Origin of the sequence: Williamsia sterculiae (assembly GCF_900156495.1) — a bacterium.
GTDB classification, from domain to species: Bacteria; Actinomycetota; Actinomycetes; order Mycobacteriales; family Mycobacteriaceae; genus Williamsia_B; species Williamsia_B sterculiae.
In genome coordinates, this window is the sequence record NZ_FTNT01000008.1 from 113,527 (window position 1) to 228,869 (window position 115,343).

Annotated in this window: 104 protein-coding genes, 5 tRNA genes and 1 pseudogene (1 of these 110 running past the window's edge); 32 read left to right on the forward strand and 78 right to left on the reverse strand. The window is 67.5% G+C overall.

The window, feature by feature from the left end; genetic code table 11:
* Nucleotides 1–136: 136 nt before the first annotated feature.
* The 3 genes and pseudogenes from BW971_RS13835 to BW971_RS13845 form a co-directional block, all read right to left on the reverse strand.
* The gene (locus BW971_RS13835; RefSeq protein WP_076480551.1) at nucleotides 137–1,225 is read right to left on the reverse strand and encodes an endonuclease NucS domain-containing protein; all 1,089 of its coding nucleotides are present in this window, start codon (nucleotides 1,223–1,225) and stop codon (nucleotides 137–139) included.
* A 172-nt stretch (nucleotides 1,226–1,397) separates the two neighbouring features.
* Nucleotides 1,398–2,318 (reverse strand): annotated as a pseudogene (locus tag BW971_RS13840) (YifB family Mg chelatase-like AAA ATPase); the annotation flags it as partial.
* Nucleotides 2,318–2,683, reverse strand: a complete 366-nt coding sequence (locus BW971_RS13845; RefSeq protein ID WP_076480555.1) for a YraN family protein — start codon at nucleotides 2,681–2,683, stop codon at nucleotides 2,318–2,320. The pseudogene BW971_RS13840 and the gene BW971_RS13845, both read right to left, overlap by 1 nt.
* A gap of 254 nt (nucleotides 2,684–2,937) precedes the next feature.
* Between BW971_RS13845 and BW971_RS13850 the strand changes: the two genes are divergently transcribed.
* From BW971_RS13850 to BW971_RS13860, 3 genes are all read left to right on the forward strand, one after another.
* Nucleotides 2,938–3,639, forward strand: coding sequence for a GntR family transcriptional regulator (locus BW971_RS13850; RefSeq protein WP_083709985.1), 702 nt, complete (start codon nucleotides 2,938–2,940; stop codon nucleotides 3,637–3,639).
* Between the two features lie 117 nt (nucleotides 3,640–3,756).
* Nucleotides 3,757–5,109 carry a purine-cytosine permease family protein gene (locus BW971_RS13855; protein ID WP_143690387.1) on the forward strand — a complete coding sequence of 451 codons (1,353 nt, stop codon included), beginning with the start codon at nucleotides 3,757–3,759 and terminating at the stop codon, nucleotides 5,107–5,109.
* Entirely contained in the window at nucleotides 5,106–6,557 is a 1,452-nt protein-coding gene (locus BW971_RS13860; RefSeq protein WP_076480556.1) for an amidase, read from the forward strand. The genes BW971_RS13855 and BW971_RS13860 overlap by 4 nt, the downstream gene beginning before the upstream one ends.
* A 5-nt stretch (nucleotides 6,558–6,562) precedes the next feature.
* On the opposite strand, the gene BW971_RS13865 is transcribed toward BW971_RS13860, so the two are convergent.
* From BW971_RS13865 to BW971_RS13880, 4 genes are all read right to left on the reverse strand, one after another.
* On the reverse strand, nucleotides 6,563–7,255 hold the full coding sequence (locus BW971_RS13865; protein ID WP_083709988.1) for a GntR family transcriptional regulator: 693 nt from the start codon (nucleotides 7,253–7,255) through the stop codon (nucleotides 6,563–6,565).
* Between the two features lie 46 nt (nucleotides 7,256–7,301).
* Nucleotides 7,302–8,228, reverse strand: a complete 927-nt coding sequence (locus BW971_RS13870; protein ID WP_076480558.1) for a polysaccharide deacetylase family protein — start codon at nucleotides 8,226–8,228, stop codon at nucleotides 7,302–7,304.
* Nucleotides 8,221–9,390, reverse strand: coding sequence for a maleate cis-trans isomerase family protein (locus tag BW971_RS13875; protein ID WP_076480560.1), 1,170 nt, complete (start codon nucleotides 9,388–9,390; stop codon nucleotides 8,221–8,223). The genes BW971_RS13870 and BW971_RS13875 overlap by 8 nt, the downstream gene beginning before the upstream one ends.
* 196 nt (nucleotides 9,391–9,586) lie before the next feature.
* Entirely contained in the window at nucleotides 9,587–10,552 is a 966-nt protein-coding gene (locus BW971_RS13880; protein ID WP_143690388.1) for an alpha/beta hydrolase, read from the reverse strand.
* Nucleotides 10,553–11,019: 467 nt separating this feature from the next.
* Between BW971_RS13880 and BW971_RS13885 the strand changes: the two genes are divergently transcribed.
* Both BW971_RS13885 and BW971_RS13890 read left to right on the forward strand, forming a co-directional pair.
* Nucleotides 11,020–12,453, forward strand: coding sequence for a condensation domain-containing protein (locus BW971_RS13885; RefSeq protein ID WP_076480752.1), 1,434 nt, complete (start codon nucleotides 11,020–11,022; stop codon nucleotides 12,451–12,453).
* A 43-nt stretch (nucleotides 12,454–12,496) separates the two neighbouring features.
* Complete coding sequence (locus BW971_RS13890) at nucleotides 12,497–14,170, forward strand: DHA2 family efflux MFS transporter permease subunit (protein WP_327201492.1); 1,674 nt, start codon at nucleotides 12,497–12,499, stop codon at nucleotides 14,168–14,170.
* Nucleotides 14,171–14,336: 166 nt separating this feature from the next.
* Here BW971_RS13890 and BW971_RS13895 read toward each other — a convergent pair whose 3' ends face one another.
* The 18 genes from BW971_RS13895 to BW971_RS13980 form a co-directional block, all read right to left on the reverse strand.
* Nucleotides 14,337–14,645, reverse strand: a complete 309-nt coding sequence (locus BW971_RS13895) for a DUF2469 domain-containing protein (protein WP_076480562.1) — start codon at nucleotides 14,643–14,645, stop codon at nucleotides 14,337–14,339.
* 76 nt (nucleotides 14,646–14,721) lie between these two features.
* The gene (locus BW971_RS13900; RefSeq protein ID WP_076480563.1) at nucleotides 14,722–15,375 is read right to left on the reverse strand and encodes a ribonuclease HII; all 654 of its coding nucleotides are present in this window, start codon (nucleotides 15,373–15,375) and stop codon (nucleotides 14,722–14,724) included.
* A 34-nt stretch (nucleotides 15,376–15,409) separates the two neighbouring features.
* A complete protein-coding gene (gene lepB, locus BW971_RS13905) occupies nucleotides 15,410–16,267 on the reverse strand; it encodes a signal peptidase I (RefSeq protein ID WP_076480565.1) in 858 nt (285 codons plus the stop codon).
* Nucleotides 16,268–16,360: 93 nt separating this feature from the next.
* Nucleotides 16,361–16,702 (reverse strand): 50S ribosomal protein L19, encoded by a 342-nt coding sequence (gene rplS, locus BW971_RS13910; RefSeq protein ID WP_076480566.1) that lies wholly within the window; start codon nucleotides 16,700–16,702, stop codon nucleotides 16,361–16,363.
* Between the two features lie 69 nt (nucleotides 16,703–16,771).
* Complete coding sequence (locus BW971_RS13915; protein ID WP_083710041.1) at nucleotides 16,772–17,719, reverse strand: hypothetical protein; 948 nt, start codon at nucleotides 17,717–17,719, stop codon at nucleotides 16,772–16,774.
* A 33-nt stretch (nucleotides 17,720–17,752) separates the two neighbouring features.
* Complete coding sequence (trmD, locus tag BW971_RS13920; RefSeq protein ID WP_076480758.1) at nucleotides 17,753–18,454, reverse strand: tRNA (guanosine(37)-N1)-methyltransferase TrmD; 702 nt, start codon at nucleotides 18,452–18,454, stop codon at nucleotides 17,753–17,755.
* Nucleotides 18,455–18,471: 17 nt separating this feature from the next.
* The gene (gene rimM / locus BW971_RS13925; protein WP_076480569.1) at nucleotides 18,472–19,047 is read right to left on the reverse strand and encodes a ribosome maturation factor RimM; all 576 of its coding nucleotides are present in this window, start codon (nucleotides 19,045–19,047) and stop codon (nucleotides 18,472–18,474) included.
* A 14-nt stretch (nucleotides 19,048–19,061) separates the two neighbouring features.
* On the reverse strand, nucleotides 19,062–19,304 hold the full coding sequence (locus BW971_RS13930) for an RNA-binding protein (RefSeq protein WP_076480571.1): 243 nt from the start codon (nucleotides 19,302–19,304) through the stop codon (nucleotides 19,062–19,064).
* Nucleotides 19,301–19,753: a 30S ribosomal protein S16 gene (gene rpsP / locus BW971_RS13935; RefSeq protein WP_076480572.1), complete on the reverse strand. Its 453-nt coding sequence runs from the start codon at nucleotides 19,751–19,753 to the stop codon at nucleotides 19,301–19,303. The genes BW971_RS13930 and rpsP overlap by 4 nt, the downstream gene beginning before the upstream one ends.
* A 363-nt stretch (nucleotides 19,754–20,116) precedes the next feature.
* Nucleotides 20,117–21,196, reverse strand: a complete 1,080-nt coding sequence (locus BW971_RS13940; protein WP_076480574.1) for an amidohydrolase family protein — start codon at nucleotides 21,194–21,196, stop codon at nucleotides 20,117–20,119.
* Between the two features lie 11 nt (nucleotides 21,197–21,207).
* Nucleotides 21,208–22,764: a signal recognition particle protein gene (ffh, locus tag BW971_RS13945; RefSeq protein WP_076480575.1), complete on the reverse strand. Its 1,557-nt coding sequence runs from the start codon at nucleotides 22,762–22,764 to the stop codon at nucleotides 21,208–21,210.
* A gap of 16 nt (nucleotides 22,765–22,780) precedes the next feature.
* Nucleotides 22,781–25,333 carry a [protein-PII] uridylyltransferase gene (locus tag BW971_RS13950; RefSeq protein WP_076480577.1) on the reverse strand — a complete coding sequence of 851 codons (2,553 nt, stop codon included), beginning with the start codon at nucleotides 25,331–25,333 and terminating at the stop codon, nucleotides 22,781–22,783.
* Between the two features lie 7 nt (nucleotides 25,334–25,340).
* Nucleotides 25,341–25,679, reverse strand: coding sequence for a P-II family nitrogen regulator (locus tag BW971_RS13955; RefSeq protein WP_076480578.1), 339 nt, complete (start codon nucleotides 25,677–25,679; stop codon nucleotides 25,341–25,343).
* Nucleotides 25,680–25,683: 4 nt separating this feature from the next.
* Nucleotides 25,684–27,093 (reverse strand): ammonium transporter, encoded by a 1,410-nt coding sequence (locus BW971_RS13960; protein WP_407701221.1) that lies wholly within the window; start codon nucleotides 27,091–27,093, stop codon nucleotides 25,684–25,686.
* Nucleotides 27,094–27,307: 214 nt separating this feature from the next.
* Nucleotides 27,308–28,861, reverse strand: a complete 1,554-nt coding sequence (gene ftsY / locus BW971_RS13965; protein WP_076480760.1) for a signal recognition particle-docking protein FtsY — start codon at nucleotides 28,859–28,861, stop codon at nucleotides 27,308–27,310.
* Nucleotides 28,862–28,914: 53 nt separating this feature from the next.
* Complete coding sequence (smc, locus tag BW971_RS13970) at nucleotides 28,915–32,544, reverse strand: chromosome segregation protein SMC (protein WP_076480581.1); 3,630 nt, start codon at nucleotides 32,542–32,544, stop codon at nucleotides 28,915–28,917.
* A 63-nt stretch (nucleotides 32,545–32,607) separates the two neighbouring features.
* Nucleotides 32,608–32,922, reverse strand: a complete 315-nt coding sequence (locus BW971_RS13975; RefSeq protein WP_076480583.1) for an acylphosphatase — start codon at nucleotides 32,920–32,922, stop codon at nucleotides 32,608–32,610.
* A gap of 32 nt (nucleotides 32,923–32,954) precedes the next feature.
* Nucleotides 32,955–33,404 (reverse strand): OsmC family protein, encoded by a 450-nt coding sequence (locus BW971_RS13980; RefSeq protein WP_076480763.1) that lies wholly within the window; start codon nucleotides 33,402–33,404, stop codon nucleotides 32,955–32,957.
* Between the two features lie 59 nt (nucleotides 33,405–33,463).
* Here BW971_RS13980 and BW971_RS13985 point away from each other — a divergent pair, with 59 nt between their 5' ends.
* Nucleotides 33,464–33,742 carry a putative quinol monooxygenase gene (locus BW971_RS13985; protein ID WP_076480585.1) on the forward strand — a complete coding sequence of 93 codons (279 nt, stop codon included), beginning with the start codon at nucleotides 33,464–33,466 and terminating at the stop codon, nucleotides 33,740–33,742.
* Between the two features lies 1 nt (nucleotide 33,743).
* Here the strand turns inward: BW971_RS13985 and eno are convergent, their stop codons facing one another.
* Nucleotides 33,744–35,033: a phosphopyruvate hydratase gene (gene eno / locus BW971_RS13990; protein WP_076480587.1), complete on the reverse strand. Its 1,290-nt coding sequence runs from the start codon at nucleotides 35,031–35,033 to the stop codon at nucleotides 33,744–33,746.
* 113 nt (nucleotides 35,034–35,146) lie between these two features.
* Here eno and BW971_RS13995 point away from each other — a divergent pair, with 113 nt between their 5' ends.
* Complete coding sequence (locus BW971_RS13995; RefSeq protein ID WP_076480589.1) at nucleotides 35,147–36,091, forward strand: LysR family transcriptional regulator; 945 nt, start codon at nucleotides 35,147–35,149, stop codon at nucleotides 36,089–36,091.
* A 152-nt stretch (nucleotides 36,092–36,243) separates the two neighbouring features.
* Entirely contained in the window at nucleotides 36,244–37,296 is a 1,053-nt protein-coding gene (locus tag BW971_RS22325; RefSeq protein WP_076480591.1) for a hypothetical protein, read from the forward strand.
* A gap of 1 nt (nucleotide 37,297) precedes the next feature.
* Here the strand turns inward: BW971_RS22325 and BW971_RS14005 are convergent, their stop codons facing one another.
* From BW971_RS14005 to rsmD, 12 genes are all read right to left on the reverse strand, one after another.
* Nucleotides 37,298–38,002 carry a response regulator gene (locus BW971_RS14005; protein ID WP_076480593.1) on the reverse strand — a complete coding sequence of 235 codons (705 nt, stop codon included), beginning with the start codon at nucleotides 38,000–38,002 and terminating at the stop codon, nucleotides 37,298–37,300.
* Entirely contained in the window at nucleotides 37,999–40,662 is a 2,664-nt protein-coding gene (locus BW971_RS14010) for a sensor histidine kinase (RefSeq protein ID WP_076480766.1), read from the reverse strand. Before BW971_RS14010 ends, BW971_RS14005 begins: the two co-directional genes overlap by 4 nt.
* A 56-nt stretch (nucleotides 40,663–40,718) precedes the next feature.
* Complete coding sequence (locus tag BW971_RS14015) at nucleotides 40,719–41,360, reverse strand: potassium-transporting ATPase subunit C (protein WP_076480594.1); 642 nt, start codon at nucleotides 41,358–41,360, stop codon at nucleotides 40,719–40,721.
* Between the two features lie 4 nt (nucleotides 41,361–41,364).
* Nucleotides 41,365–43,479: a potassium-transporting ATPase subunit KdpB gene (gene kdpB, locus BW971_RS14020; RefSeq protein ID WP_083709992.1), complete on the reverse strand. Its 2,115-nt coding sequence runs from the start codon at nucleotides 43,477–43,479 to the stop codon at nucleotides 41,365–41,367.
* The gene (kdpA, locus tag BW971_RS14025; RefSeq protein ID WP_076480598.1) at nucleotides 43,476–45,161 is read right to left on the reverse strand and encodes a potassium-transporting ATPase subunit KdpA; all 1,686 of its coding nucleotides are present in this window, start codon (nucleotides 45,159–45,161) and stop codon (nucleotides 43,476–43,478) included. The genes kdpB and kdpA overlap by 4 nt, the downstream gene beginning before the upstream one ends.
* Before the next feature lie 4 nt (nucleotides 45,162–45,165).
* Nucleotides 45,166–45,264 carry a potassium-transporting ATPase subunit F gene (locus BW971_RS14030; protein ID WP_083709996.1) on the reverse strand — a complete coding sequence of 33 codons (99 nt, stop codon included), beginning with the start codon at nucleotides 45,262–45,264 and terminating at the stop codon, nucleotides 45,166–45,168.
* 217 nt (nucleotides 45,265–45,481) lie between these two features.
* Nucleotides 45,482–46,417, reverse strand: coding sequence for a bifunctional DNA-formamidopyrimidine glycosylase/DNA-(apurinic or apyrimidinic site) lyase (mutM, locus tag BW971_RS14035; RefSeq protein ID WP_076480602.1), 936 nt, complete (start codon nucleotides 46,415–46,417; stop codon nucleotides 45,482–45,484).
* Nucleotides 46,410–47,183, reverse strand: coding sequence for a ribonuclease III (gene rnc / locus BW971_RS14040; RefSeq protein ID WP_076480604.1), 774 nt, complete (start codon nucleotides 47,181–47,183; stop codon nucleotides 46,410–46,412). The genes mutM and rnc overlap by 8 nt, the downstream gene beginning before the upstream one ends.
* The gene (locus tag BW971_RS14045) at nucleotides 47,180–47,782 is read right to left on the reverse strand and encodes a YceD family protein (protein ID WP_076480606.1); all 603 of its coding nucleotides are present in this window, start codon (nucleotides 47,780–47,782) and stop codon (nucleotides 47,180–47,182) included. The genes rnc and BW971_RS14045 overlap by 4 nt, the downstream gene beginning before the upstream one ends.
* An 87-nt stretch (nucleotides 47,783–47,869) precedes the next feature.
* Complete coding sequence (locus tag BW971_RS14050) at nucleotides 47,870–48,682, reverse strand: DivIVA domain-containing protein (RefSeq protein ID WP_076480608.1); 813 nt, start codon at nucleotides 48,680–48,682, stop codon at nucleotides 47,870–47,872.
* A gap of 165 nt (nucleotides 48,683–48,847) precedes the next feature.
* Nucleotides 48,848–49,336 carry a pantetheine-phosphate adenylyltransferase gene (gene coaD / locus BW971_RS14055; RefSeq protein WP_076480610.1) on the reverse strand — a complete coding sequence of 163 codons (489 nt, stop codon included), beginning with the start codon at nucleotides 49,334–49,336 and terminating at the stop codon, nucleotides 48,848–48,850.
* Between the two features lie 39 nt (nucleotides 49,337–49,375).
* On the reverse strand, nucleotides 49,376–49,942 hold the full coding sequence (gene rsmD, locus BW971_RS14060; RefSeq protein ID WP_076480614.1) for a 16S rRNA (guanine(966)-N(2))-methyltransferase RsmD: 567 nt from the start codon (nucleotides 49,940–49,942) through the stop codon (nucleotides 49,376–49,378).
* Nucleotides 49,943–49,990: 48 nt separating this feature from the next.
* On the opposite strand from rsmD, the gene BW971_RS14065 reads away from it, so the two are divergent.
* From BW971_RS14065 to BW971_RS14095, 7 genes are all read left to right on the forward strand, one after another.
* Complete coding sequence (locus tag BW971_RS14065; protein ID WP_076480615.1) at nucleotides 49,991–50,875, forward strand: PfkB family carbohydrate kinase; 885 nt, start codon at nucleotides 49,991–49,993, stop codon at nucleotides 50,873–50,875.
* Between the two features lie 83 nt (nucleotides 50,876–50,958).
* Complete coding sequence (ectA, locus tag BW971_RS14070) at nucleotides 50,959–51,480, forward strand: diaminobutyrate acetyltransferase (protein WP_076480617.1); 522 nt, start codon at nucleotides 50,959–50,961, stop codon at nucleotides 51,478–51,480.
* Between the two features lie 128 nt (nucleotides 51,481–51,608).
* Nucleotides 51,609–52,889 (forward strand): diaminobutyrate--2-oxoglutarate transaminase, encoded by a 1,281-nt coding sequence (gene ectB / locus BW971_RS14075; protein ID WP_076480619.1) that lies wholly within the window; start codon nucleotides 51,609–51,611, stop codon nucleotides 52,887–52,889.
* A 45-nt stretch (nucleotides 52,890–52,934) separates the two neighbouring features.
* Nucleotides 52,935–53,330 carry an ectoine synthase gene (locus BW971_RS14080; RefSeq protein ID WP_076480621.1) on the forward strand — a complete coding sequence of 132 codons (396 nt, stop codon included), beginning with the start codon at nucleotides 52,935–52,937 and terminating at the stop codon, nucleotides 53,328–53,330.
* Nucleotides 53,331–53,341: 11 nt separating this feature from the next.
* Nucleotides 53,342–54,259: a D-isomer specific 2-hydroxyacid dehydrogenase family protein gene (locus tag BW971_RS14085; RefSeq protein ID WP_076480623.1), complete on the forward strand. Its 918-nt coding sequence runs from the start codon at nucleotides 53,342–53,344 to the stop codon at nucleotides 54,257–54,259.
* Nucleotides 54,260–54,305: 46 nt separating this feature from the next.
* The gene (locus BW971_RS14090; RefSeq protein ID WP_076480625.1) at nucleotides 54,306–55,166 is read left to right on the forward strand and encodes an LLM class flavin-dependent oxidoreductase; all 861 of its coding nucleotides are present in this window, start codon (nucleotides 54,306–54,308) and stop codon (nucleotides 55,164–55,166) included.
* 44 nt (nucleotides 55,167–55,210) lie between these two features.
* Nucleotides 55,211–56,089 (forward strand): Sir2 family NAD-dependent protein deacetylase, encoded by an 879-nt coding sequence (locus BW971_RS14095; RefSeq protein WP_076480627.1) that lies wholly within the window; start codon nucleotides 55,211–55,213, stop codon nucleotides 56,087–56,089.
* A 22-nt stretch (nucleotides 56,090–56,111) separates the two neighbouring features.
* On the opposite strand, the gene proB is transcribed toward BW971_RS14095, so the two are convergent.
* From proB to BW971_RS14150, 11 genes are all read right to left on the reverse strand, one after another.
* Complete coding sequence (proB, locus tag BW971_RS14100) at nucleotides 56,112–57,212, reverse strand: glutamate 5-kinase (protein WP_076480629.1); 1,101 nt, start codon at nucleotides 57,210–57,212, stop codon at nucleotides 56,112–56,114.
* Nucleotides 57,205–58,698: a GTPase ObgE gene (obgE, locus tag BW971_RS14105; RefSeq protein ID WP_076480631.1), complete on the reverse strand. Its 1,494-nt coding sequence runs from the start codon at nucleotides 58,696–58,698 to the stop codon at nucleotides 57,205–57,207. Before obgE ends, proB begins: the two co-directional genes overlap by 8 nt.
* 129 nt (nucleotides 58,699–58,827) lie before the next feature.
* Complete coding sequence (rpmA, locus tag BW971_RS14110; protein ID WP_076480633.1) at nucleotides 58,828–59,091, reverse strand: 50S ribosomal protein L27; 264 nt, start codon at nucleotides 59,089–59,091, stop codon at nucleotides 58,828–58,830.
* 31 nt (nucleotides 59,092–59,122) lie between these two features.
* Entirely contained in the window at nucleotides 59,123–59,434 is a 312-nt protein-coding gene (gene rplU, locus BW971_RS14115) for a 50S ribosomal protein L21 (RefSeq protein ID WP_076480635.1), read from the reverse strand.
* 218 nt (nucleotides 59,435–59,652) lie between these two features.
* The gene (locus BW971_RS14120) at nucleotides 59,653–63,147 is read right to left on the reverse strand and encodes a translation initiation factor IF-2 N-terminal domain-containing protein (RefSeq protein ID WP_076480637.1); all 3,495 of its coding nucleotides are present in this window, start codon (nucleotides 63,145–63,147) and stop codon (nucleotides 59,653–59,655) included.
* A gap of 440 nt (nucleotides 63,148–63,587) precedes the next feature.
* Complete coding sequence (ndk, locus tag BW971_RS14125) at nucleotides 63,588–63,998, reverse strand: nucleoside-diphosphate kinase (protein WP_076480639.1); 411 nt, start codon at nucleotides 63,996–63,998, stop codon at nucleotides 63,588–63,590.
* A gap of 59 nt (nucleotides 63,999–64,057) precedes the next feature.
* The gene (locus BW971_RS14130) at nucleotides 64,058–64,447 is read right to left on the reverse strand and encodes a hypothetical protein (RefSeq protein WP_076480641.1); all 390 of its coding nucleotides are present in this window, start codon (nucleotides 64,445–64,447) and stop codon (nucleotides 64,058–64,060) included.
* 135 nt (nucleotides 64,448–64,582) lie between these two features.
* Nucleotides 64,583–65,035: a DUF4233 domain-containing protein gene (locus BW971_RS14135; RefSeq protein WP_076480643.1), complete on the reverse strand. Its 453-nt coding sequence runs from the start codon at nucleotides 65,033–65,035 to the stop codon at nucleotides 64,583–64,585.
* Entirely contained in the window at nucleotides 65,032–66,633 is a 1,602-nt protein-coding gene (gene folC, locus BW971_RS14140) for a bifunctional tetrahydrofolate synthase/dihydrofolate synthase (RefSeq protein ID WP_083710002.1), read from the reverse strand. Before folC ends, BW971_RS14135 begins: the two co-directional genes overlap by 4 nt.
* 4 nt (nucleotides 66,634–66,637) lie before the next feature.
* The gene (locus tag BW971_RS14145) at nucleotides 66,638–69,316 is read right to left on the reverse strand and encodes a valine--tRNA ligase (RefSeq protein ID WP_076480645.1); all 2,679 of its coding nucleotides are present in this window, start codon (nucleotides 69,314–69,316) and stop codon (nucleotides 66,638–66,640) included.
* 41 nt (nucleotides 69,317–69,357) lie between these two features.
* Nucleotides 69,358–70,038, reverse strand: a complete 681-nt coding sequence (locus tag BW971_RS14150) for a molybdenum cofactor guanylyltransferase (RefSeq protein ID WP_407701222.1) — start codon at nucleotides 70,036–70,038, stop codon at nucleotides 69,358–69,360.
* Nucleotides 70,039–70,146: 108 nt separating this feature from the next.
* Here BW971_RS14150 and fdhD point away from each other — a divergent pair, with 108 nt between their 5' ends.
* On the forward strand, nucleotides 70,147–70,971 hold the full coding sequence (gene fdhD, locus BW971_RS14155) for a formate dehydrogenase accessory sulfurtransferase FdhD (RefSeq protein ID WP_076480773.1): 825 nt from the start codon (nucleotides 70,147–70,149) through the stop codon (nucleotides 70,969–70,971).
* Between the two features lie 81 nt (nucleotides 70,972–71,052).
* Here the strand turns inward: fdhD and clpX are convergent, their stop codons facing one another.
* The 5 genes from clpX to BW971_RS14180 form a co-directional block, all read right to left on the reverse strand.
* On the reverse strand, nucleotides 71,053–72,333 hold the full coding sequence (gene clpX / locus BW971_RS14160) for an ATP-dependent Clp protease ATP-binding subunit ClpX (protein WP_076480647.1): 1,281 nt from the start codon (nucleotides 72,331–72,333) through the stop codon (nucleotides 71,053–71,055).
* A 427-nt stretch (nucleotides 72,334–72,760) separates the two neighbouring features.
* A complete protein-coding gene (locus tag BW971_RS14165) occupies nucleotides 72,761–73,438 on the reverse strand; it encodes an ATP-dependent Clp protease proteolytic subunit (protein WP_076480649.1) in 678 nt (225 codons plus the stop codon).
* Nucleotides 73,439–73,490: 52 nt separating this feature from the next.
* Entirely contained in the window at nucleotides 73,491–74,096 is a 606-nt protein-coding gene (locus BW971_RS14170) for an ATP-dependent Clp protease proteolytic subunit (RefSeq protein WP_076480776.1), read from the reverse strand.
* Between the two features lie 205 nt (nucleotides 74,097–74,301).
* Nucleotides 74,302–75,672, reverse strand: a complete 1,371-nt coding sequence (gene tig, locus BW971_RS14175) for a trigger factor (protein ID WP_076480651.1) — start codon at nucleotides 75,670–75,672, stop codon at nucleotides 74,302–74,304.
* 71 nt (nucleotides 75,673–75,743) lie between these two features.
* A tRNA-Pro gene (locus BW971_RS14180) sits at nucleotides 75,744–75,817 on the reverse strand.
* Between the two features lie 153 nt (nucleotides 75,818–75,970).
* Between BW971_RS14180 and BW971_RS14185 the strand changes: the two genes are divergently transcribed.
* A tRNA-Gly gene (locus BW971_RS14185) sits at nucleotides 75,971–76,044 on the forward strand.
* A gap of 127 nt (nucleotides 76,045–76,171) precedes the next feature.
* Here BW971_RS14185 and BW971_RS14190 read toward each other — a convergent pair.
* Nucleotides 76,172–76,600 carry an organic hydroperoxide resistance protein gene (locus BW971_RS14190; RefSeq protein ID WP_076480652.1) on the reverse strand — a complete coding sequence of 143 codons (429 nt, stop codon included), beginning with the start codon at nucleotides 76,598–76,600 and terminating at the stop codon, nucleotides 76,172–76,174.
* 135 nt (nucleotides 76,601–76,735) lie between these two features.
* Between BW971_RS14190 and BW971_RS14195 the strand changes: the two genes are divergently transcribed.
* Both BW971_RS14195 and BW971_RS14200 read left to right on the forward strand, forming a co-directional pair.
* On the forward strand, nucleotides 76,736–76,939 hold the full coding sequence (locus tag BW971_RS14195; RefSeq protein ID WP_076480654.1) for a hypervirulence associated TUDOR domain-containing protein: 204 nt from the start codon (nucleotides 76,736–76,738) through the stop codon (nucleotides 76,937–76,939).
* Between the two features lie 296 nt (nucleotides 76,940–77,235).
* A complete protein-coding gene (locus BW971_RS14200) occupies nucleotides 77,236–77,880 on the forward strand; it encodes a L,D-transpeptidase (RefSeq protein ID WP_083710007.1) in 645 nt (214 codons plus the stop codon).
* A gap of 92 nt (nucleotides 77,881–77,972) precedes the next feature.
* On the opposite strand, the gene sthA is transcribed toward BW971_RS14200, so the two are convergent.
* From sthA to BW971_RS14220, 4 genes are all read right to left on the reverse strand, one after another.
* A complete protein-coding gene (sthA, locus tag BW971_RS14205) occupies nucleotides 77,973–79,409 on the reverse strand; it encodes a Si-specific NAD(P)(+) transhydrogenase (RefSeq protein ID WP_076480657.1) in 1,437 nt (478 codons plus the stop codon).
* Nucleotides 79,410–79,530: 121 nt separating this feature from the next.
* Nucleotides 79,531–80,436 (reverse strand): PE-PPE domain-containing protein, encoded by a 906-nt coding sequence (locus tag BW971_RS14210; RefSeq protein WP_076480658.1) that lies wholly within the window; start codon nucleotides 80,434–80,436, stop codon nucleotides 79,531–79,533.
* 108 nt (nucleotides 80,437–80,544) lie between these two features.
* On the reverse strand, nucleotides 80,545–81,342 hold the full coding sequence (locus tag BW971_RS14215) for an Fpg/Nei family DNA glycosylase (RefSeq protein WP_076480660.1): 798 nt from the start codon (nucleotides 81,340–81,342) through the stop codon (nucleotides 80,545–80,547).
* Nucleotides 81,343–81,395: 53 nt separating this feature from the next.
* Entirely contained in the window at nucleotides 81,396–81,860 is a 465-nt protein-coding gene (locus tag BW971_RS14220; protein ID WP_076480662.1) for a ribose-5-phosphate isomerase, read from the reverse strand.
* Between BW971_RS14220 and BW971_RS14225 the strand changes: the two genes are divergently transcribed.
* On the forward strand, nucleotides 81,859–82,881 hold the full coding sequence (locus BW971_RS14225; RefSeq protein ID WP_083710010.1) for a M48 family metallopeptidase: 1,023 nt from the start codon (nucleotides 81,859–81,861) through the stop codon (nucleotides 82,879–82,881). The two genes, BW971_RS14220 and BW971_RS14225, sit on opposite strands and share 2 nt — an antisense overlap.
* A 10-nt stretch (nucleotides 82,882–82,891) precedes the next feature.
* Here the strand turns inward: BW971_RS14225 and BW971_RS14230 are convergent, their stop codons facing one another.
* A complete protein-coding gene (locus BW971_RS14230; RefSeq protein WP_076480780.1) occupies nucleotides 82,892–83,512 on the reverse strand; it encodes a mycothiol-dependent nitroreductase Rv2466c family protein in 621 nt (206 codons plus the stop codon).
* A gap of 232 nt (nucleotides 83,513–83,744) precedes the next feature.
* Between BW971_RS14230 and pepN the strand changes: the two genes are divergently transcribed.
* The gene (gene pepN, locus BW971_RS14235) at nucleotides 83,745–86,318 is read left to right on the forward strand and encodes an aminopeptidase N (protein ID WP_076480663.1); all 2,574 of its coding nucleotides are present in this window, start codon (nucleotides 83,745–83,747) and stop codon (nucleotides 86,316–86,318) included.
* A 98-nt stretch (nucleotides 86,319–86,416) separates the two neighbouring features.
* On the opposite strand, the gene BW971_RS14240 is transcribed toward pepN, so the two are convergent.
* The 3 genes from BW971_RS14240 to BW971_RS14250 form a co-directional block, all read right to left on the reverse strand.
* Nucleotides 86,417–86,896, reverse strand: coding sequence for a DUF5130 family protein (locus BW971_RS14240; RefSeq protein WP_407701225.1), 480 nt, complete (start codon nucleotides 86,894–86,896; stop codon nucleotides 86,417–86,419).
* Between the two features lie 43 nt (nucleotides 86,897–86,939).
* A complete protein-coding gene (gene ctaJ, locus BW971_RS14245) occupies nucleotides 86,940–87,194 on the reverse strand; it encodes an aa3-type cytochrome oxidase subunit CtaJ (RefSeq protein ID WP_076480665.1) in 255 nt (84 codons plus the stop codon).
* A 75-nt stretch (nucleotides 87,195–87,269) separates the two neighbouring features.
* Nucleotides 87,270–87,890 (reverse strand): HNH endonuclease, encoded by a 621-nt coding sequence (locus BW971_RS14250; RefSeq protein WP_076480667.1) that lies wholly within the window; start codon nucleotides 87,888–87,890, stop codon nucleotides 87,270–87,272.
* Nucleotides 87,891–88,037: 147 nt separating this feature from the next.
* Between BW971_RS14250 and BW971_RS14255 the strand changes: the two genes are divergently transcribed.
* Both BW971_RS14255 and BW971_RS14260 read left to right on the forward strand, forming a co-directional pair.
* Nucleotides 88,038–88,442 carry a globin gene (locus tag BW971_RS14255; RefSeq protein WP_076480668.1) on the forward strand — a complete coding sequence of 135 codons (405 nt, stop codon included), beginning with the start codon at nucleotides 88,038–88,040 and terminating at the stop codon, nucleotides 88,440–88,442.
* 103 nt (nucleotides 88,443–88,545) lie between these two features.
* The gene (locus BW971_RS14260; protein ID WP_076480784.1) at nucleotides 88,546–90,162 is read left to right on the forward strand and encodes a glycoside hydrolase family 13 protein; all 1,617 of its coding nucleotides are present in this window, start codon (nucleotides 88,546–88,548) and stop codon (nucleotides 90,160–90,162) included.
* A 13-nt stretch (nucleotides 90,163–90,175) separates the two neighbouring features.
* Here BW971_RS14260 and BW971_RS14265 read toward each other — a convergent pair whose 3' ends face one another.
* The 6 genes from BW971_RS14265 to BW971_RS14290 all read right to left on the reverse strand — a co-directional run bounded on the left by BW971_RS14265 (nucleotide 90,176) and on the right by BW971_RS14290 (nucleotide 100,471).
* Entirely contained in the window at nucleotides 90,176–90,907 is a 732-nt protein-coding gene (locus BW971_RS14265) for a DUF8185 domain-containing protein (protein WP_076480670.1), read from the reverse strand.
* An 18-nt stretch (nucleotides 90,908–90,925) separates the two neighbouring features.
* The gene (locus BW971_RS14270) at nucleotides 90,926–95,701 is read right to left on the reverse strand and encodes an NAD-glutamate dehydrogenase (RefSeq protein WP_076480672.1); all 4,776 of its coding nucleotides are present in this window, start codon (nucleotides 95,699–95,701) and stop codon (nucleotides 90,926–90,928) included.
* A gap of 105 nt (nucleotides 95,702–95,806) precedes the next feature.
* A complete protein-coding gene (ettA, locus tag BW971_RS14275; RefSeq protein WP_076480676.1) occupies nucleotides 95,807–97,480 on the reverse strand; it encodes an energy-dependent translational throttle protein EttA in 1,674 nt (557 codons plus the stop codon).
* A gap of 187 nt (nucleotides 97,481–97,667) precedes the next feature.
* Nucleotides 97,668–98,126, reverse strand: a complete 459-nt coding sequence (locus BW971_RS14280) for a single-stranded DNA-binding protein (protein WP_083710015.1) — start codon at nucleotides 98,124–98,126, stop codon at nucleotides 97,668–97,670.
* 137 nt (nucleotides 98,127–98,263) lie between these two features.
* Entirely contained in the window at nucleotides 98,264–100,342 is a 2,079-nt protein-coding gene (locus BW971_RS14285; RefSeq protein WP_076480678.1) for a bifunctional copper resistance protein CopD/cytochrome c oxidase assembly protein, read from the reverse strand.
* 55 nt (nucleotides 100,343–100,397) lie between these two features.
* Nucleotides 100,398–100,471, reverse strand: a tRNA-Arg gene (locus tag BW971_RS14290).
* Nucleotides 100,472–100,637: 166 nt separating this feature from the next.
* Between BW971_RS14290 and BW971_RS14295 the strand changes: the two genes are divergently transcribed.
* The 4 genes from BW971_RS14295 to cmrA all read left to right on the forward strand — a co-directional run bounded on the left by BW971_RS14295 (nucleotide 100,638) and on the right by cmrA (nucleotide 104,605).
* On the forward strand, nucleotides 100,638–101,033 hold the full coding sequence (locus BW971_RS14295) for a DUF6188 family protein (protein WP_076480680.1): 396 nt from the start codon (nucleotides 100,638–100,640) through the stop codon (nucleotides 101,031–101,033).
* A 77-nt stretch (nucleotides 101,034–101,110) separates the two neighbouring features.
* Nucleotides 101,111–101,731: a PadR family transcriptional regulator gene (locus BW971_RS14300; RefSeq protein ID WP_076480786.1), complete on the forward strand. Its 621-nt coding sequence runs from the start codon at nucleotides 101,111–101,113 to the stop codon at nucleotides 101,729–101,731.
* Nucleotides 101,728–103,758: an NADPH-dependent 2,4-dienoyl-CoA reductase gene (locus tag BW971_RS14305; RefSeq protein ID WP_083710017.1), complete on the forward strand. Its 2,031-nt coding sequence runs from the start codon at nucleotides 101,728–101,730 to the stop codon at nucleotides 103,756–103,758. The genes BW971_RS14300 and BW971_RS14305 overlap by 4 nt, the downstream gene beginning before the upstream one ends.
* Nucleotides 103,759–103,801: 43 nt before the next feature.
* Complete coding sequence (gene cmrA / locus BW971_RS14310; RefSeq protein ID WP_076480682.1) at nucleotides 103,802–104,605, forward strand: mycolate reductase; 804 nt, start codon at nucleotides 103,802–103,804, stop codon at nucleotides 104,603–104,605.
* Nucleotides 104,606–104,626: 21 nt separating this feature from the next.
* Here cmrA and BW971_RS14315 read toward each other — a convergent pair whose 3' ends face one another.
* Nucleotides 104,627–106,195, reverse strand: coding sequence for a helicase HerA-like domain-containing protein (locus tag BW971_RS14315; protein WP_076480684.1), 1,569 nt, complete (start codon nucleotides 106,193–106,195; stop codon nucleotides 104,627–104,629).
* Nucleotides 106,196–106,291: 96 nt separating this feature from the next.
* On the opposite strand from BW971_RS14315, the gene orn reads away from it, so the two are divergent.
* The gene (gene orn, locus BW971_RS14320) at nucleotides 106,292–106,891 is read left to right on the forward strand and encodes an oligoribonuclease (protein ID WP_076480686.1); all 600 of its coding nucleotides are present in this window, start codon (nucleotides 106,292–106,294) and stop codon (nucleotides 106,889–106,891) included.
* Between the two features lie 82 nt (nucleotides 106,892–106,973).
* A tRNA-His gene (locus BW971_RS14325) sits at nucleotides 106,974–107,046 on the forward strand.
* Between the two features lie 62 nt (nucleotides 107,047–107,108).
* Here BW971_RS14325 and BW971_RS14330 read toward each other — a convergent pair.
* Both BW971_RS14330 and BW971_RS14335 read right to left on the reverse strand, forming a co-directional pair.
* Nucleotides 107,109–107,564 (reverse strand): hypothetical protein, encoded by a 456-nt coding sequence (locus BW971_RS14330; RefSeq protein WP_076480688.1) that lies wholly within the window; start codon nucleotides 107,562–107,564, stop codon nucleotides 107,109–107,111.
* A gap of 130 nt (nucleotides 107,565–107,694) precedes the next feature.
* A complete protein-coding gene (locus tag BW971_RS14335; protein WP_076480790.1) occupies nucleotides 107,695–108,483 on the reverse strand; it encodes a helix-turn-helix domain-containing protein in 789 nt (262 codons plus the stop codon).
* A 121-nt stretch (nucleotides 108,484–108,604) separates the two neighbouring features.
* Between BW971_RS14335 and BW971_RS14340 the strand changes: the two genes are divergently transcribed.
* Nucleotides 108,605–109,297 carry a hypothetical protein gene (locus BW971_RS14340; RefSeq protein WP_200799442.1) on the forward strand — a complete coding sequence of 231 codons (693 nt, stop codon included), beginning with the start codon at nucleotides 108,605–108,607 and terminating at the stop codon, nucleotides 109,295–109,297.
* 41 nt (nucleotides 109,298–109,338) lie between these two features.
* On the opposite strand, the gene BW971_RS14345 is transcribed toward BW971_RS14340, so the two are convergent.
* The 5 genes from BW971_RS14345 to BW971_RS14365 form a co-directional block, all read right to left on the reverse strand.
* Complete coding sequence (locus BW971_RS14345; protein WP_076480692.1) at nucleotides 109,339–110,478, reverse strand: acyl-CoA dehydrogenase family protein; 1,140 nt, start codon at nucleotides 110,476–110,478, stop codon at nucleotides 109,339–109,341.
* A gap of 99 nt (nucleotides 110,479–110,577) precedes the next feature.
* Nucleotides 110,578–111,801, reverse strand: a complete 1,224-nt coding sequence (locus BW971_RS14350; protein ID WP_076480694.1) for a L,D-transpeptidase — start codon at nucleotides 111,799–111,801, stop codon at nucleotides 110,578–110,580.
* 218 nt (nucleotides 111,802–112,019) lie between these two features.
* A tRNA-Lys gene (locus tag BW971_RS14355) sits at nucleotides 112,020–112,092 on the reverse strand.
* A 67-nt stretch (nucleotides 112,093–112,159) separates the two neighbouring features.
* Complete coding sequence (locus tag BW971_RS14360; RefSeq protein ID WP_076480792.1) at nucleotides 112,160–113,347, reverse strand: L,D-transpeptidase; 1,188 nt, start codon at nucleotides 113,345–113,347, stop codon at nucleotides 112,160–112,162.
* Nucleotides 113,348–113,556: 209 nt separating this feature from the next.
* Entirely contained in the window at nucleotides 113,557–113,778 is a 222-nt protein-coding gene (locus tag BW971_RS14365) for a DUF3618 domain-containing protein (RefSeq protein WP_076480696.1), read from the reverse strand.
* Between the two features lie 176 nt (nucleotides 113,779–113,954).
* Here BW971_RS14365 and bcp point away from each other — a divergent pair, with 176 nt between their 5' ends.
* Together bcp and BW971_RS14375 are read left to right on the forward strand one after the other, a co-directional pair.
* On the forward strand, nucleotides 113,955–114,425 hold the full coding sequence (bcp, locus tag BW971_RS14370) for a thioredoxin-dependent thiol peroxidase (RefSeq protein ID WP_076480698.1): 471 nt from the start codon (nucleotides 113,955–113,957) through the stop codon (nucleotides 114,423–114,425).
* Between the two features lie 13 nt (nucleotides 114,426–114,438).
* Nucleotides 114,439–115,080, forward strand: coding sequence for a TetR/AcrR family transcriptional regulator (locus BW971_RS14375; RefSeq protein ID WP_076480700.1), 642 nt, complete (start codon nucleotides 114,439–114,441; stop codon nucleotides 115,078–115,080).
* 5 nt (nucleotides 115,081–115,085) lie between these two features.
* On the opposite strand, the gene acpS is transcribed toward BW971_RS14375, so the two are convergent.
* Nucleotides 115,086–115,343: the 3' portion of a holo-ACP synthase AcpS gene (gene acpS / locus BW971_RS14380; RefSeq protein WP_076480702.1), read on the reverse strand. Its footprint extends 141 nt past the window's final position; the window shows 258 of its 399 coding nt (coding positions 142–399); its start codon lies beyond the right edge, outside the window; its stop codon occupies nucleotides 115,086–115,088.

The window sequence follows — 115,343 nt, forward strand, 5'->3', positions numbered from 1 at the left end:
TGAGTTCATCTTTTAACCTCGCCGCTTATGTCAAGAAGTCGGCCACAAGTAGTGGCGTCAACACCAAAGTGACGGACAAGCGAGTGTTGATTGGTATAGCAAAGGCGCTGGTGCCTGTGGCCTTGGCTGCGAGGCGTCAGTCGTCGAGCTCGAACGCCAAGGACAGCTGATCAATTGTGAACTGGCTGCGCAGGTGGCATGCACTATTCTGATTCGCAAACATGCCTGTCTTCCACACACCCTCGCTGCGCGGCTTTACCGCTTGCCATTCGACGGGAACAACGAACTCGGCTAGGGCGTCGGAATCCGCATCGCCTGGGTTGCGATAGTTTCCGCTCAGGGGCACCGTCGACAGGCTAGTTGGAACACCATCAATCTCGATTTCGGCCTTGTCGAACCTTGTGGCCCCACCGACGACCGTTCCGACTCCGACGTACCCGCTCTTCGGGATGTTGGCGAAGACTCGCGCGCCGATGGGCAGGTTCTTGAGTGTCCGAGAGAACCACTCCCCACCCCCGGCAGACACAAAGCCATACTTCACGGCGTCATCCCAAACGCGACCTCCCGGCTCTTCGCCGAACGACACGTACCAGTCCTGCCCGTTCCACGGTTCCTTGGACTTCTGCGCCTTGGCAGTTGCAGACGTGGCCGTTTGCGTCTCGTGCTCCACCAGCCACGTCCGAGCCAAGTACGAAGCACCGCGATCCTCGAAGTGCCGGAAGAACACCACGTTCACCGGCACGGCGAATCCTTCGTTGAGGAAGCGGACGATGCGCTCCGTGGCGGGATCGACGCTGCTGGCCACGATCGTCAGGGCCTGTGCAGTGTTGAGCTCCTCGGGTGGTGCTTGTCCGAACTCCTCGGCGTAGGCCTCCTCGAAAGCGACACCTGGTTTGTACTTCGCGAAGATGGCCACGATGTCCGCGCGACTCAAGTCCGCGACCCACGACCCGTAATCGAGCGTCTGCGCGACGACGTCCCGCGGCGTCTTGTCGCGCTTCAACTCGATCACGTGAACGAGGCCCTCGCTATCGACAGCGAGCAGGTCAATGAAGCCGCCGTAGTCTGTCGCAACCTGCCGGCCGACGAGCAACAACCGTGCGCCCATCAATGAGGGGTCGGACTCGATGTAGTCCTCAAGCTGAGATTCAAGCCCGATACCCGTTGCGACCAACTTGGTCAGCTTCCCCCCGTCAGCACGCCACAGCCCCATCTCTAACGCCACTACAACTCCCTCATGGCAAGCCGTCCATCAGCCGCTCGCCGAACGATGTCTAGTTCCCGTCACACGCTAGAGCCTCAGTCCGACAACACGCGTCACTTCGCCGTAAATCACCTTACGGACGCTGTGTCATCATGAACGTTCACCCGCTGTGGTGTCCTCATGTTTTGTTCGCGTCGTCCAGGAACAGCACACCCCGATGGGCCAGCGAGATCGCCCCCGGTCGGGCGATGCCGGTGCCACCACCGGTCAGTGCGGTGACCGACGTGGAGTGATGTGGTGCGACGAAGGGTGGTTCGGTGATCAGCGGTCGCTTCGGCGACAGTGTCCCCGCGATCGAGTGCACCGACGTCACCTCGAGCGACTCCTCGTCGGTGAGCGTCGGCAGGATGCCCGGCAGGCGACGCGCGAGCATGGTCTTCCCGATCCCGGGCGGGCCGGTCATGAACAGGTGGTGGGCGCCCGCCGCGGCGATCTCCATGGCGTACCGCGCGTCCTCCTGCCCCACCACGTCGCCCATGTCCGGGATCGCCGGTGCGGTCACCGGTTCACGTGTCCGCGATGCGTCGACGGTGTCGAGCGTGCGTCGGCCCCGCACCCAACCGACCACCTCGGCGAGGTTCTGCGCGGCACCCACCTCGATCCCGCCCACCACGGTCGCCTCGTCGACGTTGGCCATCGGGACCACCGCACAGCGTTTGCCCTCGCGTCGGGCGGCGACCACCGCGGGCAGCACCCCGCGCACCCCACGAAGACGGCCGTCGAGACCGAGCTCACCCACGAACACGGTGTCACGGAGTCGATCGGAGCTGATCTGGTCGGTGGCCAGCACCGCCAGTGCCAACGCCAGATCGAACATCGACCCGCTCTTGCGCAGTTCGGCGGGCGACAACGACAGCGTTATCCGGCCCTCGGGCCACTTGAAACCGGAGTTGACGATCGCCGCGCGCACCCTGTCTTTCGCCTCACGGGTGGACGTGTCGGCCATCCCGACGATGGTGACACCGGGCAACCCCTGCCCCACGTTGGCCTCGATCTCCACGAGAGTGGCATCGAATGCGTGCAGCGCCACCGAGGACACGCGACCGAGCGCCATCAGAACACCCCACGCAGATGTCGGATGGATTGCACCGCCGCCGACCGGTCCACCTGCACGGCCATCACGTCGAATCGGATGGTCGCGAAGAACTCGTCCTGGGTGGCCAACCACATCCGGGTCAGTCGCCGCATGCGCGACAACTTGTCCCGGGTCACCGCCTCGGCGGGGTCGCCCAGCAACGTGCCCGATCGAGTCTTCACCTCGACCACCACCAAGCACTCACCGTCCACCGCGATGACGTCGAGCTCGCCGTACCGACAGCGCCAGTTGCGCGCCAGCACCACCCACCCTGCCTCGACCAACATTGCGACGGCGGCATCCTCACCCGCCCGACCGATGTGCGCCCGTCCCGAAGTGTTCACACCGACGACTGTGCGTCGAAAATCCGACGCGAACCGAGGGGCGGTCGATCTGTGGATGAATTCCCATCTGTGGATGCCGCGATCCGGCCGAGCACCCGCTGACGTTTCGTGGATGTTTCGCCCACCGCCTGAACGGAAACAACAGGTTACAGAATGGGATCCCAAATCCCCTGGGCTCGACACCTACACGTAGTGCCGCCTAGCTTTGCCAACATGGGATCCCAAAACGACCCCACCGATCAGGAGCCTCCGACATGACACCGTCCGGAACCGCAACAACACAGCCGCGCAACGGTATTACTGTGTCGCGGTCGGACGGCAGCTCCGGTCGTCCGCTACGCGAGTCCATCCGGGAGCGCATCTACGCTCGCATCGTCAGCGGCACCTACAAGCCCGGCGACCGCATCGTCGAGCGTGATGTCGCTGCCGATTTCGGCGTATCCCGGTTGCCCGTGCGCGAGGCCCTGCGAATGCTGCACACAGAGGGCCTCGTCGAGATGCTGCCCACCCGCGGGGTCATCGTTCGGCAGCTGTCCGAGACAGATGTCGCGGACTTGTTCGACGTCCGTGAGGCACTGGAACGGCTCGCATTCCGACGTGCGGCGGAAAAAGCAACCAAGCGTGACATCGCGCGGTTGGGAAGGCTTCGCGTTCGCGCGCGCCGAGCCGTCGCCGCGTGCGACGAAGCCGGTCTACACGAGTCCAACGAGCAATTCCACGACATGATCAATGTGTTCGCAGGCAATGCCCTGCTGGTCGAAATCCTTGCTCCGCTCGAAGGTCGACTGCACTGGATCTTTCGTCAGAACGAAGACCCGCAGCGGTTGTGGGATGAACACGAGGAACTTCTCGACGCCATCACGGCACACGACGCGGAACGCGCCGAGCGCCTGGCAGTCGAACACGTGCAATCCAACAGGACACACGTCATGAACTACCTCTTCGGGGAGCGCTGAAGGAGGTACCGGGGTCGCTGACACCAGCGCCCCACACACATCGCCGACACGCATCGACGCGTGTCCCCGCACGAAATCCGCATGGCCAGATGCGGTCTGAAAGAAGAAGGCAACGTGATGAACTCACACCTCGGCATCGACACGGGCACGACCACCCAGCACCATGATCCGGGCAATCAGTTGGGTGAGGAGTACGAGAACACTCCGGTCCCACCACACGCCCGCAAAGGTTTCCCCTCCATCGCTGCGGTGTGGTTCGGCTTCCCGATGAATCTCGGCAACGCCGTCTTCGGCGGCGTGATCGTGTTCAACCTGGGACTCATCAACGGGCTCATCGCCCTGCTGCTCGGAAATCTGGTGCTGTTCGGCTATGTCGGGGCACTCAGCTACATCGCCGGTGAGACCGGACGGAGCTTCTCCCTGCAAGCAGCGACGACATTCGGCACCCGCGGCCGCATGATCGTCACCGGATTTCTGTCAACGGTCGTCATCGGCTGGTTCTCCTTCCAGATCGGTCTGACGGGTACCACCATGCGCGACGCACTCGGGTGGGCACCGATCGTCGGTGCGGCGATCGCTGCGGTGGCGTTCACCGCGCTCACCACGGTCGGTATCCGGGCACTGTCGTTGCTGGGGATGATCGCGACACCACTGTTCGTCGTTCTGGGCGCCGTCGCGTTGGTCTACGGCGCAACGGGAAACGGTCTGACCGCAGACGATGTCGTGCACTACCAAGGATCCGGCACGGCACTGACGTTCGGTGCGGCCGTGGGCATCGTCATCGCGGGCTTCGCTGACTCGGGCACCATGACCGCGGATTTCACTCGGTGGTCGAAGACCGGGAAGTCAGCGGTGGCCGCCACCTTCACCGCCTTTCCCGTGTCGAACTTCGTGGCGTACGCGATGGGTGGCCTCGTCGTCGCCGTGGGCGGATCGACCGATCCAGGCGCGAACGGCGGCGGTTTCCTCGGTCTCCTGACCGGTCACAGCACTGCTTTGACGATCATCGCCGTGGTGTTCGTCTTCGCCAACCTCGGCAGCGTCGGAACGCACTGCCTGTACAACGGTGCGGTCGGTTGGTCGGGTATCACCAACCGCACCATGCGTCCCGTTGCCATTGTGCTCGGTGTGTTCGGAGGTGCGATCGCGCTGACCGGTGTGTGGTCGTATTTCCTGGACTGGCTGAACATTCTGGGCATCTTCGTGCCGCCGATCGGTGCGGTGCTGATCACCGACCAGCTCATCCTGCGTCGGAGATCGGCCCCGTCGCCCCGACTGCGGACCAGCGCCTTCGTCGCCTGGATCGCCGGAGCGGCCGTCGCAACCGCCTCCCATTACTTCGTAAGGGAGTCGGTGGACGCGCTGGTCGGCATCGTCATCGCGGTCGCGGTCTTCTGGGTCTACGAGAAGGTGAGCGCCGGCGCCTCGGCAGTCACGGCGTCACGGTCGTCCGACGTCGTCTCCGCGTGAACGAAGACGTATGGCCTGCGGTATCCGAGATCGCCGATCGTGTTCGTAGCGGCTCTGTTTCGGCATCATCGCTGGTTCGCAAGGCCAACGACCGCATCGCAGCGCTCGACGACCGGTTCAATGCCATGTGCACGGTCACGCCGGGCCTCGCGGAAGCTCAGGCGGCCCACATCGACGACCGCGTCGGACGCGGTGACGTCGTCGGTCCGCTGGCGGGAGTCCCTTACGCGGTCAAGGACCTGATCAACACCGAAGGTGTTCGCACCACGTCGGGTTCGGTCGCCTACCGTGATTTCGTTCCCGACGAGGACGACATCGTCGTCGAACGTTGTCGTGCCGCCGGTGCGGTCAGCATAGGCAAGACGAACGCGAGTGAATTCGGCTACAGCGCCACCGGCCAGAATCCCCTGTTCCCCACCACCCGAAACCCGTGGAACACCGCCCTGACCCCGGGCGGCTCCAGTGCTGGAACCGCGGCAGCCGTCGCGGGAGAACTCGTACCGTTCGCGCTCGGCAGCGACGGTGGCGGTTCCATCCGGATCCCCGCGGCATTCTGCGGATTGGTGGGATTCAAAGCCTCGATGGGCAGGGTTCCCGTGTATCCCGGGTGTAGAGACGAGCGCTTTCCGGGCGCGTCCGGTTGGGAGAGCGTCGAACACATCGGGCCACTGTGCCGAACGGTGGCCGACGTGGTCACGGTGATGAAGGTGCTCGCGGGTCCCGACCCTCGGGATCGACACAGCATTCCCACCTCCGATGTCGAGTGGGAACCGGCGGTCGGCGAGACTGTCCGCGGGCTCCGTGTGGCCCTCAGCCTCGACTTCGGGTATCTCGCCGTCGACCCCGAGATACGGACGATCGTCGGACGCGCCGTCGAGACACTGCGCAGCACGCTCGGGTGCGAGGTGACGACAGCAGACCCCGGCTGGCCGGAGCCCGGCACCGAGTTCGCCGCACTCATCATGTCCGAGACCGATCTGACCGGCATGCGCGCGATGGTCGACGAGGTCGGTGATCAGATGTCACCACATCTGGTGGAACTCGTGACCACCGACTGGACCGCAGAGGACTTCACCCACGCGAACATGTGGCGCAAAGCAGTCGTCAATCGGATGGCTCGATTCATGGCGGACCACGACGTGCTCATCACCCCGACGACGAGCGTCGCCGCATTCCCGGTCGGCGTCCAGGGGCCAACGGTGATCGATGGACGGTCCGTGACCGACACCGCCTGGCAGGGTTTCACGTTCCCCGCGAACCTGTCGGGCCAACCCGCGATCAGTGTTCCCGCGGGATTGACCTCCACGGGCTTGCCCGTCGGCATGCAGATCATCGGCCGACACCTCGACGATGCCACGGTCCTTCGCCTCGCGTCGGCATGGGAGAGCACGGCAGGCTTTCCCGAATGGAAACCGTCAGGCGCCACGCACGGTGAGCCGTGTCCGTGAACCCGTCAGCGGTCGTCGAACATCGCCGAGAGGGTGACCTCCCGATTGTGTTCGGCGTGAGTTCGCGCACGAGCCTCTGCCCGCGCGCCGTCACCGTCGGCGATCGCCTCGGCGAGTTCGGCGTGGTCGGAGATGACCGCATGCGGGTCGGGTATCTGTCGCACCAACCACTGCACCCGCGACAAGATCGGCGACATGACCTGCACCAAGGTGTCGTTGTGCGACGACGTCACGAGAAGTCGATGGAACTGCGCGTTGGCGTCGTGCGCGGCCCGGAGGTCACCGGACCCGAACGCGGCGTCCGCGGCCGTGATCGCCGTCCGTAGCGCCGTCACGTCGTCGTCGCTCCGCTTGTCCGCGGCCTCGCGACAGGCCATCGACTCCAGTGCCACTCGGATGTCGAACAATTCCGTCACGTCCCGCCGAGTCCAGGATCGCACCACCAGGCCGCGCGTCTTGCGCACCTCCACGAAACCCTCGCCCCGTAAAGACTGCAAGGCCTCGCGCGCCGGCAATCGCGACACGCCGTAGGTGGCGGCGACATCGCGCTCGACCAGCCGGTATCCGGGCGGGTACCGGCCGGTGATGACGTCGTCGCGCAACGCGTCGAGCAGACGATCGCCGAGCGATCCACCGCGGGAGCCGTCGAGGAGTACGTGATCCTCGTCGGTCGTGGGGGGCTGCGATTCGGATGGCATGCCCGTCACAACTTACGACCACCCCCGTGCCGACGGCGCGGCCACGTCATCGACCCAGGCCGTCGGGACGCTCGGCACCGGCGAAAGGAAACCGCCTGCGGAACTCTGCGGCCGCCGTGGCCATGGTGACGAACTCGACCCCCTCGAATGATCCCCAGCGATCCAACAGCCGCTCCAGCATGAGCAACACCTGGGGTCGTCCCGACACGTCCGGGTGCAGGGTCATGGGTATGACCGCGTAGTCGAGTTCGCGGTACACCCAATCGAACTGGTCGTTCCACAGCTGCTCGATGTCTCGTGGGTTGACGAACCCGTGCGAGTTCGGGTGGTTCTTGATGAACATCATCGGGGGCAGGTCGTCGACGTACCAGTTGCCGCAGAACTCGACCAGGTCGATCTCCCGGCCGTGCCGCAACGGTGTCATCCAGTGCGCGGCTGCGCGACTGGTGTCGATCGGAGTCCATTCGTCACCCGTCCGCGCGTAGAAGGGTACGAAGTCGTGGTAGTTCTGCGAGTGATCGTAGGCGAAGCCGTATTCCGTCAAAATCTGTGCTGTGTCCGCACTCATCTCCCACCACGGTGCGACGTATCCCTGCGGAGCCGTACCGGTCAGCCCCACGATGAGTTCCACGCTGCGGGCCATCACATCGCGCTCCTGTTGCGCGGTGAGCGACCGTGGATTCTCATGGCTGTAACCGTGGGCACCGATCTCGTGACCCGCATCGACGCACATCCGAGCCTGCCGCGGAAAGGTCTCGATCGAGTGGCCCGGCCAGAACCAGGTGCTCGTGAGGTCACGACGTTGGAGCAAGCGCAGCATGCGAGGCACACCGACCTCCCCGGCGAACACTCCGCGTTGCATGTCGTTCGGTGAGTCCTCCCCGCCGTACGAGCCCAACCACCCCGCACAGGAGTCGACATCGACGCCGATCGTCACCTGTATCTTCTTGTCCGCCCGGATATCGTCACGCATCGACGGTCAGCCCTCTCGTCTCGCCCAGTAGTGCGGTGATCGCCTCGCGAGCGGTGTCGACAGCGGTGAGATCGTCAGTGGACCAGGGGCGTTCACGGAGACTGTGGACCGACAGCCACGCGCGGATGTCACCGTCGAGCTCCACGGGTCCCAGTACCTGGGCCCGCACGCCGTAGACGTCGCGTAAGGCCTGCGGCGGGTGGGGTGCCTCGGTGAACGCGGGCTGTACCAGCAGGCGTCGGTTCTCCTCCAGCCAGCGGACCGTGTTCAACGCACGCTGGTCCAGGGAGGGGTCGTGCTGAATCGAACGGACGTGCGCGGCGCACGACTCGGCAGCGCAGAGGTCGACGTGCAATCCGAGCGTCGGGTCGTCGACCCGGACGGTGGTCCGGTCACTGCCCGTCCGTTCACGCAACTCGGTGACCACCGCGAGCGCCCGTCGACGAAACGACGCCTGGGCCAGCAGAGTCCCGTGACCCTCGATCCGAGCGGGAACGCCCGCCGCCTCCAACGACCACCACACCGTGGCGGCGATGCTGTCGATCACCGGCGTCGACAACTCGGCCTCCACCTCGTCGACCGCGGTGGTGCCGTCGACGTTGGTGCACACCAGAGCAACCGCCTGCACCTCACCCGCCGCGACGGCGCGGCGCAGCAGGTCGACGACGTCACGGGAAGGTCGCATGGCGAACGAATAGTTGTCCCGTTCACCCCATTCCGCATGCGCTGTGACCGCGACGCCGTGCCGGGCGTATTCGGCGACGATCGCCTCCACCACGTCGGGTGTGTAGGGCGTGGCCAGGCCCAACGCGCCGACTCCGAAGACCCGGCAGGCCGCCAGTATCGCCTGCGTCGCGGTGACGGCCGGGACCCCCGTCGCGTCCGTGATCGCCGTACAGATCACGGCGTCGTGGTCGGCACCCAGCCAGGAGCCCGCCGTCGCATTCCACACGATGACGTCCACCCGGGCGTCGGCGAGTAGGCGGGCCGCGTCGAGGATGGTCTCGACGTCGAAGTCGGCGCCGTCGTCGTCGAGCCCGATGCTCTGGACGCGCACCCTCGTGGCCACCACGCTCACGTCATCACGACGGTCGAGCAGGCGCCGGGTCACATCCTCGACCGTCGTATTGGACGACGGCACGATCATGCCCAGCGTGGTCATCGGACAGCTCCTCTGTGGGGTGCGAAGGGGCGCGAGGCCGGGACAGCGCGGACAACCGTTCGCGATCGCGACGCGGTCGACCGCCCACGGCCCCAGCTCGGTGTGAGCTCTCGCCGACAACGACGAGATGAGACACTGTCGCCAATGGTATACCAAGACGGTATACCACAGCGAATACTGTCAGACCCTGAGGTCCCTAGCCGGCCAGCGCAGCCTTGATCTGCGGCCACGAGCGGTGCAGTTCGTCGTTCCAATACCCCCACGAGTGCGTACCGCCGCTGTAGAAGTGGAACGTCGCGGGCACCCCGAGCTCGGCGAAACGACGCTGCAGATTGTGCGCGCAGTTGTTGGTGGCCGTCTCGATCACCGCGCCCGCCGCGACCTGCTCGGCCAGCTGGCCCACGTTGCCGTCGATCCCGGGGCCGTCGAGCGTCTCGTACTTGCCGGGCAGACCCGACCCGTTGGACACGTAGATCGATGTCCCCGCGAACTCCGCCGCGTGCACGTAGGGGTCCTTCGCGCGCCACTCGGGGTCCGACGGTGGTCCCCACATGTTGACCGTGTTTCCGCCGCCGCGAGCCTCCACCGTCAACCGGACGAAAGCCTGCCCCTCCGGGTCGCTGGTCTGCGCACATCCGCTGTATGACCCGACGGCGCGATAGAGCCCGGGGGCCGCCAGTGCCAACTGGAACACCGACGTCCCGGCCATCGAGATCCCGGCGATGGCGTTGCGCCCGGAGCCGTGCAGCCGCGCGTCCATCAGCGGCGGTAGCTCCTGGGTGAGGAAGGTCTGCCACTTCAGCCTGCCCAGCCGCGGATCGTCGTGCCGCCAGTCGGTGAAATAGCTCGCGGCTCCGCCCTTCGGCACCACCACGTTGACATTCTGATCGGCGAAGAACCGTGCGATGTCCGTGCGATCGAACCAGTTGCTGCCCGCATCGCCGCCCGCGGCCCCGTTGAGCAGGTACAGCGTCGGCGCCGACGACGAATCGTGCGGCGCGGCGAGCACGCGTAGACCCATCTGCGCCCGCATCGCCGGCGACCACACCGTCATGTCGATCTGACGGTGACCGTTGTCCTTCTCCGCCACGATGGCCGCCGAGCCCGAAGGTGCCGCGACCGCGTCACCGGCACCGATCCACACCGCGGCCAGCAATGACATGACCGTGGCCACCACCAACACGGCGTACCTGCTCCGTGCCGGGACCCGCACACCCGTCGAATGCGACCGATCGGCCGTCAACCCCACCGCACACCGTGCCTCTCGACCGAGCCGTCGATGTCCCCATCCAGACATTCCCGGCATAGTTCACCTGATGAACCGCCCCCGTGCACCGGTCGCTCGTCCTCCCGGCACCCACCACGACAGTAGACAACGCGGCGGCGCGCCACCGCATCTGGCCGCCGAAATTACCCACTGCTTACAATGTTGGCGTGGCGGCTGTGGTGCGTTGTCACGGTGAGACGCATTGCCGTTGCGAGTCAACGCATCTCGTCGTCGATCACAATCGGCCACAACGCCACGGTGCGGATCGCGCGCAATGCCGGACACACGGTGTTCGTCTGCGACGCTCCGGGAGGGTGTCACGTCGTACCGCAGACGGACAGAGCAGCAAGGGGATGTCACGCATGGTCAGTTTCGGACTCATCGAGGATTGGCATCCCCGACCCGGCCGGGTGACCAGTTGGGTACCCACCGCGGCGTCGTCCGCCGCGGCCGCTGCCGCACCCACCGACCCGGTGCCACCGTCGCATCAGCAGCAGGAATACCTCCGGTCGGCACGCCGCAACGCCGCCGCCGGCTTCCGCTTCTCCCGTCTCTGCCTGCTCTGCTTCGACATCCAGGGGGCCCTGGATGTGGAAGCGATGACCAGCGCGATCACCACCTTCCTCCGCAGGCATGACACCTTCGCGAGCTGGTTCGATCTCGACGACGACGGGAGTGTGACCCGCCACGTCCTCGCCACCGACGACATCGACGTCGAACCGGCCGTCCAGGGCAGCTTCGACGACGCGGAGACCATCCGCGACCTCGTCGGTGACCACACACCGGGACCGTTCGACTGGGACTGTTTCCGGATCGGCACCATCGAGTGGAACGGCGGATTCACCGTGTTCGCCGCCGTCGATCATCTCGACACGGACGGGATCTCACAGGCCCTGACGGCCACCGAGTTGATGTCGCTGTACCTCAATGCGGCGTTCGCGATGAACAACCCGCTCCCCGAGGTCGGCAGCTATCACGATTACTGCCGCCGAGAACGCGACCTGTCGGCGCGCCTCACGCTGGACTCGCCCGAGGTTGCGCGCTGGCTCGAGTTGGTCCGCGACAACGGTGGACGGCTCCCCAGTTTCCCGCTCACCCTCGGCAGGCGCGACGACGACCCGTCCGACCACACCCGCAGCGCCATCCACACGGCGCAGGTGTTCACCGAGCCGCAGGCACGGGCGGTCGACGAGGTGTGCCGCCGACACGGAGCCGGGTTCACCGCCGCGGTGATGTCGGTCGCGGCCCTGGCCTACGCGGAGTTCACCGGTTCGGACCGCTACTTCGGTCTGACGCCCAAGAGCACGCGTCGCAGCGCGGGTGAGATGAACACCATCGGCTGGTTCACCAGCCTGATCCCGGTGCCGATCGAGGTACCCACGACCGCCACCTTCACCTCCATCGTCGGTGCCGCTCAGGAGGCATTCGAGAAGGGCAAGGACCTCACCGACGTCTCCTTCCACCGGGTTCTGGAACTCGCGACACCGGACTCGGGTGTGCACGTGTCACCCGGGTGGTCGGTGCCGATGGTGTCCTACGTCGACGTCCGGAAGCTGCCGGGCGTGGAGATGTTCGACGCGATCAACGGCGCCCTCTACGGCAGCCGCGGCAGCAGCGAGGAGGTGTTCATGTGGGTCAACCGGTTCACCGACGTCACCTCGGTGACTCTGCTGTACCCGGACACCCCCGAGGCGCAGAACTCGATCAAGATCTACGTGGAACGTCTCGTCGAGATCCTCACCACCATCGCCGCGCAGGGTGACTACGAGCCCGGCGTCGCGGCCCTGGCCCGCTGATCGGCCCGCACGCACCGACCGGGAGCGCCGAGCGTTGACCGCCGTGCACTCTCGGCCGGAGTCCGCTGCCACCCCGCCTCCGGTCGGTGCCTGGGCGGCCCTGGTGAGCTGCCTGCTCGCGGTGTTCATGCAGATGCTGGACACCACCATCGTGAACATCGCGATCCCCGACCTGACGACCGGACTGGGCGCGGCGTCATCGCAGCAGTTGCTGATCCTGAGCGTCTACACACTCGCCTTCGCGTGCACGCTGCTGACCGCGACCACGATCGGGTCCCGGTACGGCAGGCGCCGCGTGTTCGTGCTGGCCCTGCTGGGATTCGCGGCGGCCTCCACCCTGTGCGGGATCGCGCAGAGTCCGTGGCAGCTGATCGCGTTCCGCGCCCTGCAGGGGGTGTCGGCGGCACTGGTGTCGGCACAGACCCTGGCCCTGATCGCAGACATCTTCCCGCGGAGCCGTCACGGCGTGGTGTTCGGCATCTACGGTGCGGTGGCCGGCGTGGCCGCGATGCTGGGCCCGGTCCTGGGCGGAGTGCTCGTCTCGCTGGATGTGTTCGGCTGGGGTTGGCGGACGATCTTCCTGGTCAACATCCCGGTGAGCGTGGTCGCCGCGGTGATGGCACTGCGCTACATGCCGCGACAGCGCGGGTCACGCGACCTGGCCGTCGACGGCGTGGGTGTCGTGGCATCGACGGTGGGGCTGTTCATGCTGATCTACCCGCTGGCCGTGGGTCGCGAACAGGACTGGCCCGCGCACCTGTGGGTGATGATCGCGGTCGCGGTCGTCGTGTTGGCGGCCTTCGTGGTCCACGAACATCGCTTGCCGCGTCGCGGCGGCGCTCCGCTGCTGCGGGTCGACCTCTTCTCGTCTCGGCAGTTCGCCGTGGGCGCGGTGTTGTCGCTGCTGTTCTTCAGCATGTTCGCCGCGTTCTTCTTCACCATGTCGGTGGCCACCCAATTCGGTCTCGGATGGTCGGCGTTGCGCACCGGGCTGATCACGATGCCGTTCGCGGCCGGCGCGATCGTCGGGTCGTTGGCGTCGGCGAGCGCCGTGCGGCATCTGGGGCCGCGCACGCTCACCGTGGGGATGGTGCTGCTGGCCGTCGGGCTGGCCTGGGTGGCGGCGGAGTTGGCACCGGAGTCCGCACGTGTCGACGTGCCCTCGCTCATCGCACCCCTGGTACTCGGTGGGCTCGGTACCGGACTGTTCGTGGCACCACTGCAGGCGACGATCCTGTCGGGATCCGACGAACACACCGTGGGCTCGGCATCGGGGTTGATACCCACCGTCCAACAACTCGGGGCGTCGCTGGGGCTGGCCGTCATCACCATCTTCTTCTTCTCCCAGGTGTCGCACACGGCCGTCACCGCCGTGCCCGGCGCGACGGCTGGTCTGTCGCGCGCGCTCCAGGACACCGACGTCGCCCCCACGCTGCGCCCGTTCGTCGCGAGCAACTTCGCCCGCTGCGCACGCGCCCAGCTCGAATCCGCGCATCCCGAACGCCCAGCGAGTGGCTGTTCCACCACGGCGCCGTCCGGCGGCGCCCGTGCCCAGGTGCTCGCCGCGGCCACGCCCGACCTGCGTGCGGCGGCCCGGCAGGCCGCCGCCTGGACCTTCGTCGGAGCCCTGCGGACCTCGCTGTACCTGTCGGCCGGACTGGCCACGCTCGTCGCGGCGTGTTCCCTGCTGCTGAGGCGGTCGACCGGCGGTCGGTGACGACGGACAACTGCGGTGGTGGAGGTGTACGACAACTGCGGGATATCCGACGTCCCGCAGTTGTCGGGATCTCCCGCCGAAACATCGTCAGCGCATCACCGATCCGCCAGGAGATCGGATTTCCCGCAGTTTCGTACCCGGCCCGGCGACGCGGCCTACCCGGATGTCACTCGTCGGGCAGTCGCAGTTCGGGCTTCTCGAGTTCCTCGATGTTCACGTCCTTGAACGTGATGACGCGAACCTGTTTGACGAAGCGCGCCGGGCGGTACATGTCCCACACCCAGGCATCGGACATCCGCAGTTCGAAGTAGACCTCACCGTCGGCGTTGCGAGGCACCATCTCGACTGCGTTGGCGAGGTAGAAGCGGCGCTCGGTCTCGACCACGTAGGTGAACTGACCGACGATGTCCTTGTACTCGCGGTACAGGGAGAGTTCCATCTCGGTCTCGTACTTCTCGAGATCCTCAGCACTCATCCGGTAAGCCTAACTGGGTCGGGGACGGGTCGACACCGGCGGTGATTCTCGCCGATGGGGTGTACGTCGGGGTGCGTCAGCGGAGGCGCTCCCGGACGTTGCGGTAGGACATCCGGTGTTGCGCCGACGGTCCCAGGCGGTCGAGGGCGGACATGTGCACGGCGGTGCTGTAACCCTTGTGCCCGGCGAATCCGTAACCGGGGAGCGCGGTGTCCATCTCCGTCATGATCCGATCCCGGGTGACCTTGGCGATGATGCTGGCCCCCGCGATACACGCCGCGGCCCCGTCTCCCCCGATCACCGGCAACGACGGGACCGTCAAACCGGGAACGGCGAATCCGTCCGAGAGCACGTAGCCGGGCGACACCGACAGGTCGGCCACGGCGCGACGCATCCCCTCGATGTTGACCACGTGGATGCCGAGACGGTCGACCTCGCCGGCGGGTACCACCACCACACTCCACGCCAGTGCGTGTCGGGTGACCGAGCGGTACAGGGTCTCGCGGGTATCCGGTGAGAGTTTCTTGGAGTCGTCGAGGTCGGCCAGCGAGACGAGCTGTTTGGGTTTGAGAACGCAGGCGGCGATCACCAGTGGGCCCGCACACGCGCCGCGACCGGCCTCGTCGACTCCCGCGACCGGGCCCAGACCGCTGTTGTGCAGTGCGAACTCGAAGGTGCGCAGCGACGCGGCCCGGCGCACGGGCGCGCGCGGCGGCCAGGCGGTGCGCACCTGCGGAACTCGGGAGCGGGACGACACGGGTCGCTCAGCTCTGCGGGTTGACGGCCCCCACACCACCGATGCGGGAGAACGGGTAGATGATGAACCGGACCTTGCCCCGGATGTCGCCGATCGGAACGGTGCCCTGCATCTCGTCGGTCATGTGATAGCGCGAGTCGGCGGAGTTGCTGCGGTTGTCGCCCATCACCCACACGTGGTCCCGGGGTATGGTGATCGGCCCGAAGTCCGGTCCCAGGCACGTCGACATGGTTCCGTCCGGGTTCACGACGTTCGCGCCGGCACCCTCCTGCCGTTGCAGGTCGGCGTTCACATACGGCTCCTTGAGTGGCTTGCCGTTGACCTTGACCCCGACCTTGTCGGCGGCATGACATTCCACGGTCTGCCCACCGGTGGCGACCACGCGCTTGACCAGGTCGTTCTCGTCGGGCGGGGCGAAGCCGAACCATGCCAGGCCGTTCTGGAGACCGCGCTTGATCGTGTTCGACGACCGCGGTGAGGTCCACTGCTCGTCCCAACTGGACGTCGGCCCCTTGAACACCACGACGTCACCGGGCTCGGGAGACCCGAACCGGTACACGATCTTGTCGATGACGATGCGGTCGTTGGTGCAACCCTGACATCCGATCAGCGTGGTCTCCATCGACTCCGACGGGATCACGTACTGCCGACCCACGAAGGTCTGGATCACCCAGGTGAGCACCAGTACGCAGACGACGATGATCGCCGCTTCCCGTAGCAGGGAGCGACCGCGGCCACCGCGCTTGTCGTCTGGCTCGCCGCGGGTGTGCCAGGGACGGGCCCCCCCGTCGTGCTCGTCACCGCGGCGCTCGTCACCGTCGCGTTCATCGTGCGGTGAACGTGAACCGCTGGGCGTATCCGTCACGCGATCAGCTTACTGATCGAGATCTGCCGCGGTCCGGCGTCTGCCGAGGTGCGGCCGCCGTCGCACGGCATCCGCCGGGCACACCGGGAACGGTCAGCGCTTTTCCTTGATCTTGGCGGCCTTACCGCGCAGGTCGCGCAGGTAGTAGAGCTTGGCACGACGCACATCACCGCGGGTGATGACGTCGATCTTGGCGATGTTGGGGCTGTGCACCGGGAAGGTGCGCTCCACACCGACACCGAAGGACACCTTGCGGACGGTGAAGGTCTCGCGCACTCCACCGCCCTGTCGACGGATGACGACGCCCTTGAACACCTGGACACGCTCCTTGGCACCCTCGATCACCTTGACGTGGACGTCGAGGGTGTCGCCGGGGCGGAAGTCGGGGATGTCGTCGCGCACGGACTGCTGGTCGAGGAAATCCAGGGTGTTCATCAGTTGAGGTCCATTCCTACGTGTGTCTGAGCAGAGGAACCTGGCGGCACGCCCCGAGGCCCCGGAGGACTACGGAGACGGCTCGACCGGTTCGTGCTCCGAGTCGAAGTGGTCGCCGCCCGACGAACGCTCGCGGTGCGTCGTCCCGCCGTTCGGCAACCCGACCATTGTGCCAGACGGCCCCCGCACCGGAGAAATCGGCGCCGGCGCCGGATGCACCACCACATCGAGGACCTCCTCGGCGGCCTGTTTGGCGTGCGGGACGTCCGGCGACCCGGCCATCAGATCCTGGGTGAAGATCTTGGCCCGGATCAGCGGCCTGCGGAGTCGGCGTTCGCGGCGCAGTGCCCGGGACATCCGCCGGGGGCGGCGGGTGTATCGCCAGCGGGCCCACGGCGACCCGGGCCGCGCCAACCGCAGCGAGCCGATGAGCAGCAACGGCCAGATGAAGATTCCCAGCAGCCCGGTCCAGATCTTGCCCTTGAGCAAGACCACCGCGGCCAGCAGCAGGCTGAGCATCGCCCTGGCGATGTCGAGGCTCCTGAGCAGGTCACTCTCGTGATCGGCGAAGGCGGTCAGGTTGAACAGCTCCAGGGGTCGAAACCCCAGCAGCACCATCCCGGTCACCCCGATCGCGACGAACACCGCGTCCACCGACGCGCGGCCCTCCTCGGCCCAGTACACGTCGCGGAGATAGAAGATCAGCGCGAACTCGTCGAGGATGAGCGCGGCACCGATGCCGAACAGACAGGCCAACGCGGACGCCGTGGACTGGGACGATTCCATCGACGTCGCGACCAAACCGAGTCCGGACGCCAAGGTGATGACCACCCCGAACACGACGTGATGGACGTGGGTGTCACCGGAGCGGATGTTGCCGGGCCACCAGCGCACCTGCGCCCGGATCATCCGGACACTGACCCGGATGGCGATGAAGCCCAGCACGAACCCCGCGAAGAACAGCAGCAACGGCAGTTTGCCGTGGGCGACGATCTCATCGGTGAACCAGTGGCGCACCACCCCAACGGTAGTGGGGTACGCGCCGCGGAGTCAGTCCGCCCGGTCCGCCGCCGGCCCGGCAAGCAGGTCGGGGCGGCGATCCCGGGTACGGGCCAGCGCCTGGTCGTGGCGCCATTCGGCGATCCGCCGGTGGTCGCCGGAGAGCAGCACCGGCGGCACCGCCCGGTCGCGCCAGACCTCGGGGCGGGTGTACGACGGGCCTTCCAGCAACCCGTCGGAGAAGGAGTCCTGCTCATGCGACGCGGCGTTGCCGATCACTCCGTCGACGAGTCGTACCGTCGCCTCGACCATCGCCATCACCGCGACCTCGCCGCCGATGACCACGAAGTCGCCCACGGAGATCTCCCGTACCCGAACCCGGTCCGCGGCGTCGTCGACGACCCGCTGATCGATGCCCTCGTAGCGTCCGCAGGCGAACACCAGGTGCTTCTCGCGACTGAGTTCCCGGGCGGTCTGCTGGGTGAACGGATGCCCGGCGGGGGTGGGCACCACCAGCGTCGCGCCGTCGGGACAGACCGCGTCGAGGCAGCGACCCCAGACGTCGGGTCGCATCACCATGCCGGGTCCGCCCCCGTAGGGCGTGTCGTCGACGCTGCGGTGTACGTCGAGCGCCCAGTCCCGCAGGTCGTGGGTGGCCAGTTCCAGCAGCCCTCGCTCGATGGCTTTGCCCGGCAACGACATCCGCAGCGGTTGCAGGTAGTCGGGAAAGATCGAGACGATGTCGATCCGCATCGCCGGAGCACTCTCGGTCACCGCGAGCCCGTGCCTCCTGCGTCGCCGGCAGGCGCCTCGAGCAGACCCTCGGGAGGGTCGATGACGATGTGCTCGCGGCCGACGGTGGGCACCACCTCGGTGACGAACGGGACCAACACCTCGTCGCCGGCGTCCCGGGTCACCACCAGGACGTCGTTGGCCGGGAGGTGCAGGATGTCGCGCACCTCACCGACGCGGTCACCCACGGTGGTGACCACCTCGACTCCCTGCAGTTCGTGGTCGTAGAACTCGTCAGGGTCGTCACCGGAGTCGACGGCGGCCGCGTCGATCACGAACAACCACCCGCGCAGGTCGTCGGCGGACGCGCGATCGGCGACCTCGGCCAGCGACAGCAACAGCCGCGCGCCGTGCGGGCGCGCGGCTGTCACCGTGAACGTGCGTTCCGCGGGGTTTCCGCGTCCGGTGTCGGTTGCCCCACGTCGGCGCGGCAGGTACCCGCGCAGCGTGGCGCCGACGGCGAAGCGATCCTCGGGATCGTCGGTACGGACGTCCACGACGAGTTCGCCGCGGACACCGTGCGACTTGACCACCCGGCCGACGACCAGATCCATCGCGGGTTCCGTGGTCAGCGGTCGGTGTCGACGATGTCGACCCGGACCCCGCGACCACCGATGCCGGTCACCAGGGTGCGCAGCGCGGTCGCGGTACGGCCGTTGCGGCCGATGACCTTGCCCAGATCATCGGGGTTGACATGCACCTCGACGAAGCGCCCGCGACGTCCGGTGATCAGCTCGACCCGGACGTCGTCCGGGTTGGCGACGATGCCGCGAACCAGGTGCTCGACGGCGTCGGCGACGACAGCACTCACGCGGACGGGGTCTCGTCGGTGCTGGTCTCGGCGGCGGCCTCGGCAGGCTCGTCGGCCTTCTTGGCGGCCTTCTTCTTCGGGGTGGTCGCCTCGGCGACCGGCTCGCTGTCGGCGGCGGCGAGTGCGGCGTTGAACAGGTCGAGCTTGCTGGGCTTCTCCTCGGCGACCTTCAGACTGCCCTCGGCGCCCGGCAGCCCCTTGTGCTTCTGCCAGTCACCGGTGATCTTGAGGATGGTCTCGACCGGGCCGGTCGGCTGTGCACCGACACCCAGCCAGTACTGCGCGCGCTCGGAGTCGACCTCGATGAGGCTCGGCTGATCCTTGGGGTGGTACTTGCCGATGGTCTCGATGGCGCGACCGTCGCGGCGGGTGCGCGAGTCGGCGACGACGATGCGGTACTGAGGGTCCCGGATCTTGCCGAGTCGGGTGAGCTTGATCTTGACAGCCATGAGTCTTTCCTTCTGTGGTCACAGCGCAATTCGGCGACACGGCGGGATGTCGTGCCCGGTTTTGCGATCTCCAGTGGCGTGACCGCCGGTCGGTACGTGACCGGGTCCGGCGAACCAGCGGATCATTCTGCCAGACCCCACGGCGGCGGCGAAATCGCCGCGAACTCCTCCCGGCCCCACTCACCCGGGACATCGGCCCCGACGCCGCAGATACCCACCCCGCGGCAACGGGTATCTGCGGCAGGGTCGCCTGCACGATGTCGGTGACGACCGGCCGCGGAACGCCGCAACGTCCTCGGGTCCCACGGCGTGGGAGAAAATTACCAAACCGTCGACGTGGCCACCAGGCCACGGACGTACCGTTCAGAGCAGCCGACCTGCCCGGATGACTGCGACCGGGTCACGCAGCACCCCCAGATCGGTGCGCGGATCGTCGGCGAACACCAGCAGATCCGCCGGTTCCCCCGCCTGGGCGGTACCCGCCCCCAACCATTGTCGGGGCAGGTCGGTGGCCGCGGCCAGCGCACGCTCCGAACCCAGCCCGAGGTCGCTCATCGCGATCACCTCGTCGACGATCCGGCCGTGTTCGACGAACCCTCCGGCGTCGGTACCCGCGTACATCGGCACCCCCGCCTCGAACGCCGCCGTGAACACACCGGCAGCGTTCGCGTACAGCGAGCGCATGTGCGCCTGATAGACCGGGAACCGATCGGCGCCGTCGGCGATGGCCGGGAAGTTGTCCACCTGGATCAGGGTGGGGACCAGCGCGATCGACCGGTCGGCCATCGCCGCGATCAGATCGTCGGTCAGTCCGGTGCCGTGTTCGACACAGTCCACCCCGGCGGCGACCAGGCCGTGCAGGGCGTCGGTGCCGAAGACGTGGGCCGTGATCCGGGCGCCCTCCTCGTGTGCGGCCGCCACCGCACGCACCAGCAGATCGTCGTCCCACAGGGGCGCCAGATCCCCCACCTCGCGGTCGATCCAGTCCCCCACCAGCTTCACCCAGCCGTCGCCCGACCGCGCCTGTCGACGCACCTCGGCGGGCAGATCGGCGGGATCGTCGAGTTCCACCCCGTATCCGCGCAGGTACCGCTTGGGGCGGGCGATGTGATGGCCCGACCGGATGAACTCCGGGCACGAGTCGTCACCGTCGAGGGGGTGTGTGTCCACCGGGGAGCCGACCTCCCGGATGAGCAGTGCCCCGGCCTTGGCGTCGGCCTGCGCGAAGCCACGGGCCTGGTCGATGGTCACCCCGAGTCCGGGGGCGATGCCGACGTGGTTGTGCGCGTCGACCAGGCCGGACATCAGCCAGCCGTCGGTGGCGACGGTCACCGCTCCGGGTTGAGGTTCGTCGGTGAGCACCCCGTCGAGCGTCCAGAGCTCGAGCGGTTCACCGTCGGCGCAGCTGCGACCCCGGATGTGCAGCGACTGCGGGGCGTCCATGTCGGAGCGGGTCAGCGCTTCTTCTTGGGCTGCTGGAACTGGCTGACGTCGATGCCCTCGAGCCCGGGTGGTAGCTCGTCGAGTCCTGCGGGCATGTTGGACAGATCGGGGAAGCCCGCGGGCATGCCCGGCATACCGCCACGCACTTTCGGTGGCGTCGGCCCCCGCCCGCTGCCCTTCTTCCCCTTCTTGCCCTTCTTGCGGTTGTTACGCCGGTTTCCACCCGGCATCCCCATCCGGCCCGACATCTGGGCCATCATCTTCTTCGCCTCGAAGAACCGGTCGACGAGTTGGTTCACCTCGCCGACGGTGACGCCCGACCCGTTGGCGATCCGCAGTCGTCGGGAGCCGTTGATGATCTTCGGGTTGTCCCGCTCGGCGGGGGTCATGCCGCGGATGATGGCCTGCACCCTGTCGAGCTGTTTGTCGTCGACCTGGCTCAGTGCGTCCTTCATCTGACCGGCACCGGGCAGCATGCCCAACAGGTTGCCGATCGGTCCCATCTTGCGGATCATCAGCATCTGCTCGAGGAAGTCCTCGAGCGTCAGCTCGCCCTGGGTGATCTTCGCGGCGGCGGCCTCGGCCTCCTGCACATCCCAATGCTGTTCGGCCTGCTCGATGAGGCTGAGCACATCGCCCATCCCCAAGATGCGGCTGGCCATGCGGTCGGGGTGGAAGGTGTCGAAGTCCTCGAGCTTCTCACCCGACGACGCGAACATGATCGGCACACCGGTGACCTGGCGCACCGACAGGGCCGCACCTCCGCGAGCGTCGCCGTCGAGTTTGGTCAGCACCACACCGGTGAAACCGACTCCGTCGGCGAAGGCCTGCGCGGTGCCCACCGCATCCTGACCGATCATCGCGTCGAGGACGAACAGGATCTCGTCGGGGTCGACGGCGTCGCGGATGGCCGCCGCCTGCCCCATCATCTCGGAGTCCACACCGAGCCGACCGGCGGTGTCGATGACGACCACGTCGTGGTGTCGGGCGCCCGCCTCGGCCACCCCGTCGCGGGCCACGTCCACCGGCCCCTGATCCGAGGAGGTGCCCAGCGCTCCCTCGCCGCCGACCCCGGTACCCGGATGCGGCGCGAACACCGGTACCCCGGCCCGCTCGCCGACGATCTGCAGCTGGCTGACCGCGCCCGGGCGTTGCAGGTCGCAGGCCACCAACAGCGGGGTGTGCCCGTTCTTCTTCAGCCAGGCGCCGAGCTTGCCCGCCAATGTGGTCTTACCGGCGCCCTGCAGACCCGCGAGCATGATGACCGTCGGCGGCGTCTTCGCGTACCGGACGCGGCGGGTCTCGCCACCGAGGATCTCGACCAGTTCCTCGTTGACGATCTTCACGATCTGCTGCGCGGGGTTGAGGGCCGCCGAGACCTCGGCACCCTTCGCGCGCTCCTTGACCTTGGCGATGAAGCCGCGGACCACCGGCAACGCGACGTCGGCCTCGAGCAGGGCGAGCCGGATCTCGCGGGCGGTGCGGTCGATGTCGGCGTCGGAGAGTTTCCCCTTGCCACGGAGGTCCTTGAGGGCCCCGGTCAACCGATCGGAGAGGGAATCGAACATGTGACAAGCCTATCGGTTATCCGATCGGCACCCCCGCCTTGCCTGCGTCCTCGGCGCCCCCGTCGGTCTCCGACACCGGTGTGGGCGGCGGGACCACGTCCAGGATCGCCGCCTCCATGGCGGCGCGGGCGGCGGGCGAGTCGTCGGTCATCGTCACGTTGAAGGTGTCGACCACGGTCCCCCCGAGGGTCGACACCCTCGCCCATGCGATGGTCGCGCCCGCCCGTTCGATGACCGCCGCGACACGGGCGAGCAGTCCGAGCCGGTCGCCTGCCCGCAGTTCCAGGATCACCGATCCGTCGTCGTCGTAGGTGTCGAGCCACAGGATCCGCGGCGGGGCGATGGCGAACAGGGCGGGGACGGCGACCGTGGGCCGGTCCGATTCCGAACCCACCGTCGGACCCGCCGTGGGCAGGGGTGACTCGCGTTCCTTGGCGTCGAGTCGGTTGAGGACGTCGAGGCCGCCGTCGATGGCCTGCAGCAACTGTTGGCGGAGCAGTCCCGCGTCGGGTGGTCCGCCGAAACTCGGCACCACCACGAAGGTGTTCACCGCGCTACCCGCCCCGTCCCTGGCGTTGGCGGCGTGACAGCGGAGACTGTTCAGGGCCAACACGCCCGCCATCTTCGACAGCAGGCCCGGGCTGTCCGGCGCGACCATGGTGACCGCGAATGTGTGTGCGCCGTCGGTGGGTATCAGTTCCACGCTCACCCCGCCCGCCTCGGCGAGGCTCACCTCGTGCTGGGTCAACGGGGACGGCGCGGCGAGGTCCTCACCGTCCATCAACCGCATACAGCGGCGCACCAGGTCGCCGATCAGCGACGCCTTCCAGTCCCCCCACACACCGGGTCCGGTGGCGAGGGAGTCGGCTTCGGCGAGCGCGGCCAACAGTTCGAGCAAGACCGGCGACCCGCCGAGCTTGTCGACGACGTCCTGCGCGGTCTGCGGGTCGTCGAGGTCGCGGCGAGTGGCGGTCACCGGCAACAGCAGATGGTGACGCACCATTTCCGAGAGCAGGTGCACGTCCTGCGGCCAGAGCCCGACGCGGTTGCCGATCTGGGTGGCCAGTTCTGCCCCGACGACACTGTGGTCGGCTCCGCGACCCTTGCCGAGGTCGTGCAACAGGGCACCGAGCACCAGCAGGTCGGGTCGCGACACCCGGGTGGTCATGGTGCCCGCGATGGCCGCCGTCTCCACCAGGTGCCGGTCCACGGTCCAGGTGTGGATGGCGTCGCGCGGCGGCAGGTCCCGCACCGCACCCCATTCCGGCAGCAGTCGCCCCCACAGCCCGGTGCGGTCCAACGCCTCGATGGGAGCGACCATGTGTGGACCGGTGGACAGCAGCACCAGCAGGTCGCTCAACGCCTCCTGCGGCCACGGTTCACGCAATTCGGGCGCGTAGTCGGCCAGCCGACTGAGAGTGGATGCACTGATCGGCAGTCCGGTGCGGGCAGAAGCCGCCGCGACCCGCAGGATCAACCCGGGGTCCTTGCTGGGAATGGCGTTGCGGGCCAGTACCACCTCACCCGCGTGCTCGACGACACCCTCGTCGATGGGCCGTCGGATGGGTGAACGACGTAGCTTCGACAGTCCGCGGCGCGGCAGGGCGTTCGACGCGGTCCGCAGGCCGACGTCGACGGAATAGCTGATGGTGCGGGCGCTGTCGCTGATCGTGCGGGCCAGGTCGAAACGGTCGCCGATGCGCAACGCCGCACCGATCTCGTCGGCGTCCTGGGCCCGCAACTGTTCACGGGGACGCCCGGCGATGCGGTGCAGTTCGGTACGGATGTCCAGCAGTCGGTTGTAGGCGACATGCAGTCCGGCTCCGGGTGAGTCCGGCCGCAGATGACCCATGCCGTCGGTCAGCTGGGCGATGGCCAGGGCGTCGAGCATCTGCACGTCGCGCAGTCCGCCACGTCCGTTCTTCAGGTCCGGTTCCGCCCGATGGGCGATGTCACCGCTGCGCTTCCATCGGTCGCGCACGTGGTCGACCAGCTCGGGGAACCGGCCACGGATGTCGGTACGCCACTGTCTGCGCACACCGGTGATGAGCAGATCGGTGAGCGCGGCATCACCGGCGACGTGCCGGGCCTCCAGCAACCCGAGTGCGGCGCTCATGTCCTGCGACGCGACCTGAAGCGCCTGCGGGATGGTCCGCACGCTGTGGTCGAGTTTGATGTGGGCGTCCCACAGCGGATACCAGAGACCGTCGGCGACGTCGGACAACCGCTGATGGTCCACGTCGTCGTGCAGCAGGATCAGGTCCAGATCGGAGTACGGCAGCAGTTCCTGCCTGCCGAGGCCGCCGACCGCGACGATGGCGAATCCGGAGTCGGGACGGATCCCGATCTCCGCACCCTTGGTCGTCAGCCAGAAGTCGTGCAGGTCCACCAGCACCTGTCGCAGTGCGGGCGCGTCGAGCCGCTTACCGCCGGCATTGCGGTCGAGGAGCTGGGAACGGGCCGCGACGAGGTCGGTGGCCGCGGGCGGAGAGACCGGGGAAGAACGGGGCCCCGCGCTCGACGAATCGTCGTCGGACGCGGGGCCGCCGTCGTCGGTGAGGAACGGCACCGGATTCCTAGAGGGCGTCGCCGCCACGTTCGCCGGTACGTACCCGGATCACCGAGTCGACCGGTGACACCCAGACCTTGCCGTCGCCGATCTTGCCGGTGCGGGCGGCATCGACGATGACGTCCACGACCTTGTCCACCGCGGACTCGTCGACCACGACCTCGACCCGTACCTTCGGCACGAAGTCGACGGAGTACTCGGCACCGCGGTAGACCTCGGTGTGGCCCTTCTGCCTGCCGTAACCCTGGACCTCGCTGACGGTCATGCCCAGGACCCCTGCCTGTTCGAGGCCGGCCTTGACGTCCTCGAGGGTGAACGGCTTCACGATGGCGGTAATCAACTTCACTGGATCATGCCTCCTTGCCGACGGCGACCGCACTCTGGCTGAAGGCCGAAGTGGAGCCGATCGCGGCGAAATCGTATGCGGTCTCTGCGTGCTGCGATTCGTCCAGGCCCTCGGCCTCGTCTTCGGGATCGGCACGCAATCCGATGGTGAACTTGATGGCCAGACCGATTATTGCAGTAGCGACGCCCGAGTACGCGAGCACGGACCCCGCGCCCACGGCTTGACGCCAGAGTTGGTCCCAGCCACCACCGTAGAACAGACCGTCGACCGCGGCGGGTGCGGTCGCGGTGGCGAAGAACCCGACCAGCAGGGTGCCGATGATCCCGCCGACCAGGTGGACACCAACCACGTCGAGCGAGTCGTCGAAGCCCAACTTGTACTTCAAGCCCACCGCGAGCGCGCAGACCACACCGGCCACCACCCCGATCGCCAGGGCCCCGAGTACGTTCACCGACGAACAGGACGGGGTGATGGCGACCAGGCCCGCGACGATGCCCGACGCCCCACCGAGACTGGTGGCGTGGCCGTCGCGGACGACCTCGACCACCAGCCAGGCGAGCATCGCCGCCGCGGTCGCGACGGTGGTGGTGATGAAGGTCGATCCGGCGGCACCGCCCGAGGAGACCGCGGATCCGGCGTTGAAGCCGTACCACCCGAACCACAGCAATCCGGCACCGAGCATCACGAACGGCAGGTTGTGCGGACGCATCGGTGTGCGGGGCCAGCCGCGCCGCTTACCGAGCAGGATGGCCAACACCAGACCGGCGACACCGGCGTTGATGTGCACCGCGGTTCCACCGGCGAAGTCGATGGCCTTGACGTTGTTGGCGATCCAACCGCCCACCTCGTTGGTGATACCGGCATTCGCGGCACTGAAGTCGAACACCCAGTGCGCCACCGGGAAGTACACGATGGTCGACCACAGGATCGTGAAGACCACCCATGCGCTGAACTTCATGCGGTCGGCCACCGCACCCGAGACCAGCGCCACCGTGATGATGGCGAACATCAGCTGGAAGGCCACGAACACCGTGGCCGGGATGGTCCCGAAGAGCGGGATGAAGGTGGCGGGAGTGGAACCGTCGGGGGCGACGTAGTTACCGGAGATCAGGCCCTTGAGCCCGAAATACTGACCCGGGTCACCGAGCAGACCACCGCTGCCGGTCCCCCAGATGTCGTTGCCGAATGCGAGTGAGAAGCCGTACAGGACCCAGAGGACCGTCACGATGCCCATCGAGATGACACTCATCATGATCATGTTCAGGACGTTCTTGGCTCGGGTCATGCCGCCGTAGAAGAACGCCAGCCCCGGCGTCATCAGCAACACGAGCGCGGCGCTCGCGAGCATCCAGGCGGTGTCACCCGTGTCCGGGGCGACATCCATTGTCGGGAAAGCCACCAATCTCCTCCTCATCTGCGCCGCGACCACATCGCGGCTGTTGACTTGAGGTGAAGGGTGCTAGGTCGATGTTTCGGTGATGGCGATTGTATGTTTCCGCGGCGTGAACGCACCGGCTCCCAGTGTTTCCCTGGTGTAACACCGCAGTTCGTTCAGAACCGCGCAACGCCGTCGGGCGGATCCGGACAATACGGAAACCCGCCGAGTCACCATCGGCGGCGAGCGTCGTTCAGCCCAGCAGTGCGTCGACGAAGGCCTCGGGTTCGAACGGTGCCAGATCGTCGGCGCCCTCCCCCAGGCCGACCAGCTTGACCGGGACGCCGAGCTCGTTCTGGACGTGGAAGACGATGCCACCCTTGGCCGTGCCGTCGAGTTTGGTGAGCACCACACCGCTGATGTCGACCACCTCGGCGAACACCCGCGCCTGGGCCAGACCGTTCTGCCCGATGGTGGCGTCGAGGACCAGCAGCACCTCGTCGACGGGGGCCTTCTTCTCCACGACGCGTTTCACCTTGCCGAGCTCGTCCATCAGACCCGTCTTGGTGTGCAGTCGACCGGCGGTGTCGATCATGACGACGTCGACACCTTCGGCGACACCCGCACTCACCGCGTCGAAGGCGACCGACGCGGGATCGGCCCCTTCGGCTCCACGGACGATGCCCGCACCGACGCGTTCGCCCCAGGTCTGCAGCTGGTCGGCGGCAGCGGCACGAAAAGTGTCGGCGGCGCCGAGCAGCACCCGCCGACCGTCGGCGACCAGCACACGGGCGAGTTTGCCGGTGGTCGTGGTCTTGCCGGTGCCGTTCACGCCGACCACCAGCAGGACCGCGGGGGTGCCCGCATGCGGCAGGGCCCGCACCGAACGGTCGAGTTCGGGCATCACGTGGTCGATGAGCACCCCCCGGAACAACGCGCGGGCGTCGTCGGCGGTGCGCACCGGGTTGGCGGCGATGGCCGCGCGCAGGTCCTCGACCACCGCGGTGGTGGTGGCGGTGCCGAGATCGGCGAGCACCAGGGTGTCCTCGATCTCCTCCCAGCTCTCCTCGTCGAGGTCGCCGGCACCGAGCAGACCCAGCACACCCTCACCGAAGACACCCTGCGAGCGGGCCAGCCGTCCCCGCAGCTTCTGCAAGCGACCGGCGGAGGGGGCGATCTCCTCCCGCGCCGGTGCCGGGACGACGGTCTCGACACCCACGGCGTCCCCGACGACCGGGGGCTCCACAGTTGTGTCAGGGGTGACCGGGGGCTCCACAGTTGTGTCATCGACGACCGGGGGTTCGACAGTCGCGGGCTCGACGACCTGGCGCCCGACGGTGGCGGACTCGGAGGTCGGGGGCTCGGCGGTGGCTGGCCCGGCCGTCGGGGCGTCGGAGGTCGGGGCGTCGGGAAGCCCGACGTCGGTGAAGCCACGTCGCTCCGCATCCCGGGGCACGGCGGCGTCGTCGCCGACCATCGGCTGTCCGTCGGTCTCGGTGCGATCATCGGTGGGCGGGGCTTCGGTGGGCGGTGTCGGCGGCCCGGCCGGGGTCTGGGGGGTCTCGGGAGTACGTGCCGGCGGTTCGGCCAGGCCGGTACCGCCCCCCTGACTGAACGCGAAGCCCGAGGAGGCCTGATAACCACCCGGTTTGTCGACCTGGCGGGTGCCGTCGACCACGGACTGTTGTTCGGATCCGTCACGCAGGGAGACGCGCCGGCGGCGCCGGAGTCCCACTCCGAGAGCGATCAGCGCCACGAGCACGATGACGGCCGCGGCGACGATGGCGATGATGATTCCGGTGTTCACCCCCGCCATTGTTCACCCACGCACCACCGCGACGGACAGGGGGCGAGTCGCGGTCAGTCGGTCTCGGCGGTGGGCAGCAGGTCCATACCGCGCAGGCGCTGCGAGATCACGGTGGTGATGCCGTCTCCTCGCATACTCACCCCGTAGAGCGCGTCGGCAACCTCCATGGTGGGCTTCTGGTGGGTGATGACGATCAGCTGCGACTTCTCACGGAGTTGTGAGAACAGGCGGATGAGACGCTGCAGGTTGGTGTCGTCGAGCGCAGCCTCCACCTCGTCCATCACGTAGAACGGTGACGGACGCGCGCGGAAGATCGCCACCAGCATGGCGATGGCGGTCAGCGATTTCTCCCCACCGGACAGCAGCGACAGCCGCTTCACCTTCTTGCCCGGCGGGCGCGCCTCCACCTCGATACCGGTGGTCAGCATGTCGGTCGGGTCGGTGAGCACCAGCTTGCCGTCGCCACCCGGGAACAGGGTCGTGAAGACGGTGACGAACTCGCGCTCGACGTCGGCGTAGGCGTCGCTGAACAACTGCAGGATGCGGGCGTCGACCTCCTCGACCACCGACAGCAGGTCGCGACGGGCGCTCTTGACGTCCTCGAGCTGAGTGGAGAGGAATGTATAGCGCTCCTCCAGTGCGGCGAACTCCTCGAGTGCCAGCGGGTTCACCTTGCCCAGCGTCGTCAGATCCTTCTGCGCCTTCTTCAGCCGGGCCTGCTGGGTCGCGCGGTCGTAGGGCATCGGCACCGGGGCGACGACCTGCTCACCGCGGTCGCGGGCCTGCTCGTACTCGGTCACCTCCAACTCCGTCGGCGGCAGGGCGACGTCGGGCCCGTACTCGGCGATCAGGTCGGCGGGTGCGATGGAGAAGTCGGCGAGGATCTGCTCCTCGAGCTGCTCGATCCTCATGGTGGCCTGGGCACGGGCGAGTTCGTCGCGGTGCACCTCGTCCTGCAGGCCGGAGAGGATGTCGGTGCGTTCGGCCAGTTCCCGGCGGGCGACATCGAGAGCCTCGGACCGTCGGCTGCGCAGCGCCTCGGCCTCGTCGCGGCCGCGCTGGGCGTCGGCGACGGTCGCCCGGACCCGCTCGGCGACCGTGGCCGCGCCCACCGCGACCGCCTCGGAGACGGTGGCAGCGTGCCGTCGCGCGGCGCGCTGACGTTCCAGGCGTTCGCGGTTGGCCCGCTCGGCGCGGGCGGACCGACGCAACGCGTCGGCCCGGCCGCGCACCGACGCCAACCGTTCCTCGGCGGTGCGCTGGGCGAGTCGTGCCTCGGTCTCACCGGTACGGGCCTCGCCCAGGGCCTCCGCGGCCATCTCCCGGGCCATGGCGTGCTCGTCCGACGGGTCGTCGTTGCTGTCGGGAGTGTCCTCGGCCGCGCTACGCGCGCCACGCAACCGCGCCTCGTGGTCCTCGAGTTCGGTCATCGCCGCGGCCCGGTTCGACTCCACCGTCGCGCGCTGTCGGGTCAGCTTGTCCGCCTCGGCGGAAGCCGCGCGGATCGCGGCACCGTGCCGCGCGAGCTGTTCGTACACCGACTCCAGCTCGGCGTCGGAATCGTGCAGTCCGGCCAAGGCCTGTTCGGCGGCTTCCCGACGTTCGGTCTGTTCGGCCAACGCCCCCGACAACGCCGCCCCGAGCTCCTCGCCGCGACGTCGCGCGGTCTCCAACTCGACGGTCGCCGCGTCGATGGACGCCTGCACCTCCAAGGTCGACGGCCTGCTGGTCGACCCACCCGACATCCACCCCGCCCCGGTCAGGTCACCGTCCCGCGTGACCACGCGGACGGCGGTGTTCTCCGCCGCGACGGCAGCGTCGAGCACCGCGCGCGCGACACCCAGGTCGTCGGCGACGACGGTGTCACACAACAACATCTGCATCGCGCCGGCGTAGTCCGACGACGTGGTCACCACCTCGTCGGCCCAGCAGGCACCGTCGGGCAGGGACAACCGGGTGGGGCGCACCGGGGTGACGCCACCGACCAGCAACGACGCGCGACCACCGTCAGCCGCCCGCAACGCCGACAACGCCGCCTCACCAGAGGCGAAGTCGCGGGTCGCCATGGCATCGGCGACCGCGCCGAGCGCGGCATCGACCGCTGCCTCGAAACCGGCACGCACGCTGATCAGCTCCGACACCGGGGCGACCACCGCGTCGGGGCGGTGGTCGCGCAGCCATCCCCCACCGTCCTTGCGTTCCAGCGCGACCGACAGCGCGTCGATGCGGGCCGACAGCGACGCGACCCGCTGTTCCTCGGCGCGTTCGGCGGCCTGCAGTTCGGCGACGCGCTCGTTGGTCTGGTTCACCGCGCGAACACACCGTTCGTGGTGATCGTCGAGGGATTGCTCGGCCGCTTCGTACTCGACGGCGGTGCCCTGCAAGTCGTCCAGGGCGGTCTGCTCGCGGTCACCGACCTCCGCCGCCGCGGCGATGGCCGCTCCCAGACGCCGGGCGTCGGCGTCCATCGACTCGACCCGGGTGCGCAGGTTGTCGCGCTGTCCCTCGAGCCGGGCGAGCCCTTCGCGACGATCGGCCAGCGCGCGCACTGCGGTCATGTGCGCCTGCTCTGCACTCTTGGCCGCGTTCTCCGCGGCGCTGAGTTCCGCTCGACGCAGGTTGAGGGTCTCCTCGGCGTCGGCCAGCTCGTCGCCGCGTGCCTCCTCCTCGGCCTGGGCCAACTCGGCCTGGCGTTCGAGCTCGTCGGGATCCCGTCCCGGAGCCTCTGGCGGAGCCTCGGACAGGTGACGGGTGCGTTCGGTGGCGATCCGTGCGGTGGCGTCGACCCGTTCGGCCAGTGCCGACAACCGGAACCAGGCCTGGCCGGCAGCGGTGGCCACCGGAGCGATGCGGGCCACCTCCTGTTCGTGCTCGGTCACCTGCCCGGTGAGTGCATCGATCTCTGCGGCGACCAGCTGTTGACGCTGACGTACCGCGTCTCCGGTGTCGGACTGCTGGGCCATCTGTTCGCGCAGGATCACCAGGTCGTCGGCGGCCAACCGGAGTTTGGCGTCTCGGAGGTCGGCCTGGACGGTCTGCGCGCGGCGCGCGACCTCGGCCTGACGGCCCAGCGGCTTCAGCTGCCGCCGCAGTTCGGCGGTGAGGTCGGTGAGGCGGGCGAGGTTGGCCTGCATCGCGTCGAGTTTGCGGACGGCCTTCTCTTTGCGTTTGCGATGTTTGAGCACCCCCGCGGCCTCTTCGATGAACGCGCGGCGGTCCTCGGGACGGGACTCGAGGATGGCCGAGAGGCGTCCCTGTCCCACGATGACGTGCATCTCGCGACCGATGCCGGAGTCGCTGAGCAGTTCCTGAACGTCCATCAACCGGCAGGTGGAACCGTTGATCTCGTACTCACCGGCGCCGTCGCGAAACATCCGACGCGTCACCGACACCTCGGAGTAGTCGATGGGCAACGCGCCGTCGCTGTTGTCGATGGTCAGGGTGACCTCGGCCCGTCCCAGTGGAGGGCGACCGGAGGTGCCGGCGAAGATGACATCCTCCATCTTGCCGCCGCGCAGCGCCTTGGCCCCCTGTTCACCCATCACCCAGCTCAGGGCGTCGACGACGTTGGATTTGCCGGACCCGTTCGGCCCGACCACGCAGGTGATCCCCGGCTCGAACCGGAGGGTGGTCGCCGACGCGAAGGACTTGAAGCCCTTCAGGGTCAGGCTCTTCAGGTGCATGGCGGTAGAGGTTACTGGTCGCGACCGACGGGACCCGACCGGCGGGTGACCGTGGCGAGCGGCTCAGCGCTCGGCGAATCCCGAGAACTCGCCGCCGGCAGCACCCCAGTCCTCGACCACGGTGTCGACCGACCCGGGCGTGTCGTCACCGCGGAGCAACTCCAGCAGCCGCTCGCAGTTCGCCCGATCGCCCTCGGCCACGACCAACACCCGACCGTCGAGCTGGTTGGCGGCGTATCCGTCCAGTCCGAGTTCCAGGGCACGGGAGCGGGTCCACCAGCGGAAACCCACACCCTGGACCTTCCCGTGCACCCAGGCGGTGAGTCGCGCCTCGTCGTGGTCGGTGTCCTTCTGTTCCCCGCTCGGCCCGCTGCTCATGGACGTCATTCTCTCCGATGCGAGGGTGTGCGTCAGTCGGTCCGGATGGACAGGTTCACCTCGGTACCCTGCTTGAGGGTGCGTCCGACGGTGCAGACGGCGTCGATGGCGCGTTCGACAACCACCTGCAGACGGGACGCCGCGTCGGCATCGAGTTCGGAGAAGTCGACCTCCAGCACCTCGTCGAGGCGCGGGTACAGCTCACGTTCACGGTCGGCCTTCCCGCTCACCCGCACCGTCGCGTCGTAGTCGTCGCCCAGACGCCGGGCCAGCGGTCGGTCGGAGCTCATCCCGGTACAGGCCGCGAGCGCGATCTTCAACAGCTCACCGGGGGTGAACACCCCCTCCACGTCCTCGGAGCCCACCAGCACCTCGGCACCGCGCGTACTGCGTCCGGTGTAGCGGCGCACGCCGGTGCGCTCCACCCAGAGTTGGGTGGCGGGGGTGGTGGTATCGGTGGTCGTCTCAGTCGCCTCGGTCACGTCATGAGTGAACACCGGCCGGGCACGGAGTGTTCCGGCAGGACTCCTAGGCTCGAGGTATGGGTGAGGTGACGCTGAGCGGTTTGCTCGTGTGTCGGTCCGACGAGGAGGTCGCGGCGGTCGAGGCGCACCTACGCGCACACATCGAACTCACGCGGGCCGAGCCGGGTTGTCTGTCCTTCGACGTCGTCCGCACTGAGGATCCGTGGGTCTGGCGAGTCGACGAACGCTTCGACGGTCCCGCAGCCTTCGCCGCCCATCAGCAGCGGGTCGCGGCCGGTGAGTGGGGTGCGGCGACGAAGACTGTCGAGCGGCGCTACTCGGTGCGGGGGCTGTAGGTCATCTCGCCGTCCCCGCCGCCAGCAGTGATCCACCGGCGTACCGCGCGTGGTCACCCAACTCCGCCTCGATCCTGAGGAGTCGGTTGTACTTGGCCGTACGGTCCGACCGTGACATCGACCCCGTCTTGATCTGTCCTGTGCCCAGGGCCACGGCGAGGTCGGCGATGCTGGTGTCCTCGGTTTCTCCGGACCGGTGCGACATGACGGTCGTGTACCCGACGCGGGCGGCCATGGCCGCGGTGTCGAATGTCTCGGTGACGGTTCCTATCTGGTTGGGCTTGAGCAGTATGGAATTGCCGATCCCGTTCCGGATTCCCGCACCGAACAGGACGGGATTGGTACAGAAGACGTCATCGCCGACGAGTTGACAGACCGCGCCCGCGCTCGTCGTGATCTGCGTCCATCCCTCGTCGTCGTCCTGGGCGACGGGGTCTTCGATCGATACGATCGGGTACGCATCGATCAGCGTCAGCAGGTACTCCACGTGCTCCTCAACCGACCGGACGGAGTCTGTGCCGGTGTAGTGGTAGGTGCCCTCGCGAAAGAGCTCGGACGCCGCGGGATCGAGTAGGACGACCACGTCGCCTCCCGGCCGGTAGCCCGCTTTCTCGATGGCCGACACGATGTGATCCAGAGCCTGGTCCGCGGTCCGGAAGTCGGGTGCGAATCCTCCCTCGTCACCGACATTCGTGTTCTCCCCGGCTTCCGCGAGTTCACGTTTGAGAGTGTGGAACACCTCGGACCCGATGCGGGCCGCGTCACCGAAAGACCTTGCCGCGACGGGCGCGATCATGAATTCCTGGAAATCGAGCGGATTGTCGGCGTGAGCGCCACCGTTGACGACGTTGATCATCGGCATCGGCAACAGACGGGACTGCGCACCGCCGAGATACCGGTACAACGGTTCCCGATGAGCCGATGCGGCTGCCTTCGCCACCGCCAGTGACACCGCGAGGGTCGCGTTCGCACCCAGGCGAGCCTTGTTCGCCGTGCCGTCCAGGGTGATCATCGCCTGGTCCACCGCCGCCTGGTCCTCGGCATCCATCCCCCGCACGCACGTCGCGATCTCGGTGTTCACATGAGCCACGGCGGTCAACACACCACGCCCGTGGAATCGATGTCGGTCACCGTCGCGAAGCTCGACCGCCTCGTGTGTTCCCGTCGACGCACCGGACGGGACGGCCGCCGTACCCCGTGAGCCGTCCTCGAGTTCGACCGTGGCCTCGACCGTCGGGTCCCCTCGGCTGTCGAGAATCTCGTATGCCCTGACCTGTCGGATCCGTGTCATCTGTGGTCCTCTCCCGTCGGTGACCGGCCGTGTGTGGCCCGGTGGAGCCAGTCTCACCAGGGGACTACCCGGTCGGTAGACCGTCATCGGTGAGGTGGTCATAGAGTTCGCTTATGCCCTTGTCCGTGCGGGTCACCGATCTCTCGAGCCTCGAATTGCTGGCGACCATCGCCACGACGGGCAGCATCGGCGCCTGCGCCCGTCACCACGGGTTGTCGCAACCCGCGGTCAGCGCGCGTGTTCGGGGCCTCGAACAACGCCTGGGGCTGCGGTTGTTGGACCGGCATGCACGCGGCACCACCCTGACCACATCCGGTCAGATCGTGCTCGAATGGGCTCGGCCGGCTCTCGATGCTGCTGCTGCGCTCGACCTGTCCCTGGACACCCTGACGGGCGCATCCCCTGCACAGCTGACGATCGCGGCAAGCACCACCATCGCCGAGTTCTTTCTCCCGACCTGGTTCGCGACCCTCCGCGGGCGACTCCCCGGTGTCACCGTGAGCCTGTTGTGCCACAACAGTGCCGACGCCGTGGCGCTGGTCCGACGAGGTGCGGTGGAGCTGGCCTTCGCCGAATTGGGCCACATTCCGGACGAATTGGACCACCGACCCGTCGTCCGTGATCGGCTCGTGGTCGTGGTGGCTCCCGACCATGCGTGGGCCACGCGCCAGGCCATCGCACCCGGCGATCTCGCTGCCGCCCCACTGATCCTGCGTGAACCGGGTTCGGCCACCCGATCGGTCCTCCACAACCGACTCGAGGCGCTACCCACGCCGCTCCGGCTGGTCCCGGCAATGGAGTTCACCTCCGCGACCGCCATCAAGAACGCGGTGACAACCGGTCTCGGTCCGGCGGTGCTCAGCGAGTTGACCGTGCTCGACGAGTTGTCGGCGGGGACGCTGGTCGAGGTACCGGTGTCCGGCCTCGTCCTGCACCGTCAGCTTCATGTGTGCTGGCGCCGCCACCATCGCTTCAGCACCTCAGCCGGGGACCTCCTCGACATCGCCACGGGCAGCGGTGAATTAGGGTCGCCTGATGGAGGGGTTCGCCAGCCCTGAGCGTCGATCCCGGTCGATTCTGTTACCGGCGAGGGTAACTCGCTTTGCACAGCCAATTCTGTCCGACCTCGCATGTACACTGGACAACAGAACATCGGACGCGGGTTTCACGGAATGACGTTCAGATCCTTCTGCGCCGGAAGCTGTCTCGCATGTTCACCTACACCGACACCACCGTCGACGACGGGCTGTTGTCCACATCACCGGTCGTCGATCTCATCGCCGCCGGCCACGACTCCCAACGCCTCGAGCGCCAGTCCAACGCACGCACCATCCTCTCCGCCTACCTCGACGGACAGTTCAGCTACCGCCGCGCCCACCTCCTCGCCACCACACTGACCGGCGTGCACACCGATAATCTCGACCACGCCCAGTCCGACGCCATCGCACTGGCCCGAGAACCACTCACCGACACCACGCTGCGCGACCGGCTCGACGCACTCATCATCGAGCTTGATCCCGACAAAGCCGCCGCCGACCGCGAAGAATTCACCAACAACCAGAACATCCGGGTGACCAAAGACCGACACGGCCACTCCACCCTCGACGGCTGCATCCCCGCCGCCCAAGGCGAACACCACCGTCAGCGCATAACCACCCTCATCACGCAGCGCCTGTGCGAACACGACTCACGATCGACACGCCAACGGCGAGTCGCCGCGCTGGCCGACATCCAGGGCATGACCACCCTCGCCCGCGACTGCACCACCTCGCAGTGCCCGGCCACCGCGGCCGTCACCACCGCGCCCACACCATCAGCAGCCGTGGCCATCACCCTCACCCTCCGTACCGGTCATCTCGCCCACCTCGGCCGCTACGGCACCACCGACCCCACACTCGCCGACCACCTCGTTCCCGGCGATGGCGATGGCCGTGAGATCACGCCCACCGCCCTGACCTACCGACCGTCTCGAGCACTGAATCGCCGACATCCTCGCCACCGACCGCACCTGCCGATACCCCTTCTGCGACACACCCGCCGAGGACTGCGACATCGACCACATCACCCCCTTCGACCACAACGACCCCCGACGCGGCGGACTCACCATCAACCGCAACCTCGCACCAATCTGCACCCCCGACCACCACCGAAAACACCACGGCGACTGAATACCCACCATCGACCACCACCGCCGGATCACCTGGACCAACAACCACACCGACCAACACATCACCACCACACCATGAGGTCGTCGCGGATGTAGATCACCGCACGAACCGATACCCCATCCCCGCCTCGGTCAACAGGTGCCGCGGATGCGCGGGATCGGGTTCCAGTTTGCGGCGCAGACCGGCGAGATACACCCGCAGATAATGGTTCTGGCCGCTGTAGGCCGGTCCCCACACCTGGTGCAACAGTTCTCGCTGACCCACCAGCTTGCCCTCGTTGCGGACCAGCATCTCCAGCACGCCCCACTCGGTCGGCGTCAGGTGAACCTCGCTGTCGCCGCGTATCACCCGGGTTCCGGCCAGATCCACCGTGAACGAGTCGGTCTCGACCACCGGGGTGTCCTGCGCCGCTCCGGTCGCGGCGGCCCGACGCAACGCCGCCCGCAGCCGCGCCAGGAACTCGTCCATCCCGAACGGTTTGGTGACGTAGTCGTCGGCACCGGCGTCGAGAGCATCCACCTTGTCCGCCGAATCGGTGCGCGCCGACAGCACGATCACCGGCACACCGGTCCACCCGCGCAACCCGGCCAACACCTCCAGCCCGTCGAGGTCGGGCAGTCCCAGATCGAGGATCACCAGGGCGGGCTGCACCTCCGCGGCCGCCCGCAATGCTCCCGCACCCGTTCGTGCGGTGGTCACGTCGAACCCGCGTGCGTTCAGGTTGATCTGCAACGCGCGCAGGATCTGCGGCTCGTCGTCCACCACCAGAACCCGGACACGCTCTGCCCCTTCGCTGTTCATTCCCCCACCCCGATCCCGGCCGACTGCTCCGCAGGCACCCAGCGTGGCACCTCGATGGTCACCGTCAGCCCGCCCCCGGGCGTGTCCCCCACCTCGATGGTCCCGTCGATCGCCTCGACGAACCCCTGTGCCACCGACAGCCCCAGCCCCACACCCACACTCTCGTTACGGTCCCCCAGGCGTTGGAACGCCCCGAACAACCGTTCTCGATCACCGACGTCCACCCCCACCCCGTGGTCTATCACCGTGATGAGCACGGTTCCCGTGGCGGCGTCGGCGCCGGGTGCGGCCGACAGGCTCGTCTCGATCTCCACATCGTGGGCACCACTGTGCCGCATCGCGTTGTCCACCACATTGGCCAGCGCCCGCTCCAACAACCCGGCATCGGTGGTCACCATCTCCGGACCGATGCGCGTGCACACGCGGTCGATCTCCGGGCCCGCGTAGGAGGCGATACCCGCCAGCACGTGACCCACCACGTCTCCCACGTACACCGGCTGCAGCTCCGGGGAGATGACCCCGGCGGCCAGCCGCGACGAGTCCAACAGGTTCTCCACCAGCGCGGTCAGGTGGTCGGCGGATTCCTCCACGGTGGCCAGCAACTCCTCGGTGTCCTCGGGTGAGAAGGACACATCGGTCGACCGCAGACTCGAGGCTGCCACCTTGACCGCGGCCAACGGGGTGCGCAGGTCGTGACTCACCGCCGACAGCAGCGCCCGGCGCAACCGGTCGGTCTCGGACAACGCCCGCGCCTCCGACGCCTCCGCGTTCAGCCGCCGCCGCTCCACCACCGACGCTGCCTGGGTGGCCACCGCGGTCAGCACCCGGCGATCCCGCCCGCCGAGGGTGGGCCCCGACAGCAACAGTTCGAAACGCACCGCTGACTCCGGTGCGGCGGTGCGGCGGTCGGTGTAGACGGACGCCGGGCGCGCGCCCTGCACCGCGACTCGCACGCTGGTCTGGGCATCGGAGGTGGTCTGTGGCGGATCCTCACCCACCTGCCCCTCCACCGATCGTGTGGTGCGACCACCCTCACCGACGCCACCGTCCAGCCGAACCAGCGACACCGCGCGTTGGTCGTAGGTCTCCCGGACCCGTTCCAGCAACCCCGTCAACTCCTCACCGGAGAGCACCGCGCCGGAGAAGGTGGCCAGCAGTTCGGCCTCCCGCGTCGCGCGGAGTGCCTCCTGCCGTCGCGTGCCCGCCGAGTTCACCAGCACCGCGATGGCGATGGCCACGATGAGCATCACGATGAGGGTCACCGCGTTGTCGGGTTGGGCGATGGTCAGGCTGTAGCGGGGATCGGTGAAGAAGTAGTTGAGCAGCAGGCCCGACGCGACCGCGGACAACGCGGCGGGCCCCACGCCACCGAGCAGTGAGATGACGACCACCACCACGAAGAACATGGCCGTCTCGCTGGCGAATCCGAGCCATCGGTCGAGCAGCGCGATGACCGCGGTCGCCAGCACCGGCACCACCACGGCGAACACCCAACTCAATGGCCGGTGGAAACGGCTGCCGCGGATGTCGAGCGGGTGGTCGCGATGGCCCTGATCGTGGGTGACCATGTGGACGTCGATGCTGCCGGACATCCGCAGGACCCGCGCTCCCACCCCCTCGTCGACGAATCGCTGCCAACGGGTGCGCCGCGAGGTGCCGATCACCAGTTGGGTCGCATTCATCCCGCGGGCGAAGTCGAGCATGGCCACGGCCACGTCGTCACCGACCACCGTGTGCACCTGAGCGCCCAGCCGGCCCGCCATCGCGGTCGACTCGACCATGTCCGCGCCGTGCGGATCCAACAGACCGTCGCCGCGCACCACGTGGACCACCACGAGTTCGGCGCTGGATCGCGATGCGATCCGGCTGGCGCGCCGCATGAGCGTCGCCGATTCCGATCCACCGGTGATCGCCACCACCACCCGCTCCCGGGTCTCCCAGGTGTCGGTGATCTCATGCGCGGCCCGGTAGTCGGCCAGCGACTCCTCCACCCGATCGGCCAACCACAGCAACGCCAGTTCCCGCAGTGCGGTGATGTTGCCCCGTCGGAAATAGTTGGCCAACGCCCCGACGACCCGGTCGTTGGGATACACCTTGCCCGCCCGTAACCGCTGCTGCAGCGCCTCCGGTGAGATGTCCACCAACTCGATCTGGTCGGCGGCTCGGACCACGTCGTCGGGAACGGTCTCCTGCTGCTGGGTGCCGGTGATCTGCTGGACCACGTCGTTGAGGCTCTCCAGGTGCTGGATGTTCACCGTGGACAACACGTCGATCCCCGCATCCAGGATCTCCTGGATGTCCTGCCACCGCTTGGCGTGTCGGCCGCCTGGTGCGTTCGAGTGGGCCAACTCGTCGACCAGCACCAGAGCGGGCCTGCGACGCAGGACCGCGTCGAGATCCATCTCGGCCAACTCCACTCCGCGATGCCGGCGGACGGTACGCGGCACCACCTCGATCCCCGACAACAGTGCTGCGGTGTCCGCCCGACCGTGGCTCTCCACCACGCCGATGACGGTGTCGACTCCCTCACCGATCAGCGCGCGCGCATCCGTGAGCATCTCGTAGGTCTTGCCCACCCCCGGCGCACAACCCAGGAAGATGCGGAACGAGCCTCGCCGTTCGGGTTCGGCGCTCGTCGGGCGCCCATCGGTTGTGCTCACACCTCGATCCTTCCCCGCCCACCGACCTTTCACCACCACCGACGCCGCGGGCCAGGTCAGCGACACCCTGGTGCGGTGGCGCCCAGTGCGAGGTTCACCTCGAGCACGTTCACCCGCGGCTGTCCCAGGAAACCCCACTGCCTGTCGGTGGTGTGGTCGTCGACGATGCGGCGCACCTCCGACGCCGACCGCCCCGTGACCCTGGCGATCCTCGGAATCTGCAGCGCCGCATAGGCTGGGCTGATGTCCGGGTCGAGGGACGATCCCGACCCGGTCACCGCGTCGACGGGTACCGCCGATGGGGGCACACCCTCGCGTGCGGCGATCACCGTGCGGCGCGCGGTGATCGACCGGGCCAGCGACTCGCTGGACGGACCCTGGTTGCTGGGCACCGACGAGTCCGCCGCGCCAGGGGCCATCGGGTTGTCCGCACTCCCGACCACCCGGCCGTGCAGGTAGCGGTCGGGTTGTCCGGCCGGGACCTGCGGATCCACACCCAGCAGGGTCGACCCCACACTGCAGCCGTGTACATCACGGGCGATCGCCCCCTCCGCGGCGGTGCTGTCGGTCCGCGATATCGCCCACACCACGGCCGGGTACGCGCCACCGAGGATCACGGTGAGGGCCACCAGCACAGCCGCGGACACCAGCAACTGGCGCGTCCACGTCCTGACCCCACCCGCAGCGATCACACTCATCTCGTCATCCCATCCCCGGGATGAACCGGACCACGAGGTCGATCACCCAGATTCCCAGGAACGGCGCGATCACGCCGCCCAGTCCGTAGATCAGTAGGTTGCGACCCAGCAACCGGGAAGCTGAGCCGGGTCGGTAGCGAACACCTTTCAGCGACAGCGGGATCAGCGCGATGATGACCAGCGCGTTGAAGATGACCGCCGAGGTGATGGCCGACTGCGCCGAATGCAGGTGCATCACGTTGAGTTTGCCCAGCGCCGGGTAGATGCCGCTGAACAGCGCAGGGAGGATCGCGAAATACTTCGCCAGGTCGTTGGCCAGCGAGAACGTGGTCAACGCACCGCGGGTGATGAGCAGCTGCTTGCCGATCGCCACCACGTCGATGAGTTTGGTGGGGTCGGAGTCGAGGTCGACCATGTTGCCCGCCTCCTTCGCCGCCGACGTCCCCGTGTTCATCGCCAGCCCGACGTCGGCCTGGGCCAGTGCGGGCGCGTCGTTGGTGCCGTCGCCGGTCATCGCGACCAACCGTCCGCCGTTCTGCTCCGTACGGATCAGCGCCAACTTGTCCTCCGGGGTGGCCTCGGCGACCACGTCGTCCACACCCGCCTCCGCAGCGATCGCGGCGGCGGTCAACGGGTTGTCACCGGTGACCATCACCGTCGTGATCCCCATCGCACGAAGCTGCGCGAAGCGTTCGGCCATGCCGGGTTTCACCACATCGGAGAGCACCACCAGACCGTCGACGGTCGCCGGCGTCGATCCGGTCCGCGACGCGACCAACAGGGGGGTCGCGCCCTCCCGGGACACCTGATCCACCGCATCGTTCAGGTCCACCGCTGCGTTTCCGCCGCTCTGCACCACCCACCGCGCCACCGCGTCGGCGGCGCCCTTGCGCACGTGACGGGTCCCATCCCGCTCGGGGATGTCCACCCCACTCATTCTGGTCTCGGCGGTGAACGCCACGATGTCGGCCCCGCGCAGGCGATCTCGCATCGCCTCCACGTCGACGTGGTACTCGTCGCGGCACAGGTCGACGATGCTGCGCCCCTCGGGGGTGTCGTCGCCGAGGCTGGACGCGCAGACCACCTCGGCGAACGCCTCCGCGCCGGTGCCCGGGGCAGGCGTGAACCGTGTCGCCCTCCGGTTGCCGAACGTGATGGTGCCGGTCTTGTCCATCAACAAGGTGTCGATGTCCCCGGCGGCCTCCACCGCGCGACCGGACATCGCGAGTACGTTGCGCTGCACCAGTCGGTCCATGCCGGCGATGCCGATGGAGCTGAGCAGCGCACCGATGGTGGTCGGGATGAGGCAGACGAGCAGGGCGATCATCTTCACCCCGTCCGGCGTCTGCCCGGCGTATTGCTGCATGGGCCCGAGCGCCACGACGGCCAGCAGGAAGATGATGGTCAGCGAGGCCAGCAGGATGTCCAGCGCGATCTCGTTGGGGGTCTTCTTACGTTGCGCACCCTCGACCAGCGCGATCATCCGGTCGACGAACGTCTCGCCGGGTGCGGTGCTGATCCGGACGATGATGCGGTCCGACAGCACCACCGTGCCGCCGGTGACCGCGCTCCGGTCGCCGCCGGATTCACGGATCACCGGCGCGGACTCACCGGTGATCGCCGACTCGTCGACCGTGGCGATACCGTCCACCACGTCACCGTCGCCCGCGATGGTCTCCCCCGCCTCCACCACGATGAGGTCGCCGATGTGCAGCTCGCTACCGGATCGCTCCGCGATCGACCCGTCGGGGTCCATCACCCGGGCGACGGTGTCGCGCTTGACCTTCCGGAGGGTGTCGGCCTGAGCCTTGCCTCGTCCCTCGGCCACGGCTTCGGCCAGGCTCGCGAACAGCGAGGTGAACCACAGCCAGAACGCGATCACCCAGCTGAACACCGACGGGTGCCAACAGGCCAACACGGTGGTCACCACCGCGCCCACCCAGACGATGAACATCACCGGGTTGCGGGCCTGTTCGCGCGGGTTGAGCTTGCGGACCGCGTCGGGCAGTGACCGGATCAGTTGAGCGGCGGAGAAGGAGCCCGACGAGACCAGTGGTTCGGCACTGCCGTGACCGTGGTGACTCTGATCCTGCGCCACCGATTTTTCTGTTGTCGTCATGTCAATGCCTCCGCAATCGGCCCCAGCGACATCACCGGGAAGAAGGTCAGTCCGGCCACCAGCACCACGGTGCCGGTGAGCAGGCCCGCGTACAGCGGGCCCGAGGTCGGCAGTGTCGCCGTCGATTCCGCTCGCGGTTTCTGGGACGCCAGCACTCCTGCCAGGGCCAACACCAGCACGATGGGCAGGAAGCGGCCCAGCCACATCGCGACACCGAGGGAGATCTGGAACCAGTCGCTGGTGACGGTCAGGCCGCCGAAAGCCGACCCGTTGTTGTTGGCCGCGGAGGCGTAGGCGTAGAGCACCTCGGAGAATCCGTGGATGGACCCCGCCGTCCCCCGGTCACCGCCGTTGCCCTGGAAGCCGGTGGTCGAGGGCAGGATCGCGGTGATGCCCACCCCGATCAGCACGAGCGCGGGCATCACCAGGATCGACAGTGCCGCCAGGGTGATCTCGCGTTGACCGATCTTCTTGCCGAGAAACTCCGGTGTGCGGCCGACCAATAATCCACCGACGAAGACGGCGATGATGGCCAACACCAGCAACGTGTACAGACCGCTGCCCACCCCGCCCGGCGCGATCTCGCCGAGCAGCATGTTCCAGATGACCGCGCCGCCGGCCCCGGCCGAGAAGCTGTCGTGCGCGGAATTCACCGCACCGGTGGACGTTCCGGTGGTCGCGGTGGCGAACAGGACGGAGGCGGGGATACCGAACCGCTGTTCCTTGCCCTCCATCATCGCGCCCGCTGCCTGCGCCGCGACACCGTGGGTGCGTTCCTCGAAGAACCAGGTGACGGCCAGGATCGCCCCGAACAGCACGCCCATCACCGACAGCAGGGTGTACCCCTGCCTGGGCCGCGCGATCATCGTCGAGTAGGTACGGACCAGGCAGACCGGGATCAACAGGAGAGCGATGATCTCGACGATGTTGGTCAGCGGCGTCGGGTTCTCGAAGGGGTGCGCAGAGTTGGCCGCATAGGTACCACCGCCGTTGGTGCCGAGCTCCTTGATGGCCTCCTGCGAGGCGAATGGTCCCACCACCCCGTGCCCGGCGCTCCCGTCGAGGCCGACGAAGTCGAATCCGCTCCGATACGACTGCACCGCCCCCTGCGCGACCAGGATGATCGCGACGATGATGCTCAGCGGCAACAGGATCCGGATGATCCCACGGACCAGGTCGACCCAGAAGTTGCCCAGCTCGGCGGTCCCGCGGTGTGCGGCGATACCGCGGGTCACCGCGATCGCCACGGCCAGTCCCACCGCGGCCGAGGCAAAGTTCTGCACGGCCAACCCGACGGACTGCGTCAGGTTGCCCATGGTGGCCTCGGGTGCGTACGACTGCCAGTTGGTGTTGCTGACGAAGGAGACCGCGGTGTTGAACGCCACCGAGGGGTCCACCGCCCCCTTACCGCCGTTACCGGGGAGCACTCCCTGGAGTCGTTGCAGCGCATACAGCAACACCGTGCTGACCAGCGAGAAGCTGAGCACCGCGGTGGCGTAGCCGCCCCATGACTGCCCGCGGCGAGGGTCCACACCGACCGCGCGGTACAGCAACCGCTCCACCGCGAGGTCGCGGTCACCGGTGAACACCCGGGCCATGTAGTCACCCAGCGGTACGTAGGCGACGGCGAGGACGAAGACCACCGCCGCGACCTGCAGGGCCGCCGAGATTCCCGATCCCATCGGTTCAGAACCTCTCGGGGAAGACGAGCGCGACCACCAGGTACAGCGCCGCCAGCGCGGCCACGACGATCAACACCACGTTGACGGTGCCGACGGCGGTCACCGCGACATCCAGCCGGTGACGCCGCGCAGCACCAGCACGCTCACCCCGAACACCGCCAGGATGATCAGCACATAGGCCAGATCGGCCATCGGAACTCCTCGAACCCGTACAGGCCGGATCACTGGATCGGTATCCGGCGGAACGGTTCCGATCATCGGACCGACAGACCGGCCGATCGGCGTCGTTTACGGGTTCCTGACGCCCCGAACGGGCATCTTTACGGTTTCTCTACGGGTGGTCGGCGGGGTTGTGTGACCCGCTTCTTCGGCTGACACCGCGGACAACTGAACGAGCTGCGGTTCATGAACGCCTCCCGCCGCATCGACGTGCCGCACCGGCGGCACGGCAGACCTTCCCGGCCATAGGCGTTCAGCGACCGCTCGAAATACCCCGACTGCCCGTTGACGTTGACGTACAGCGCGTCGAACGACGTGCCCCCGACCTCCAGCGCGGCCGCCATCACCTCGGTCACCGCGGCCAACAGTTCGCGGAGTTTGCGCGCGCTGATGCCGTCGGACAGCCGCTGCCCGTGTAATCGCGCCCGCCACAGCGCCTCGTCGGCGTAGATGTTGCCGACCCCTGACAGCACCGTCTGATCCAGGAGCAGCCGTTTGATCTCGGTGTGCTTACCGCGCATCGTCGCGACCACCGCGTCGGCGTCGAAGGCCGGGTCGAACGGGTCCGGGGCGATATGCGCGATCACCGGTGGGATCGGTGCGGGTTCGCCGATCACCGCGGGCGGATAGTCGTCGAGCAGCCACCCACCGAAGGTCCGCTGATCGACGAACCGCAGCTCGGTGCCGTCGTCCAACCGGGCGCGGATGCGCAGGTGGGTCTCGTCGGGTGCGCCCTGCGGTTGCACCAACATCTGCCCGCTCATCCCCAGATGCACCACCAGCGCGGTGTCGGGCGGATCGACCGTCTCGGCCGCGATTCGCGGCGTCCCGGTGGCGAGGTCCATCCAGAGGTACTTGCCACGTCTGCGGGCGGCGATCACCGCCGCCCCCCGTAACCGCGCCGCGAGGTCCAGGTCGCCCGCGACATGCCGTCGAGCGGCGCGGGGGTGTAGTACCTGCACCTCGACCACGCGCCGCCCGACCACGTGCTCACTCAGACCGCGACGGACGACCTCGACCTCGGGGAGTTCAGGCACCGTCGTCGGTGGTGACCCCGTCGAGTCCGTCCAGCGGAGTGGGTCCCATGATGTCGTTCCACGCGGTGGAGGCCGCCTTCTGCTCGGCTTCCTTCTTGGTGCGGCCCACGCCGGTCCCGCGATCCTCGCCGTTGACCACGGCGGTCGCGGTGAACTCCTTGTCGTGATCGGGCCCGGTGGCGGTGATCTGGTAGTGCGGCACACCCAGTCCGCGTTCGGCGGTCAGCTCCTGCAGGGAGGTCTTCCAGTCCAGGCCCGCACCCAGTACCGCCGCACGCCGCAGCGGGCCGTCGAACAGTCGCGAGATGACCTCCGCGGACGTCTGCAGCCCATGTTCCAGGTAGATCGCGCCCAGCAGCGATTCCAGGCCGTCGGCCAGGATGCTGGCCTTGCCACGGCCGCCGGTCAGTTCTTCACCCCGGCCCAGCAGCAGATACGTCCCGAGCCCACCGTCACCCAACTCGCGACTGATCGCGGCCAGCGCGTGCATGTTGACCACGCTGGCCCGGATCTTCGCCAACTCGCCCTCGGGTTTGTCGGGGTGGTTGCGGTACAGCTTCTCGGTGACCACCACGCCCAGCACGGAGTCCCCCAGGAACTCGAGGCGTTCGTTGGTGGGCAGCCCGCCGTTCTCGTAGGCGTACGAGCGATGGGTGAGCGCCAGGGTCAGCAGCTCGTCCGGCAACGCCACACCCAGGGCGTCGAGCAGAGTCTGCCGACCGGTTGCGACGTCGTCGGTGCGGGCGGGTGGCTCCCCGTCGCTCATGAGCCCGCAGGCGAGTCGTCGGGTCGGTCACCGTCACCCAGCTTGTCCTGTAGCGCCGCCCAGCGTGGATCGATCGTGTCGTGATGGTGCCCCGGTTCGGCAATGGCAAGGCGGACACCGCATTCGGTGCACAGACCCTCGCAATCGTCGCTGCACAGGGGGCTCATCGGGAGATCGAGACCGACGGCGTCGATGACTGCCTGCTCGAGGTCGATGTGATCGTGGTCGACGCGACGCACCTCGTCGGAGTCGGTGGTGCGTTCGGTCTCCGAATCCGGGTAGGCGAACAGTTCGGTGAGGAAGACGTTGACCGTCCCGTTCAGCGGTTCGAGACACCGGGCGCACTGTCCGCGGGTCTCCCCCGACACCGTCCCGGTCGCGAGCACACCCTCGGAGACCGACTGCAGTTGCATGTCGAGGTCGATGGGACTGCCCGCGGGGATACCGATCATGTCCAGGCCCACCGGTTCGTCGACCACCACGGTCTTGTGGAGCTGCTCCATCGTGCCCGGTTTGCGCTCCAGTGTGCGGATGTCGACGACGAAGGGACTGCCGCCGGTTCCGACATCCGGGCTGCTGGTTCCTCGCTGGTCTGACACAGAGAAAAACTGTACGTGATCAGCGCCTGACGAGACCAATGCCCGGCCGACACGCATGTCGACCGGGCACGGGTGGTGGTATCACCGTCAGACCGCGACGCCTGCCTCGAAGTCGCTGACGGTGTGCGAGCGCTCGGCGCGGGCCCGCGGGTGTTCGGCCCGCGGGTGTTCGGCATAGTCGTGCACACCCGCACCGGTCCGCAGTTGCTGGCGACCCCGGCTCACCGAACGCATGGTGCCGGTGAGCACCTCCTCGAACTCGGCGAGCTTGTCGTCGACGTAGATGTCGCACTCCCCGCGCAGCCGATCCGATTCGGCGTGGGCGGCGTCGATGATGCGATCCGCCTCCGACTTGGACGCCGCGACGACCTCGGTGTCGGAGACCAGCCGCTGCTGCTCGGCGATGCCGTCGGCGACAGACTTCTCATAGCTGGCGTTACCCGCCTCCACCATCCGGTTGGCCTCGGCCCGGGCCCGACCGGTCACCGAGTCGAACTCCCGGTGCGCACCGGACACGGTCCGCTCGGCCTCGGCGGTGGCGCCACCCATGATCTCGCTGGCGTGCGACTGTGCCTCGGCGACCATCCGATCGGCCTGACTCTTGGCGTCGGACAGGATGCGGTCGGCGTCCTCGCGGGCTTGAGACACCAGCTCGTCGGCCTGGGCGTCGGCCTGCGAGACCGCCTGCTCGGCGTGCGCGTGCGCGTCCCCGAGCAGCTTGTCGCGCTGGTCCAACACGTCCTGGGCGTCGTCCAGTTCGGCCGGGATGGAGTCCTTCACGTCGTCCAACAACTCCAGGACGTCACCGCGCGGAACCACGCACCCGGCCGTCATGGGGACGCCGCGCGCCTCCTCGACGATGGCGCCCAGTTCATCCAGTGCCTCGAAAACCCGATACATGGCTACCTCTATCCCCGCCACAGCACAGCGCGACGACTACGACTCGGTGACATCGACCAACGATGTTGTTGCTGTGGTTATTGTGCCCAATGTTGCGGCTGTGATCCGCAATCACGTGGCCTCCGCGTGTCGCGGACCTGCGCGGTGTCGCGACGAGGAGAACCGTCAGACCTGGCGCTCGCCGGCCAGCCGAGCCGTCAGCGCTCGGAACACGGGCGCCGGGACGAAGGCTTCGACGTCGCCGTGCAGCTTGGCGATCTCCTTGATCAACGAGCTGGACACGTGTGCGAAGCGGGGATCGGTCAGCAGGAACAGCGTGTCCACGCCCGCGAGTTCACGGTTCATCTGGGCCATCGGCGCCTCGTAGTCGAGATCGGTACCGCTGCGCAGCCCCTTGACGATCGTCTCGATCCCCGAGTCCCGACAGAAGTCGACCAGCAGGCCCTCCCACTTGTCCACCCGCACCGTCGGAAGGTGCCCGGTCACCTCGCCGATGAGGTCCATCCGTTCGGCGATGCTGAACATCCCGCGCTTGGCGGGGTTCACCACCACTGTGATGACCAGTTCGTCGAAGCGGGCCGCCGCCTGCTCGAAGACGTACAGGTGGCCGGACGTCACCGGGTCGAAGGAGCCCGGGCACACTGCTCTCGCCATGGGCACAAGGTAGTACACCGACTGTTCGCGGCCGGTGTCTCAGCGACGTTTCGGCGTCGTGGCCACCGCGAGGTCGATGCGGGTGTCGCCGTAACCCCGCGACAGTTCGGGCTCGAGGCCGACGGGGAACACGGTCACCGGCGATCGCGACGAGCGTTCGACCACCACCAGGGCGTCGTCGGCCAACCAGCCCCCGTCGGTGAGGGCACGCAGATCCGCGGCCACGGAGTCGTCGGGCAGGTCGTACGGCGGATCGCTGAACACCAGGTCGAAGGCGGCCGACGGCCCGGCGAGAAGCGTGGAGACCGGACGCCTGGCCACCTCGACGGTGTCGAAACCGCAGGTCCGGATATTACGCACGATCACAGCCGCCGACCGTGTGTCCCTCTCGACCAGCGTCGCCCGGGCGGCGCCCCGGGACACCGCCTCCAGACCGAGAGCACCCGAACCCGCGTACAGATCCAGCACGGCGACGCCGCCGAGATCCATCCGCGCGGCGATCATGCTGAACAACGCCTCACGCACCCGATCGGAGGTGGGGCGCGTCCCGCTCGGCGGGACTGCGAGCGATCGCCCGCGCACCTGACCGGCGATGATCCGGGTCATCGGTCGACACCCCTGTCCGCACCGACCGCGCCGAGCACAATGCCTCCCATGGCCTCATTGTCTCCTGCCGCGTCGGTGGTCGTGGTCGGCAGTGTCAACTGCGACATCACAGTGGTCACCGACGAGTTGCCCGAGCCCGGGCAGACGGTCACCGGGCGCTCGGTGACCCTGGCCCAGGGCGGCAAGGGCGCCAATCAGGCGATCGCGGCGGCCCGCGCCGGGGCCGCGGTCACCCTGATCGGCGCGGTCGGCGACGATGACTTCGCCGAGGTCCCGGTCGGCGCACTTCGCGACGCGGGCATCGACGTCGACAGCCTCCGCCGCACCACCGGACCCACGGGTCTGGCCACCGTGACGGTGGCGGCCTCGGGCGAGAACTCCATCGTGGTGATCCCCGGTGCCAATGCCCACCTCACCGAGTTGCGGCGGTCGGAACTGGATGCCGTGGCCACCGCCGACGTGCTCTCGCTGCAGCTCGAGATCCCCATGTCCGGGGTGCTGGCCGCGGCCGAGCACGCGCACGCCCACGGGACCACCGTGGTTCTCAACCCGTCCCCGGTGACCGAGTTGCCATCATCGCTGCTCGAGGTGGTCGACATCCTCGTCGTCAACCGGGGGGAGGCGGCGCGTCTCGCCGTCGAGACACTCCCGCCACGCATGGTCGTCGTCACCACCCTTGGTTCCGACGGCGTGCGGGTCATTCATGCGGCCTCCGACACCGACGCGTCGATCGCGGCTCCCGCGGTCGATACCGTGGACACCACGGGCGCGGGAGACGTGTTCGCGGGCACTCTGTGCGCCCGTCTGCCCGACGGGCTGGTCGACGCCGTCGCCTTCGCGAATGCGGCCGCGGCGCTGTCGACCACACGACCGGGTGCGGGCTCGTCGGCGCCGTCGGCGCAGGATGTGTCCGTCATCACTCACCGGACCTGAGCTGGGCAGGCGCAGGTTTATCGGGGACCAATTCGCCGAACAGGGTGACATCGATGTGACCCGTTGTTAACTTTTAAGGCGTTATGAGCCTCACCGAGATGAGTACGACCCCAACCATCGCGCCGGACGCGGTGGCAGTTCGCTCACCCGAGGTTTCCGACGGAGTCCGGCTCTGGGAAATCGCTCGCGACACCGACGTGCTGGACCTCAACTCCAGCTACGCCTACGTTCTCTGGTGCGAGGATTACGCCGACACCACCGTCGTCGCAACCATCGACAACCATGTCGTCGGCTTCGTCACCGGGTACCAGCGGCCGCAGTCGCCCGACACCGTGATGGTCTGGCAGGTCGCCGTCGACGACTCGTTCCGCGGTCTGGGTATCGCCCGCACCATGCTGCAGGGACTCATGGACAAAGCGGAGGCACGTGGGCTCACCACGATGACCACCACCATCAGCCCGGATAACGAGGCCTCGCAGGCTCTGTTCGCGTCGTTCGCCGAGTCGCGTGACATGACCATCACCCGCCGCGACCTGTTCGCACCGAACGACTTCCCAGATGCACACCAGCCCGAGGATCTCTACACCATCGCTCCCCGCTCCTGACCGGATCGTCGCGCGACGGCCCGAACACGGATGCCGTCGCGCGATGATCTGTGTGTCGCCGCGGAGCTGCGACAAGACCTGGTGCATCCGCACCGATCATCTCCATCAAGACATCGGGAGGAACCGCCATGTCTGATCTGACCACCACCACGACCTTCGACGACTCGATCTTCGCCGACCGCGAGTCCGAGGTCCGCTCGTACTCACGCGGCTGGCCCACGGTGTTCACCACCGCGAAAGGGTCGTGGCTGACCGACATCAACGGTCGTCGCTACCTCGACTTCTTCGGCGGTGCCGGAGCGCTGAACTACGGTCACAACAACCCCGCCTTCAAGCGCGCGCTCATCGATTACCTCGAGAACGACGGCATCACCCACGGCCTCGACATGAACACCGTCGCCAAGGGCGAGTTCCTCCAGTCGTTCACCGACCGCATCCTGCTGCCCCGCGATCTCGACTACAAGGTGCAGTTCCCCGGCCCCACCGGAACCAACGCGGTGGAATCCGCGTTGAAGCTGGCCCGCAAGGTCACCGGCCGGACCTCGATCATCAACTTCACCAACGCGTTCCACGGCATGACGCTGGGATCACTGTCGGTGACGGGCAACTCGATGAAGCGCGCGGGCGCGGGCATCCCGCTGGTGCACGCGACCCCGATGCCCTTCGACAACTACTTCGACGGCGTGGTCGAGGACTTCAGCTGGTTCGAGCGGGTCCTCGACGACTCCGGCAGCGGCCTCAACCGCCCCGCCGCGGTGATCGTGGAAACCGTGCAGGGTGAGGGTGGCGTCAATGTCGCCCGTCCGGAGTGGCTGCGCGCGCTCGCCGACCTGTGCACCTCGCGGGACATCCTCCTCATCGTCGACGACGTGCAGATGGGTTGCGGACGTACCGGCCCGTTCTTCTCGTTCGAGGTCGCGGGCATCCAGCCCGACATCATCACCCTGTCCAAGTCGATTGGTGGATACGGGCTGCCGATGGCGCTGACGCTGTTCAAGCGCGAGCTCGACGTGTGGGAGCCCGGCGAGCACAACGGCACCTTCCGCGGCAACAACCCCGCCTTCGTCACGGCCAAGGCCGCGGTCGACACCTACTGGTCCGACGACACCCTCGAGAAGGAGACCGTGGCCAAGGGCGAGCTCATCCACCAAGCGTTCGCCGGCCTCTGCGACCAATACCCCGGCATCTCCACCCGCGGGCGCGGGATGGCGCAGGGTCTGGTGTTCGAGGATGCCGACAAGGCGGGCAAGGTATGCAGTCAGGCCTTCGACAACGGACTTCTCGCCGAGACCGCGGGTCCGTCCGACGAGGTCGTGAAGTTGCTGCCGCCGTTGACCACCACCACCGAAGAGCTCGAGCAGGGTCTGGAGATCCTGGCCACGGCCACCCGTGACGCCGTCGGACGCTGAACCCGGCCGAGCAATCCACCCCGACGTCGTAGGAGGACTCTGCCCATGATCGTGCGCACCACCGAAGAGATCACCGACACCGAACGCGACATCACCGCCGAGAACGGTCAGTGGCGGTCCAAGCGGATCGTCCTTGGCGGCGACCGGGTGGGCTTCTCGTTCCACGAGACCGTCATCAAGGCCGGCACCGAGAACGAGTTCCACTACGCCAACCACGTGGAGGCGGTGTGGCTCGTCGAGGGCACCGGGCGGCTCCTCGATCGCGAGACCGGGCAGGAATACCCGCTCGGACCGGGATCGATGTACCTGCTGAACGGGCACGAGCGTCACACCGTCTTCGCCGAGACCGAGCTACGCATGCTGTGCGTGTTCAATCCACCGGTCGTGGGTAATGAGACCCACGACGAGAACGGCGTGTACCCGCTGGTCACGGTCGACTGACCGGATCACAGGTGACAGGCACGCCGATCGCACTGCTCCCGGAGCGGGACGAACACGTCGAGCGCGCCATCGTCGACGGCGGCGCCACCGTCGTCGACGACCTCGCCGCGGCGACTGGTCTCATCTGGCTCGGGGGGCTCGACGATTTCCCGAATTCGTTGCCCGACAACGTGCAATGGGTACAGCTCAAGCTGGCGGGGATCGAGGCGTTCGTCGACGCCGGCGTGATCGATGACCGCCGCGTCTGGACCAACGCCTCAGGCTTCTACGCCGAGAACGTTGCCGAACACGCTCTCGCCCTGCTGTTGTCCGTTCTGCACCAGATTCCCGCGGCGGTCACCCGACGCTGGGACAAAGACGGCATCGACCCGGCGATGCGGTCGCTGCAAGGTGCGACCGTGGCAATCGTCGGCGCGGGCGGCATCGCCCGTGCACTGATCCCCCGCCTGCAGGCCTGCGGCGCCTCGGTGATCGCCGTCAACCGTTCAGGACGCCCGGTCGATGGTGCGGCGCAGACGCTCCCGGCCGAGCGCCTGTCCGAGGTGTGGCCGCGGTGTGACCACGTGGTGCTGGCCGCACCCGCCACTGCGGAGACGCGGCACCTCGTGGACGCCTCGGTGTTGGAGCAACTGCCCGCGCACGCTTGGGTGATCAACGTGGCGCGCGGTTCACTCATCGATCAGGACGCCCTGATATCCGCCCTCGACGCGGGTTCCATCGCCGGCGCCGCCCTCGACGTCACCGATCCGGAACCGCCCGCCGACGACGATCCTCTATGGGATCGCTCGGACGTCATCATCACCCCGCACGTTGCCAATCCGGCGTCGGGGCTGCACGCGACGATGGCCCCGTGGGTGCGAGAGAACGTGCGGCGCTTCATCGCCGGCGAACCGCTCCTGGCTCGTCTCGAGCCGGGCCGGGATTACTGACCGGTCCTCGGCACCACACCACCGTCCTCCGACTACGCTCGCACCCGTGCGATTCGGAATCTGCATCCTCCCCGACATGCCGTGGCGCGACGCGCGGCCGCTGTGGGAGGAGGCCGAGCAGATGGGGTTCGACCACGCGTGGACCTACGACCATCTCGTGTGGGGCGGGCTCCCCGACTCCACCTGGTTCTCCTGCATCCCGACCCTCACCGCCGCGGCGATGGTCACCACCCGGATCGGGTTGGGCCCATTCGTGTCGTCCCCCAACTTCCGCCATCCGGCGACTCTGGCCCGCGAGGCACAGACCCTCGCCGACATCTCCGGTGACCGGTTGCTGCTCGGTCTCGGTGCCGGTGGCACCCCCGACGACACCCTGACCGGGGACCGCACCCTGCCGCCGCGGCAGCGGGTGGACCGGTTGCAGGAGTTCACCCGCATGCTGGATCTGTGCTTGCGTGAGGATCACGCCGGCGTCGAGGGCGAGTACTTCGCCGTCGGCGACCTACGCCGCGTCGGTCAACCGCCGCGGGACCGGATCCCCCTGTTGCTCGCGGGAAACGGTCCACGCTCGGTGCGCTTCGCCGCTCGCGAGGCCGATGGCTGGATCACCACCGGCACACCGTCCGACGACCTCGACACGTGGTTCACCGGAGTGGCCCGCAGCGTCGAGATCCTCGACACCACGCTGGCCGAGACCGGACGCGATCAGGGGTTCGCCCGCTACCTGAGCCTGGACTCCGGACCGCGACAGTCGCTGGAGAGCATCGGCGTGTTCGACGAGATGGTAGGACGTGCGGGCGGGTTGGGCTTCACCGACCTGATCGTGCACCGACCGCGCCTTACCGAACCGCATCGCGCACCGCTGGAAGTGCTCGAGAAGGTGGCGGCGCGTGGTCTGCCGCACTGAGTCGGCGGGCCGGCGATGTCGGCAACCGTCTATACCCTGAAGAGGTGCGCACCCGAGACGTCGCGTGGTCGCCCGCCGCACCCACGCCCATCGACGACGACCTGCCCGCGCAGGTCACGCGGATGCGGCGGATCCTGGGCGGATCCGCGCCGCTCATCCTCACCGGTGCCGGGGTGTCCACCGACTCCGGGATCCCCGACTACCGCAGTCCGCACACCGTGCCACGGACCCCGATGACCATCGACATGTTCCTGTCGTCACCGGGATTCCGTCGCCACTACTGGGCTCGTAACCACCTGGGCTGGCGGCACATGGACGCCGCCAAGCCGAACGCCGCACATCACGCGATCACCCGGCTGCAGCGCGCGGGGCTCGCCGGTGCGGTGATCACCCAGAACGTGGACATGTTGCACCTCAAGGCCGGTAACCGGCCGGTGGTGGAACTGCACGGCTGCTACGGCCGGGTGCGGTGTCTGCACTGCGGATGGCGGATCTCGCGACATCGGCTCGCCGAAATACTGGAACCGTTGAACACCGACTTCGTGCGGCGGGTCCGTGGACGCGGGGCCATCGAGGTTGCTCCCGACGCCGACGTGGTCATCGACGAGACGGATGACTTCCGGATGATCGACTGTCCGCACTGCGGCGGCATCCTGAAACCCGACATCGTGTACTTCGGCGAGTCGGTGGCCGCAGATGTCGTCGCCGAGGCTTTCCGGCTGGTCGACGCGGCCGACTCACTGCTGGTGTTGGGATCGTCGCTCACGGTGATGAGCGGTCTGCGCTTCGTGCGCCGGGCGCACCGCGCGGGCATCCCGATCGTCATCGTCAACCGCGGGGCCACCCGTGGCGACCCGATCGCCGACCTGAAGATCGACCACCGCTGCGCCGACGTACTCGACACGTACTGCCTCGACGCCTGACTGCAGCGTTCCGACCACAGGCTCAGACGGCGACCAGATCGTCGGCGTGGATGAGGGGTCGACGCAGATCGGCGGGCAGTTCGGAGGTCGACTTGCCCACCATCTGGGCGATCTCGTCGGCGTCGTAGGCCACCACACCCCGGGCGCGGGTGACGCCGCCGGTGTCGACGAGGTCGATGACGTCACCGCCGGAGAAGCGGCCGTGCACCCCCACGACACCCGCGGACAGCAGCGACCGCCGCCGGTACGCCACCGCCTGCACCGCCCCGTCGTCGAGGACCACACTCCCCCGGGTCTCCGCGGCGTGCCGCACCCAGAAACGCCTCGCGGACAGGCGTTGTGGGCGGGCGGCGAACACCGTACCCACCGACGCATCGGCGAGCGCGCGGTCCGCCGCCGACGCCGCGGCCAACAGCACCGGCACGCCGGCGTCGGCGGCCAATCGGGCCGCCGACAGTTTGGACGCCATCCCACCGGTGCCCAGTGCCCCGCCCGACCCCGCGATGACGCCGTCGAGGTCGGCGGGGCCGTTCACCTCGGGGATCATCGTCGCCGCGCCGCCACGGGGGTCACCGTCGTAGAGACCGTCCACGTCCGAGAGCAGCAGCAGCGCATCCGCACCGGCGAGATGGGCGACCAACGCGGCGAGGCGGTCGTTGTCCCCGAAGCGGATCTCGTTGGTGGCCACCGTGTCGTTCTCGTTGACCACCGCGACGGCGTGCAGCGACCGCAGCCGGTCCAGGGTCCGTTGCGCGTTGGCGTGATGTGCGCGCAGGGCGATGTCGTGGGCGGTGAGCAGCACCTGACCGACCGTTCGGTCATAGCGCGCGAACGATGTCCCCCAGGCGTGCGCCAATGCCAGCTGACCGACACTCGCGGCCGCCTGTTTGGTGGCGAGGTCCGTCGGCCGCTTGCGTAAGCCCAACGGCGCCATACCCGCACCGATCGCACCCGACGACACCACGATCACGTCGGATCCCGCCTGCATCCGCTCCTCGATGGCGTCGGCGAGCCGGTCCAGGCGAGTGCGGTCGAGTCCGTCGACGAGGTCGGTCAGCGCCGACGACCCGATCTTGACGACGATGCTGCGTGCGGTGGCGATCCGTTCGCGGGTGTCACTCATCGTCCGGGTCCACGTGACCCCAACCGAGCTCGTCGGTCTCACCGGAGTGCCGCTCGGCCCGGCGTAGTCGTCGCGCCTCTTTGCGCTCCGAGGCACCCATGCGGTCGTTCCGGTCGAGCCGGATGTCGGTGCCACGCCCGGTGACCGGAACCTCGTCACCCATCGGGGTGGTCGGCTCCCAGTCGAAGGTGACGTCGCCGATGGTCACCGGTGCGCCGGGGACCGCGCCCAGGCGCATCAGCCGATCCTCCACGCCGAGACGGTTCAGCCGGTCCGCCAGATAACCCACGGCCTCGTCGTTGTCGAATTGGGTCTGCTTGATCCACCGTTCGGGTCGGGTTCCGCGCACGATGAAGCCACCCGCGAGCGCGGGATCCGGGACCACCGAGAACTGCTCCTGATCGACGGCCTTCGGTCGGATCACCTGACGGCGCGGCGGCGGCTTGGGATGGGCGGTCCGGTGGTCACGCACCAGATCGCCCAGCGCGTACCGGAGTTCGCGCAGCCCCTGTCGGCTCACCGCCGACACGCGGAGCACCGGCCACCCCCGTCGGGCGATGTCGGGCTCCACCAGGTCGGCGAGTTCCTCGGCCTCGGGGATGTCGATCTTGTTGAGGATCACCACCCGCGGGCGGTCGATGAGGTCACCGAGCCCGTGGTCGGTCTGCAGGGCGGGGGTGTACGCGGCCAGTTCCGCCTCGAGTGCGTCGATGTCCGACAGCGGATCGCGACCGGGTTCCAGGGTGGCGCAGTCGATCACGTGTGCAAGCACCGCGCAGCGCTCGATGTGGCGGAGGAACTCCAACCCCAACCCGCGGCCCTGCGACGCACCGGGGATCAGCCCGGGCACGTCGGCGATGGTGAAGACCTCGCCGTCGGTCTGCACCACACCCAGATTCGGCTGCAGGGTGGTGAACGGGTAGTCGGCGATCTTCGGCTTGGCGGCGGACAACACCGAGACCAGCGACGATTTGCCCGCCGATGGGAACCCCACCAACCCGACGTCGGCGACCGACTTCAGTTCCAGGACCAGTTCGTTGGTGTCACCCTCCTCGCCGAGCAACGAGAAGCCGGGCGCCTTGCGGGCTCTCGAGGCCAACGCCGCGTTACCGAGGCCCCCGCGACCACCGCGGGCAGCGACGAAGGTCGCACCCTCCCCCACCAGGTCGGCCAGGATCTCACCGGTGGGCGACAGCACCACCGTGCCGTCCGGAACGGGCAACGTCAGGTGGTCACCGTTGGCGCCATTGCGATTCGCACCGGCCCCCGGCCGCCCGTTACCCGCCTTGGCGTGCGGGTGGAAGTGGAAGTCGAGCAACGTGTGCACCTGCGGATCCACCACCAGCGTGACGTCCCCACCGTTGCCGCCGTTGCCGCCGTCCGGCCCACCGAGCGGCTTGAACTTCTCCCGATGCACCGATGTGCAACCATGCCCGCCGTTACCGGCTGCCGCTTGGACGGTGACCCGGTCGATGAACCGCGACATCTTTCTCTGACCTTCTTCATTGTGGGTGGGATGCACTAGCTGGGATCCCCGGGAAAAGCGTGAGGGGCGGGCCCGGTACTGGTGACCTGGCCCGCCCCTCACATGGAGCTCGTGGATACGCCGCGCGGATCAGGCCTGTGCGGCCTCCGGCACGATGTTGACGGTCTTGCGACCACGCTTGCTGCCGAATTCGACCGCACCGGCCGAGAGCGCGAACAACGTGTCGTCGCCGCCACGGCCGACGTTCACGCCGGGGTGGAAGTGCGTGCCGCGCTGGCGGACCAGGATCTCACCGGCGCTGACCTGCTGGCCACCGAACCGCTTGACGCCGAGCCGTTGGGCATTGGAGTCGCGACCGTTGCGCGAGCTGGATGCACCCTTCTTGTGTGCCATGTCTCAGTCCTCCTGGAAACGAAGTCGTGGGTTACTTGATGCCGGTGACCTTGAGGACCGTCAACTTCTGACGATGACCCTGGCGTTTGTGGTAGCCGGTCTTGTTCTTGAACTTGTGGATGCGGATCTTCGGACCCTTGACGTGGTCGACGATCTCGCCGGTGACGTTGACCGAGGCCAGCTTGTCGGCGTCGGTGGTGAGCTCCGAGCCGTTGACGACGAGAGCGACCGGCAGCGCGACGGTGCCGCCGATCTCCTGGTCGATCTTCTCGACCTTCACAAGATCGCCTTCAGCGACCTTGTACTGCTTACCGCCGGTCTTGACGATCGCGTACGTTGCCATCGGAGAACTACCTCTTACTGTCACTTGTCGTTTGCTGACGCTGGTGTCGTTCGGGGCGGTGGAACTGCCCCGGCCGAAAAGCCTCCCTCGCGGCCTGCGCGCGGCCCGCACCGACGTGGTCTGGGCACAGCGCTGTCCGGTCGCCGGGAGGCGACTGACCAAGATTACGGGAGCCTGGCCGAGCGGGTCAAACCAGCTCACGCCACTCCGTCGCCCGGTCAGTCGTCGGCCGGTGGGCCTGCGGGACGTCCCGCCGCGCGGCGCCGCGCGGTCCGGCGCACCGAGACGACGGGTTGAGCGGTCGACGACGGTTGAACCGGTCCTGCCGCGGTCACCGGATCATCCGACGGCGTGCCGGTCGACTCGGTGTGCGCGGCGGTGACCACCGTCACCGGCTCCGCTGCCGTGGTGGGTGCCGACGGCCTGCGGACGGCTCGGCGACGCCGCGGACGCACCGCGGTGCCGGCAGCAGTGCCGGTGTCGGTCGCGGCTGCGGCGTCTGGAGCGGCTCCGGTGTCGGCGGTGTCGCCGGGAACGGGTTCGGCGGGGTGGTCGTCGAGCTCGCGGTTGTACCGATCCGCGGCCTCCACCGCCTCGCCGGCGACGGCCTCGATCTCGGCGGTCTCGGCAATCCGCTCCGACTCCGGCCTGCGGCCCTCGACCCGGGGCTCGTCGGCGCGGGTCACCTCGGAGTCGGTTGCGTCGGCGGCGCCCTCCTGGTCGGCATCGCTGCCGTTGGTGACCTTGCCGTTGTCCCCGTCGTTCTTGGCCCCGTCGTTCTTGGCCCCGTCGTTCTTGGCCCCGTGGTCCTTGTCACCGTCACCGTTGGCGGCCATGGCGCGGAAGAGGGGATGCTCGGACGGGTTGTGCGTGGGTTTCTGCTGTTCCGGCTGCTCGCTCTTGGACTTCCGGTTGCGCCGCGACCGCTTGGAACCACCGCCGCCGTTGGACGAGTCGTCGGGGGTGCCGACCTCCACCGGGTTGGCGTGCACCACGATGCCGCGGCCGCTGCAGCAGGTGCAGACCGACGAGAAGGCCTCCAGCAGACCGGTGCCGAGTCGTTTCCGGGTCATCTGCACCAGGCCCAGCGACGTCACCTCGGAGACCTGATGGCGCGTGCGGTCCCGGGCCAACGCCTCGGTCAGCCTGCGCAACACCAGGTCACGGTTGGATTCGAGGACCATGTCGATGAAGTCGACGACGATCATCCCGCCGATGTCGCGCAGGCGCATCTGCCGCACGATCTCCTCGGCGGCCTCGAGGTTGTTCCGGGTGACGGTCTCCTCGAGGTTGCCGCCCGAACCCGTGAACTTGCCGGTGTTGACATCGACGACGGTCATCGCCTCGGTGTGCTCGATGATCAGCGTGCCGCCGGACGGCAACCACACCTTGCGCTCCAGGGCCTTGGCCAGCTGCTCGTCGATACGGTGGACGGCGAACACGTCCGGTGAGTCGGCATGCGGTTTGGTGAAACGCTCGACGCGTCCCATCAGCTCCGATGCAACTCCCTCGACGTATCCGTGGACGAGGTCCCAGGCTCCGTCGCCCTCGACGATGAGCTGTTTGAAATCCTCGTTGAACAGGTCACGGACCACCTTGACCAGCAGATCCGGCTCCTCGTAGAGCGCCTTGGGCCCGTTGCCGTTCGACTTGGCCTCGGCGGCGGCCTCGATGCCCTTCCACTGCTCCTGCAGCCGGGCGACATCGGCGGCGAGATCCTCCTCGCTGACCCCCTCGGACGCGGTGCGGATGATCACACCCGCCTCGGAGGGCACGATCTTCTGCAGGATCTGCTTGAGGCGTTTGCGCTCCACGTCGGGCAGTTTGCGGCTGATGCCGGTCGACGACCCGCTGGGCACGTACACCAGGAACCGCCCGGCCAACGAGATCTGGGTGGTCAGCCGCGCACCCTTGTGTCCTACCGGGTCCTTGCTGACCTGGACCAACACCTGGTCACCGGGTTTGAGCGCCTGCTCGATCTTGCGCGACCCGCCGTCGAGGCCCGCCGCATCCCAGTTGACCTCACCCGCGTAGAGCACGCCGTTGCGGCCCCGGCCGATGTCGACGAAGGCAGCCTCCATCCCGGGAAGCACGTTCTGTACGCGACCGAGATAGATGTTGCCCACCATCGACGACGAGGTGGAGGTGGTGACGAAGTGCTCCACCAGTACCCCGTCCTCGAGCACGGCGATCTGGGTGTAGTCCTCGACGGTGTCGACATCGGAGTCGCCCTCGGTGACCTGAGCATTGGCCGACCGCTCGCGAACAACCATCACCCGGTCGACCGCCTCGCGGCGCGCCAAGAACTCCGATTCGGTGAGGATCGGCGGACGACGCCGTCCGGCGTCGCGACCGTCCCGTCGACGTTGCCGTTTGGCCTCGAGTCGGGTGGACCCGGAGATGCCCTGCACCTCATCGCGATTGCCGCGCGACTTGTTGCGCGGTTCACGCTCGTGCACGACCGTGTTCGGCGGATCGTCCCCGGCGTCGGACTTCGCGTCGTCGGTGTCACCGTCTCCGCCGCCCTTGCGACGGCGGCGGCGCCTGCGGCGTCTGCTGCCCGCACCGGAATCGTCGGAGTCGTCGTCGGACGAGGAGGACCCCTCGTTCTGGGTCTTCCCGTTCTGATCCCCGGAGTCGGTATCGTCCGAACCCTTGGTGTCGGAATCCTTGGGGTCTGGGCTCTTGGGGCCCGAACCCTTGGTGGCTGTGGTCGTGGAGTCACGGCCCTTGCCCGCCGCATCCGGCGAACCCTCGGTCGCATCCCTGCCGTCGGCCGCCGCGTCCTTCGTGTCGCCGTTGTCGGCAGCACCGGAGCGCTTACGGTTGCGGGTCCGCTTCCCGCCCGGCCGACCCCCTGCGGTGTCGTCACCGGTCTGGTCTTGCTGTTCGTCACCGGTCTCGTCCGCATCGTCGCGGTCGGCGGTGGGTGAAGTGTCATCGTCGCGGGCGGGCGACTGGTCGTCCCCTGTCTGGTCCCCGCTGTTCTGGTCCCCGCGCCCGCGCCCGCGACCACGCCGACCGCGACGGCGCTTCCGCGAACCACCGCCTGCGGTGTCGTCGTCGGAGTCGGTGTCGTCCGACTGCTCGTCCGGCGCGTTCCCCGTACGTGTGTTCTCTGTCTGCGTGTTCTCTGTCTGCGTGTTCTCTGTCTGCGTGTTCTCTGTCTGCGCCGCCGTCGCCTTTTGGGCTTTCCGCTTCGTGGGCGCCGACTCCACCTCGGAGCGGTCCGGCGGGGGCAGGAACAACGGGTTACCCGCGGCGGCGGGTTCCGGCCGCCTCTCCGGCTCGACCGCGGGCTCGGTGCCGACCGTCGCAGCGGAGAAAAGCGTCGGTGCGGATTCCGCAGCCGTCGGGGTGTCGGCGGTCTCGGTAGCGGGTGACGACGTCTCCGTCGCCGGCACAGCGGCCGGGAGCGTTTCGGTGTCCGCCGGGGGCGCGGTGTCGGCCGAGGACGCGGTGTCCACCGGGGGTTCGGACGCTGGTTCGGTGGTCTCGCCCGCGATCCTGGTCTGCACCTGGACGGCCGCGGCACGGTCGATACTCGACTGCGGGCTGCGCGCCGTGATGCCCAGTTCCGCGAGGTGCCCGAGCACCTCGCGGCTGGTCAGGCCGAGTAGACGCGCGAGGGCATGGACCCGCAGCTTGTGCGGGAATTCGTGCGCCGAAGCCGAATCTGTATTCAGTTCCTCCGGCGACCTGTTGTCGGTCACGTGGTTCTCTCCTAGGACCCCCGGGCGCGTAGTGAGCGGCCACGCGGGGGTTGTGCGTGTGTACGGGGTCGAGTCCGGCCCCGAGTTGTATGGTCTTGCCCCGCCTCCGCCACCGGGTGGTTCCCGGTGTCGGCGCGGTGCCTTGCGCGACGAGGCGCCGTGGTCGCGGTGTTCCACACCGGCAGTCCACCGCGGCTGTCACGGCGTGCCACCGGGGAGTGCGTTCCGGCGTGTTCGTCATCGACATGGGCAGAGTGTGCCGAGGTCGACATCGGCCAGTATCCCACATCGTCAGGTGTTGTTTGCGTGCAGATCACCGCGTCGTCGTCGCGGGGTGGGTACGCGCAGGGCGGACGCGCTCGGAGAACGGATCCGCCGCCAGCGGTGACCGGCAGGCGGCGTGTCACACCGCCCGCCGGGTCGAGCCGTCCGAGCGGGGGTCAGAGGTCGGGAAACCAGAGCGCGATCTCGCGCTCCGCGGACTCCGCGGAATCCGATCCGTGCACCAGGTTGTACTGGGTGTTCAGCGCGAAGTCGCCGCGGATGGTGCCGGGCACGGCTTTTTCCACCGGGTCCGTCCCGCCGGCCAACTGGCGGAACGCCGCGACGGCCCGGGGGCCTTCGAGTACGGCGGCCACCAGAGGTCCGGACGTGATGAACTCGAGCAACGAGGGATAGAAGGGCTTGCCCTCGTGTTCGGCGTAGTGACCACGGGCGACGTCGTCGCCTGCGGTCTTCAGTTCCATCGCGACGACGCGGAGACCCTTGCGTTCGATGCGGTTGAGGATTTCGCCGACCAGGGCGCGGTCCACGCCGTCGGGCTTGATCAGGACGAGAGTGCGTTCGGTCACGTCGACACCCTATCCGGCGGTACCGCCGACCCGGTCGACACGGCGGATTCCGTCATCCGTCAGTCGCAGTACTGACCCTCGACCGGCACCACGTTGTAATCGAACAACGCGCCGCCCGTGCCCTTCGGGTCGACCACCAACTGCACACAGCCTCCCGGGGACCTCAGAGCCGCGTCCACCGCGGTGTCGATGCGGGCGGACAGGTCGAGATTCGCCGATCGGTATTGGGGTGGAACCGGCACCGACGCGACGAACTGGCCGAGGTCCATGGCCTGTGCCCGCTCGGTCAGTGCGTGCGTCGCGAGGTAGCTGTATGCGGTACTGCTCACCGGCACCGGCTCGCCGGCCACCACATCCGTCGTCGGTTCCTCGCCCGCCGCGACGGCGGGGGCCGCGGTCGCCGCGAGCACTGCGAACGCACCGACCCCGACGAATCGGGAACGGGACATCGTTGACTGACGGAACGAGCTCACACACACCTCATAGCTGTCGGAAACACGGTCACCGGCTCCGGGGCAGGCCTCGGAGACCGGTCGTGATCCTGCCAGCAATCGGCTCGTCACGCTCGCAGTTGACCGGGCGCGTCAGCTCCCGGGCGGCGCCGGCGGCGGATCCGCACCGTCCACCCGCTGCTGACCTGCCAGCAGCCCGCGCTCCATCCGCAGCCGGACATCACGCTTGATGTAGGCGATGTAGAGCCACACTCCGAGGAAGATGATGCCGACGGCACCGATCGACCAGTGGAAGACGAATCCGACGATGGCGTAGACCTGCAGCGCCAGGTCGATCTCGAGTGCGCGGGACCTGCCCTGCATCCCGCACGCGAGGATCAACGCCAGACAGAGGACACCGAGGAAGATCCCGGACGCCCAGGTCACTCCCCCGCCCACCTTGGCGACGATCGGGAACGCCAGAAAGATGACGATGACCTCGAGGATCAAGGTCCCCGCCATCACCCCGCGCAGGCCTCTCCAGGGATCCACCGCCGGAGCGGTGAAGCCTCCACCGGACTCGCTGTCGCCGTCGGGGTCGGTCATGCCGGAGCCTTGCCGAACAACGTTCGGGCGGCGCCCGCGGTGACCACCGAGCCGGTGATCACCACGCCGACCCCGGACAACGGTTCACCCGTCTCGGTCACCTCCTCGGCGCGTGCGATGGCCGTCTCCACGGCGTCGGGCAGGAACGGGCTGACCAGCACCCGCTCCTCACCGAAGATCGGGGTGGCGAGGTCCGCGAGGTCCGCGGTGTCCAGAGCCCGCGGAGACCCGTTGTTGGTCAGCACCACGGCCTCGAGTACTGGTTCGAGGGCGGCGAGCAGTCCCTCGGCGTCCTTGTCGGCCATCACGCCGACCACACCGACCAGACGCTGGAAATCGAACTCGTCGCGCAGACCCGCGGCCAACGCCTCGGCACCGTGCGGATTGTGGGCGGCGTCGATGAAGACGGTCGGCGCCGTGCGCACCCGCTCCAGCCGACCGGGACTGCTGACCGAAGCGAAACCCGCCCGCACCGCGTCGATGTCCAACTGGCGATCGCTCCCAGCCCCGAAGAATGCCTCGACGGCGGCCAGGGCCAGCGCGGCGTTGCGCGCCTGATGCTCCCCGTGCAAGGGCAGGAAGATCTCGTCGTAGACGCCACCGAGGCCCTGGATGGTCAGCAACTGTCCACCCACCGCGGTACGTCGGTCGAGGACGGTGAACTCGGAGTTCTCCCGCGCGACGACGTGGTCGGTCTCCACCGCCTCACGGAGCAACACCGTCTCCACCTCGGGTTGTTGACGGGCCAGGATGGCGACGGGTTCCGGTGTCACCGGATCGACCTCACCGCTGACGGCGCCGGTCTTCTTGAGGATGCCCGCCTTCTCCCCGGCGATCGCGGTGAGCGAGTCACCGAGGTACTCGGCGTGATCCATCGCGATCGGGGTGATCACCGCGACCGGCGACTCCACCACGTTGGTCGCGTCCCAGCGACCGCCCATCCCGGTCTCCACCACGGCCACGTCCACCGGTGCCTCGGCGAACGCGGCATAGGCCATCGCGGTGAGCACTTCGAACTTGCTCATCCGCGGGCCATCGGCAGCCGTCGACGAGTCGTCGACCATCGTGATGAACGGTTCCAGTTCGCGGTACAGGTCGACGTACTGCCGCGACGAGATCGGTCTGCCGTCGATCGCGATGCGTTCGGTGGCCGACTGCAGATGCGGACTGGTGATGCGTCCGGTCCGCCGGTGCAAGGCGATGAGCAGCGCGTCGACCATACGGGTCACCGACGTCTTGCCGTTGGTACCGGCTATCTGAATGGCCGGATACCCCAGCTGCGGGGACCCCAGGATGTCGAGCAACGTCGTGATACGCGCCAGCGACGGGTCGATCTTGGTCTCCGGCCAGCGGGTGTCGAGGTCGGCCTCCAGTTCGGCGAGATCCGCGAGGTCGGAGGCGGTGTCGTCCGGTCCGGGATCGCGGTGCGACCGCTCCGGCACCCCGGTGTCGTCGAGCTCGGAGTCACCCTCGTCCAGGACCTCGTCGACGATCTCACCGATCACCGCGTCCACCGGCACCGCGTCCACGGGGACGGTGTCCACCAACTCGGCGTCGACGATGTCGGACCGGTGCTGCTGTCGGTCGTACTCGGTCATCGGTTCAGCCCTCGCCCAGCTCGGCGATCTTCGCACGCAGCCGCTCCACCTCAGCGGATGCCAGTTCCTGCCGGGCACGGATCTTGTCGACCACCGCGGCGGGTGCCTTGGCCAGGAACTGCTCGTTGTTCAGCTTGCCGCTGGTCTGGGTCAGTTCCTTCTCGTTCACGGCCAGATCTTTGGCGAGCCTGCGTCTCTCGGCCTCCAGATCCACGGTGCCCGACGTGTCGATCTGCACGTCGATGGTGTGCGGGTCGCCCGCGGCAACGCCCACCCGGACCTCGAGGTCTGCGGTGGCGGCGAACTCGCCACCGGCCGGGGTCAGGAAAGCCAACGCGTCCACGGAGGCGCGCAGCTCACCCAACCCGGCGTCGTCGATGCCCACCAGTCTCGCTGCGACCCGCTGCCGGTCCTGCAGACCCTGATCGCCGCGGAACCGCCGGATCTCCTTGATCAACCGCTGGACGTCCTCGATGCGCTGTACCGCACCAGGATCGGCGTGCGACGTATCGGCGACCGGCCAGGCGGCGACGGTCACCGACGGCTCACCGGTCAATGCCCGCCACAGTTCCTCGGTGACGAACGGCATCACCGGGTGCAGCATCCGCAGCAACGCGTCGAGCACATGCCCGACCACCAGCGAGGTGGTCTCGGTGCGCTGCGCATCGCCTGCGGCGTACTGCACCTTGGACAGTTCCAGGTACCAGTCACAGAACTCATCCCAGGCGAAGTGGAACAGCGCCTCACAGGCCTTGGCGAATTCATAGGTCTCGAAACCCGCGTCGGCGACCTCGATCACCTCGTGCAGCCGGCTCAGGATCCACCGGTCGGCATCGGTGAGGTCGGTGGCGTCGGGCAGCTCCCCCACCCGGGCACCGTTCATCAGCGCGAACCGGGTGGCGTTGAACAGCTTGGTCGCGAAATTCCGCGACGATTGCGCGTGGTCGTCACCGACCGACAGATCGGTACCCGGGTTCGCGCCGCGGGCGAGGGTGAACCGCAGAGCGTCGGCCCCGAACCGGTCGACCCAGTCCAGCGGGTCGATGCCGTTGCCCTTCGACTTCGACATCTTGCGGCCGTACTGATCACGGACCAAGCCGTGCAGGAACAGGTCACGGAACGGAACCTGTTGTCCCGGCGCCAGCGACGGTCCGACGTAGGTGCCGAACATCATCATCCGGGCGACCCAGAAGAACAGGATGTCGTAACCGGTGACCAGGACTGAGGTCGGGTAGAACTTCTCCAGTTCGGGGGTATGCTCGGGCCAGCCCATGGTCGAGAAGGGCCACAGTCCGGAGGAGAACCAGGTGTCGAGGACGTCGTCGTCCTGGGTGTAACCGGCCGGTGGCTCCTCGTCAGGGCCCACACAGACCACGTCACCGTCGGGGCCGTACCAGACCGGGATGCGGTGACCCCACCACAGCTGACGCGAGATACACCAGTCGTGCATGTTGTCGACCCACGCGGACCACCGCGGTTCCATCGACTCGGGGTGGATGACGGTCTCGCCGTTGCGAACGGCGTCACCGGCGGCCGCGGCCAGCGACTCCACCCGCACCCACCACTGCATCGACAGCCGCGGTTCGATGGGTTCCCCCGAGCGCTCGGAGTGACCGACGCTGTGCAGGTACGGTCGCTTCTCGGCGACGATCCGCCCCTGTTCGGCCAACGCCTCGCGCACCGCGACCCGCGCGTCGAGGCGATCCAGTCCGTCGAATGCGGTTCCGGTGTCGGCGATCACGGCCGACGCGTCCATGATCGTCGGCATCTCCAGACCGTGGCGCTGGCCGATGGCGAAGTCATTGGGGTCGTGGGCGGGAGTGATCTTGACCGCGCCGCTACCGAATTCGGGATCCACGTAATCGTCGGCGATGACGGGGATCTTCCGATCCAGGAAGGGATGGGCCAATGTGGTGCCCACGAGGTGCCGATAGCGCTCGTCGTCGGGGTGGACCGCGATCGCGGTGTCGCCGAGCATGGTCTCCAGACGTGTGGTCGCGACCACGATGTGCGGTTCGGCGTCGTCGAGTGATCCGTATCGGAACGAGACGAGCTCACCCTCGACCTCGTCGTAACTGACCTCGATGTCGCTGATGGCGGTCTTGAGCACCGGCGACCAGTTCACCAACCGCTCAGCGCGATAGATGAGCCCGTCGTCGTACATCTGCTTGAACACCGTCTGCACCGCGCGCGAGAGCCCGTCGTCCATGGTGAACCGCTCACGGGTCCAGTCGACGCTGTCGCCGAGCTTGCGCATCTGCTCACCGATGGTGCCGCCGATCTCGTCCCGCGCCTGCCAGACACGGTCGATGAACGCCTCGCGGCCGAGCTCGTCGCGGGTGACACCTTCGGCGGCCAGGGTGCGTTCCACCATCGCCTGCATGGCGATCGCGGCGTGATCCATCCCCGGCAGCCACAACACCTCGTAGCCCTGCATCCGGCGGCGACGGCTCAGCGCGTCCATCAGCACGTGTTCGAAGGCGTGCCCCATGTGCAGCGAACCGTTGACGTTGGGCGGCGGGATGACGATGGAGAACGCCGGTTTGTCACTGGTGGGATCGGCGACGAAGTACTCGCCCTCCACCCAACTCCGGTAGATCTCGCTCTCGTGGGCGGCCGGATCCCAGTTCTTGGGGAGGAGGTCGTCGGACGGGCGTTCGGCGCTGGATGGGGCTGCGGTCACCCGTCAAGTCTAAGGGCCGACCGTCGGCCCTCCCGCAGGGCTCAGACCCCGGCGGCGCCCACGCCCTGGGTGCGCAGTCGGTGCACGTCCTCGGGGGCGTTGACGTTGACCAACCAGTCCGCGTCGGAGACCGGCACACGGTTGACCGTGAGGGTGTCCAGACCGGCCAGCAGACGTCGTTCGCCGGTGACCGTGAGCTCGGCCAGCGATTCCGCGACCCGGGTGCGATAGACCGCGGCCAGCGGGTGCACGCGTTGGGCGTCCACCGCGACGGCGGCGTCGTTGTCGCCGAGCGCGGCGAGCAGCTCGTCGATCAGGTCACCGGTGATCAACGGCATGTCGGTGGCGCAGACGAAAGCGCGGTCCGCGCCTCGCCGGGCGGCATCACGCAGGCCGGCGACGAGCCCACCGAGTGCGCCGACATCGGTGGCCTCGTCGGTCACCCATTCCGCGGGCGGGCCACCGGTGCCCTGCAGGGCCCGGTATGCGGCGGAGTTGGTGCGCGCCACCACCAACACCGGATCGCACCGGGTGCCCGCGATCCGGACCACCCGGGCGAGCATGGGCTCACCGTCCCAGTCCAGGGAGGACTTGTCGCGACCCATCCGCCGCGATCGACCGCCCGCCAACACGATTCCCGCCACCGCGGCCCGGGTGTCGGGGCTGTCGACACCCGCTGTCGGACCGGACTCTGATCGCTCACCCTGTTGCATGCGCTCCATCTTGCGTGACCATCCGTCGAGACGGGTCCACTATGGGGGAATGGACATCATCGATCGGGCGGGCACCGCGCACGCGTGGCCGTCGCACGGCATGGGATCGGTGCGCTGATGGGCCGGATCACCGAGCGGCTGCGGGTTCGTCGAATCCGCGCGGAGTTCGACACCGCGCGCGTCGACACGGTGGCGGTGGAGGAACCGCTGGAGATCCGTGTGGGCGGTGCATCCATGACCATGACCATGCGCACCCCCGGTGACGACGTCGATCTCGTGCACGGACTGCTGCTCGCCGAGGGGTTGATCACGTCCGGCGCGGACATCGACAGCATCCGCTACTGCGCAGGCACCGACGACCACGGTCAGAACACGTACAACGTGGTCGACGTGATCCCGGCCGACGGTGTGGCGCTCGAGATCCCGGCGCGCACGTTCGCGTCCACGTCGGCCTGCGGGGTGTGTGGCAAGGCGTCGATCGACGAACTACGTGTGCGGTCACACTTCGACCTCACCGAGGATCCCACCCCCGTCGCGACCAGTGCACTGACCCGGATGTCGACGGTGCTGCGGGACCATCAGAAGACGTTCGCGGCGACGGGAGGGGTCCACGGCGCGGCACTGTTCACCGCCGACGGCGCCCTGCTGGTGTCCCGCGAGGACGTGGGCAGGCACAACGCGGTCGACAAGGTGATCGGGTGGGCGGTGCGCAACGAGAAGCTCCCGTTGCGGGGCACCGTGCTGATGGTCTCGAGCCGGGCATCGTTCGAGATCTGCCAGAAGGCGGTACTGGCCGGCATCCCCGTGTTGGCCGCGGTGTCGGCACCGTCGTCACTGGCCGTCGAGGTGGGCAGGGAGTCGGGGCTCACCGTCGTCGGATTCCTGCGCGACACGTCGATGAACGTCTACAGCGGTCCGGACCGGATCGTCGCCGGCGACTGAGCACTCATGCGGCCGCCGGATACACGTCCGCGGCGGCCCGAGACCACTCGGAACCGCCGCGGATGATGATCTGTCAGCTGGTCAGGCGGACTTGTCGCGCCGCTCGTCGCGACGTTCCTTGCGCGGGACGATGGTCGGCAGCACGTTGTCGCTGACCGTCTCACCGGTCACGACCACCTTGGCGACGTCGTCGCGGCTGGGGATGTCGTACATCACCGGCAGCAGTACTTCCTCCATGATCGCGCGCAACCCACGGGCACCGGTCCCGCGATGGATCGCCTGATCGGCGACCGCCTCGAGGGCGTCATGGCTGAAGTCGAGCTCCACACCATCCATCTCGAAGAGCTTGATGTACTGCTTGACCAGCGCGTTCTTCGGCTGCGACAGGATCGAGACCAGCGATTCCTTGTCCAGATTGGTCACCGACGCGATCACCGGCAGGCGACCGATGAACTCGGGGATCAGTCCGAACTTGATGAGGTCCTCCGGCATGACCTCGGCGAAGTGGTCGACGGTGTCGACGTCGTCCTTCTTGGCCACCTCGGTACCGAAACCGATGCCGCGCTTGCCGATTCGGTCCGACACGATCTTCTCGAGTCCGGCGAAGGCGCCCGCCACGATGAAGAGCACGTTGGTGGTGTCGATCTGGATGAACTCCTGATGCGGGTGCTTTCGACCGCCCTGCGGGGGTACCGACGCCTGGGTGCCCTCCAGGATCTTCAACAGCGCCTGCTGCACGCCCTCGCCGGAAACGTCGCGGGTGATGGACGGGTTCTCGCTCTTGCGGGCGATCTTGTCGACCTCGTCGATATAGATGATTCCCGTCTCGGCCCGTTTCACGTCGTAATCGGCGGCCTGGATGAGCTTCAAGAGAATGTTCTCGACGTCCTCACCGACGTATCCGGCCTCGGTGAGCGCGGTGGCGTCGGCGATCGCGAACGGCACGTTGAGCATCTTGGCCAGCGTTTGGGCCAGATAGGTCTTGCCACATCCGGTGGGACCGAGCATCAGGATGTTCGACTTGGACAACTCGATGGTCTCACCGGTCCGCGAGTCCTTGCGTTCACCGGCCTGGATGCGCTTGTAGTGGTTGTAGACGGCTACGGCGAGCCGACGCTTAGCGGTGTCCTGACCGATGACATAGTTGTCCAGGAAGTCCCGGATCTCCATCGGCTTGGGCAGCTCGTCGAGCTTGACGTCGCTGGTTTCGGCCAGCTCTTCTTCGATGATCTCGTTGCAGAGATCGATGCATTCGTCGCAGATGTAGACGCCGGGACCCGCGATGAGCTTCTTCACCTGCTTCTGGCTCTTCCCGCAGAAAGAGCACTTCAACAGGTCGCCACCGTCTCCGATTCGAGCCATTGCGAGCCGTACCTACTTCCCTCTGTGCCAGCGCCTGTCAGTGCTCTTGTGCCAGTGCCTGTCAGGCTCTTGTGCCAGTGCCTGTCAGGCTCTTGTGCCAGTGCCTGTCAGGCTCGTGTGCCAGTGCCTGTCAGTGCGCACTGCGTCGATCGACCGGCGCATCGAGCGATGTCGCGCCGGGCTGGAAACCGCCGCCACGCCTTCTCACGCCGGCACCGTCACCTGCGCCGGTAACTCTCGACGGTACCCGTGCCGGGTCCCGACTTCGACCGATGTGGCCAAATGTCGAGTCGGCAATTCTGCTGTCCGTGCCGTCGAGACGACGACCGGTGAGCAGGTGATCAAGCATGCTCCACCACCGCCCCGGGAGACCGCGACCCGCGGTCACCGGCGTGTCGCCGGTGACCACCGCCGCACAGTTTCTCCTCTACGACTTCTTCGCCGACTTCTTGCGGTACTCGAAGACCTCGTCGATGATCCCGTACTCCTTGGCCGCCTCGGCGGTGAGGATGTTGTCGCGATCGGTGTCCTTACGAATCTTCTCCGCAGGTTGTCCGGTGTGCGAGGCGAGGATGTCGTCGAGGCGACGGCGGATCCGCTCGATCTCGGCGGCCTGGATCTCCAGGTCGGACACCTGGCCCTGGTACGCACCGCCGGTGCGCGGCTGGTGGATCAGCACGGTCGCGTTCGGAAGCGCGGCACGCTTGCCGGGGGTGCCACCGGCCAGCACGATGGCCGAGGCCGACGCGGCCTCACCGAGGCAGACGGTCGCGATGTCGCAGTGGACGTACTGCATGGTGTCGTAGATCGCCAGCATCGCGGGCACGCTGCCACCCGGCGAGTTCACGTACATGATGATGTCGCGGTCGGGATCCTGCGATTCCAGCACCAGCAGCTGCGCCATGATGTCGTTGGCCACGGTGTCGTCGATCGGGGTACCGAGGAAGACGATGCGCTCCTCGAAGAGCTTGGCGTAGGGGTTGTACTCCCGCATGCCGTTCGGGGTGTGCTCGATGAACGACGGCAGGATGTAGCGGCTCTGCATGCCGGCCAGCGCGGCTGCGCCGGGCGAGATGGCTGGTTGTGAGCCGAACGGGCTTGTCATGACGAAGTCTCTCCCAGAGTTCTGTCGGTCGGGTGATGTGCGGCTGGTCGGCTCAGGTGTGCGAGATGACGTGGTCGACGAGGCCGTAGTCCTTGGCCTCGGCCGCGGTGAACCACTTGTCGCGGTCCGCGTCGGCCTCGATCTTCTCCAGCGGCTGACCGCTGAACTCCGCGTTCAGCCGGTTCATCTCCTTCTTGGTGGCCGCGAACTGCTCCGCCTGGATGGCGATGTCGGCGGCCGTACCACCGATGCCGGCCGAGGGCTGGTGCATCATGATCCGAGCGTGCGGCAGTGCGTGCCGCTTGCCCTTGGCGCCGGCGGCGAGCAGGAACTGGCCCATCGAGGCCGCCATACCCATCGCGTAGGTCGCGATGTCGCAGCTGGCCAGCTGCATGGTGTCGAAGATCGCCATACCCGCGGTGACCGACCCACCCGGCGAGTTGATGTACAGGCTGATGTCCTTTTCGGGATCCTCGGCCGAGAGCAGCAGGATCTGCGCGCACAGCTTGTTCGCGATGTCGTCGTCGACCTGGGTCCCCAGGAAGATGATGCGTTCACGGAGCAGCCGCTCGAACACCGAGTCGCTCAGATTGAGCCCGGACACCCCGGACGTTGCGGTCACCCCGCTCGCGGTGGAGTGGATTGTCGGCCCGGTCACGAATTCTCCCGTCACTGTTCCTGCCTTCGACTGGTCGGGGCCACGTGGGCCCGCACGGTGTTCTCGCGTCGACGCCATCTCTGACGTTCTCGACTTCGACCCTAACCAATCGGGGCGACGCCACAGTCCCGGCATCGCCCCGATTCGCTGACAGCGCAAAGACCCCGTCGGGGATCTGAGCACCGTCGAATGTCCCTGACGTCGGCTACTCGCCGGACGTGTCCTCCGCGCTGTCACCCTCGTCGCTCTCGTCCTCCGGCTTGCCGAAGAACTCGGTGGTGTCGACGGCGGCACCGGTGGTGTCGGTGACGGTGACGTCCCCGATCACCTCACCGAGCGCCTTGGAGCGACGGATGTCGGCGTAGACCGCGCCGACCTGGCCGGCGCTCTGCAACTGCTGGATGAACTCCTGCGGCTGCATGCCGTAACGCTGCGCCTGGAAAAGAATCTGCTGGGTGAGCTCCTCCTGCGACACCTCGGTCTCGAGCTCGTCGGCGATGGTGTCGAGCAGCAGCTGGGTCTGCACGGCCTTCTCCGCCGCCTCGCGGGTCTCGGCCTCCCACTTGTCGCGGGTGGTGCCCTGTGCCTCGAGCAACTTCTCCAGCTGCGCGTCGTCGTGGTCGAGGCTGTGGACGACCTGGTGGATCTGCCCGTCCACCTCCTCGTCGACGACCTTCTGCGGGACAGGGACCTCGACCTGCTCGAGCAACTTCTCGAGAACGGCGTCGCGCACCGCGGTGGCCTGCTCGACCTTCCCCGACTGGGCGACCTTGTCGCGCAGGTCGGCCTTCAGTTCGTCGATGGTGTCGAACTCGCTGGCCATCTGGGCGAAGTCGTCATCGGCATCGGGCAGTTCGCGCTCTTTCACCGAGTCGACCTTGGCCGTGACCTCGGCCTCCTGACCCGCGTGCTCCCCCGCCACCAGCGTGGTGGTGAAGGTGGTGGACTCCCCGGCCTTCAGACCAACCAGCGCGTCGTCGAGCCCGTCGATGAGCTCGCCCGAACCCACCTCGTGCGACAGGCCCGTGGTCGAGGCCTCCTCGACCGACGTACCGTCGACGGTGGCGTCGAGATCGATGGACACGAAGTCACCGTTCTGCACGGCGCGGTCGACGCCCTTGAGCGTGCCGAAGCGAGCGCGCAGCGCGTCGAATTCCTTGTCCACCGCGGCGTCGTCGACCGCGACCGGCTCGACCTCCACCGCGAGGGACGCGAAGTCGGGCAGGGTGATGTCGGGACGGACGTCCACCTCCGCGGTGAAGGTGATGGTCTCGCCGTAGGCGAGCTCGGCGAGGTCGATCTCCGGCTGCCCGATCGCCTTGGTGTCCGTCTCGGCGACCGCCTGGCTGTACTTGCCCGGCAAGGCGTCGTTGACCACCTGGGCGAGCACCGAGTCGCGGCCGACACGGGCCTCGATCAACTTGGCCGGGGCCTTGCCGGGACGGAAGCCCGGGATCCGGATCTGCTGCGCAAGACTCTGGTAGGCCCGCGCGAAGTCGTCACTGAGTTCCTCGAACGGGACCTCGACGTTCAGCTTGACCCGGGTCGGGCTCAGCCGCTCGACGGTGCTCTTCACCTGTACTCCTCTGTAGTGCTGACTGCTGTGCTGCTGGACGGTGTTGTCGCGAGTCGCGAATCGACGATCGGTCGGGATGACAGGATTCGAACCTGCGACCCTCCGCTCCCAAAGCGGATGCGCTACCAAGCTGCGCCACATCCCGGGATCACCCGAACGGACGCAGCACGATGCCGTCGCAGATGACCGACCGCAAATACTACGTGCCCCGCCATCGACCACCGACGGCGCGGTCGCGGTGGTCGGCGATTTCGGTTCCGGACGACGCGCGCGGTACAGTCGTCGCGCATGCGGTAACGCGGGTGTAGCTCAATGGTAGAGCCCTAGTCTTCCAAACTAGCTACGCGGGTTCGATTCCCGTCACCCGCTCCACGCACCGAGGCCCCGACCGGATGGTCGGGGCCTCGGTCGTCGTTGACACCTGCTCCCCGTCGAGCGGGCTCTCGTTACCGTCGAGCGGGCCGTAGTTCACCTCGAGCGGGCCCTTCTTTCCCCTACGTCAGTCCTCGGTGACCGCGAGGTCGACGTCGATGTTGCCGCGGGTGGCGTTGGAATACGGACAGACCTGATGGGCCTGGTCGGTCAGCTTCTCGGCGGTGTCGGCGTCGACGTGCGGGAGGGTGATCTCCAGCTTCACCGCCAGGCCGTAGGCGTCACCGTCCGGGCCGATGGAGACCTGGGCTCCCACCGCCGAGTCCGAGACGTCGGCGCCGGCCTTCTTGCCGACCAGTTTCAACGCGTTGTGGAAGCACGCGGCGTACCCCGCGGCGAACAACTGCTCGGGGTTGGCACCATCGCCCGATCCACCCATCTCCACCGGGGTCGCCAGGTCGAGGTCCACGCGACCGTCTGTGCTGCGGGTGTGTCCGTTGCGGCCGTCTCCGGTGGACAGCGCCTCGGCGGTGTACACCGCCTTCTCGATGGTCATGTCGTGCCTTCCTCTCGGTTACTCCTCACCCAACGCCGGATCGGTCGCCATGTATCCCTCTCCTGCGCATCCGTCTCCTCACTATCCCCTTCTGTATCCCACCGCGATGTCGGAGGCATCGGGTAGACCGGTCGCATGAGCATCAGCAAAGGCGACAAGGTCACCTGGAACACGCCGCAGGGCACCACCGAGGGGGTGGCCAAGGAGAAGCGGACGAAAGAATTCTCCTTCGACGGCCAGAAATTCAAGGCATCGGACGACGAGCCGTACTGGATCGTCGAATCGACGAAGACCGGAGCCCAAGCGGCGCACAAGGAATCGTCGCTGGGCACGCCCTGACGCTCCCTCTTGTGGGCCAGATCACACCTCGGACAACGCGGCTGGCAGGGACGTGTGTGTCGTCACATCAGCACCATCCACCTCAGCTCAGCGGACGATCAGACCGATTTCTGCGACGTGCCGGGCGTAGACCTTTGGACGTTCTACAACGAACATGTAACGATGGGCGCGTGCTTCCGGGGGAGCACCCTCAGTGAACCGTGAAATGTAAAGGTCTCAACACCGTGTCGACTTCTCAGTCTGCTCGCTCGAAGAACCGGCGTCCCCGGGTCCTGAGCCGCATCGTCATCGCCCTCATGGGTGTGGTCCTCACCGCGCTGGCCGTCCCGGCCGCTGCGGGTGCACAGCCGCTCCTGCCCTACATTCCGGGTCTGCCGTCCATCCCAGGGCTACCGACGTCGCCGTCGCCGACGCCCCCGGCCACCAAGACCCCGCCGCCGGTGACCAAGGCTCCGACTCCCCCGCCGGTCACCACCACACCCGCGGCGCCCGCCGATCCGGCACCTCCGGTGGCCACCGACACGGGCTGGGTGGTGCTCGCCGACGACGCCACCCATCAGTCGACCATCTGGCACAACGGCAAGGTGGTCAACACCGCGCCGATCTCGATGGGCTCCAACGCCCACCCCACGCCGAACGGCACGTACTACACCAAGGAGAAGTACCGCAGCATGTACATGGATTCGTCCACGTACGGCGTGCCCTCCGATTCGCCCAACGGTTACCGGACCTACGTCGAGTACGCGATCCGCATGAGCTGGGACGGCATCTTCTATCACGCCGCACCGTGGTCGGTGGCCCAGCAGGGCAAGACCGACGTCAGCCACGGCTGCATCAACGTGTCCACCGAGAACGGCAAGTTCGCCTACGACAATCTTCCCGAGGGCACGCCGATCGTCGTCCGTGGAACCGTCGGCGGGCAGTACGTTCCCGGCAGCTGACCGGTCCCACCGCTTTCCCGCACACCGCCCGCGACCTGCACAGGTCGCGGGCGGTTGTCGTCAGTCGGCGGATGCCGAACGGACGTCGACGATCAGTCGGAACCGAGTTCGTGCACCTCGGCATCGCCGGTGACGCGGGCTACCGCACGCATCTTGTTGACCGCATCCAGCGCCGCAACCTTGTAGCCCTCGGCCAGGGTCGGGTAGTTGAACACCGCTTGGACCAGGTAGTCGATGGTGCCGTCCAGTCCCATCACCGTCTGCCCGATGTGCACCAGTTCGGCGGCGTTGGTGCCGAACACGTGCACGCCCAGCAACCGGCGCGTCTTTGCATGGACGAGCAATTTGAGCAACCCGTAGGAGTCGCCCATGATCGCGCCACGGGCGAGCTCGCGATACCGGGCCACCCCGACCTCGAACGGCACGTTCTCGGCGGTCAGCTCGTCCTCGGTCTTGCCGACGAAGCTAATCTCCGGGATGGAGTAGATCCCGATGGGCTGGTGGACCATGTCGGTGACGCCGGTCGGTTCACCGAACGCGTGGTAGGCCGCCCGCCGGCCCTGCTCCATGGACGTCGCGGCCAGCGCGGGGAAACCGATGACGTCACCCACCGCGTAGATGTGACTGACGTCGGTCTGGAAGTCGTCGTTCACCGTGAGACGCCCACGCTTGTCGGCGTCGAGTCCCGCGGCGGCCAGATCCAGCCGATCGGTCATACCCTGCCTGCCCGCGGAATACAGGACGGTGTCGGCAGGGATCTGCTTGCCGGACTTCAGCACGGTCAGGGTTCCCGACTCGTGCCTCTCCACCGTCTCGACCATCTCGCTGAACCGGAAGGTGACGCCACGGTCGCGTAGCTGGTACAGCAGGGCGTCGATGATCTCCCGATCGCAGAACGGCAGGAGCCGGTCGCGTTGTTCGATGACGGTCACCTTGGTCCCCAGGGCCGCGAAGATCGATGCGTATTCGATCCCGATCACTCCGGCCCCGACCACCACCGCCGATTTCGGCAGCTTTCGGAGGCTGAGGACCTGGTCGGAATCGACGATGGTCTCCCCGTCGAAATCGACCGTCGACGGCCGCGCGGGCCGCGTGCCCGTCGCGATCACCACGTTGTCGGCACCGATGGTCTTCACGTCGCCGTCCGTGGCGTCGATCGCGATCTCCTTGGGCCCGACGAAGTGCGCACTGCCCGAGTACATCGGCACGTTGTTGCGCTCCAGCTGGTTGCGGATGACGTCGATCTCCTTGGCCACCACGTGGGTGGTGCGCGCCGACAGGTCGGTGACGGTGATGTCGGACTTGACCCGGTACGACTGTCCGTAGAGCTCCCGCTCGTTGAGACCGGTCAGGTACAGCACGGCCTCCCGGAGGGTCTTCGACGGGATGGTCCCGGTGTTGATACAGACACCGCCGACCATGTCGCGCCGCTCGACGACGGCCGCCCGCTTGCCCAGTTTTGCGGCCGCGATCGCCGCCTTCTGTCCGGCGGGTCCGGACCCGATGACGACCAGGTCGTAGTGTTCCATCGCTGTTCACTCCTTGAGAACTCGACGCCGACGCGCGCGCGGAGTCACCCCAGATCGGACATCCGCCGGGTCTCAGTGTGGTGCACGCAGGTCATCCGCACACGTCGACTGGGTGAACTGTTCACGCGCCCCGAGCGGTCCGCACGGGATCAGCACCGCCGTGAGCAGACAGGGAGAACGTCGCCTGTACCTGCATCCACTGCGCCAACAGCACACAACCGCTGACATCGCCGGCACTCCGCGGACGCAGCGGGGACGGTTCGACCGCGTACGACGTGTGCCGACCACCGCGACGATTTCGCCAGACCAGACCGTGCCACATGATCAGCGCGGGGAGGTAACCGAGGATCTCGACGACCGCCGACCGCAGCCGCACCACGTCACGACGCCACTGCGCCGGTCGAACCGACGTCCTGGCGGCGTTCTGCAACGTGTTGCGACGCAGCACGGTGATCGTCTGGCGGACCCACGCACGCAGATCCCGCAGGCTGAGCAGCGAGGTCAGGTCGGCGACATCGCGCAGCACCGAGTCGGGTCCGGCGTTGCAGATCAGGTCCGCGGGGTCGGCGATCCACAGCGCATCGAGTCCCTCACCCAACGGCGTCCCTGGCCCTGCGACGCCCCAGCCGTCGCATCCGGCGATCACCCCGGGTGGCTGATGGGGGTCGGCGACGAAACCCACACCCAGGACGGGCTGACCGGTCGAGGTCGTGCGCCCGAGGCGGGCCAGCACGTTGCGGACCACCACACACCCCTGCGAGTACCCGATCACCATCACCGGGGTCGTGGCGGCGGAGATCGCCTCCGACAACGCACGCTCGCCGAGGGCGACACTCATCGCGTAGCTGACGCCGTCACGATGGGGCACCGGGCCGTAGCTCGACGGATACCCCACCCACACACAGCGAAACCGAACGTCGAGGGCGTCGGTGACCGCTGCGAGCAGGCCGGTGACCGCGGTGCGGTCGTCACCGGGGAACGACTCTCCGGTTCCACCCACCGCGAACACCGTCACCGTCGCGGTCATGCGTTCGTCTCGGTCATGTGTCCAGGATGCCCTCGCGATGCTGAGGGATCGACGAGGTGCGGATGAGAGATCTCTGTGGGTCGAATCGACTGTCGAGGCGGAGGTGGCTCACTCGGGCTGGCAGACCGGACACCAGTAGACCTTGCGCGCGTCCAGATCGGCCATCACGACCGATGTGCCGCAGATCCGGCAGGGCTCTCCCCGGCGTCGATAGACATACGTCCGCGGACGACCGGGACGGTAGGACGGCGCCCCGTGGTCGTCGTCGGCACGCACCGTGACGATGCGCCCCCGTCGTACGCCGACGGCCATCAGATCGACCAGGTCCGCCCAGATGTCGTCCCACTCGTCACGCACGATCGAGGTGCCGGGCCGGAACGGATGCACTCCGGCTCGGAACAGCACTTCGGCCCGGTACACGTTGCCGACCCCGGCGATCACCTTCTGATCCATCAGCAGCGCGCCCACCGCCCGTCGTGACCCGCGCACGCGTGCCGCCGCCGCTTCCGGATCGCTGTCGCGGCGCAACGGGTCGGCGCCCAGACGCGCGACGAGATCGTCCACGTCCGCGGGGGTGAAGATCTCGCAGGCGGTGGGTCCGCGCAGGTCGACGCCGTGCTCGTCACCCTCGATCCGCAACCGCACCTGCCCTACCGGTGCGGGGAGCGGGGCGACGGCTTCGTCGAACCGGCCGTACAGACCCAGGTGCACGTGCACCAGCAGCTCACCCTCGTAACGGTGGAGAAGGTGCTTACCCCACGCGTCGGTACCCAACAGACGTCGACCGTCGATCCTCGCCGCGCCGTCGACGAAGCGCCCTTGAGGGCTGGTGGCCCGAACCCGCCGGCCCCCGAACAGCTTCTTGTGCCTACGGGCGAGACGGTGGATGGTGTGGCCTTCAGGCACGCGCCGTCCCGGTCAGTTCTCGACACCACGACCTGCCGCTCGCGACATCTCCGTCAGATCGCGGGCGCGACACCGGTCTTCTCGTACTCGTCGAGGATGTCGATCCGGCGCTGATGGCGCGGCTCACCCGAGAAGGGGGTGCTGACAAAGGCGTCCACGATGGCCAATGCCTCGTCGACGGTGTGCATCCGGCCCCCGATACCGATCAACTGCGCGTCGTTGTGCTGACGGGCCAGTGTCGCGGTCTCCACGCTCCACGCCAGCGCGCAGCGGGCGCCGGGAACCTTGTTCGCCGCGATCTGCTCACCGTTGCCACTGCCACCGAGCACGATGCCCAGGGCGCCGGGGTCGGCGACGGTCTTGGTCGCGGCGTCGATACAGAAGGCCGGGTAGTCGTCGAGTGCGTCGTAGACGTGGGCGCCGCAGTCGACGACCTCGTGGCCCGCCCCGCGGAGATGTTCGGCGATCGCGGTCTTGAGTTCGAATCCGGCGTGGTCGCCACCGAGGTAGATGCGCATGAGAACAGTCTGTCAGGAATCGCACGGCCCTCGTGACCCGACCGGTCAACGGTTCCCCAACACGGAGCTGGCTTATGTTGGTGGCGTGAATCCCCAGCAACGGTTCTGGCTCCCACCGGCGAGATATGCGGGTCCGCCGCGGCGACATCCCTGGGAGATCCCCATGTTGGTGATCCTGGTGGTGCTCGGACTGCTCGTCTACCTCGCGGTGGTCGTCGCGGTGGTGTTCGGAGTGTTCAACGACTACTTCCTGCTACTGCTCGCCGCCCCGCTGATCATCTACCTGGTTCGCGGCATGACCTACGCGAAGCCACGGGTCAACGGGGTACAGATGACACCGACACAGTTCCCGGAGGGGTACGCGATGGTCGCCGACGCGGCCAGACGGTACGGACTGGAGTACGTTCCCGACGCCTATGTGGTGCTGGGCAACGGCACCATCAACGCCTACGCCTCCGGGCACGGGTTCCGGCGGTTCGTGGTGGTCTACTCCGACCTGTTCGAGATCGGGGGCGCCGCACGCGATCCCGACGCACTCCGGTTCATCATCGGCCACGAGGTGGGCCACGTCGCCGCCGGACACGTCTCCTACTGGCGTCAGTTGGCCGCGACGGTGGGCATGGCCATCCCCGTCGTCGGCAGCGCCCTCTCGCGAGCGCAGGAGTACACCGCCGACAACTACGGGTACTTCAACCAGCCGTCGGGCTCACCGGGCGCCATCGGTGTTCTCGCCGCGGGCAAGTACATGCTGCGGATGGTGGACTTCGACGCCTTCGCCGACCGTGCCACCCACGAGCACGGCTTCTTCACCTGGGCCACCAATCTGGTGGCCAGTCATCCGGTGCTGACGTGGCGAGCCGCGGCCCTACGGAACCGGTCGAGTGCAGGTCGGATGTTCTTCCGCCCACGAGAGGTCGTCCGCGGCGCAGGCAGCGGCAACGCGACTCGGGTCGCGCCGCCACCGCCTCCGCCACATCAGGTGCCGACCGTCGACGACAGGCAACTCCCCACGGGGTGGTGAACCACCGGCCTCAGTCGAACTGCGGGTCCTCGTGACGGCTGCGCTTGAGCTCGAAGAAGTGCGGGTAGCTCGCCAGTTTCACCGCACCGTCCCAGACGTCGCCGGCGGTCTCACCGCGAGGAATACGCGACAACACCGGCCCGAAGAAGGCCGTGTCGTTGATATGGATGGTCGGGGTGCCCACGTCGTCGCCGACCTTGTCCATCCCCTCGTGATGCGACCGGCGAATGTAGTCGTCGTGGTCGGTGGAGTCCTTGGCCTCGGCCAACTCCGCAGGCAGACCGACCTCCGCGAGCGACTCGTCGATGACGACGTCGAAGTCCTTGATCTGCTTGTTGTGGATCCGGGTGCCCATCGCGGTGTAGATGGGAGCGAGCACCTCATCCCCCCGCTCGGCGACCGCTGCCGCGATCACGCGCACCGGCTTCCACGCCTCGGCCAACTTCTGCCGGTAGTCGTCGGGGATGTCCCTGCCCTCGTTCAGTACGGCCAGGCTCATGAGGTGGAAGTGCACGTCGATGTCGCGGACCTCCTCCACCTCCAGGATCCACCGCGAGGTGATCCAACACCACGGACACAGCGGGTCGTACCAGAAGTCCACCCGGTCGCGTGTCGTCCCCTGCTCGGTCATGCTCATCCTCCTGTGCTGCGCTGCTGTCGGTGGCGGTGTCCGCCGTTGCCGTCCCCCACCCTCAGCCATCGTGACGGCCGTTGCATTCCCGGGGGCGCATGTATATCCCGATGGCCTGCGATCATCGGCTCTGACCGGCCGCCGTGGCCAGTAGGGTGAGGCATCGAGCACAGATTGCCGACCCGTCGATCGCCTTCCCGTCAACGCACGTCGAAAGAGAGGCACGCCCATCGTGAGCGCCCCCAACCTGACCCGCGACCAGGCCCGTGAGCGGGCCGGGATCGTCGCGGTCGAGAACTACGCCATCGACCTCGACCTCACCGACGGATCCGGCAATCCCGGTGTCGACACCTTCCGGTCGAGTGCAACGATCACGTTCACCGCCACCGAAGGTGCGGACACGTTCGTCGACGTCGTCGCGCCGACGGTGATCAGCGCGACACTCAACGGCACCGACGTCGACCTGTCCGATTACGACGAGTCCACCGGTATCCCGCTGACCGGGCTGGCCGCCGAGAACACCCTGGTGGTCGTCGCGGACTGCGCCTATTCGCACACCGGCGAGGGACTGCACCGCTTCGTCGATCCCAGCGATGACTCGGTGTACCTGTACTCACAGTTCGAGACCGCCGACGCCAAGCGGATGTTCGCCTGCTTCGACCAACCCGATCTGAAGGCCACGTTCGACGTGGTGGTCCGCGCCCCCGAGGACTGGAAGGTCATCTCCAACGGCGCACCGGTCAGCGTGGAGAACGGGGTGCACACCTTCGCGACCACCCCGTTGCTGAGCACCTACCTGGTCGCGTTGATCGCCGGACCGTACGCCGTGTGGACCGACACCTACTCCGACGACCACGGGTCCATCGACCTCGGCATCTATTGCCGCACCTCGCTCGCGGATTTCATGGACGCCGATCGACTCTTCACCGAGACCAAACAGGGTTTCGCCTTCTATCACGAGAATTTCAGTGTCCCCTACGCCTTCGGGAAGTACGACCAGCTGTTCGTCCCGGAGTTCAACGCGGGCGCGATGGAGAATGCCGGTGCGGTGACCTTCCTGGAGGACTACGTCTTCCGTTCGCGGGTGACCAAGGCGACCTACGAGCGTCGCGCCGAGACCGTGCTGCACGAGATGGCCCACATGTGGTTCGGCGATCTGGTCACAATGCGCTGGTGGGACGACCTGTGGCTCAACGAGTCGTTCGCGACGTTCGCCTCGGTCCTGTGCCAGTCGGAGGCAACCGAATACACCAATGCCTGGACCACGTTCGCCAACGTCGAGAAGTCCTGGGCGTACCGGCAGGACCAGCTTCCCACCACCCACCCCGTGGCCGCGGACATCCCGGATCTCGCGGCGGTGGAGGTCAACTTCGACGGGATCACCTACGCCAAGGGGGCGTCGGTGCTCAAACAGCTGGTCGCCTACGTCGGACTCGAGGACTTCCTCGCCGGCCTCCGCGACTACTTCGCCGCGCACCAGTTCGACAACGCCGAGTTCTCCGATCTGTTGTCGGCGCTGGAGAAGGCGTCGGGCCGCGACCTGTCGGACTGGGGCAGTCAGTGGCTGCGAACCACCGGCATCAACGTGCTGCGGCCGGACTTCGAGGTGGACGGTGACGGCGTCATCACCCGTTTCGACATCCTCCAGGAAGGGGCGGCGCCGGGCGCGGGTGAGACCCGCGTGCACCGGTTGGTGGTCGGGGTATACGACGACACCGACGGCGCCCTCACCCGTACCAAGCGGGTGGAGTTGGACGTGGAGGGTGAGCGGACGGCGGTCGATGAATTGGTAGGGGTTCCGCGCGGCCAGCTGATCCTGATCAACGACGAGGACCTCACCTACTGCTCGGTGCGTCTGGACCCCGATTCATTGACGGTGGCGACCGAGCGCATCGCCGACATCGCGGAGCCCATGCCCCGCACCCTGGTGTGGTCGGCCTCATGGGAGATGACCCGACAGGCCGAGCTGCGGGCCCGCGACTTCGCCGCGCTGGTGGAACGCGGTATCGCGGGGGAATCCGAGATCGGTGTGGTGCAGCGGGTGCTCATGCAGGCATCCACCGCCATCAACGCCTACGCCGACCCCGACTGGGCCGCGGAGACGGGTCGAGCCGGGTTCAGCGCGCGCCTGTTGGAGTTGGCCCGCGAGGCCGAGTCCGGTTCGGATCACCAGTTGGCGTTCGTGAACACGCTGCTCGGCGGCCAGTTGTCGGACGGGGAGGTCGCAGTGGTGCAGGGCATCGTCGACGGCGACGACCCCGCCGAGCACGGGCTGGCGGGTCTGACCGTGGACACCGACCTGCGGTGGAAGCTGGTGACGGCACTGGCCACCGCGGGTGTCATCGACACGCTGCCCGACGCCACCACGATCATCGACGCCGAGGCCGCCCGCGACAACACCGCCGCCGGTGCTCGACTCGCCGCGGCCGCGCGGGCCAGTCGTCCGCTGGCCGAGGCCAAGGCCGACGCGTGGGCCAAGGCCGTGGAGGACGACGCGACGCCGAACATCGTGGCCCGGGCCATCATCGGCGGTTTCGTCCGCCCGGGTCAGCAGGAACTGCTGGCACCGTACGTGCGGAAGTACTTCGAGGAGATCGACGACGTGTGGCGTCGACGCAGCAGCGAGGTCGCCCAGACGGTGGTCGTGGGCCTGTACCCCAGCTGGGCCATCGATGACGAGTCGATCGCCCTGGCCGACGAGTTCCTGGCCGGCGATCACCCACCGGCGCTGCGCCGACTGGTGTCCGAGGGTCGCGACTCGGTGGCGCGGTCGCTGCGGGCCCGCGAGTTCGACGCCCGCGACTGAGTCACGGACGGAAGCCGCCCCCGACCGGATGGTCGGGGGCGGCTCTGTCGTCGGATGGGACCCGTCGGGCGCTCGGGGCCGTAGGCTTCGCGCGAGCGTCAGGTTCGCTTCGCCGCCGTGGCGATGACGCGGATCGCGGAGATCACCCCGTCGATCAGTTCACCACTGCGGAAGGCGCTGATCGCCGCGGTGACACCGAGCTGCGCGACCCGGTCGTTCACGCGATCGGCCACCGCACGGCCCGACACCACCACCACCTCGTGTGCGTTCGGCGAGACGGCGATCAGACAGGCGTGTTCGGGCTCGGGCACCTTGGGCAGTACCGCGGCCGCACCGGCGGAGGCGTCGTCACCCAGGTCGCCGATGTACACCGAGAAGCGGATCAGCGACAGATCCGTTGCCTCCGACAGCGTCTCGTCCAGCGCAACCAGCTCGTGGCGGGTGAAGGGCGGATTCTGCGAGACCGAATCCGCCGAGGTGGCAGCGGAGATGCGACCACTCGGGGTCACCACAGCACCTACCGGCAGCTTGTCGCTGCCCTCGCCGATATCCGGCCGCTGAATCGCGTGACCCTTCACGCCGGACTGTTGCGACTCACCCTCGACGTACTCCTTGGAGACCTCACCACTTACCACTTGCCGAACCCCCGATCAGATCGTCGGTGCCGTGTGCCCCGTGCGACGGCGCCGCAACCGGCTCGATGTCGGTGGCGCTGAACAGGAGCGGCTTGTGATCCCATTTCTCGCTCAGCCGGTAGGTCGTGGTCGCCCGGTAGCGGGACTTGCCCCCCACGGCCATCGCACCGACGGCCAGCAGCACGGACAGCACGGTGAGGATCACCACCACGATACCGACCCAGAGGATCACGTCTTCCATCGCACACCCTTCGCCGCAGCGGACTTCTCTCGCGACGAATCTATCCGAAGTGCGGGCGCCGGTCTCGGTCAGGCCTCACGCCGCGCCGACGTCGATGTACTGCGACCAACTCGGGTCGATGTCCTTCACCGTCGCCAGCAACCGCCAGTGTCGACCCTTGGGAGCGGTCAGCGGCGTGCGCAGCGTCCATCCCAGTTCGCTGAGCAGGTGATCGGCCTTGCGGTGGTTGCAGCCGGCGCAGCAGGCGACGCAGTTCTCCCAGCTGTGACTGCCGCCGCGACTGCGCGGCACCACGTGGTCGATGGTGTTGGCCTTGCCGCCGCAGTACCCACAGCGGAACCGGTCGCGGTGCATCAGTGCCGAGCGGGTCATCGGGATCACCGCCCGGTACGGCACCCGGACGTAGGTACGCAACCGGATCACCGATGGGATCGGCATGGACAGGTCGGCGGAATGGATGCTCGACGCACCCGCCTCGGCGTGCACGACATCGGCGCGCTCCCGCAGCACCAACACCACCGCCCGACGAATCGAGATCGCCGTCAGCGGTTCGTAGGTGGCGTTGAGCAGCAACACACGATGTTTGCCCCAGGTGTTGCGCGACGGATCCACCGCGCGTGGGACCAGTTCGGTCACCTGATGGGTCACGTCGTGGACCCGGTCGTGATGCGTCCGATGCGACTTTGCTCGCGTCATCGTACCTCCCGGTGGCAACGCCTCAGTTGACCACGGAACACCTGCTCATGCACGCCTATATGCCGACGACACCGGGGGGATCGTGTGAACAATCCGTGACGCGGTGGCCCGGGAGGGTCACCGACGGGTGGCCAGGGATGGTCCAGAATGGGGTTTGTGAACGACTCAACGCAGACCTTCTACGAGGCGGTCGGCGGCGAGGCCACCTTCCACGACCTCACCGCCCGCTTCTATCGCGAGGTCGCTGCCGACGACATCCTGCGCCCCCTTTACCCCGAGGAGGATCTCGGGCCCGCCGAGCGCCGTCTGCGCATGTTCCTCGAGCAGTACTGGGGCGGGCCGCGTACCTACTCCGACGAACGCGGTCATCCACGGCTGCGCATGCGGCACCACCCGTTCACGATCGGGCCCATCGAACGTGACGCCTGGTTGCGATGCATGACCACGGCGATAGCTTCCATCGGCCCGGATCGCCTCGACGACGCCCACCGGCGAGCCCTGACCGAGTACATGGAGATGGCGGCGCAGTCGATGGTGAACTCGCCACTCTGAGGCGTCGGGCGGCTCCGACCACCAACGACCCGGTGGCCGGGGGGTCGACATCTCCGGCACAATACGAACAGTGAACGACGAGCCAACCGCCGATGGCGCAGACCTGCGTGGCAGCCCTGTGCCCGCGAACGATGTCGCGGCCCCGCTGAAGTGGTGGCAGGACGCGATCTTCTACCAGATCTACCCCCGCTCGTTCGCCGACGGCAACGGTGACGGGGTCGGCGACCTGCGCGGCGTCGCCGAGAAGCTGGGTTACCTGGAGCTCCTCGGGATCGACGCCCTGTGGCTGAGCCCCGTGATGCGCTCTCCGATGGCCGACCACGGATACGACGTGTCCGATCCTCGCGACATCGACCCGCTGTTCGGCAGTCTCGCGGCGATGGACGCGCTGCTGGTAGCCGCGCACGAACGTGGGATGAAGGTCACCATGGACCTCGTCCCGAATCACACCAGTGACCAGCACCCATGGTTCGTGGAGGCGCTGAACTCGGCGCCGGGCAGCCCGGAACGAGCGCGCTACATCTTCCGCGACGGCCGCGGTGACCACGGCGAGCTGCCGCCGAACAACTGGCCCAGCGTGTTCGGCGGACCGGCCTGGCACCGGGTCACGGAGGCCGACGGTTCCCCCGGACAGTGGTATCTGCATCTGTTCGCGCCCGAGCAGCCGGACCTGAACTGGGAGAATCCGGAGGTCTTCGAGGATCTGGAGAAGACTCTGCGCTTCTGGTTGGACCGCGGTGTCGACGGGTTCCGCATCGACGTCGCCCACGGGATGGTGAAACCGTCCGACCTGCCGGACATGGACGTCTCGGAGGTGCAGCTGCTGGTCAACCGAGACGGTGATCCCCGATTCAACAATCCCGGGGTGCACGCCATCCACCGTCGTATCCGCACCGTGATGGACGAGTACCCCGAGGCGATGACGGTCGGCGAACTGTGGGTGGAGAGCAACGACGCCTTCGCCGAGTACCTGCGGCCGGACGAACTGCACCTCGGGTTCAATTTCCGGCTGGTCAAGACCGCATTCGACGCCGTCGAGATCCGTGAAGCCATCGAGGAGTCGATCAACGCCGTCGACCTCGTGGGCGGGACACCGACGTGGACGCTGTCCAATCACGATGTCGAGCGCGAGGTCACCCGGTATGCCGACGGGGTCGGACCAGGGGCAGGGCTGGAACGGGCCAAGGCGATGATCCTGGTCGAGCTGGCGTTGCCGGGCACCTCGTTCGTCTACAACGGTGCCGAACTCGGATTGCCCAACGTGGACCTCCCCGACGAGGTGCTCCAAGACCCCACCTGGGAGCGTTCCGGTCACACCGAACGCGGTCGTGACGGGTGTCGGGTACCGCTGCCGTGGGAGGGCAACCGACCACCGTTCGGATTCTCCACCAACCCGCGTACCTGGCTGCCGATCCCGCCGGAGTGGGCCGACCGCACCGCCGAAGGCCAACTCGAGAACGTGCACTCCACGCTGTCGCTGTACCGGGAGGCCATCGAGATGCGCAAGACGCGTCCGGAGTTCTCCGGTCGCGGCGTGGAGTGGTACGGCGCGCCGGAGGGGTGTCTGGCCTTTCGACGCTCCGAGGGTCACGCGGTGTGCGCACTGAACACCACCGACACCCCGGTGGGGTTCCCACCCGGAGAGCTGCTGCTGTGCAGCGCCCCTCTGCAGGACGGCAAGCTCGCCCCCAACGCGGCGGCCTGGCTGATCCCGGACTGAGCAGGCGACCGGGTCAGTCCGCGCCGGGCACGACGGTGAGCGAGAACGACTGCCCTCGACGCAGACACACCGACCCGTACCGGGCGTCGACCCGCGTCCACACGCGGTTGGCGCGGATCCGTACCGGTTCGCGATCGTCGATGTCCGCCGGATCGGTGCTCTCGACGACCTCCCCACCGTCGGCACGACGCAGGAACCCCATCGAGGTCAGAGCGAAGATGGCACGCATGGTGATCGCGACGGTCTCGTCCCGACCGTCGGGGTCCGTCCCGGTGACCTCGACGACGTGTTGGTCCAGCAGCGACGTCGCCGGGCCGTGAGCGCTGCCCTGGTTCCTCGCGACTTCGGCCCCCTCCTGCGCGAGCCGCACCACGGTCCGCGCGGGGACGTCATCGACGTGATGCCAGCCGTCGACGGGTGGCAGCGCACCGCGCCACGCACTGTCGATCCCGAAACCGGGGTCGATGGTGACCGCTGAGACCTGCTGCGCCGCACGGATCGCGGCCAGCAGCATCGAACAATCGGCGATGATGTCGCCTCCGCCGATCACCTGTCCCGGCACCACCCGCACGGCCAGCACGTCGAACCCGTTGTTGACCCACAACTCGATCGCCTCCACGCCGCGCGAGCGAACCCGGACGACGGCCGTGTCGTCGAGCCGGTGGGCGCGGGCCACGAACGCGGCGGCGTCGTTGCGGGCGGGGACCGTCGGCAATCGGATCGCGCGTTCGGCCGTCCCGTTCACCGTCTCACCGCGGCCACATCACCGGATCACGCTGCGCAGTTGCCGTGCCGCCACCGACAGGGTGGCCAGGTCGTAGTCCCCGGTCTCGGCGATGTCGTCGAGAACCGCACGCACCCGTGCCAACCGCGAAGCGTGATGGGTCTGCCATTCGGAGATCTGCTGCCGCGGACTCTCCCCCGGCTCACCGACCTCCATGATCTGCAGGCACAGCGATCGCACCACCGCGTGCAGGTCGTCCCGCAGGGCCAGACGAGCCAACGCATGCCACCGGTCGCCGCGGTCCAGTCGTGACACCGCCGTCAGCAGACCCTCCACGCCCAGGTCGTCGAGCACCGTGAAATACAGTTCGCCCACCTCGATCTCGTCGCGGTCGGCGATCTCCGCGGCGTCGATGATGTCGAGCAGGCAGAACCGGTGCAGGCTGACACCGGCGTCGGCGGCGAGTGACTCGTCGACCCCGTCGGCCACCCATGCGTCGACACGGGTCGCGACGTCGGCCCGCGACCCTGGCCCCAACCAGCCCGGTACTCGCGGCGACAGGTCCTGCACCCGGCGCGCGTAGCGGGTGATCTCCGCCGCGATGGGCAGCGGTTGCGGACGGTTGGCCAACATCCACCGGGACGCCCGGAACAGCAACCGACGCGTGTACGTCATCATCTCGTCGATCGCGACCACCCCACCGTCGACTGCCTCGATACGCGCCCACAGGTCGTCGAGTGCGAACACGGTGCTGACCACCACATACGCCCGCACCACATCGATGGGCGAACACATCGCGCCCTCGGCCAGTCGGAACGCATGGGTGATCCCCGCCTTGTCCACGACATCGTTGACCAGCGAAGTGGTCACGATCTGCCTACGCAGTCGGTGTTCGGCGATGCCCTCGGCAAACCGTTCGCGCAGCGGCAGGGGGAAATAGGCGTGTAGTCGGGGGCCGAAGACCTCGCCATCGGGGAGTTCGGTGGACAACAGGTCGCTCTTCAACCCCAGCTTCACGTGCGCGAGCACCGTGGCCAACTCCGGCGAGGTGAGGCCCGACGGTCGTGACGAGTCACTGGCGGCCACCCGCTTCCGTAGGGCGGCGACCGTCGGGAGGGCCTCCAGCTCGAGGTCGACACCGTAGGTGCCCGCCAGCTCGCGCAGCAGTCGCACGTGTACGTCCACCGACTGTCCGGCACCCGCACGGGCCAGCCCGAGTTCGGCGTTCTGCGAGATGTTGTCCGCCAACACCAGGTCACCGACCTCGTCGGTCATCGACTCGAGCAGCGGATTGCGGTCGGCCGCCGCGAGAGCGCCCGACGACACCTGCGCGTCCAGCAAGATCTTGATGTTCACCTCGTGGTCGGAGCAGTCGACACCGGCCGAGTTGTCCATCGCGTCGGTGTTCACCCGGCCGCCGGACAGGTCGAACTCGATGCGACCCCGAGCGGTCACCCCGAGGTTGCCTCCCTCCCCGATCACCTTGGCGCGCACCTGGTCTCCGTTGACCCGAATGGCGTCGTTCGCCTTGTCCCCGACGTCGTCGTTGCTCTCACCGGACGCCTTGACGTAGGTACCGATGCCACCGTTCCAGAGCAGGTCCACCGGAGCGGTCAGGATGGCCCGCATGAGATCCGGTGGCGACAGGGCGGTCACACCGTCATCGAGTCCGAGGGCGGCACGGATCTGGGCACTGATCGGGATGGACTTCAGGTCCCGCGACCACACGCCGCCGCCCGTGCTGATCAGGGCCGGGTCGTAATCGGCCCAGGACGACCGCGGCAGGTCGAAGAGACGTCGGCGCTCCACATACGAGGTCGCCGCGTCCGGATCGGGGTCGATGAACACGTGCCGGTGGTCGAAGGCCGCGACCAACCGGATGTGCTTGCTGAGCAACATGCCGTTGCCGAAGACGTCACCGCTCATGTCACCGACACCGACGACGGCGAAGTCCTCGCTCTGCGTGTCGACACCCATCTCGCGGAAGTGGCGGCGCACCGCTTCCCACGCACCGCGCGCGGTGATACCCATGACCTTGTGGTCGTATCCGGCCGAGCCGCCGGAGGCGAAGGCATCTCCGAGCCAGAAGTCGTACCCCGCGGCGACGTCGTTGGCGATGTCGGAGAAGGTCGCGGTGCCCTTGTCGGCGGCCACCACCAGGTAGGTGTCGTCTCCGTCCCGACGCACCACCGACCGCGCAGGCAACACCTCACCGGTGGAGCGGTCCAGGTTGTCGGTGATGTCGAGCAGGCCGCCGATGAAGCGCCGGTAGCAGGCGATCCCCTCCTGTCGGAAGGCATCACGGTCGACGGCTGGGTCACCGGTCGCTGCCGGTGGTCGCTTGACGACGAATCCGCCCTTCGCACCCACCGGCACGATGACCGCGTTCTTCACCGCCTGGGCCTTGACCAGACCCAGGATCTCCGTGCGGTAGTCGTCGCGGCGATCCGACCACCGCAGTCCACCACGGGCCACCGAGCCGAAACGCAGGTGTACCCCCTCGATCCTCGGTGAGTACACGAAGATCTCGTACAGCGGTCGCGGTTGCGGGGTCTGCGGGATGTCGCGCGGCCGCAACTTGAACGACAGCACCGGGCGGTGGCCGCCATCGTCGGGATCGGTGACGAAGAAATTGGTACGCACCGTCGCCCCGATCATGGCCACGAACGCCGACACGATGCGGTCGGCGTCGAGGCTGACGATGTCACCGACCATCTCGTCGAGATCGGCGACCACGCCCTGCCGCCGGTCCTCGTCGGCACCGTCCGGGTCGAAGGACCCGAAGAACAACTCCACCAGTCCCCGGCAGATGTCGGCATGCGCGCCGAGGACCGAGGCGACGTGGGATGCGCTGTAGGCGAAGCCGCACTGCCGCAGGTAGCGGGCGTAGCTGCGCAGCATCGCGGCCTGCCGCCAGTCCAGACCACAGCGCAAGACCAGTTCGTTGAAACTGTCCACCGCCGCGTGACCGCGCCAGACCGCCGAGAACGCCTCGGTGACCCGTGTTTCGACGGCGCCCGCGCCGGGCTGGGCCGGACCGTCGTGGATCACCATTCCCGATGTCGGCGACAACCCGAATTCGTAGATCCGACAACGTTCGCCGTCCGGTCGGGTGACCTCGAACGGTCGTTCGTCGAGTACGTCGACACCCAGGCTCTGTAACACGGGTAAGACGTCGGTCAGGGTTGCCGACCGACCGCACAGGTACAGGCCGAACCGCCACACGTCGTCCACGCGTCGCAGGTCGACCGAGAAGTCACCCGGCGCCAGGGTGGCCAACCGGGTGATGTCGGCGAGTGCGGCAGCGGGGTCGCGCTCCTCCTTGTATCCGTCGCCGAGGCTCCGGATGTAGTGGCCGATGGTCTCCGGGCCCACCGGTGCCGATGTGGACCCGGCCTGGACGCCGGCGTCGACGAGTTCGCGCAATCCGTCGTCCCAGCCACGGCTCGCGGCGACCAGTGCGTCCTGTAGTCGTCGCTGCACCTCGGGGGCGATGTCATCCCCGGTCGCGGCAGGCACCCGCATCAGCAGATGCAGCAGCGCGTGCGCGGCCACCGACACCCGCACCGTGTATTCGATGTCCTCGGAGCCGAATTCGTCGCGGAGCAGCGTCTGCATCTGCTGGCGGGTGCGGGTGTTGTACTTGTCGCGAGGCAGGTAGATCAGCGCGGACAGCGTCTCCGCATGCGGGTCCGACCGCAGGAACACCCGGAGTCGACCGCCGGGTACGGCGTCGAGCACCGACCGCAGGTTCGCCGCGAGTTGCCCGGCGTCACTGGCGAAGATCTCGGACAGCGGATACCCCTGCAACAGTTCGAGCATGGCCTGGCCCGAGTACGAGTCGATGTCGGCACCCGCGACGGCCAGCGCGTCGGCGACCCGCTCCCGCACCACCGGGATCTCCAGCACGTTCTCGTGCAACGCCGTGGGAGTGAGCACACCGATGAACACATGCTCACGGACGGGAGCACCGGTGTCGTCGACCTCGGCAACCTGCAGCAGGGTGGGGTAGTCGGTGCGCAGGATGGCGGTCGGGAAATGGATCCGCCGGATCAGGGGCTGTTCGGCGGTGACCACCGCATCGCGGTCGGGTCGCGGGAAGTCCGGCGACCGCCAGACTCCTTGCCCGGCAGCCTCGGGCGCACCGGTGATCTGATCGACCGTGTACCACCCGATGGGCGCGAACATCCCGCCCGCCATCCACCGCAGCAGTGCCGGGTACTGCCCGGCGTCGGCACCACATCGGTCGGCGACAGTACGCAGCCGTTCGGTCATCGCGCGGTGGTCACGGTGGACGTCGACGACCCGTCCGATGACCTCCGCAACCCTGTCGCGTACGGCCGGCGCGTCGACCGACCCCGGCCGGATCGGCTGAGCCTCGACATGGATCCACGACTCGGCGATGCGCTCACCGGGCTCTCCATTGTCGGCCGAGTCCGGTGTGCCGATCGCCAGCAGCTGGCCCGCCGCATCGCGCCACACGGACAGCACCGGATGATCGATGCGCCAGACGGACAACCCGAGGCGTCCCAGCGCCGAGGAGACACCCTCGACGAGGCGGGGCATGTCATCGGTGACGGTGGTGACGGTGATCGACCCGCGGGCCGCGGCGCGCACCTCCACGAGTACCTCACCGGGCGATCGCTGCGCCGCCACCGACAGGTGGTGTGACACCTGCGCCCTGTCGATCCCCCCGACGGCGTCATCCGCCGTCACCCGTTCGGGAAAGTACGGACCCATCGCTTGCGACAGAAGGGTTTCCGCGATGTCGACAACAGCCCCGTCGCTGTCGTCCTGGCGCGGGCGGGGTGTCATCGTGGCATCACTCCAGTCGGGGACGACCGCCGGAGCGTCTCCCCGGGGGCATGCTTGGCATGGTAGTGATCCGCACCACCCGTCACCGGATGTCTGCCGCGAGCGTCAGTCGCGGGTCAGTTTGCGGTGGGTGACGGCGTGCGGGCGAGCCGCGTCGGCCCCCAGGCGCTGGATCTTGTTGGCCTCGTAGGCCTCGAAGTTGCCCTCGAACCAGAACCACTGCCCCTCGTCGATGTTCCCCTCCCACGCGAGGATGTGGGTGCACGTACGGTCGAGGAACCAGCGGTCGTGGGAGATGACCACGGCGCATCCGGGGAACTTCTCCAGCGCGTTCTCCAGCGAACCCAGCGTCTCGACGTCGAGGTCGTTGGTCGGTTCGTCGAGCAGGATGAGGTTGCCGCCCTCTTTGAGGGTCAGCGCCAGATTCAGCCGGTTGCGTTCGCCGCCGGAGAGCACCTCGGCGCGCTTCTGTTGGTCCGGTCCCTTGAAACCGAAGGCGCTGACGTAGGCGCGCGACGGCATCTCGTTCTGACCGACCTCGATGTAGTCGAGACCGTCGGACACGACCTCCCACACGTTCTTCTTGGGATCGATGTTCGCGCGATTCTGGTCGACGTAGCTGAGCTTGACCGTGTCACCGATCTTCACGCTGCCCGAATCCGGATCCTCGAGGCCGACGATGGTCTTGAACAGGGTGGTCTTACCGACGCCGTTGGGACCGATGACGCCGACGATGCCGTTGCGCGGCAGGGTGAACGACAGGTCCTTGATGAGCACTCTGCCGTCGAAGCCCTTGTCGAGATTCTTGACGTCGACCACCACGTCGCCCAGCCGTGGCGGCGTGGGGATCTGGATCTCCTCGAAGTCGAGCTTGCGCATCTTGTCGGCCTCGGCGGCCATCTCCTCGTAACGGCCGAGGCGTGCCTTGTTCTTGGTCTGCCGGGCCTTGGAGCCTGATCGAACCCAGGCCAACTCCTCCTTGAGACGCCGCTGCAGCTTCTGGTCCTTCTTGCCCTGCACCTCCAGGCGCTCGGCCTTCTTCTCCAGATAAGTGGAGTAGTTGCCCTCGTAGGGGTGCAGCTTGCCGCGGTCGACCTCGCAGATCCAGCCGGCGACGTGGTCGAGGAAGTAACGGTCGTGGGTGACGGCCAGCACCGCACCCGGGTAGTCGGCGAGGAACTGCTCGAGCCACAGCACGCTCTCGGCGTCGAGGTGGTTGGTCGGCTCGTCGAGCAGCAGCAGATCCGGCTTGGACAGCAGCAGCTTGCACAGGGCAACACGGCGCCGCTCACCACCCGAGAGGTGTGTCACGGGCTCGTCGGCAGGCGGACAGCGCAACGCGTCCATCGCCTGCTCCAGCTGCGAGTCGAGGTCCCACGCGTCGGCGTGGTCGAGAGACTCCTGCAGCTGACCCATCTCCTCCATCAGCTCGTCGGAGTAGTCGGTGGCCAGTAGCTCGGCGATCTCGTTGAACCGGTCCAGGTCGCGTTTGACCTGGCCCATCCCCTCCTCGACGTTCTGTCGCACCGTCTTGGCCTCGTCGAGCTGCGGTTCCTGCATGAGGATGCCCACCGTGGCGTCCGGGTCGAGGAAGGCCTCGCCGTTGGACGGCTGATCGATACCCGCCATGATCTTCAGGATCGACGACTTACCCGCACCGTTCGGGCCCACCACGCCGATCTTCGCGCCCGGGTAGAACGACATGGTGACGTCGTCCAGTATCACTTTGTCGCCGTGCGCCTTACGCACCTTCTTCATGGTGTAGATGAACTCTGACACGCCAGGCCTCCTCGCTGATCTGCTCCGTGACGCGGCTGCGCTCACCTCGAGCTGCGCTGCTACGCGTTCTTCACGGCGCGGCAGGCGCCCTCGCGCCACCGCCACTTCCGGTTGCCCAGCCTACCCAGCCCGGTGCCCGGTACGGCATGCGCCGGGCACCTGACGGGCTCCTCCCGACATACCCCGCTCAGGCGGCCTTCTCCCCCGGACCGGCGGCGACGGTGTCGCCACGCGTCCCGGTCACCTCCTCGGTCGGCTCCTGCTCGGCGACGACGTCGACCACCTGCCGAGACCCCGCGTCGCCGACCGTGCACCGCGAGAGGTCCAGGCCGACAGCCGACGCCGTCATCTCCAGGTCGGCACGGCGTTCGCCCTCACCGGTGGTGTACTCGTTGGTCTTGATCTGTCCGTGCGCGATCACCGGGCGACCCTTCTGCACCACCCCGCTGACCCCGGCGAGCAGCCGACGCCAGCAGCTCACGGTCAGGTAGAGCGTGGGGCCGTCGTTCCATTCGCCCGACTGCCGGTCCTGGCGCCGGGAGTTGCAGGCCATCCGGAACGAGATGACCTCCTCGCCTGCCTGGGTACGCCTGCGGCGCGGTTCCGATACGACGGTCCCGATCACCGTGGTGTAGGTCTCGTACATCTGATGCCCTCGCTGTCTCCTCGACGGTGCGACCACGGTGTGCGGTCACACCACCGAGCATCTCCGCGGAAACGCGCGCAGGCGGACGTCGCGCGCGATCTGTGGAGAACGGAAGGACCTGTGGATCACGAGAGTCGTCAGGCGGGTGCGTCGTGCTGATCGGTGCGGTGCGGTCCGCCCTCGACGCCGGTGACATCCGCCGGCCGGGACGGCTCCTGACGGCCGGACAGCCGCGCCAGCATGGCGTTGTAACGTGCCAGGTCGGAGTCGTCGTCGCGAGACGCCCGGCGGTCGAACTGTCGCGCCTGCCGCCGATCCTGACGTGTCCACTGGACCAGTAACGCGAGCAGCACCACCACCAGGGGGACCTCCCCTGCCGCCCATGCGATCCCCCCGCCGGTGCGCTGATCGGAGAGCAGGTCGATCGACCACGGCAGATGCAGGGTGCGGTAGTACCCGTCGGCGATCACCGTGGACATGCTCATCAGGGTCACACCGAAGAACGCGTGGAACGGGAGCGAGCCGAACACCATGGCGACCTTGACCACAGGTGCCACCTTCCGCGGCGCCGGGTCGATCCCGATCACCACCCAGTAGAAGAGGTAGCCGGTCACCAGGAAATGCAGGTTCATCGCCAGGTGCGCGGCGTGGTACGTCACCACACCGCCGAAGACGCCGCCGAGGTAGAGCACGTAGAAACTGCCCACGAACAGGGCCGACGCAACCAGCGGGTGGGTGAGGAATCGTGCGACGGGACTGTGCACCGCGGCGACGATCCACTCCCGCGGCCCCGGCGGACCGTCACGTCCCGCCGCGGGCAGGGCGCGCAGGGCCAGCGTGATCGGCGCGCCCAGGACAAGCAGGATCGGCACCATCATCGACAGCAACATGTGCGCGATCATGTGCATGCTGAACATCGCCGGCGCGTAGCGCCCGAGCCCCGACGAGGTGGCCGTCAGCAGCAGCAGACAACCCAGGAGGAAGGCCACCGTACGACCCAGCGGCCAGTGGTCGCCGCGACGCCGCAGGCGTAGCACCCCCCGCAGATAGACCGCCGCGAGGAGCACGGCCGCGGTCCCGTAGATGAGGTCGAATCGCCAGTCCCCGACCAGCCGTGACAACGTCGGCGGGTGGTCGATCCGGTAGCCGAGTTCCACCTCCGGCACCGACAGCTCCGCACCGCCGGTGGTCGGCGGCGGAGGTGTACGCGACAGCCCGACGGCCAGCCCGAAGGTCGCGGCGAACACCACCACCTCCACCGTCGCGAAACGGATGAAGGGTGCGACGTCGGACGCATCGCGCGTCAGCGCGGTCACCGACGTTCGCCGGTGGACGGCGCCCAGTCCACCCAGCACCGCCAGCGCGAGCACCTTGAGAAGCACCAACCGGCCGTAGGTGGTGGTGAACAGCTGATCGAGGTGGACACGGACCAGGGCGTTGACGACGCCGCTGAGGCCGACCACGGCGATGCACCAGAACGCCACGCGCGAGAACCGGCGCACCGCAAGCGCTGTGTCCACCTGCCGCGTCCGCCCGTACAGCAGCACGACGATCAGTCCACCCATCCACACCGAGGCCGCGACCACGTGCAGGATCAGGCTGTTGGTGGCGAGGTCGTGGTTCCCGCCCGCCGACGAGTGACCGGCCAACGCCAGCGGGAACAGGCTGAGAACACCCGCGCCGAGCACCGGGACGGTCCACCCCCAGTGCAGGGTCATCCTCGCCATCACCGCCGCGACCAACGCGAAGGTGGCCGTCCACAACCACGAACGCGCGTCCGCGACCTGCGACAGCGCATCGCCCCACTTCGCCGGGCTCAGGCTGTCGGACAACGGCTGACCGGACACCTGCGACAGCGACAGCGGGATCAACAACACCGCACACACCGCCCAGGCGACCGCCGCGGACGCGGCCAACCGGATGGCCCGATATCCCCCCACGTCCAGTGTGCCGTCGGACTGCGGCGGGGTGAAGAAGGCGGCAAAGGCGGCGGCGCCGATGGTGATGGCGGCGGCGACCTCACCGAGCGTCTGCAATGCGGGCAGGCCGTAGGTGGTCACCGCGCCCGGATCGGGGATGCCGGTCAGCTGCAGCGCGTCGGCGGCCGACGCCATGGTGACGAGGACCGCGACGATGGCCGAGGTCCACGCCACAACCCAGACGATGGCACCCGATGCCGCCGAACCCGCACGGCGGGCCTCGGACAGTTGGGTCATGGCTCCAACTCTAGGCCGGGTCCGACGGCGCTCCGTCCACCCCGGACGTTCTCGGTGCCCCCGGCAGGACTCGAACCTGCGACCACAAGATTAGAAGTCATGTGCTCTATCCAACTGAGCTACGGAGGCCCGCCGGGGTGGTCCGAACCACCCGATCGACGGTGGTGAGTATATCGACCGGCCCACGGCGACTCCGCCGACATCGACCGTCGAGGCCCGCCAGACCTTGCCAGGAACGGACATGACAGTCATTCTGTGATGTAGGACACGCCAGTGTCGTACGCGAGGTGCCTCAATGAAGCTGTGGATTCACGACCACCGGATCGCGGTGGTGTCCTTCACCGAAGGATTGACCTTCTTCACCCGCGATCGCATCGAGTTGGTCATCCGGACACGGTGTGTGCTGAGCACGCCCGCCGGCGACGACGGCACGGTCGACACGTTCCCCATCTCACCCGCCCACGTCATCGACCAGCAGCGTCCGTTGTTCACCATGCCCGGCAGTCTGTGCGACGACGCCGATGTCGACGATCGCGGCGACCTTCGGCTGCGATTCTCCGACGGGTCGTCGATCGAGGTGATCGCGCGATCGGTGCCCTCGTGGGAGATCTTCTCGCGCAATCACGGCTACGCGGTCTGCGAACGAGCGGGCCAGGTGCGGGTGGTGGAGCACCATCGGGTGGGTGCCTGAGCGCCGCCGCCCCGTCTCACGGTCAAGCCATATGCAACTTGTTGCACACCACCATGGTGCACAGCTATCGTGCGCATATGGCACTCGACCACGCGATCATGGCGTCGTTGGCCGAACGGCCCGGGACCGGGTACGAGATCGGTAGACAGTTCGAGCGTTCCATCGGACACTTCTGGTCGGCCACGCACCAGCAGATCTACCGGACGCTCAAGAAGCTGCACGTCGACGGGCTCGTCGAGTTCACCTCAGTCGTCCAGGACGGTCGCCCGGACAAGAAGGTCTACACGCTCTCCGATGCCGGGCGTGACTCGTTGCGGCGTTGGATTGCCGAACCGACGCCGCTGGCTCCCCTGCGCGACGACATCAGCGTGAAGATCCGCGCCGCCGAGCACGGCGACGTCCCGGGCCTCCTCGCCCAGCTCCGCGAACACCGGAGTCTGCACGTGATCCGGCTACGTACCTACCGCGAGTTCGCCCGCCACGATTACCCCGATCCGGATGCTCTGACCGGACGCCGGCTGCATCAGTACCTGGTACTGCGCGGCGGCATCCGTATGGAAGAGGGACTCCTGGATTGGTGCGACGAGGTGATCGAGGGTCTCCAGCGAGAGCTGAGCACCCCACCCGATCATCCATCAGCCCCGTCGAACGACGACAACACGCCCAGCCCGGCGTCTGCAGGAAGGCCCACATCGTGAGCGAACACTATCCGAAACTGTTCCGGCCGTTGACCATCGGCGGCACGACCCTCGCCAACCGGATCGTCATGGGTTCCATGCACACCGGCCTCGAGGACCGCTTGTGGGACACCCCCAAGCTGGCCGCGTACTACGCCGAACGCGCGCGTGGCGGAGTGGGCCTCATCATCACCGGCGGAGTCGCACCCACCCGAACCGGCTTGCTGCTACCGTTCGCGGGCAAGCTCACCAACGGTATCGACGTACGACGGCACAAGGTGCTCACCGACGCCGTCCACCGCGAGGGCGGAAAGATCGCGATGCAGGTGATCCATTCGGGCCGTTACGGTTACACTCCGTTCAAGGTAGCGCCCGGTTGGGAGAAGTCACCGATCCACCCGTTCCAACCGATCAAGATGAACGACTTCATGATCCGACACGTCATCCGATCATTCGGTCGTGCCGCGAAACTCGCCCGCAAGGCCGGTTACGACGGGATCGAGATCATGGGTGGCGAGGGCTACCTGATCAACGAATTCCTCTGCCCACGAACCAACAATCGCAACGACGCGTGGGGCGGCGACACCGATCGCCGACAACGCATCGTCGTCGAGATCGTCCGCGAGATCCGCGAACAGGTGCCCCGCGACTACATGGTCATCATGCGTCAGTCCATCGCCGACTTCGTCGAAGGTGGCCAGACCTGGGACGAGATCGCCCGATTGGCAGCGAAACTCGAAGAGGCGGGCATCGACGCGATCAACACCGACATCGGTTGGCACGAGGCCAAGATCCCCACCATCGTCACCTCGGTGCCGCGCGCGGCCTTCGTCGGTTTCACCGAACGCCTGCGCGACGAGGTGTCCATCCCGTTGATCGCGTCCAACCGCATCAACACCCCCGAGGTCGCCGAAGAGATCCTGGAACGCGGCCGCGTCGACGCCGTCTCGATGGCCCGACCCCTGCTGGCCGATCCGGAGTTCGCGAACAAGGCCAGAGGCGGACGCGCCGACGAGATCAACACCTGCATCGGCTGCAACCAGGCCTGCCTCGACCACGCCTTCGTCGGCAAGAAGGTGTCGTGCCTGCTCAATCCGCGCGCCGGCCGCGAGACCGTGCTGACCCTCGGGGCCACCCGCCTCGCCAAACACGTCGCGGTCATCGGGGCCGGACCGGCGGGGCTCTCCGCCGCGGTGTCCGCGGCCCAGCGTGGCCACCGCGTGGAGTTGTTCGAGGCGGGCGACGCGATCGGTGGACAGTTCGCCATCGCCGCGCGGATCCCGGGTAAGGAGGAGTTCAGCGAGAGCATCAGGTACTTCACCCGTCAGCTCGAGATCAACTCGGTCACCGTGCATCTCGGTTGCAGGGTCGGTGGCGACGAGATCGTCTCCCGCAATTTCGACGAGGTCATCGTGGCGACAGGTGTGGTCCCCCGCACCCCGGAGATCTCCGGCATCGACCACCCGTCGGTGATGTCGTACGCCGAGGCCGTACTGGGTCACCGAGAGATCGGGGACAAGGTCGCCGTCATCGGCGCCGGGGGTATCGGCTTCGACATCACCGAGTTCCTCACCGTCGACGACTCCCCCACCCTGCACATCAAGGAGTGGGAACAGGAGTGGGGCGTCACCGACGACCTCTCGGTCCGCGGCTTCCTCACCAAGCCTCGGCCGACGCCACCCGCGCGCCAGGTCTACCTGGTGCAGCGCAAATCCGGCGGGCAGGGTCGCTCGTTGGGCAAGACGTCCGGCTGGGTCCATCGCGCCACGGTCAAGATGAAGGGCGTGGAGCAGATCTCCGGCGCCATCTACGACCGCATCGACGACGCCGGCCTACACCTGCGCTTCGACGACGACCGCGCTCCGCGGGTGCTCGAGGTGGACAACATCGTGGTGTGTGCGGGACAGGAATCCGTGCGCGACCTGGTGGATCCGCTGACCCTGGCCGGTATCACCACCCACGTGATCGGCGGTGCCGACGTGGCCGCCGAACTCGACGCCAAGCGGGCGATACGGCAGGGCACCGAGGTGGCCGCGCGCATTCAGTGATCGGGACACGCCGGACGGACGGGGCGGTCGCTACCATCAGCCCATGCCGGTACCCGCCCCGTCTCCGTCTGCCCGCGCCGTGGTCACGGGCGCCTCGTCCGGCATCGGTGCCGCCCTCGCCGACGAGTTGGCCCGGCGCGGCCACTCGTTGATCCTCGTCGCCCGTCGCGGCGACGTCCTGGAACAGACCGCGATCCGACTCGCCGAGGCGCACGGGGTGGTCGCCGAGGTGCGCGCGGTCGACCTGTCCGATCCGCGGTCGCTGCAGATCCTCTGCGCCGAACTCACCGACCGCAGGATCTCGATCCTGTGCAACAACGCCGGCATCGCGACCTTCGGCCCGGTGAGCGAACTCGACACCGAATACGAGGAGGCTCAGGTCCGGTTGAACTGCACCGCGGTGCACAGCCTCACCCTCGCGGTCCTGCCGCAGATGGTCGCCCGGCGGTCCGGTGGGATCCTGATGGTCGGGTCCGCGGCGGGGAACATGGCGATTCCCAACAACGCGACCTACGCCGCGACCAAGGCATTCGTGAACACCTTCTCGGAGTCACTGCGCGTCGAGGTCGCCGGGCAGGGCGTGCACGTGACATTGCTGGCGCCCGGTCCGGTGCGCACCGAGGAACCCGACCCTCAGGACGCCTCGGTGGTCGACCGGATGGTGCCGGGATTCCTCTGGGACTCCAGCGAGGGTGTGGCCCGATTGAGCGTGAACGCGTTGCAGCGCAACAAGATGCGCGTCGTACCTGGGGCGCTGTCCAAAGCGATGTCCATCGCAGGCGGGTACACCCCCCGAGCGATCACCGCGCCCATCGTCGGCAGCTTCTACCGCAAACTCGGCGGCTGACTCGCGGGGATCCGCGCAGTCTCAGCGCCTCCGGCCGGTCCCGAACAGCGACCGGGTGATCTCGCGACCCAGTGCGCTACCCGCCGATCGCATGAAACTCTTCACCGCAGGATTGCTCAGCGCTTCGGAGAAAGCACTGGGCTCGTCCTCGGCCGCATCTTTCCCACCGGACCTGGCCACCGGCTCGTCGGTGTTCTGCGATTGCGGTTCCGGCGCCTGAAGTGTGGCGGTCAGTTTCTCGTACGCCGATTCGCGATCGATGGTCTGGCCATACTTCGCCCACAGCGGTGAACCCTGGGCGCCGGCGGTGATCGCATCGGCGCCGATCGGCCCCATCAACGATCGCGGCGGCCGCAACACCGTCCACGCCACGGGCGTGGGGGCACCGCGTTCGGAGAGAACGGTCACGATGGCCTCACCGATCCCGAGCGCCGTCAGCGCCTCGGAGATGTCGTAGACCTTGGACACCGGGTAGGTCTTGACGGTCTGGGTCAGCGCCTTCTGGTCGTCGGGGGTGAACGCACGCAGCGCATGCTGCACCCGCGCGCCGAGCTGCGACAGCACCTCGTTGGGAATGTCGGTGGGCAGCTGCGAACAGAAGAACACACCGACGCCCTTGGAGCGGATCAGCTTGACCGTCTGGACCACCTGGTCGACAAACGCCTTCGACGAGTCGTGGAACAGCAGATGCGCTTCGTCGAAGATGAACACCAGCTTGGGTTTGTCGATGTCACCGGCCTCGGGCAGGTGTTGGAACAGGTCGGCGAGGATCCACATCAGGAATGTGGAGAAGAGCGCGGGACGGGCGGCCTCGGTGCCCAGTTCGAACAGGGTGATGATGCCGCGGCCGGACTCGTCGACACGAAGCAGGTCGGCGGGATCGATCTCCGGTTCGCCGAAGAAGGTGTCACCACCTTCGGCCTCGAGATTGCTCAACGCGCGCAGGATGACCCCGGCGGTCGCCGAGGAGACGCCGCCGATCGACTTCAGTTCCGCTTTGCCCTCGTCGCTGGTGAGGTGCGCGATCACCTCGCGGATGTCCTTCAGGTCGAGTAGCGCGAGTCCGTTGCTGTCGGCCCAGTGGAAGATGAGACCCAGTGTGGACTCCTGGGTCTCGTTGAGTCCGAGCACCTTGCTCAACAGGATCGGACCGAAGGAGGTGATGGTCGCGCGGATGGGCACCCCGACGCCCTTGGTGCCCAGTGACACGAACTCGCACGGATACGCCGTGGGCTGCCAGTCGTCACCGGTCTCCTTGGCCCGTTTGGTGACCTTGTCGCCCGACTGTCCCGCGGCGCTGAGCCCGGACAGGTCGCCCTTGACGTCGGCGAGAACCACCGGCACGCCGTTGGCCGAGAGCTGCTCGGCCATCAACTGCAACGTCTTGGTCTTGCCCGTTCCGGTGGCACCGGCGACGAGACCGTGCCTGTTCATCATGGCCAGCGGGATCCGGACCGCGGACTGAGGGTCGGCGGTGCCGTCGACCAACACCGATCCCAGTTCCAGTGCTGTTCCCTCGAACCGGTATCCGTCGGCGATCTGCTGAGCCGGCGTCTTGCCCGCCGTGCCGCTTTCTGCGCCCTCGGTCATCTGGCACCCCTTTCGTCGGTCGTTCGACGCCACCCCCCTGCGGTCAGCGCACCCGCACACCTTAGCGCCGCGGGGGTCGTTGGCTAAGGTTGAGCGGTGCAGGACAAATTGGTGTGGATCGACTGCGAGATGACCGGGTTACGCCTCGATTCCGACAAGCTCATCGAGATCGCCGCGCTGGTCACCGACAGTGACCTCAACATCCTGGGCGACGGGGTGGACGTGGTCATCCACGCGACCGACGACGAGCTGGACGCCATGCCCGATGTCGTCACCAAGATGCATGCCGCGTCCGGACTGACCGACGAGGTCCGCGCGTCCGCCGTGACGGTGGCCGAGGCGGAGAAGTTGGTTCTCGACTACATTCGCGAGCACATCACCGCCAGCGGCGCGGCACCGCTGGCGGGCAACTCGATCGCCACCGACCGGGGCTTCATCGCGCGCGACATGCCCAAGCTGAACGCCTACCTGCACTACCGGATGATCGACGTGAGCTCGATCAAGGAATTGTGCCGTCGGTGGTATCCCAAGATTTATTACGGCCAGCCCGACAAGGGTCTCGCTCACCGAGCGCTGGCCGACATCCGCGAGTCGATCCGCGAGTTGCGGTACTACCGGCAGACCGCGTTCGTCGCACCACCCGGGCCGGATCCCGCGCAGATCGCCGACGTGGTCACCGACCTCGGGCCCGCGTGACGCGCTGGTAGACGAACCGATTGGTGCTGCCGTATGGCGAACGGCTAGAGTATGACCCTGGCTTCGGACGACGAAGCCGATGGTGGATGTAGTTCAGTTGGTAGAGCACCAGGTTGTGATCCTGGCTGTCGCGGGTTCGAGTCCCGTCATCCACCCCGAGATGTGGTCCGGCTATCCAGTAGCCGGGCCACATCGCTGTCTGCGGGTCGACGGCAGGTCAGGGCCCACGGACCCAGGTCTGCCCGCCACACATGATCGCCCGGCCGGCGGAATCCCGGGCGGCCACGTCGACGGCGGGGTCACAGGGCTCGCCGATGGTGTGCACCTCGTCGGCGATCGGTGCCGAGTTCACCCATACGCCGTTCTTCACGTTCAACGCGCAGACGATGTCCTCACCGCTGATGCGATCGGTGGCGATCGCATCACCGTCGCTGGAGGGCTCCCCTGTCGTCGGCCCGATCGGCTCCGGTTGCGCCTGGGGCGCGGGCTGCGCAGCGGTGACGGTCACGGTCGATTGCGGCACCGGGGCGTCGACCGTGACCGTCGGACGCTCCTTCGATGCTTCGGTGTCGGGTGACGTCCGTAGGACGACCAGCACGAGAGCCGCGCCCACCAGAGCCACCAGGAGCGCAGCAACCGCTGCGAGGATCCATATCCAACGCGTCGTCGTCATCCAACTCACCGCCCATACCCGTCGGTCGTGGTCCTCACACAGTAGGGCGCCAGACGACCACGGTTACCGCTCTCCACGGCGAACCGACTGTGCGGCAACGACTCAGAGTTCCTGATCGATGACGTCGGGGTCATGCCGACCACATCCCCCTCAGCGCCGCCTCGGTGGCGTCGTCGGCCGGGTAGAAGGTCTCCACCATCAACTCGTCGAGCGTGACGTCGGTGGCGGTGCTCGGCGCGGACGCCATACTGAACAGAGACAACACCTGATCGCCGACCTCGATCTCCATCGGCACCACCACCGCATGTCTTCCGGGCTCGATCGCCGTCGCGCCCGGAAGTGCCGCCAACTCGTCCAGCAACGCGAACAGTCTCTCGTCACCCGTGCGTTCGAGCCGTTGCCGCACTTGCGAGAGCAGGTGGGCGCGCCACTGCCCGAGGTTGCGGATCCGGGGCGCCAGACCGTCGGGGTGCAGGGTCAGCCGCAGTACGTTCACCGGCGGTACGAGCAGGTCTGGTGCCACCCCGTCCAGCAGCGACGTGATCGCGGTGTTCGCGTCGACCATGTCCCACCAGCGGTTGAGCACCACGGCGGGATAGGGCATGTGCCGGTCCAGCAGCATCCGTAGGGCATCCGCCACCCGGGCCAGAGCGGGCGCGTCGAGACGGTGATGCGGAAAGACCGGAGCGAAGCCGCCTGCGAGCAGTATCTCGTTGCGCTCGCGCAGCGGGATGTCCAGATGTTCGGTGAGCCGCAGGATCATCGCCGACGAGGGTTGCGACCGGCCGTTCTCCACATAGCTGAGGTGACGGGTCGATACGTCGACCTGCAGCGACAGCTCGAGTTGGGTCAGGCGACGGCGCTCCCGCCACGTCCGCAGCAGCTCGCCGACGGTGGAGCCGGTCGCAAGGGTCGTCATCGCACCCACGGTAGTGAGACATGACGCGCTGCTCCATGACGTCACAGGTCATGGCCCGAGGGCACCACCGCCGCGGAGTACGTGCCCGCCGCACCCCGCGCGATGCTGGCATCCTGGCATGATGGATTCGCTGTTGGACTTCGCCGCGCACTACTGGTGGCTGATCTTCGTGTTCGGCGGTTCCGCCGGCGGACTGGCGAAGGGCATCGCCGCGGCCAACGAGCGCCGCGCCGAACGCAGGCAGGAGCGCTATCGACTCAAGCAGCAGGCCAAGATCGCCGCGGCAGAGGCCAACGGACGGGCCAGGACCGATGCCGCCACCGAGCGGCGATCCGTCACCAAGGCCCTCGATGAGCACGAGCAGACCGACGCCCGCTGGTTCGACTACGAACTGAACATCCTCACGCTCATCGAGACACCGATGATGACGGACCTGCGTGAACCCCTCACGCTGGCGTTCCATCGAGCCAAACGCCACGCCGATCTGCTGAAACCCGACACCGCCGACGCATTGGTCGGTGACCCCGACAAACAGCGCGAGTACCGAGAGGCGGTGCACGACTACGCGGTTGCATTCGACGTCGCCGAGGTCGAGGCGAAGCGACGACGACAGAGTGACTTCAATCCGATCGAGCAACAACGTCTGGCCCGGGCCCAACACCTGCTGACACTGGCGATGGATTCCGCCGCGTCGAGTCAGGAGCGACAGTCGGCTTACACCAAGGCCCGCAAGGAGCTGGACGGGTTGCTGGTGGTGCCCACCCCCGCACGAGTGGAGGTGGAACGACGCATCGCCGGCCAGCTGGAGAGCTGACCGGCGATGCGCCGAGAGGGTGAACGTTCAGGTCGTGGGGGTCACAGCGAGCGCGCGACGATCTCCTTCATGATCTCGTTGGTGCCGCCGTAGATCATCTGGACGCGGGCATCGGCCCACATCCGACCGATCAGGTACTCGTTCATGTAGCCGTAGCCACCGTGCAGCTGGACACACACGTCGAGCACGTCTCGCGCCTTCTCGGTGGTCCACCACTTGGCCATGGCGACGGTCGGGATGTCGAGCTTGCCCTCGAGGTGTTTGGCGATGCAGTCGTCGACGAACACACGTGCCACGCGGGTCTCGGTGACGATCTCGGCGAGTTTGAACTTGGTGTTCTGGAAGCCGAAGACCGGGCGACCGAATGCCTCGCGTTCCTTCGTGTAGGCGAGGGTCCGCTCGATCGCTCCTTCCATCCCCGCCACGGCTGCGACGGCGATGATCAGGCGTTCCTGCGGCAGCTGCATCATCAACTGGATGAAGCCCTGCCCCTCCTCGGTGCCGAGCAGGTTACTGGTCGGCACGGTCACGTTGTCGAAGAACAACTCCGAGGTGTCCTGACCACGCTGGCCGACCTTGTCGAGCACCCGTCCACGCCGGAAGCCCTCCCGATCGCCTTCGACCAGGATCAGCGAGATGCCCTTGGCGCCCTCGGACACGTCGGTCTTGGCGACCACGATGATGAGATCGGCCTGCTGACCGTTGGTGATGAAGGTCTTGGCACCGTCGATGACGTAGTTGTCACCCTCGCGGATGGCCTTGGTCTTGACCGCCTGCAGATCCGACCCGGTGCCGGGTTCGGTCATGGCGATCGCGCCGACCACCTCACCGGTGGCGAGCTTCGGCAGCCACTTCTTCTTCAGTTCCTCGGAACCGTAGGCCAACAGGTAGTGGGCGATGATGCCGTTGTGCAGGGTGATCCCCCACGACGAGTCACCGATGCGGGCCTGCTCCTCGATCAGCACGGCCTCATGGGCGAAGGTGCCGCCACCGCCGCCGTACTCCTCCGGCACCGACATGCAGAGCAGGCCCAGCTCACCGGCCTGATTCCACAGGTCGCGGTCAACATGGTGCTGCTCGATGTACTTCTCTACATTCGGTGCCACCGACTTCTGAAAGAACGACCGGGTCATCGCCCGCAAATCGTCGAGGTCGGAATTTTCCCAGGGACGATCGCTCATCGAACAGCCTCTCGAATGCGCGGCCGACGGCCGCTTGAAACACTTTGCGGTAATCGTATCATTCGGTGACGGTGACGAGAGATCGCGCGGACCTGCGGGTCACGCGTTCCCGGCCCGCCAGCGGTCCCACGGCACGTTCCAGTCGCCGAGACCGTCGTCGCCGGGAAGCGTCTCCGCCGCGGTTCCCCGTACCTCCACCACGTCGCCGCGAAGCGTGGTCCGCAGGAACCACAGCGCGTCCTCGGGGCTGACGTTCAGGCAGCCGTGGCTGGTGTTGGTGTTGCCCTGCGCCCAGACCGACCACGGTGCCGAGTGGACGTAGATCCCGCTGTAGCTCAACTGCGTCGCGTAGTCGACGGGTGTGCGGTAGCCGTCGGCCGAGTTCACCGGCACGCCGTAGGTCGACGAGTCCATGACGATGTGGTCGAGGCGCTCACCCACGAGGTAGGTGCCCGGATTGGTGGGCGCGCTCGGCTTACCCATCGAAGTGGGCATCCGGCGTACCACCGTGCCGTCACGGGTCACGGTGATCACCTTGGTCGCGTCATCGACGGAGGCGATGAGCGACCGACCGACGGTGAACCGCTTGGTGTACGAGTCGTCGCCGAAGATCCCGTCGCCGAGGTCATGGCCCCTGGTGTCCACCGTGACGGTGACCTTGGTGCCCGGTTTCCAGTACTGGGCCGGCCGCCAGCGGGCCTCCGTGGCGCTGAGCCAGTACCACGCACCCTCGACGGGCGGGTCGGCCGTCACCCGGATGGCGCGTTGGGCGGCCTGCTTGTCGGCGATCGGCTCGTCGAAGGTCAACGCAACCGGTTGTCCCACACCGACGGTCGCGCCGTCGTCGGGGGTCAAGCGGGCGTTGGTGACCACCGACGGGGTGCTGGTGGTGAAACCGACCCGTCCGGTGGCCACGCCACCGACACCACTCGCGCGGGCGTCGATCCGATAATCCTGGCCATATCCGAATGCACGGCTGCTGGTCCAACTGCGACCGTCCGGCGCGATGACACCGCCGACGGGGTCACCGCCGCTCACGTCGACACCCAGCAGGCGCCCGTTGACCGCGGTCACGGTCACCAGGGATCCGGGGACCACGTCGGTGGATCCGTTACGCAGCGATCGCCCCTCACCCTGGGTGATCCGGACCGACGGCGTCAGCAGATCGTCGAACGGCGTGACCGCTCGCACCTGGTCGCTCAGGGTCGATTTGCGTTCGTCCTCAGCACATCCCACGAGGACGGACATCAGGCCCATCACACCGGCAACGGCACCGAGGGAGCGCCCTCGCCCGGCTCGGGCCGGGACCCGGTTGATCGTCATAGGGGCTCCTGCGTTCCGATGGTGGCCAGACCGCGCAAACGACGCAACCGATGTGGCCTGCGATCAGCGAAGCGCTTGTGCCCCAGTGTACGAGAAGCACGGCGGGCGACGCTGTGTGCGCGCTGTGGGTGCCGGCGTCGAGACCGATCCGCGATCGTGCACCGTCCCCACACACGACGAATCCCCCATCCGACGTCGGATGGGGGATTGATCGACAGTGCGCCATCAGGGACTCGAACCCCGAACCCGCTGATTAAGAGTCAGCTGCTCTGCCAATTGAGCTAATGGCGCGCGAACTCGCGAGATGAAACGTTAACAGGTGCGTACCCGGAACGTGAAATCGCGTGCTCAGCGACGATCAGGCATTGCCATGGGACCACTTGGACCACGGGATGTTCCAGTCACCGAGGCCGTCGTCGCCCGGCAGAATCGGCCCGACGGTGTTCTTCGCCACGACGATGTCACCGCGCAGACTGTTCTGGAGGAACCATTCCGCGTTGTCCGGGCTCACGTTGAGGCAGCCGTTGCTGACGTCGTCGACGCCCTGATCTCCGAGCGACCACGGTGCCGAGTGCACGTAGATGCCGCTGTAGGAGATACGCGTGGCGTCGTAGACCGTCTCCTTGTAACCACCGGGTGAGTTCACCGGAACACCGTAGGTGGACGAGTCCATGATCACGCTGGGCTCGCGCTCGGCGACGATGTAGACCCCGTTGTTGGTGGGGGTGCTGTCCTTACCCATCGACGTCGGCATGGTCCGGACCACCTTGCCGTTCATCGACACCGTGATCGTCTTGGTCTTGTCGTCGGCGACGGAGATCATCTCCCGACCGATGGTGAAGTTCGACTTCACGGAATTGTCCCCGTAGAGGCCGTCACCGAGGTCGATGCCCTTCGTGTTCACCGCGACGTTCACCTTGGTGCCCGGTTTCCAGTAGTGCTCGGGTCGCCACCGGACCTGCGAATCGCTGATCCAGTAGAACGCACCCTGCACCGGAGGGTTGGTGGTGACCGTGATCGCCTTCTGTGCGGCCGCCTTGTTGGTGATCGGTTCGTCGAACTGGACGGCCACCGGTTGTCCCACGCCGACCGTCTCCCCGTCGTCGGGCAGCAGGTAGGCGTCGGTCAGCTGCGACGGCGAGGTGGTGGTGAACGACAGTTTGCGGCCGGCCACACCGTCGACACCGCGCGCATCGGCAACCAGGGTGTAGGTCTCGCCGAAACCGAATGTGCCCTTGCTGGTCCAGCTGCGACCGTCCGGCGACATGGTGCCCTGCACCGCGCCGTCATCGCTGGTGAGGGCCACATCGGTGAGTCGGCCGTTGGCCGACGTCACGGTGATGGGCGCTCCGGGCTGGATTCCCTGGCTGCGGTCGGTCACCGGTGCACCGTTGAACCCGGTCACCGTCACCGACGGGCGCATCAGTTCGTCGAACCCGCCCAGCGCACCCACCTGATCCGGGTACTTCGGGTTCGAGGTCGACGAACATGCCGCCACCAACAACAGCAACACGGCCAGGACGGCCGTGGTGGCAAACGACTTCAATGATCCTCCCCGGAACACAACGAACGGGCCCAAACCGACTGGGCCCGACCGACGGTGCGCGAAATGTCATCACAGTGTACGAGACGACACATAACAGACTTGTTAAGGACGCGAACCGACCTGGTCGAGGACCCACGACGACGGGGACCGACCTCTGGTCGGTCCCCGTCGTGGAAGTCCGGTCGTCGACGACGACCGCCGGTCTGTGGTCAGCTGACCAGCTTCTTGACCACCAGGGCGGCCACCAGTGCGCCCACACCGATCAGCGTGTACTTCACCGCGGGTGTGTCCAGCACCACCAACGCACGCGACTTGGCATCGTCGGCGAGCCGTTGCGGGCTGGCGCGCACGGCCAGCGTGTCGAAGGTGGTCGCGAGTTCCTCGCGCGCACGAGTGATGTCGCGTTCGATGTCGTCGGTGTCGCGGGGCACGTTTCCTCCATGGTGGGTCGGGCATGGCACAGTCCGGCTCGCGGTCCGGCGACCCGGTGGTCGTGTCCACGACTCCGGGGCGAACTGTGAGCCCTCACGGTAGCGCAGGCAGGGGTGCCTCCGGTGGACGCAGGCGCCGATCGACTCGCCGCACACCGGTGACTAGCCTGTCAGGCATGAGCAGCACGCGACTGCAGGTCGGAGACACCGCACCCGCCTTCAGCCTCCCCGATGCCGACGGGTCCACCGTCTCGCTGTCCGATTACGCCGGTCGCAAGGTGATCGTGTACTTCTATCCCGCCGCTTCCACCCCGGGATGCACCAAGGAGGCCTGCGACTTCCGCGACAACCTGGCCGAGCTCGACGGCGCGGGCATCGACGTGGTCGGCATCTCCCCCGACGCCCCGGCCAAGCTGGCCAAGTTCCGCGACGCCGAGGCGTTGACCTTCCCGCTGCTGTCCGATCCGGACAAGACGACGCTCACCGCATGGGGTGCCTTCGGTGAGAAGACGATGTACGGCAAGAAGGTCACCGGGGTGATCCGCTCGACCTTCCTGGTGAACGAGCAGGGTGTCGTCGAGGCCGCACAGTACAACGTGCGGGCCACCGGGCACGTTGCCAAGCTGCGCCGGGATCTGTCGGTCTGACGTCCCGAGCGTCATGCCCGGTCGATCCGCAGAGCCACTCCTCCCCCGCAAGCGACCCACACAGGAACGCAGCCGTCGCAAGTTCGACGCCATGCTCACCGAGGCCCGCAAGCTGCTGATCGAGGTCGGGTTCGAATCTCTGACCTGCGAGGAGATCGCATCGCGGGCCGATGTGCCCATCGGCACGCTGTACCAGTACTTCGCGAACAAGTACGTCATCGTCTGCGAACTCGACCGGATCGATGCGGTGGGTGTACAGCACGAACTGGCCGATTTCGCCGCGGCCATTCCGTCCACCGACTGGCCGCGGCTGCTCGAACGGTTCGTCGACCATCTGGCCAAGTTGTGGAAGGACGACCCGTCCCGTCGAGCGGTCTGGCTGGCGGTGCAGTCCACCCCGGCAACCCGCGCGACCGCCACCGTGTACGAACGCGAACTCGCCGCCCAGGTGTCGCGGATCATCGCACCGCTGACCCCCAGCCAGCGCATCCGTCGCGCGATGATGGCCGAGGTACTGGTCCACACCGCCTACTCCCTGCTGAGCTTCTCCGTCCAGGAGGGTCAGAACCACGCCAAGACCGTTGCCGAACTCAAGCGGATGCTGGGTGGCTACCTCATGCTCGAGGAGGCCGAGATCGGCCCAGCCACCTCGTGAGCCGGTTACTCGTGCGTCTCTTCCAGGATCGCGACCGCCGCCGCGACCGGGCCGTCATGGGTGAGCGAGATGTGCACCGTCGCGTCGCGCAGGTGTCCCCCGATCTCGCCGCCCAGACGGATCGCCGGTCGACCCCAGGCGTCGGTGACCACTTCGATGTCGCTGTGCCGGATCAGCGGCAGCACCGGTGACCGCGCGAACCGACTCACCGACCACGCTTTGATCACGGCCTCCTTGGCCGCCCACCGTGCCGCGAGGTGTCG

Excerpts from the sequence above, each read along its gene's own strand:
- BW971_RS13850 (WP_083709985.1), top strand. The coding sequence starts at position 2,938 with ATGACACCGTCCGGAACCGCAACAACACAGCCGCGCAACGGTATTACT.
- BW971_RS13855 (WP_143690387.1), top strand. The coding sequence starts at position 3,757 with ATGAACTCACACCTCGGCATCGACACGGGCACGACCACCCAGCACCAT.
- BW971_RS13865 (WP_083709988.1), bottom strand. The coding sequence starts at position 7,255 with ATGCCATCCGAATCGCAGCCCCCCACGACCGACGAGGATCACGTACTC.
- BW971_RS13870 (WP_076480558.1), bottom strand. The coding sequence starts at position 8,228 with ATGCGTGACGATATCCGGGCGGACAAGAAGATACAGGTGACGATCGGC.
- BW971_RS13875 (WP_076480560.1), bottom strand. The coding sequence starts at position 9,390 with ATGACCACGCTGGGCATGATCGTGCCGTCGTCCAATACGACGGTCGAG.
- BW971_RS13880 (WP_143690388.1), bottom strand. The coding sequence starts at position 10,552 with ATGTCATTGCTGGCCGCGGTGTGGATCGGTGCCGGTGACGCGGTCGCG.
- BW971_RS13885 (WP_076480752.1), top strand. The coding sequence starts at position 11,020 with ATGGTCAGTTTCGGACTCATCGAGGATTGGCATCCCCGACCCGGCCGG.
- BW971_RS13895 (WP_076480562.1), bottom strand. The coding sequence starts at position 14,645 with ATGAGTGCTGAGGATCTCGAGAAGTACGAGACCGAGATGGAACTCTCC.
- rplS (WP_076480566.1), bottom strand. The coding sequence starts at position 16,702 with ATGAACACCCTGGATTTCCTCGACCAGCAGTCCGTGCGCGACGACATC.
- trmD (WP_076480758.1), bottom strand. The coding sequence starts at position 18,454 with ATGCGGATCGACATCGTCTCGATCTTTCCCGACTACCTGCAACCGCTG.
- rimM (WP_076480569.1), bottom strand. The coding sequence starts at position 19,047 with ATGGATCTGGTCGTCGGCCGGGTGGTCAAGTCGCACGGTGTCCGCGGC.
- rpsP (WP_076480572.1), bottom strand. The coding sequence starts at position 19,753 with ATGGCTGTCAAGATCAAGCTCACCCGACTCGGCAAGATCCGGGACCCT.
- BW971_RS13940 (WP_076480574.1), bottom strand. The coding sequence starts at position 21,196 with ATGGACGCCCCGCAGTCGCTGCACATCCGGGGTCGCAGCTGCGCCGAC.
- ffh (WP_076480575.1), bottom strand. The coding sequence starts at position 22,764 with ATGTTCGATTCCCTCTCCGATCGGTTGACCGGGGCCCTCAAGGACCTC.
- BW971_RS13960 (WP_407701221.1), bottom strand. The coding sequence starts at position 27,093 with ATGAGGAGGAGATTGGTGGCTTTCCCGACAATGGATGTCGCCCCGGAC.
- smc (WP_076480581.1), bottom strand. The coding sequence starts at position 32,544 with ATGCACCTGAAGAGCCTGACCCTGAAGGGCTTCAAGTCCTTCGCGTCG.
- BW971_RS13975 (WP_076480583.1), bottom strand. The coding sequence starts at position 32,922 with ATGAGCAGCGGGCCGAGCGGGGAACAGAAGGACACCGACCACGACGAG.
- BW971_RS13985 (WP_076480585.1), top strand. The coding sequence starts at position 33,464 with ATGGGTGAGGTGACGCTGAGCGGTTTGCTCGTGTGTCGGTCCGACGAG.
- eno (WP_076480587.1), bottom strand. The coding sequence starts at position 35,033 with ATGACACGGATCCGACAGGTCAGGGCATACGAGATTCTCGACAGCCGA.
- BW971_RS13995 (WP_076480589.1), top strand. The coding sequence starts at position 35,147 with ATGCCCTTGTCCGTGCGGGTCACCGATCTCTCGAGCCTCGAATTGCTG.
- BW971_RS22325 (WP_076480591.1), top strand. The coding sequence starts at position 36,244 with ATGTTCACCTACACCGACACCACCGTCGACGACGGGCTGTTGTCCACA.
- BW971_RS14005 (WP_076480593.1), bottom strand. The coding sequence starts at position 38,002 with ATGAACAGCGAAGGGGCAGAGCGTGTCCGGGTTCTGGTGGTGGACGAC.
- BW971_RS14015 (WP_076480594.1), bottom strand. The coding sequence starts at position 41,360 with ATGAGTGTGATCGCTGCGGGTGGGGTCAGGACGTGGACGCGCCAGTTG.
- kdpB (WP_083709992.1), bottom strand. The coding sequence starts at position 43,479 with ATGACGACAACAGAAAAATCGGTGGCGCAGGATCAGAGTCACCACGGT.
- kdpA (WP_076480598.1), bottom strand. The coding sequence starts at position 45,161 with ATGGGATCGGGAATCTCGGCGGCCCTGCAGGTCGCGGCGGTGGTCTTC.
- rnc (WP_076480604.1), bottom strand. The coding sequence starts at position 47,183 with ATGAGCGACGGGGAGCCACCCGCCCGCACCGACGACGTCGCAACCGGT.
- BW971_RS14050 (WP_076480608.1), bottom strand. The coding sequence starts at position 48,682 with ATGTATCGGGTTTTCGAGGCACTGGATGAACTGGGCGCCATCGTCGAG.
- coaD (WP_076480610.1), bottom strand. The coding sequence starts at position 49,336 with ATGGCGAGAGCAGTGTGCCCGGGCTCCTTCGACCCGGTGACGTCCGGC.
- rsmD (WP_076480614.1), bottom strand. The coding sequence starts at position 49,942 with ATGACCCGGATCATCGCCGGTCAGGTGCGCGGGCGATCGCTCGCAGTC.
- BW971_RS14065 (WP_076480615.1), top strand. The coding sequence starts at position 49,991 with ATGGCCTCATTGTCTCCTGCCGCGTCGGTGGTCGTGGTCGGCAGTGTC.
- ectA (WP_076480617.1), top strand. The coding sequence starts at position 50,959 with ATGAGCCTCACCGAGATGAGTACGACCCCAACCATCGCGCCGGACGCG.
- ectB (WP_076480619.1), top strand. The coding sequence starts at position 51,609 with ATGTCTGATCTGACCACCACCACGACCTTCGACGACTCGATCTTCGCC.
- BW971_RS14080 (WP_076480621.1), top strand. The coding sequence starts at position 52,935 with ATGATCGTGCGCACCACCGAAGAGATCACCGACACCGAACGCGACATC.
- proB (WP_076480629.1), bottom strand. The coding sequence starts at position 57,212 with ATGAGTGACACCCGCGAACGGATCGCCACCGCACGCAGCATCGTCGTC.
- obgE (WP_076480631.1), bottom strand. The coding sequence starts at position 58,698 with ATGTCGCGGTTCATCGACCGGGTCACCGTCCAAGCGGCAGCCGGTAAC.
- rpmA (WP_076480633.1), bottom strand. The coding sequence starts at position 59,091 with ATGGCACACAAGAAGGGTGCATCCAGCTCGCGCAACGGTCGCGACTCC.
- rplU (WP_076480635.1), bottom strand. The coding sequence starts at position 59,434 with ATGGCAACGTACGCGATCGTCAAGACCGGCGGTAAGCAGTACAAGGTC.
- BW971_RS14130 (WP_076480641.1), bottom strand. The coding sequence starts at position 64,447 with ATGTCCCGTTCCCGATTCGTCGGGGTCGGTGCGTTCGCAGTGCTCGCG.
- BW971_RS14135 (WP_076480643.1), bottom strand. The coding sequence starts at position 65,035 with ATGACCGACCCCGACGGCGACAGCGAGTCCGGTGGAGGCTTCACCGCT.
- folC (WP_083710002.1), bottom strand. The coding sequence starts at position 66,633 with ATGACCGAGTACGACCGACAGCAGCACCGGTCCGACATCGTCGACGCC.
- BW971_RS14150 (WP_407701222.1), bottom strand. The coding sequence starts at position 70,038 with ATGGAGCGCATGCAACAGGGTGAGCGATCAGAGTCCGGTCCGACAGCG.
- fdhD (WP_076480773.1), top strand. The coding sequence starts at position 70,147 with ATGGGCCGGATCACCGAGCGGCTGCGGGTTCGTCGAATCCGCGCGGAG.
- clpX (WP_076480647.1), bottom strand. The coding sequence starts at position 72,333 with ATGGCTCGAATCGGAGACGGTGGCGACCTGTTGAAGTGCTCTTTCTGC.
- BW971_RS14165 (WP_076480649.1), bottom strand. The coding sequence starts at position 73,438 with ATGACAAGCCCGTTCGGCTCACAACCAGCCATCTCGCCCGGCGCAGCC.
- BW971_RS14190 (WP_076480652.1), bottom strand. The coding sequence starts at position 76,600 with ATGACCATCGAGAAGGCGGTGTACACCGCCGAGGCGCTGTCCACCGGA.
- BW971_RS14195 (WP_076480654.1), top strand. The coding sequence starts at position 76,736 with ATGAGCATCAGCAAAGGCGACAAGGTCACCTGGAACACGCCGCAGGGC.
- BW971_RS14200 (WP_083710007.1), top strand. The coding sequence starts at position 77,236 with ATGGGTGTGGTCCTCACCGCGCTGGCCGTCCCGGCCGCTGCGGGTGCA.
- sthA (WP_076480657.1), bottom strand. The coding sequence starts at position 79,409 with ATGGAACACTACGACCTGGTCGTCATCGGGTCCGGACCCGCCGGACAG.
- BW971_RS14210 (WP_076480658.1), bottom strand. The coding sequence starts at position 80,436 with ATGACCGCGACGGTGACGGTGTTCGCGGTGGGTGGAACCGGAGAGTCG.
- BW971_RS14225 (WP_083710010.1), top strand. The coding sequence starts at position 81,859 with ATGAGAACAGTCTGTCAGGAATCGCACGGCCCTCGTGACCCGACCGGT.
- BW971_RS14220 (WP_076480662.1), bottom strand. The coding sequence starts at position 81,860 with ATGCGCATCTACCTCGGTGGCGACCACGCCGGATTCGAACTCAAGACC.
- BW971_RS14230 (WP_076480780.1), bottom strand. The coding sequence starts at position 83,512 with ATGACCGAGCAGGGGACGACACGCGACCGGGTGGACTTCTGGTACGAC.
- ctaJ (WP_076480665.1), bottom strand. The coding sequence starts at position 87,194 with ATGGAAGACGTGATCCTCTGGGTCGGTATCGTGGTGGTGATCCTCACC.
- BW971_RS14250 (WP_076480667.1), bottom strand. The coding sequence starts at position 87,890 with ATGACGCGAGCAAAGTCGCATCGGACGCATCACGACCGGGTCCACGAC.
- BW971_RS14255 (WP_076480668.1), top strand. The coding sequence starts at position 88,038 with ATGGGGTTTGTGAACGACTCAACGCAGACCTTCTACGAGGCGGTCGGC.
- BW971_RS14270 (WP_076480672.1), bottom strand. The coding sequence starts at position 95,701 with ATGACACCCCGCCCGCGCCAGGACGACAGCGACGGGGCTGTTGTCGAC.
- BW971_RS14280 (WP_083710015.1), bottom strand. The coding sequence starts at position 98,126 with ATGTACGAGACCTACACCACGGTGATCGGGACCGTCGTATCGGAACCG.
- BW971_RS14285 (WP_076480678.1), bottom strand. The coding sequence starts at position 100,342 with ATGACCCAACTGTCCGAGGCCCGCCGTGCGGGTTCGGCGGCATCGGGT.
- BW971_RS14295 (WP_076480680.1), top strand. The coding sequence starts at position 100,638 with ATGAAGCTGTGGATTCACGACCACCGGATCGCGGTGGTGTCCTTCACC.
- BW971_RS14300 (WP_076480786.1), top strand. The coding sequence starts at position 101,111 with ATGGCACTCGACCACGCGATCATGGCGTCGTTGGCCGAACGGCCCGGG.
- cmrA (WP_076480682.1), top strand. The coding sequence starts at position 103,802 with ATGCCGGTACCCGCCCCGTCTCCGTCTGCCCGCGCCGTGGTCACGGGC.
- BW971_RS14315 (WP_076480684.1), bottom strand. The coding sequence starts at position 106,195 with ATGACCGAGGGCGCAGAAAGCGGCACGGCGGGCAAGACGCCGGCTCAG.
- BW971_RS14330 (WP_076480688.1), bottom strand. The coding sequence starts at position 107,564 with ATGACGACGACGCGTTGGATATGGATCCTCGCAGCGGTTGCTGCGCTC.
- BW971_RS14335 (WP_076480790.1), bottom strand. The coding sequence starts at position 108,483 with ATGACGACCCTTGCGACCGGCTCCACCGTCGGCGAGCTGCTGCGGACG.
- BW971_RS14340 (WP_200799442.1), top strand. The coding sequence starts at position 108,605 with ATGGATTCGCTGTTGGACTTCGCCGCGCACTACTGGTGGCTGATCTTC.
- BW971_RS14345 (WP_076480692.1), bottom strand. The coding sequence starts at position 110,478 with ATGAGCGATCGTCCCTGGGAAAATTCCGACCTCGACGATTTGCGGGCG.
- BW971_RS14350 (WP_076480694.1), bottom strand. The coding sequence starts at position 111,801 with ATGACGATCAACCGGGTCCCGGCCCGAGCCGGGCGAGGGCGCTCCCTC.
- bcp (WP_076480698.1), top strand. The coding sequence starts at position 113,955 with ATGAGCAGCACGCGACTGCAGGTCGGAGACACCGCACCCGCCTTCAGC.
- BW971_RS14375 (WP_076480700.1), top strand. The coding sequence starts at position 114,439 with ATGCCCGGTCGATCCGCAGAGCCACTCCTCCCCCGCAAGCGACCCACA.